Genomic DNA, 115,343 nt, shown 5'->3' with positions numbered 1-115,343 from the left:
TAAAATGTAAATCCCGAAAGTAGCGGGGAGCCTTCCCTGAAAAACAAAACCAGATAAGCCTTATGCTATGCTTAATCATTACACGCAAAACAGCATTTTTACAGCCTGCTGCCGCGAAAAGCAATGAGAAGACTCGGGACATGCTGTAAGAAAAATGAAGCCCGACCGTCAGACAAGCGGTACCTAAAAAACGAGGGCACACAACCAAAACTAATATATCTTAAAAATCTTAGAATTTTCGTCTGGTAACAGCTTCATACTGGACAGTTTTATAACAAATATCCCTGGAATGAACAGCCATGGGATGAACATTCCCTCACTATTTCAGGAATTTATTGTCTTTTTTCCTTTTCAATGTGATTCATGTCACATCATTTTCTGTGGTTATATTTTCTGATCTTGCTGATATACACTACAAAAATAATAACATATATACCTTATGATTTTTACATAAAAATTAGAATAATAGGAACACTAAATAATATAAATAATAATATTAAAAAAAATAAATTTCATAAATAAAGATAAATTTCCGACCCATTAATTTTAAGTAAAACGGGAAGTTAACCGTATACAAACATGAAAAACTTAAGGAAATACGGAAACCCTCCGTTCGATATAGCCGTTATCCACGGCGGCCCCGGAGCCCCTGGAGAAATGGCTCCTGTAGCCAGGGAACTCTCATTTGCCCATTCCGCCCATCCTGACCATTATGCTCATCCTGAAAATTCCGCTCATCCTGGCCATTACGCTTATCCTGACTATTACGCCAATTCTAACTATTACGCCTATCCTGACCGGGCTGCCGACTCTTTCGAACCCCCAATCTCCGGCCGTGGCGTCCTTGAGCCCCTTCAGACCGCGGTAACCCTTGACGGCCAGGTGCGGGAGTTGAAAGCCGTGCTGAATGAGCATGCTGCCCTTCCGGTCACATTAATCGGTTTTTCCTGGGGGGCAATGCTCAGCTATATTTTCGCAGCCAGTCACCCCGAATTCGTAAAAAAGCTCGTCCTCGTCGGAAGCGGCCCCTACGAAGAAAAATATGCTGACATTATAAGGAGAAAACGGGGAAGCCGGCTCAGCAAGGTAGAACGGACGGAAACTCATTCCCGGATACCGGAGTTAAATGACATCTCCAACGGAAACAAAAACGCATCCTTTGCAAGATTCGGGCAGTTGATGTCCCTTGCTGACTCATACGACCCCCTTCCCCATGATGACGAGGTGCTGGAGTACCAGTATGTTATCAATAAAAATGTCTGGGGAGATGCAAGCAAGTTGAGGAGCAACGGAAAACTTCTGAAACTCGGAAGGAAGATCCGCTGTCCCGTAATCGCGATCCATGGGGATTATGACCCGCATCCTTTTGAGGGAGTAAGAGATCCTCTTTCCGGAGTCTTGAAGGACTTCCAGTATGTCCTGCTGGAGAAATGCGGGCACAGGCCGTGGATTGAGAGGGAGGCAAAAGATATGTTTTACGATGTGCTCAAGGGTGAAATTTAATCAAAAATGTAGCAAAAACTTAAGAGCTTAAAACTGAAGGGCTTAATGCTTTTTTATACACCGTTGCTGCCATTTCAACCCCTGATTTTAACCCCTGGTTTGATCTTGCAAAGCAATGAATATTAATTTTATACAGAGGAGATAAATGAGAAATGGAGAAAACCCATTTTAACATATCGAACAATAAAATTTCTATTCCTGCCATTCTGTGGGGAAAGCCGGGTGCGAAACTGCTGATTGAAGTACACGGCAACCTTTCCAACAAAGAGGATACCGTGATTTCTATTCTGGCGCAAAAAGCCGTTGCAAAAGGCTATCAAGTTTTAAGTTTCGATCTACCCGGGCACGGTGAGCGTACAGGTGATAATTATGAGTGTATTCCGCAAAACTGTGTCAGTGACCTGCTTGCGGTTTACAAATATGCCAGGTCACTTGCATCGGATATTAGTTTGTTTGCGTGTAGCATGGGAGCCTATTTTAGTTTGCTTGCCTATCATGACTTTGACATTAAGCAATGCCTGTTCCTCTCCCCCGTGGTAAACATGGAACGCATCATACGAAATATGATGGAAGCTTTTCAAGTAAGCGAAGAAAGGTTGCAGGTAGAAAAGCAAATTCCATTGCCGATTGGACAGACTCTGGACTGGGACTATTACTGCTATGTGAAGAAAAATTCTGTTTGCTTTGACTGGAAAATACCAACTGCAATTTTGTATGGTTCGGGTGATGATCTGTCTGAATGGAAAGAGATTTCCGTATTTGCAGAGAGGTATCAAGCGGAAGTTAAAGTTCTTGAACACGGGGAGCATTACTTCCATACAGAAGAACAATTGCAAGTTTTTGAAGCATGGGCAGATGATAATTTGTTGTAAAGCACAGCAGATTATGAGCATAATTGTTGGTTACGTAATCTCCAATGTATGTGTAATTAAGTCGTTTTTCCCTAGCATGAAATACTACCATCAAAATTCAGCTTTTTTTTAGGGTGAAGGTAAAAAACAAGAAAACTGAAAACCCAGTTTGGAAAGATATTTCAGGAACATTTATAAATTTATATGCAGTTAATAAATTTTCAGGCCTGAAGAAGGAGATTTTCCAAGTGAGAATGAAAGTAACTGGTTTCTTTTTACTAATTTCTGTCTGCTTACTGGCCATCTCTCCCATCTGTTCCGGAAAAGAACTGATCACGGAGAAACAGGTGATCACATTCCATGATGTATTCGAGGGAGAAAACGAAAGCTGGAAAGCAAAGTACATGCTAAACGAAAGCCATGTATTCATAACAGCAAATAACAAAACTCACTATTACGGGACACACGATTATCTTCTTCTTGTAACATACAAAGGCAACCTGCCGGAGTCTTCTCTTCCGAAGCTGGTTAACATATCCTATGTTATTAACATACCTTACTATATGCCCTCAAGTGGAGGCAGGGTAACTTCAGAGGGGCAGGGGCTAGGCACTGATTTTGATAATGATGAATATGTCTTCATTAATTATTTCACCTATTATGGGGAAAGTTCGACAAAGATACAGTCCCCCGTCTCAACTAAGACAATCCTTGCTATAAAGAACGAATTTTCCAGGCTCGAACACTCCCGAAGTTACGCCGGGCGTTCCCTCAGGCATGCCGAAGGGCGTCCCCTGAGTTATAAGATCACATCAAAAATCGCATTACCCGCACTTTTTGGCTTTAAGCAGCCGGAACAGTGGCCCTTCAGGCACACAATAGACCCGGCTTTCACTCCTTCCAACACTGTTTATGTCCGCCACGAAGGCTCGGGTGGAACCGAAGCCGACAGAAATAATCCCGGCAGGGTCACGGTGGAACTGAACGGAGAGACCGAAATCCTGGAATTGAAGAGCGGTAAATGATTGTTCCGCATTCCCAAAGGCAGCAGGAAGCTTCTGTGAACTGAACAGAAATAACCGGGTATCCCCCGTCGTTCTTGTCCCGAGCGGTAGCGAGGCCAGCCCGCTTTGACAGGGAAGATTCAAAAGATGAATTAAAGGAAAAAAGACAGGTATTAACCCATTTTCATAATCAAACGACCACCAAAGAATATAATATCTTATTTTTTATTTTTTAACGGTGGCGGGACACCTGCATACGCTTAACCAGAGCAACCTTTGTCCTGGTAAACAGTAAAAACCTGAATTATTCCATATCGTTTAACCGAATTCGCCGAATTACCGAATTGTCTTGAAGTATTTGTCGATTTCTTCCCAGTCGATGATATTCCAGAAAGCGTCTATGAATTTGCCCCTTTCATTCTTGTAATCAAGATAGTAAGCATGTTCCCATACATCTACAACCAGAAGTACCGGGAAATCCGGGATCAGGTTTACATTATGCTTTTCTATCTGCATGAACCCGAGCCTTTTCGTATCACGGCAGAAAGTTAAAGCTGCCCAGCCGGAACCCTCCACACTTGCTGCAACCTGGGAGAACTCCTTTTTGAACCGTTCAAAAGTCCCGAAGTCTTCCTTGATAGCTTCAGCCAGTTCCCCGACAGGTTCCTTACTCGCCTTTTCCGCAGGCGTCAGCTCCCACCAGAAATAGCTATGAAGGACGTGCCCACCCATATTGAAAGCCAGGGCTTTTGCGGTTGCTTTATAGTCAAAATCCGTGCCATCTTTCCTTGCTTTCTCCATCATTTGCAGAATTGAATTCGTATTATTCACATAACCCTGATGGTGCTTGTCATGGTGTATCCGCAGCTGTTCTTCGGAAATATAAGGTTCCAGGTCCGCATAACCAAACTTCAAAGGCGGTAATTTATACAATTCCTTAGCCATATTCATCCTCCCCTATTCGTAATTAGCTGGTTTCACAAAATTTGTTCCGGAACGTCTACACTGTCCAGTAAAAGAAATTCCATTTACAAATCCTGCTAAGCAGCTTCCCCCTTATGCTGTATTAACAGAGAATCTATTTCTCAAACTACTCTGCTACCGTATTTTCTCAGATATGTGTTAGATTGCCAGATGGCAATTTTGGATGCAAGGGTAGTTTTGCTGGTATTTATATTAAAACGGGGAGATATATACTTATTGGAAACTCTGTGTAGAAAATGAGTGTGAGGGATTTATGGAAATATTTGTGCCGGAATTATTCTTTCGAGAAATCGTAAAGTTGTGGTGGATTTGAAATTAAAAGGATTAAAAAGTTGGAGGTGTGGAGAAATTTTATTAGAGGCTACAAGGCTAGGTAGCTTTGATAAAGAATCAGGACATCCTAAAAACCCACCATAGAGATGACTATCATTTTGAAAAATCATCAGTAAAAACAGATACAAAACAAACTTCTAAATTAATAGAAGAGTGTGTGTTTAGTCCACTTCAGGAATTCATCAATTAAAAATATGATCTGTTTAATGTAAAATAAGAAGAAAAAGGTGTCTATTTTCACCCTCTTTTTTTGATTTTTGACATTGATAAGACACTTTGAGAACCAACCAGAAAAACCTAAACCCCACCAAAAAATCGAATTCAACATTCCTTCAAATCCGAAACCGGATAAAAACCCCACATTTAATCGAATTTGATATGATAATTTTGTTGTTTGGGAATACAGTTAAGTGAGGATGGACGAATGATATTAATATTGATAACTCTATTCTTAGTTTTTGTTTATTTAGGCAACCCTGAGAATTCACCCACCAGTTTCATTAAACAAGATGTCTTCATCGCTCCATTCTTTTGAAATCTATTTCACATAAAGATTTTACACTTTTATGTATTGATTCAACCTCTTCATTTTTTATTAAATTATTATGGACCAAATAATTCAACAATCCAACTATCCCACAAGTTGGTTTCTCCATACGTTCCAAATAGGTTCTAAGAAGCAAATCTTCTGTCATACAAAGACAATCATTATCCAGAGATAGAGAAACAAAAGAGATATCTTTTTTACTTAGTTTTTTTTCTGAAAATATCTTCTTCGTAGCAAGAATAGATATTTCGCTGGACCTTAAACCCTCGATCCATCCATCTTGGAAAATCTTGAGGGTTTTTTTGGCTTGCCACCAAGGATGGCCTTCTCCATAAGTATTATTAATGAGTTCCTTTTCAAGTTCCTTTGTAATATATACGTGATTAAATGCCAGTTTTAATAAATCTTGTTTATCAATTGTGATCAGTATACCTAATATTGTGTCATCCAAAAGTACATTTTTCTTCACCACGGATGGTATATTTAACTGATCTATTTTTTCATCGGATAAACCTAAATATTCCGATACTTTGTAATTATTTATGTGGTTCAACAAATCAATTGTTTCTTTATTTAGAATCTCAGCTACTTTTGATATTGTCATACTTCCATTTTCGTAGTTCTCTATTATGCGCTGCGAAATAACAGCCTGATGTTCCATGCAAGTGATGAATTCTTCGGCTTTTACGAATCTTGTATACTCAAAATCTGGATTTAACTCTGATACTTTTATCATTTTTTCTGTTGCTTCATCTACTTTGCCTAATTTAAGTAAACAATTTCCCCAAACAAAGTATACATGTTCATTTTTTGGTTCAAGAATAGATGCTTTTTTAGCAAGTTCCAAAGCTTTTTCATACGAACCATTTCTTAAATAAATATTTGCTAAAGATAAATGCGCTGGAGTGAATGCAGGCTTACATTGAATAATATCATTTAGAATTGCAACAGCTTTTTCATCTTCATTCAATCGTATCAAAGCATCTGTATAAATTAGTTTCAATTCTAAATCATCAGGAAACTTGCTTGAAGCAGATTCTAATTCGAGCTTAGCTGACAAGGTATCATGTGCTTCTAAAAGAGAAATACATAGCAGTCTGTAAGTTTCTAAATCATTATAACCTGCATCTAAAGCTTTTCTCGAAAAATCAGCAGACATTTTGTAATCCTTTGCTGAATAATAAAGTGTGGCAAGATTATACAGATCAATACCCCTAATATCGGTTTCAACCAATTTTTCAGCATATTTTATAGCATGTTCATGCATTCCACAGTCAATGTACAAATTTATCAAACCTATTGTTGGTTCACGTGCCCCACCACTACTCTTTATTGATTCTTTAAAGTGAATAGCTGCTTGCTCGTAATCATTAATTTTATGATTCAACCTACCTTTAATGTAATTGTATTCCCAAAGATTTTGAGGGACATCACTAATTCTATTCAAAACATCAATAGCTTTTTCAAAATCCCCCCTAATTTCAGCAACTTTTGCTAAGTCTATGTGCAAATGTGGGTTTGTTGGCTTTTGCTTAATTAACTCATCGAATAATGCTTCAGCTTCATCTAGCTTGTTTGCAGCGGCATATGCACCTGCAAGATTAGCTTTCACGACAAAGAGTTCATCACCAGTAATATCATCGTTTTCAATAAGAGGTTGATAGTATTCTATTACTTTACCACAATTTTGATTTTTTGCGTAAGCTTCACCAAGCTTAATATAAACATCAGCACAATCTAATCCCGAATCTAAAGCCTTATTTAAAAAATCAATTGACATATCTATTTCGTTTTTAGCCAGATATGCACATCCTAGATTCACGTATATTTCAGAGTTTAAGTGGTAATTACCCTGTGAATCATTTAAATCTCTTGCTTTTTCCAAAACTTTTATTGCTTCTTCGATATAATCCTGATTTACATATTCTTCTGATTCATAACTGACAAAAACCTCCCCATAAGGAGAAGAAGCTTTCAAATAAAGTATGCCTAAAGCGTTATGATATGAAGAATCTTCAGGTTCGATGCCTATAGCTTCCAAACCTAATTTGATTGCATTGTCATAATCACCTTCAAAAGAATGAACATGACTCATGCAGTAAATTGGATAAGCATCATTAGGATTAAGTACAGAAGCCTCTCTTAATTTCCTAAGACCTTCTTTCGTATTCCCTCTTTCAGATTCTAGTAAACCCAAAGTACACATTGCCAAAACGTTGTTCTGGTCTAATTCAAGTGCTTTTTTTGCGTAAGTTTCAGCTCTTTCTGGGGTTTCAATTCTCAGAAGAGATGCAAGATCCGCTAACACAATAGGATTTTCGGGGTCTACAAGTTCAGCTTCAAGGATTAATTTTTTTGCTTTGCCAAAATTTCCCTTTTTATGATGGCAGACCGCCTCTCCAACAATTACCTTAACAAATAAACGATCTGATGGACTATATTCTAATTTAGATTTTGCTTTATCGTAGAATTCTAGAGCTTTTTTATATTCCTTTTTTTTAGTACAAAATTTTGCAAATTCTATTAACTCATTAATCCTGTCTTCTACAGCTTCTGTATGAACATATTGTGTTATATTTCCAACAATAACATCACTCGAATGAGCATTAACAATAACGTCCCTTCCAGCTGTAATCCCATTTCCACCTTTTATGTCTACATTTTTGTGGATATCTTCCTTGTGGACCTCTTCCCCCATGAAACACCCTTCCAAAATTATGATAAAATTAGGTTAATTCCTAATGTAGTAGCTATTTTAGCTGCAAGATTGAGAATTCCTGTATCTTCAATTTTTCTTTTAGTTTCCTCGATAACTTCAATAGCAGATTCAAATCTATCAACAATCTTAGATAACATGGGTTCTTCCCTTTTAGCCTCTTTAATCGCTGCACTTATGTCGCCTTCGATAATTTGTTTATCCTCAGTCGAAATATCTGATCTTGAAATTGCTTCCTTGAAGGCAAGTAAATCATCCCCTAGCTTTTCAAAATCTAGTGATGGTATTGTTTGACTCTGCGTAATATTTGATCCTATTGCAATCAAGCCGTCTTTATTACTAACACTAACATCTCCGCCTGCAGTTATTCCGGTACCACCATTAATATTTTTACAAGAATCATTTTCATTTACCATTGCAAACATCTTCTAAAATATAATTTGATTATATGAGTGTTAAGATGTTAGTATGTTGAAAACATAGTTCATAACTTTATCGTATGTACTAAGAAAACCTGATGATGGAAATAATCATATGGACACAAGTGTCAATAAAAAAGAAGTTCTTAATCAAAAAGTGCAACAGATACTATTGCTTTAGCTGAAACTTGAGGTCGTATAAAAAACATTATTTAATAAAAAAATATTTCAAATCTTAACTCGGGCAAATTAGGGAATAAGTATTGAATATGGACATCGTATTCCAAGCCAAGAGATATCTTACAATTATCATCCTGAATGATTATATGACCCTAAGTAGTGAAAGTGAAAAAAAGTAGGGCTATATATATTAGAGATGGCTGATTCTGGAAATTTATGATTAAGATATACTTATTCCCTAAAAATGACGGAGTTAAGGTTCAATAATACTCTACTCAAAGTGTATGACGAAAAGAAGTCATTATCCCTCACTCCAAACCTCAACCCCTTCTTCTTTTTCTTCACTCCCAAACCTCCGGTACTCCCACCACAACAACCCAACCGCCAGCCCGAACGCCATAAAATCCGAAATCGGAAACGCTGCCCAGACCCCGTTCAACCCGTAAAACTTCGGCAGCACCAGCACAAGCGGGAGCAGAAAAAGCAACTGCCTTGCCAGTGAAAGGATGAAAGCGGGCTTTGGCATCCCGAGCGCCTGGAAAACGGTGGTCCCGATGACCTGGAAGCTTATGAAGGGCAGGACCAGCACGACGATCCTCATGGCATTGGTCCCGACAGCCGCCAGTTCGGCATCAGGGCTGAAGATGGAGAGGATCTGCTCAGGGAAAAGGAAGAAAAGCAGGAAACCTGCCAGGGAAAGGAGGGTGCTCAGTTTCAGGGCGACCTTCACGGACTCGACCACCCGCGAAAACTGTTTTGCCCCGTAATTGTAGCCTATGATCGGCTGCAAGCCAAAAGATATTCCGAGCATGGGGAGGAAGATGAACATGATCAGGCGGTGGATGATCCCGAAAGCGGCGATCGAGACGTCCCCTCCGTAAGTCCCAAGGGCGTTGTTTACGAAAATCATCATGACGCTGTTGGAGGCTTCGATAATCAGGGGACTTATCCCGATGGCAAGCATTTCCCTGCTTATTCCGGGGTCGGTTTTAAGCATCCTGATTTTGAAGGGCACGGAGCCTTTGCCTGCAAGGAAATAACGCAGCAAAAAAGTCATGGACACAAACTGGGCTATCACGGTTGCAATCGCAGCTCCCTTTACTCCCATCCCGAAACCGAAAATGAAGACCGGGTCAAGGAGGATGTTCAGGCCGGCGCCGAGGAGCATTCCAAACATGGCGTAGCGGGCATTGCCCTCAGCCCTCACCAGGTCTTCGGCAGCAATTCCAAGAGTAAAAACGACCGAGCCTGCCAGGGTTATTTCAAGGTAGTCCCTGGCATAGGGCATGATCCCCTCGGTTGCCCCGAAGAGTTCCAGCAGAGGGTCAAGGAAGTACAGCCCGACTGCCGTGTAGGCAAGCCCCAGGAAAATGGCAAGGGAAAAGGCGGTCCCGAGAGTTTTTTCGGCTTTATTGAGCTCTTTTGCCCCGAGCGCCCTGGAAATTACGGACGCACCTCCTACCCCTAGCCCGATTCCGATTCCCAGAGCCAGCATCTGGATAGGAAAAGCAATCGCAAGCCCGCCGATGCCCTGGACGCTTTCTTCGCCAAGGGCCTGTCCGACGAAGACCGTGTCCACTATATTATACAGGGCGTAGACGAGCATCCCGAGGATTGAGGGAGCCGAGAGCTTGAAGAGGAGGCTGCTTATTTTTTCCGTGCCCAGGAATTTGCTTCGTTCGTGTATACTTGTAATCTCCTGTTATCAGTGCTGTTATCAGTGAATTGCGACCATTTTAAATGAAAATTTACAGGGACTCCCCTAAGCAGGAAAGTATAAAGCCATTTCGTAATTAAATAAAGATAAAAAGTGAAGGAGATGAAAGAGAGATAAATGAAAGCCATTAAAGCCCTCACCTTTGGGGAAATCCTCTTCGACATCATCAATGGCTCAGCTCACCTCGGCGGCGCTCCCTTAAATCTTGCCGCCCACCTCGCAAAACTGGGAGAAACGAGGGGAGCAAAAACGGAAGCAAAAACGGGAACAAAAACCGCCGTGATTTCAGCCGTAGGGAAAGATGAACTGGGGACCGAACTCCTGAACAAAGCGAAGCAACTCGGAATTGATACCTCATACATCTTTGTCGATGAAAGAAGGCCCACCGGAACCGTTTCTGTAGAACTGAATGACGAGGGAATTCCAAACTTCAAGATTCACGAAAACGTAGCCTGGGACGCAATCAAGCTTGACTCCGAAAAAACGGATGTCCTTGTTGCAGAAGAATGGGACGTTTTCTGCTTCGGGACCCTTGCCCAGCGCTCGGAAGTAAACATAAAAACGCTTTGGCGGCTGCTTCCGGTAATCAGGGCAAAGCACCTCTTCTATGATGTAAACCTGAGGCCCGGTTTCTACGAAAAAGAGTGGATCGAAACTTCCCTGGCATTTGCTGATATCGTGAAAATGAACTCGGAGGAAGCCACCATAATTTCCGGGCTGCTTTTTAATAAAAACCATGCCGGTAAGGAACTCTGCAGCCTGCTGGTTGAAAAATACCCCGGTATCACACTCATCTGTATAACTAAAGGAGCCGGGGGAGCAGCGGTTTTCCATAATGAAAACAATTGCGGTGACTATGAAGAAATCAAAACAACATCCATAGAAGTAGCCGACACCGTAGGAGCAGGGGATGCTTTTTCCGCAGGTTTCCTTTATGCTTACTTTTTGGGCTGCAACGTTTCGGATGCTGCTTCATTTGCCTGCGTCATCGGGACTTACGTAGCATCAAAACCCGGTTCAGTGCCCGAATATTCGAATGAAATAATCGAGAAACTGGGAGGGATCAAGCATTAAAAAGATCGAAACCCAGAGCAACCATTGATTTCTCAACCCCGACAGCAGCCCACGCTAAGCTTAGCTTTGCGGCCTTTACCAAGTTAAAAAAGAAAGAAGAAGGGGCAAAGAAAAAAATTAACTTTAGGGACCCAGGACACAATTCCATAATCCAGTGATTTTCATTATTTCTTTCACTGAATCACGACTTTCCTCAAAACTAAATGCATCAGTATGTTAACTTCATCTTTTAGTTCCACCTTGAGTTCAATTTTTTTAAATTTTCAAATAATTATCATATATAGATTAAATTTATCCGAGAGATAAATCGATACGCTCCGCTATTTTGATAAGAAATTTTTATCTTAGAATCGTTCACTATACCTTGAAAGGTGTAAATGTTCTAAATAACTCCAAAAGTGATTTGTCTGGTTTTGTTATCATTCCCGCTCTTTTCATCTTAGCGAGTTTAATCTGGTTTTCAATTCCAGTATCAGTTCTAAACTGCTTTTTGCTATCTGTTTTAAGACTTTTTGAAAAATAGCTTTCTATTGGATTGTTCGTTGCTGGAGATCCAGGAAGATAATGAAACACAGTAAGATTTAACCAATGACTATTGATCATCCACAGTCGTTTTTGGATACCTTCATCGTATGTTCTTATATTTCTCATCAAATCTTCAAAATTTGTTCTTGCCTTTTCAAGGCAATGATGTGTGAGATTTTCTTTTTTTCTTCGCCTTTCAAGTTTTAATCCATGTCTATACTTATTAAATTGCTTTTTTGCCGTTTTAATCCATTCTACGTACTGTTTTTCGTCACCGCTTAAATTAAGTTCCTCAGGTAGAAGTTTTTCCAGAAAATCGATCTCCTTTTCTCGATTATAAAATATGTTCAACATTTTATATTTCAATAATTCCTGCTCAATAGACGTTTTCCGTGGAAAATCATGAACTATAAGCTTGTTTAAGTGCATCAAACAATACTGATGTACTAACTTATCTCCAAAAACTTCCTTTAAAACTCCAGGATAAGTATTGTCAAAATCCGTAACTATGAACACAGGTTTAGAAGTATCCAGATGCTTTTTAAGGAAATTTTTGATTGTTTCTGAATTTTTATCATCAAAAAGCTCATCAGCTAATGGTCTTTGAGTTTTTGCATCAAGTAAGGTTAAACGATATTTTTGACAACGTCCTTCCTTTGGATGCTGTTCGTCATAGTGTACCATGTATACATATTCTACATTTGGAACCTTCTCTTGATCCATATTTTTGTTGAATTCTCTGAGAATAGTGCTTTTTGATCTTGGATATATGAAATCCATAATGGAAGAAATTCCTTTATGTGAGACATTATGATATCTGAGTAGTTGAAAAAAATCGTTAAATGAATCAAAAAGAACAGACTTAATCTCTTCCCAGAAACTACGATTTTCTTCAAGTGTGCAGTTACAATTTGAACACTTATATTTGCCGATTTTGACGTCTCCAAGCCCTTTTTTGGTGTATGTGTTGTAACCATTATGAACCATAGGAATGTTGCATTTAGGACATGATGGAGAAGTCTTTTTACGAAAAATTCCTTCTGCAGTATATTCATAATCGTTGTCATAATTGCCAAAAATGTCCAAAAGAGTAGGAAGCTCAGAAAAGTTATTAAGGTTAAGGTATATTGTCACCATGTTTTTGCCGTAACATCATTACATAATCAACTAATTATAAATTTTATGTAATGGTGTTACACTTACTTTTATCACTGGATTTTGGAACTGAGTCGGACCCAGCATATTCTCACGCCAGAAATCCGAACTTCGTACCTGAAATTATTTTCCCCTTTCTTCACAGTTACATCAACATCTTTTGAAATCACTTATTCTAATGGGTCTTTTTCATCATTTTACAACAGCAAAGGCCGCTCGCCTGAGGCGAGCGTGGTGAGCATGGGGTCTGAAACTCGGTGGTTGCCATGTTTCAGATTTATTTGAAAAATTTTGACCGTGATACTGTAATATAGGATCACTCAGAAATATTTACACTAAAGGTTACAATATTAGTTTTTTTTTGTTCAGGAGGGGCTAATTCATGAATGATTCAACGGAAAGCACGGGAAAAGAAGAATCAGCTGAAAGGGAAGTAAAAAAGGAAGCTGCTGAGATGGGGGAAGCAAAAGAAAGAGGGGAGAGGGAAGAGAAGAAGCTTGGGAAGAAAAAAGTGAGAGTGAAAGTCAGGGGAATAGAAGCGAAAGAGGAATTGAAGAGCCTTGAAGAGTACAGCAGCCAGTTAAAAGACCTGGACCCCGAACTGATCACCCCTGAAGACGAAACCGTCCTGAAAAGAGCTTTCAGGCGTGCAAAGGAGGAACTCGGCCCCGAAGACCTGGTCAACTGGTTCACCCGGTATTCCGAGCCCTTCTACCGCTCAGCTTCCTGGAGATTGCTCTCCCCGATGTACGAACAGGTCCTGGATATTGCCGAAGAGAAGCTCGGGCCCGAGCACCCGGTAACGGCAGCAGCCCTGAACGGCCTTGCGGGGATATACAGGTATCTGGGAAAGTATGAGGAAGCTCTTCCCCTCTACACCCGGGCTCTCACCATCCGGGAAAAGGAACCCGGGCCGGATAGCCTTGAGACCGGAAACACCCTCTGTGACCTTGCAGTCCTCTATTTTTTCATGGACAAAAAAGACAAAGCTCTCCCCCTCTATGAACGAGCCCTTGAAATCCATGAAAAAGTCTTCGAGCTCGAGCACCTCGAAAACCCCGAACACCCCGGGAACCTGGAAACTGTCAGGACCCTGAACAGGATGGCGTTTTTCTACAGGGCCACGGAAGAGCCTGAAAAAGCCGAAGAGCTTTATCGCCGGGCCCTAGATCACCTCGAAACACTCCGGAAAGCCTCCCCGGAAAACGTAAAATTCCAGGCCTACACTGCAGGCACCCTGAACAACCTGGGCGTCCTGCTCTCGGAGGAGATGGACCGGATGGACGAGGCAGAGGAAATCTACGGAAGAGCCCTTAAACTCCAGGAAATGTCCCTCAGCCCCGACCACCCCCAGGTAGCCCAGACCCTTAACAACCTGGGCCTGCTCTACTACAATACGGGCAGCCCTGAAAAAGCCCTCGCCCTCTACACCCGATCCCTGGAAATCTTCGAGAAGCTCGGAAAAACCGAGCACATGGGCTATGCCAACACCCTGAACAACCTGGCAGGCGTCTATGTCCGGAAGCGAAGGTGCAAAGAAGCCCTGGAACTCTACGAAAAGAGCCTTGCCATCCGGGAAAAGCTTCTTGGCGAAGAGCACCCCGAAGTTGCCAAGACCCTGAACAACCTTGCCGAACTCTACCGCCAGATGGGCGAACACAAAAAAGCCCTCCCCCTCTACACCCGAGCCCTCAAGATCACCGAAAAAACCCTTGGCTCCGAACACATGGACGTAGGCACAACTCTGAACAACCTCGCAGGCCTCCACGAAAGCATGGGCGAATACGAAACCGCAATCGAGATGTACGAGCGAGCGCTCGGGATCATTGAAAAGGAACTCGGGCTTGACCATCCCTATTTCAAGATCACGAGGAATAACCTGCTGGCGCTTTATGAGAAAATGGAGAGGGTCGAGCATGCGGAATGAAAGGGTTCTTGAGAAAAACTGAACCTCAAATCTTCGAGCCTTTTGAAGTTCCGAACTAAGAACGAAGCAACCGGAATAGCTGTCTTAAACCTGTTAAATATCAGCTTCGCTTAGAGAACCACACAGCAAACTTAGGGGAAATAGACTGAAATCAAGCACTGTCGAAATCAATCCAGTTCTATCGTCATTTTATCCCCGTCAATCGAATATCCGTACATATTTATTCCTTTGCCAGCGGGTCCTTTTGTCCTTGACCCGTCAAGGTTAAATTCCGAATGCCCGAGAGATGAGCACCTGAACACTTTTTTGTCATGTTCGTATGCAAGTGCCCTGCCCCTGTGTGCGCATTTGCTTGAGGCAACCACGTATTTGTCTTTTTCCGGCCTGGCAATGATTATCGAGTCTGGCAGGCTGTCATCCATTATGCTTGCCGCATTTCCCACGCTTTCCAGTTCAGGAACACGGTCTAAAGAAACCTCAATTTTATTCCCGTTTATCGAATAGGCACCTGAGCTTATTTCAGGTTCCTGGTTTACGTATTTTAAAGTAGCAGTTATCGATTGGAAAAATCCTTTGCTTTTCATATGACCACCGGATTTATAGATATATAGAATGAAGAAGCGGCAGAATCCCGAAGGATTCCATCGGTTCTTTTGACGCTGATTCTTCTTTTTTGCCTTGCTTGCTTATTCAGCGCTCAGTCTCTGCCTGGCAGCCTGCAGGGCTCCTCCGAGGGCTTTTGCAAGCTCGCAGTTTTCGGAGCACTTTGAGGGGCAGTTGCAGTACTTGGGTACATTTTCCATCATCCACTGGCTGAGGAAGCCAAAGGCTTTGAGTTCTTCTGCGCTGGCGTTCTGTACTTAGTTATTAATGTCTTCTAACTCCATAAATTATAACCAAACAGTGAAATGTTGTGTATATTTATATACTTGAGCGTCATAATTGTGTACAGGTTTCTATTTGTACAGAAAAATAACCTATCAGAACCTATCATAAATTGTTTTTGTTTTCGAGGTTGAGGAAAAAAATGGTATTTATTCGATTAATTTCATTTTTATAATAAAAATACTGTGGGCAGGTACAAAAGCAGATATCACAAGGCTACTGCAAGCAAATACGCCTGGAAAAACCTCAACTTTTTACCGTTAGCTCACTGTTAGTAAGATCATATAATGTTAGTGTCTGGTCTATATATTAGAACAATTAGCTAATAACTTAGATATTAATAACATTTTATGTTAAAAATAATATATACCTCGAGCTCCTAGTATAACTTGCGTTCTCATCTCTTTAACACCTTCTAGCAAACACCTACTCCACTAAAAACATCACAAGATAAAGAGATCAGAAAGAGAAACTCACACCCCCCGTGAGCCAAATCTCAATAACTCTTCCCAGAAAAAGGAAAATCTCTCCTTTCGGACCCCCCACATAAAAATCCGATCGGAATTTCCAGGTTTTTTCAGATGGGAACGCAAACTTTTCTTCCAAAAACGAAACAAGTCTCACTCACTCCTCATCAATAAAACACCCTCCACTTTTAATTTTTTCTTTTTTTCGTTTCAAGTTAAGGGATCTATTTGAGTAACACGATGCCGAAGATGCTGATTTTTTATTCAAGCGGAGCTGTCCTGAACCTGGTTTTCACCTGGCTTTCACCTGGCTTTCACCGAGCACAAGCTCGGGCCTTTTCCCTACCTGCTGCAAAGGCCTTCTTATGGTGGATACAGAACCGAAATTGGTGCGAAAAACAGGGTCGTACAGCCGTCGGGATAAATCTCAACTCTTTGCCGGCAGCTCACTGTTAGTAAGATCATATAATGTTAGTGTTTGGCCTAAATGTTAGAACAATTAGCTAAGAACTTAGATATGAATAACATTTTGTGTTAAAAATAATAAATACCTGGACGTCCTAGTATAACTTGCGTTCTCATCTCTTTAATATCTTCTAGCAAACACCTACTCCACTAAAAACATTACAATATAAAAAGATTAAAAAGAGAACCTCACACCCCCCCGTGAGCCAAATACCTCAATAACTCTCCCAGAAAATGGAATATCTCTCCGTTCGGACCCCCCACGAAAAACCCGATCGGAATTTCCAGGTTTTTTTAAGATGGGGACGCAAACTTTTCTTCCAAAAACGAAACGAGTCTCACTCACTCCTCATCAATAAAACACCCTCCACTTTTAATTTTTTATTTTTTTTCGGTTCAAGTTAAGGGATATATTTGAGTAAACCGGCGCCGAAGATGTTGATTTTTAATTCAAGCGAAGCTGCCGGAATAGCTGTCTTAAACCTGTTTTTCACCGAGCGCAAGCTCGGGCTTTTCCTTGTCTTAGACAAAGAAGACTTCTGATTTTTTGAATTGAAAGAATTCAGGTAGTGTAATATAATGCAAGTTCATAACATATTCACATATTGGAAATTTTAATCTAACCTGCATTTCTGGCGGTGGAAAAGATTGGCAGTTTGTCCTACACCTGTATCTGGCAAAGAAGATCGACCATTTGTTGACAGAGAAGAATTCATCGAAGCATTTGAAACTGCCTTTCAAAATATTGGCAACAAAAATTACAGCGTTCTGGTTTACTATGGGATAGGCGGAATCGGAAAGACCAGTTTGCGAAAAGAACTGCCAAAAAAGCTTGATGAACATAACGAACCAGATCAAAAAACAGGTATTATCTGGGCTACGGTTGATTTCAGTATAGAGTCCCACAGGCAAATGGATAAATTTCTTGGAATCCTGAAAAACGAATTGAATCAAAAATGTGGTGTCAAATTCCACTTATTCGATATCGCACATGCCGCCTACCGGCGAAAAGTTGATCCATATACTCCTCTTTCAAAGGATGGATACTCCGAAGACAGTATTGTAACAGATCTTCTTGATTCATTTGGCGGTTTTTTCTCAATAAATTACAGCAGCATAAAAAAGGTTGTAGAAAGAGCTCCTGACCATTTTAAGGAATGGTCATTAAAGAGAGAAAATGACATCGCTAGACTGCCAGATATGGAAGCACCGGATATTGTAAAAAAGCTTCCTGTATTTTTTGCACACGACCTGGCTGACTACCTACAAAAAACTTCAAAATCGACAGTTATCTTCATAGACAGTTATGAAGCTCTCTGGGAAAAGGAAAGAGGGCAGGGAAGTTATAATTCCCGAGATGAATGGATAAGGCAACTTATAGCAAACCTGCAAAAATTATCCCTTTGGGTAATATGCGGAAGGGAGAAACTCCGCTGGGAAGAAACCGATAAGGACTGGAATAATTATCTTGAACAATACAAACTAGAAAAACTCCCCCTGGAAGATGCCCTTGATTTTCTGAATCGCTGCGGAATTAAAGAAGAGGAGATTCAAAAGGTAATAATTGAAGGCAGCGAAGGCGTTCCTTATTACCTTGAACTTGCGGTTGACACATATACCGAAATCGCAAAGACCAGTTCTCCTAAACCTAGTGATTTTGGCACAACTCGAAGTGAAATCTTTGACAGATTTATGAAATACTTGGGTGTCCCGGAAAAAGAAACCCTGAAAGTTCTTTCAACTCCTCGGTTCTGGAATCAAGATATTTTCAAAGCATTAATCAATAATTTCAATACAGGCTATCCTCTCACAGCATTTTCGGAATTGAATAGATTCTCTTTTGTCCAGGAAACCGAAGGGAAACTCCAATTGCATCCACTCATGAGGGAGAGCCTGCAGGTTTACCAAGATCAAGATTTGAAAAAAGAAGTCCATAATTTCATGCTTGACTTTTACAGCAACAAGATAAAGGACCTCGACATAAAATCCATAAATCCAGAACACGAAACCGCCTTTACAGAAGCCTTCTACCATGCAAAAGAAACACTTGAAACTGAAGAATTATTTGAGTGGTTCATTAGATACGTGGATCCATTTGACAAAGCTGCATTCTGGCAACTTATTATTCCAATGTATGAAGAGTTACTCAAGATACTTGAAACAAAACAAGGTTCAGAAAACATTGAAGTTGCAACGACATTAAACAATCTCGCCACACTTTATCGTCACGTTGGGGAGTATAAAAAATCACTATCAATATATAAAAGAACTCTTGAAATAATCGAAAAGGTACAGGGGACACAAGACAAGTTTGTTGCAGCAACACAAAACAATCTTGCTACACTTTATTACCAGATGGGAGAATACGAAAAAGCACTACCTCTTCATAAACAAGCACTTGGAACTCTTGAAAAAGTGCTGGGATTAGAACATCCGGCTGTTGCACACACCCTAGACAATCTTGGTGTACTTTATTGTCAAACGGGAAAGTACGAAAAAGCACTACCACTTTATCAGCAGGCACTTGAAATTCAGGAAAAGGTACTTGGGCCACAACACTCTAATTTTGCAGAAACTTTAAACAATCTCGCTGCACTGTATCATCAGATAGGGGAGTACGAAAAAGCACTACCACTTTATCAGCAGGCACTCGAAATTCGTGAAAAGGTACTGGGGCAACAACACCCGTATGTTGCGACAATACTAAACAATCTAGCCGAACTCCATCGTCAGATGGGAGAGTATGAAAGAGCACTACCTCTATATAGTCGGTCACTTGAAATCAATGAAAAAGTACTGGGACCAGAACATCCAAATATTTCAATACTTTGTGATAATTTAGCACTGCTTTATATGGACAAAGGGATTTATGACCAAGCACTTTCACTGTATGAAAAATCTCTGAGCATAAGAATAGAAATTTTTGATGATAAACATCCTGATTTAGCTCGTTCATTCAATAATTTAGCAGAGTTATATGAAAGATTAGGAGAATATGAAAAGTCTATATCTCTTTTTGAAAAAGGGTTGGATATTAGTAAAAACATATTGGGTGAGGATCATATTGAAGTGGTCGTTGCTTCAAATGGCTTAGCAGGGCTTTATGCAAATCTCAAATATTATTCGGAAGCATTGTCGATCTATGAAAAGAATGCTAGGATATTAAAAAATACAGTCGGTAAAAAGAATCCACAATTTGCAATAACATTAAATGACCAAGCATTAGTTCATCAACAGATGGGAAATTGCAAGAAAGCATTTTCTTTATATAATGAAGCTCTCGAAATTCAAAAAGAAACGTTAGGATTAAACCATAAAGAAACAGCAACAACATTAAACAATCTTGCTGCACTTCATGCTAGCAGGGAAGAATACCAAGAAGCGCTCCCACTTTATAATCAGGCACTTGAAATTCGTGAGAAGGTACTGGGATTAGAACACCCTTTAGTTTCAATAACATTAAACAACCTAGCAGAACTTTATCGTCAAATGGGAAAGTACGAAAAAGCACTGCCACTTTATCATCGGGCACTTGAAATAATTGAAAAGGTACTGGGTAAAGAGCACCCAGACTTCGTGAGAACACTCAACAATCTCGCTACATTTTATCATCAGACGGGGGAATACGAAAAAGCTCTTCAACTTTACGAACAATCACTTGAGATTCGTGAAAAGATTTTGGGTCTGCAACATCCAGAAGTTGCAATATCTCTTGTCAATTTAGCAGATTTTTATGATAAAAATGGAAAGTATGATGAAGCTATTCATTCTTTCGAAAAAGCTCTTGATATTATCGAAAATACACTGGGTCCAGACCATCCTTTCTGTGGTCAAATTACATACAGGCTCATATCAATTTATGGAAAAATGTAAACATATTCTCATTGTATTCACGCCAACTTCGAAAAAGGCCGGTCAGCAAGCTGACCGGTGAGAGCCCCGGTACCCGAAAAGCAAATCGAAAACGGTTTCAAAGGGTACTGAATAAGGGAATAATCCCCCCTTTTTTAATACTTCCCCGTCATCTTCGCAATCGCCCTGTGGACCCCGTGTATGCTGAAGTCGCCTCCCAGGTACATCATGGGACAGTGCTCGGTCATGCATTCGAGGTCAAGGCTTTTGCAGGCATCAAGGGCTTTTTCGGTTTCGGTTTTCCAGTGGAACCAGATTTTTTTTACGCCTTTGCCTTTCAGGACAGGGATGAGGTCTGCAGGTTCGGTTTTTGTTATGCCGATCACGACGTGGTCGATGCCCATGGGCAGGCCTGATACGCTTATTAAAGAGCCGGGTTCAGGGGAGTCGGATAGATCCACGACGTAGACGTTTTTGCCCCGGTTTTTGAGTTCGGATATGGCCCATTTCATTGCGGGTTTTGTTTTGTCGGTGATGAATGCAAAAGTTTTGGCGTCCCAGTAGCTTTCTCGTTCTGATTTCTGTGGTTCCATCGTGAATTCCCCCTATTGATTCCTGGATAAATATTCGTCTTGTTTGTATAAAAATGATGATGTGCCGCTGAGCGATAAAAGAATGAGCTTTTGAGATATTTTTGGAAAGAGTTCGGAAAAGAGTTCCGGAAAGTGTTCTGGAACGAGTTCCGGAAAGTGTTCTGGAACGAGTTCCGGAAAAATCATTCCAGAGTATGCTGGATAACACCTTTTTTGGCAGCCTTGTAGGACTTTTCCGCAAGTTCCGTACTTCCCTTTATTTCTACAATTTCCATGTTGAAAGTGCGGGCAAAGTCCTGGACATTTTTATTGAAATCGGGGTCGTATGAAAGGCCGGTATCGAGTTTTACAACTCGTGAGTACCTCGGGTCCTTCAGGAAACTGTCGTCGAGATTCCGGGATTTCTTCCTTTCTTCTGCCATCTCTTTCCAGGCCGAAGCCCACATGGGCGTGAAGTAGAGGGCGCCAGTTCCCCGGCAGGAGTACATGGTTTCGTCGTAGGCGGCGTTTCCCCCGATGGCGGCGCTTATGCAGTCTGCCACGATTTCCCCGTTTCCGTCTTTCAGGCAGTAAACGGGACATTCAAATCCCGAAAAGTCCTCTTCCAGATTTTCAAAGGCTTCTCCGCAACTGCAGTAAAAGATGAGGATTCCGTCTGAGAACGAGGCTATCTCCCGGATCTTTCCGTAGACTTCGGACTTGAGGAGATCGAGATCGTCATGAAGCCCCAGCCTGAGCGGGTTTACGACCACCGTCACCCTGTGAGCCGCTTTGAGCTTCATCTTTTCGTGAATTATCCTGAAAAAAGGAAGCTTGATCAGGGGTTTTGCAAGCGACATGAAGCCGGAACCGGAGCCGGAACCAGAGCCTTGCCCTTTTCCCAGGAGAAAGGGGACCCTGTCCAGGGGTGCTGTTCTATACAGGCAGTTTTCGGACTTGAGTTTCCGGAGCAGCCCAAAACTATCCCTGCCTTCTACCACAATCAACTGCTCCAGTTCCCTATCACTCGAAAGGACATGGGTAAGTTCGTCCTCAAATATCCTGCAGGCGATAATACTCAGTAAGGGCATGTAAGAACCTCTTTGCGGCTGTTTTTCACTTTCTGCTTTCCGCTTTCCATTTTTAGTTTTTAGGCTATTATTTGATTTCCGCTTTCCGCTTTCAATTTTCCGGTTTTAGTTTTCCGGTTTTAGTTTTCCGGTTTTAGTTTTCCGGTTTTAGTTTTCCGGTTTTAGTTTTCCGGTTTTAGTTTTCCGGTTTTAGTTTTCCGGCTGTTTTTTGATTCCCGCTTTTTCCACCAATCTTTCCTTTTTAGTTTTTTCATTCCACCAGCAGAATCCCTACGCACACAGTTTTTTCAGGGTTGCAGAACTCAAGCTCGATACCTGCTTTTTCCATGACTTTCGGCAGGTTGATCCCCACGGCTCCCCTCCCCGGACCTGCTTGAGGTTCAGAGCTTCGGGTTTTTATGGGCTATGGGAAATGCTTATCGACTGCTGATTTTTTCAAAATGAAGTGCTAATGTTTTCGGTCTTTCTGGAACTGTTTTTGTAAATTTTGAAATTATGTGCCACAATTTATATATATTATAATATCGAACTATGGAATATATTTCATGCCAAATACAAAAATTCATACTAAGTCCGTGGCCTGCATATACCGTAGACTTCAAACATTATTGCGAAATTCGAACATTACTGTGGGGTCCAGGCATAGTAAATGAAGGTAATAAAATAACTAAAAATGAACTTTTTCCTGAAGATGGGACTGATTTTTTCCGAGTTACGGTAAAGAATTATTACCTGTTGATCTTTGTGGACTACATGGAAGTCTGTTTATGAGTGGAATAGACCGTGAAAGAGAATTATGGGATAAACTGAAGAATTCCTGGAATTCATTGCCTGAGATTATAAAATTGACTGGTTCTATTCTGGGTATAATTATTGCTTTTAATACCTTGCTTTCCCCCGCACCTATTGAAATCGATTCTTTTGATTCAAGTCCGGAACTTATTGAAGTTGGAGGAAATTCCACTTTAAGCTGGGGGGTTTCCGGGACTACGGATATAAGTATAGAGCCTGGTATTGGAATTGAAAACCCGGAGGGGACATTTGAGGTTTCTCCTACCGAAACCACCACCTATAAGCTTACAGCTTCGAATGATGACGATGAAAAAGTAGACTTTTGCACGGTTACGGTTGAAGAGGAAGCTCTGGTTATCAATTCCTTTGATGCGGAAACGGACCTTGTCGGGGAAGGAAATAGTCCCGTTTTAAAATGGGATGTCTCCGGAGCTAAGAACGTTACTATAGAACCAGATATCGGAAGCGTAGATCCCGTCGGGACAGTTTCCGTGTCCCCTGCTGAAACCACCACTTACCAGCTTAAAGCTTCGAGTGGGGACCAGGAAGAGATAGCTTCCTGTCTTATTTCAGTTGAAAATAAGTTGCCTTCCATCGATTCTTTCAATGCCGATTCGGACGTTATCGGGACAGGAAATAGTTCCAATTTAGTCTGGCAGGTTTCCAGTGCTGAAAAAGTTTTCATAGAACCCGACATCGGAACTGTAGGTTTAAATGGTAGCCAGCATGTGTTCCCCAATGAAACCACCGATTACACCCTGATAGCCACAAACGAAGCAGGAAGTGTCGAAGCTACCAAAGTCGTGTTTGTGGAAGGTTCTTCACCGTCTGGCTCAATTGTGGAAGGCTCCTCATCGTCGGGCTCAACTTCCTCTGACTCTTCATCGGATTCCACATCCTCAGGACTTTCATCCTCGGATTCCACTTCATCGGATTCCACATCTTCAGATTCCACATCTTCGGATTCCACATCTTCGGACTCTAATTCCTCGGATTCCACATCTTTAGATTCTACATCTTTAGATTCTACATCTTCGGACTCTAATTCCTCGGATTCCACTTCCTTGGATTCCTCGTCATCTAACTCAACTTCCTCTGAGTCAACTCAGTCGATCTCAATTCCAAAACAACTTTACCCTGCTGACGGAACGGTATTCAATCATTCCCCGCGACTGACAACACTTGAGTGGGAGGCTGTTCCGGATGCAGCGAGTTATGCGGTAGAGATCGATTACTACTCAAACGAAACCGGTACGTGGCTTTCGGACTTTAAAGAGCCCTGGATAGTCTCCGACATAAACGAAACTATCTACACCTTTGAATTCCCCGATGCAGAAAAGGGGCGGTGGCGCGTCTGGGCTGTTGACGCGGCGGACCAGGAAAGTGACAAAAGCGAGTGGTTGAATTTCAACTACGTTGTTTCTGCGGAAAACAGTTCAATGTCCTCTAATGATGCGTAAAAGGGTAGGTTAATGCCCCGGTTATCGAGCATTTGATGTGTATATTTCCGGACATTTGACGTATGTTATCGGGTATCTGATGTATGTTCTCAGGTATCTGACGTACGTTACAGGCTATTTAGTGTACTTGCGAGTAACTTACTTTACCATACACTAATTGATTAGTGGTAAAATCAGGAGTGACTTCCTGGCGGCTTATCAAAAACTTTGCTTTAAACCAGTAAAGCTTCAAATCAGTAAAATAAGTAACATTAACGGAGCCGGAATCAACCCGACATTAACCCGACATTAACCCGACATTAACCCGACATTAACCCGACATCGACCTGGTATTAGGCCGGAATGCTGTTTAACCATCCATTTTTCCGAACCTGATCCTGAATTCTGTTCCCCCGTTTCTCCCAATCTCGATTTCCCCTTCTATCTGGTTCACCAGGGTGTTTACAAGCTGTAAGCCGAGGGTATCCAGGTTATCGAAATCGATGTTTTCCGGAAGGCCTGAACCGTTATCCGAGATGAGAAGCGTGAACCGGGAATTTTTGCAGCTTTCGGGATTTTCTTCAAGATTTTCTGCAGGATTTTCCGTTTTGTAGAGTTTGATCCGGATTTCCCCTTTTCTTCCATCGGGAAATGCGTGTTTAAGGGAATTGGATATAATTTCGTTAATGATGATTCCCAGCGGGATTGCGGTGTCCATATACAGGTAAACACCTTCCTCTAAATCCATTTGAAGGCTGATTTCAGCGCTTTCCAGTTTATAGGAGCGGAAGAGTTCTACCGTAAGTTTCTGAATGTATGCCGTGAAATCAAAGGTTTCCACGTCTCCGGACCTGTACAGTTCCTCGTGAATCATGGACATGGAAATTATCCGGTTCTGGCTTTCGCGGAAGGCTTCGACAACTTCCCGGCTGGTGAATTTTTCGGCTTCAAGGTCCAGAAGGGAGGAGATAACCTGCAGGTTGTTTTTGATGCGGTGGTGGATTTCTTTTTTACGGGTTTCTTCGGCTCGCTTTACGGTTTCCTCTGCGAGCTTTTTATCGGTGATGTCATGAATAAACCCCTGGAATAGCCAGGTTTCTCCCTCAGAATCACGAATATTCTGGATTACTTCATGGACCCACTTCTTCATTCCGTCCCTGCGCAGGACCCTGTATTCATGCTCTATTACTTTTTTGGGGTACTCTATCAGTTCTTTCTGGTTCGCAAGGAATTGACTCCTGTCTTCAGGATCAACGAGGTCAAGACACTTGATTTTTCCGCAAAGAATTTCTTCCGGGGAGTAGCTGAGAATTTCCTTCACAGCTCCTTGCATCATCACAGGAATAAAGTTCCGGTCAAGCTGGAAACCGATCCCCTTAAAGTTTTGCATATACGTGCGGAGGCGTTCTTCACTTTTTTCCAGTTTTTCCCGGCTTTGCTTCTTTTCCGTAATGTCTTTCATCACGCCGAGAGCCCGGTATACTTTTCCTTTTTCATCTTTCAGGAATATCGAACTGTTTTCCACGTACATATAGCTGCCATTTTTTTTCCTGGCCCAGAATTCCTGGTAGAATTTCTCCCCGGTCTTCAGGGAATGTTCCAGGGCGCTCCATACTTTATCTATTTCTTCGGGATGGATAAGGTTTCTGAGGGCAGGCAGGTCGACTTTGCTTAATTCTCCGGGGGCGAAGCCGGTAATTTCCTCGATTGCTCCTGCCCATTCAATTTTATCTGTCTTCGTATCAATGTCAAAGATCAATTGCCCTGTCTGTTTGGCGACGTAGAGGAACTTTTCTTCGATTCTCTCCAGTTTTTGCCTGGAAAGTACTTTTTCCGTTATATCCTTTAATACTCCAAGCGCCCTGTAAGGGCGTCCCCCTTCGTCTTTTTGAAAAATTACATTTGTTTCCAGATTAACATAGCTCCCGTTTTTCCTGCGCAACCTGTATTCTTCATCGATTACCTCCCCTGTTTCAAGGGAAGAATCTATAATCCGACTGACCCGTTCTCTATCTTCGGGATGCAAAAGCTCTTTGAAGGCGTCCAGGTCGATTTGCTTGAATTCTTCCGCGTCGCACCCTGTAAGGTCCTTTATTGCTCCTGCCCACTCAATCTCCATTTTTTCAATATCGGCATCAAAGAACATTCTACCGGTCTTTTCAGCAAAAAACCGGTAATTTTCTTCCCTTTTCAGGCTTTGTGCAAGACTATTGTCGGAGAATGGCAGTTTTTCTCCCTCAGGAAGTTCGGGATACTGGGATTTTAAAAAGAGTTCCATTTCTACTTCATCCATACTGTCAAACTTCCTCCTGCTTCACACTTTATAAGTTTTTTATAGTTTAAATAATCTTTCGAAGTGGTTTCCGACTCAATTCCAGTTTCCTCATCAAGACCGGTTCGGATGTTCAAGAATTACTTTTTCATCCTATCCAAACCGGAAAATTGTCCCGAAACTATGTTTCTTATTAACTTTCATGGTAAAGGATTCTCAAATAAACATATAGAACCATAAATATATTATTTTAAATTTTACTACTTTCAAATTTGAGTTCCTCCCTGACCTGGGATTATCTTTATTAGATAAATTGCCTAAAAACCTCCCATCAAACCATGAAACACAAAAACAAAAGTGGAACCGAAAATCCCCCTAAATGGGATCCTCCGGCACCTGCAACTGTTTACATCAAAATCAAGGACATCCCCTACGAGACCTTCAAGACCCGGTTGAACCAGGGCCTCGTGACCACCGAACTTGACCAGATCCGCTACCGGCTGGAAAGGCGCGTTTACTGCTGCGGGACCTGTTCGAAATACGTGGACGGGTACTGTGTCGTTACAAGCAGGAGTCCGGAACCTGGCGGCATCTGCAAGGCTTTCGTGCCGAAACCGGAGTTTGTCTACACCGATGTCCGGCCAGCCTTCGGCAAGGATGGGGAAGATACGGGATTCAAATACCTCGCGGAAGGCGGCGGTCAAAGGGATACCGGGAAGGCCGGGGAGGCCGGAGCAGAGGGCTGTAAAAGTCCCGAAGCCCTGTATGAAGAGGGGGTGACACTTTACAAGCAGGGCCGGCTAAAAATGGCGCTGGGAGCGTTCGACAGGGTGCTTGCCGGAAAACCGGGGCATTTCGGGACCTTGTTTTATAAAGGGGTTGCCCTGCTGAAGCTCAAACGCTATGAAGAAGCCCTGACGACTTTCGAGACAGCCCTGAAACTCAACCCTGACCACGCCGCAACCTGGGCAAATAAGGGAGCCGTACTCGTAAAACTTGAACGTTTTCAGGCGGCACTCGAAGCGTTCGAAAAATCCCTTAACCTGAACCCGGTCCAGAAAAATGCCTGGAATGGGAAAGATGCCATGCTGGTGCAGATCCGACGCTCCAGAAAAGCCCTTGAAACATACGAACAGGCCCTGGAAGCAAATCCCGAAAGCACCACAGCCCTGTTTGAAAAGGGAAAGCTCAATTTGAAGCTCGGGGAGCAGGAAAAAGCCAGGGAAGCTTTTGAAAATGCTCTCAAAAGAACACCTGACAACGCTGAAGCCTGGTACCTGAGAGGTAAAGTCCTGTTTGAAATGGGGAGCGGGAAAGAAGCCCTTCATGCTTTTGAAAAGGCAACCCGGTTGAAACCCGGTTACGCCGCAGCCTGGTATGAGAAAGGCTGTGTTTTTCTGGACCTTGGGAATGGCCGGGGGGCGGAAAATGCGTTCAAAATCTCAGCGGATTTGTGGGAAAGCGCCAGGGAACCGGAAAAGGCGGGAAAAGCCCGCGATAAAATTCGAAAAATAAAGCAGGATAGATAAAATGTGAAGTGGGAGTTTTTCCCGGTTTCATAGGTAGGCGTTTGTCACATAACGCCTCATCATCCTGTGACTGTTGAAGTAGTAGGCTATCATGCCTATGGAATTGTTGATGAGCTTGAACCACTCGTCTTTCCTGTCGTAGTACATGGGGACGATGATGTAGTAGAGCTTGTTGTAGAGGTCGTTGATTTCACAGGCCATGCACTCTTCATCGGAGAATTCTTCATCGGGTTCCGGGCCTATGGCCCAGCCGGTTACGCCTTCGATCCAGCCTTCGATCCACCAGCCGTCAAGCACGCTGAAGTTTACGACTCCGTTGTGGGCGGCTTTCATGCCGCTGGTGCCCGAGGCTTCGTAAGGGCGCTGTGGGGTGTTCAGCCAGAGGTCGACGCCCGAGACCAATTTTGCTGCCATTTCCATGTCGTAGTTTTCCAGGAAGACAATCTTCATTTCACCTTTCAGTTCCTCGATGTACCTGAAGATTTCCCGGATCAGTCCTTTTCCGGCTTCGTCTCTGGGGTGGGCCTGGCCTGCAAAAACCAGCTGCATCCTACCCATATTGTTCACTTTCCTGAGCCGCTCAAGGTCGGAGAAAATGAGGGTCGGACGTTTGTATTCGGTCATGCGCCGGGCAAAGCCTATGGTCAGGGTCTCGTAGTCCATCCCAACGCCGGTTTCCCTGTTTACCTCATCGATCAGGGCTCTCTTGGCGCTTCTGTGTGCAGCCCAGATCTCGTCGTCCGGGATTCCCCCTACCCTGACCAGGAGTTCGGGCTCGTTTGCCCAGCCCGGGAGGTAGCGGTCGTAGAGTTCCCTGAAATAGGGGGAAGTCCAGGTGTAGGAATGGACTCCGTTTGTGATTGACTGGATCTTGTACCCGGGGAAGAGTTCCTGTGAAATAAGGCTGTGTCGTTTCGTGACGCCGTTAATGTAGTTGGAGAGGTTCAGGGCAAGGAGGCTCATGTTCAGCCTGTCCTCCCCTCCGAATTTCCTGAGGACTTCGAGGTCTTTCCTATCTGTTATCAGCTCTTCTACAAGTCCATAGTCAAACTTATCGTGTCCGGCTTCTACAGGGGTGTGGGTGGTAAAGATGCAGCTTTCCTTTACATCCGTAACTTTCAGCCCGTTTCTCTTGAGGAGTTCCAGGGCAAGAAGGCTTGAATGGCCTTCGTTCATGTGGTACTTCCGGATTTTGAAGTTGAGGGCTTCGAGCATCCTGACCCCTCCTATCCCGAGCACTATTTCCTGTTTGAGCCGGTAGCGCTGGTCGCCTCCGTAAAGGTAATCGGTTATGCCTCTATCTTCTTCGGAGTTCCCTTCAACGTTCGTGTCCAGGAAAAGGATAGGGACACAGCCGCCTGTCAGGCTTTTGCAGTTGTAGAGCCAGGCCCTGACCTTTACATCTTTTCCCCGGATGTTCACGCTTACTTCCGGGGGAAGCAGGGTCATAAAATGGGCCGGGACCCATTCCTCTTTTTGTTCGTGCTGACTGCCCGAGTCTTCAAGCACCTGTTTGAAGTAGCCTTTGTTGCAAACCAGGGTTACGGCTACAAGGGGAACTTTCAGGTCCGCGGCTGAACGGATGGTATCCCCGGCAAGGATACCCAGGCCTCCGGCATAGGTCGGAATCTCATTCGAAAGTCCGATTTCCATAGAAAAATAAGCAATATTCTGTCCCTTCAGTACTCCCTCTATGTCGTCCATACCGGACCAATCCCCCCTTTTGCATTACTTTTTTAATTCTTATTTTTACATCCTTTCCAGATGCCTTTTTCCCTTCTACACTTTTCGCTTACTGCAGGCCGGTCTATTAAATGAGATCTATCTGTTAATATATCAAATTGACCTCTTAAGATAGTTCTTTTTGGGCTTTATGAATTTGTATCCCCGTTAACAGGGTAAAAGAAGGGAAAAATGGAATGTTCTAAAAAGGAAAAGCAAAATAGAAAAAAATGTTCCCCGGAATTTAAGTATTTTGAACGGGGGTTATCTTCGGAGAAGGTGTTTTTCTTACATTTTGTTGACTGATAGTTATTTTTTCCAGATCTTTCCAGAGGCCGGCTGGCATAAAAACTTCCTTTCAAACTTGAAGTCGGTTTTTTATGAAGTTACTGATTTCACATAGAAAGGCTTATTTACTGATTGTTTTTTAATTATTGTTTAAATATATACTGTCAATATAATATACAGGTGGAAAGAAATGCCGGGAAGCATTGTATCTCTCCCCCCTGAAGATCCTGATGAAAGTGTAAACTGTCATTTAGAAAACGTAAAGTCACTAAAGGAAAAGGCAGTAAAGGATAAAGATTACACGGTAAGGCGTGAAGCGGTCCTCAAGCTTGCGGACAAATACAGGAATGACGCCGAAGTCTTCGAGATAGTCAGAGAGAGAGCGATTAAGGACAGCAACTATACGGTTAGAAAAATCTCCCTTCGGGAACTGGCAAGGCTCTGGAACGAAAAACCGGGCATTCTGGCGCTGGTCCGGGGGCGGGCTATCGAAGATGTTAACTATGAGGTCCGGAGGGCCGCTGTAAGGGAACTTGCAGCTCACTGGGGGGACATGCCGGGAACCCCTGACCTTCTCCGGGACTGGGCGGCAAACGCGGAAGACAAATTTGTCCGGAGTGCGGCCATTCAGGAGCTTTCCAGGCGCTGGGGGAGTAGCTGCTGTACCTTTGACTTTGTGAAGGAAATGGCGCTGAAGGATAAGGATTCTTTTGTCAGGACCGTCGTAGTCCAGAGCCTGGGGAAGTACTGGAAAGAAACTCCTGAGACTTTTCCACTTCTCAGGGAAAAGGCGCTTTCGGATGAACATTATTCGGTCCGGAGTGCGGCTGTCCAGGAACTTGCGGAAGGCTGGCATGATGAGGAAAATGCTCTTCGCCTTATAAGGGAGGGGGCAGTAGCAGATGAGCATTATTCGGTCAGGGGAGCTGCAATAAAAGAACTTGCAGAAGGATGGTCGGACAAACCCGAAACGCTGGAACTCCTCAGGGAAAGGTGCCTGAGTGATGAAGATAATATGGTTCGGGGAATCGCTCTCCACATGCTTGCTTCTTTATGGTCCGGGGAACCGGGAGTTTTTGACCTTATACTGGAAAAAGCCGTGAAAGACAGTCATTATTCTGTCAGGAAATGTGCTGTCGAAGAGCTTGCAAGAAACTGGCCTGAAAGGCCTGAAACCCTGAAGACGATCTGGGACAGGCTACTCAATGATAATGACAATTTTGTAAGGATCGTAGCAGTCCAGGAACTGGCAAATGGCTGGAATGAAGATCCTGAGACTCTTCCGCTGGTCAAGAAGGTAGCTCTCAGGGAAAAAGACGAGTTTGTGAGGGAGGCGGCGATAAGGGAGTTAATAGACGGCTGGCAGAGCGAGGATATAAATGAATTCTTAAAGAAGTTTAGCAGCCAGCCCGCTCGTTAAGCTCTTTTTTCTCTTTAAATTACCTATATTTTAGGGACAGTCTTGCCTTTATATATTTTTCCCTCTATTTTTATTTTCCTTGACTGGAGGCATTATCTTCTTTTTTCAGTTTTTGAGGAGCTGCATTCTGAAAATGTGGGAAAATCAAATCAAAAGCTATTTAACCTATCATGCAATCTTTCTCATTTAGAGCAAAAAATCTAAATAGGTGAAAATTCTCATATTTCCTGCTAAAACCCCGTGCAAAAGTGGAGAACAAAATGGCTAAAATGGCTTCGAATTCAAGTAAAAATGGAAATCACAAAAGGTTAAAGGCCTCCAATTATATGAATGAGCAGGCGCTTTGCAGTGCCCTGGAAATGGCAAAGGAGCTTGTTTCGGTTATAAATAAGGTGCCTGTGACTGTTTTCCTCTGGAGGGCCGAAAAATACTGGCCCGCCGAATTCGTATCAGAAAACATCAAGCAGTTCGGATACACAATCGAAGAGTTTACCTCAGGAAAACTCATGTATGGGAACATTGTGCACCCGGATGATCTGGAAAGGGTCGAAAGGGAACTTTCCAGGAGGATTGAGGAAGAATACGTGGACTTTACCCATGAATACAGGATCCTTACAAAGTCCGGGGAAGTGCGCTGGGTTGAAGAGAGAACCTTTATCGAAGCCGATGAGAACGGGGTTGTAAAGTACCTGAAAGGCATAGTCCTGGATATAACCGAACGCAAACGGAAAGAAAAACTACTTTACATCCAGCGGGACCTCGGGATAGCCCTCAGCACCTCGGAAGACCTTCATGAAACCCTGGAACTACTTCTGGATTCCTGTCTCACGATCGATGAAATCGATTCAGGCGGCATATACCTGATCGATGAAGAGACAGGCGACATGTCCCTTGAAATTTACCGCGGGTTTTCTCCAACCTTTATCGAGCATGGTTCTCACTACAGTGCCAGTTCTCCCAACGCCAAGCTTGTGATGATAGGGCAGCCCGTTTACAAACAGCATATAGACCTTCTGCTTACCTCCAGGGACGATGCACTCAGAAGGGAAAACCTGAGGGCAACGGCAATCATTCCTGTTAAGCACGGAAAAAAGGTCATCGCTGCCTTTTACCTCGCTTCCCAGCTGGAATATGAACTCTCCGACAGCGTACGCACCGTCATCGAGACAATTGCTACCCAGTTCGGAGTCTTTATCTCCCGAATAAGGCTTGAGGAAAAATTAAAAGAGTGTGTAAAAAAGCGAAACGGGGACTAAAGGGCCTTAAAGGTTCTCGAAATAAATTATTCTTTTTCATTCTGAATACTTGAATAAACCTTCGGCTCTTTTCCCGCTATTTTTTCTGTTCTTGTTCGGGTATGTAGCTTATTTGAGGTTTTTGGCTTGTACCAGCTTATCTTAGCTCAGGCGGCTTTCACCTGAAACTTGGAAGGATAAGGGTCGTACCGCTTCCGGTTATTGCTTTTGCTCCGGCACTTTCATCCAGGCTGGCCGTAACTTTCAGGGGTGCTTCTTTGCAGAAGCAGTTTTTCAGGTCAAATTTTACGATCATTTCATGACTGTCGAACACCATTACCAGGTCAGTGTACCCGTCAGTGGAAATGTCCTCGTATTCAAAAGCAAGCGGCTTAATGGATTCTTCTGTCTTTTCACAGCCCAGAGCAACCGATTCGGTCTGTATCTGCGTAACATCAAGTTCGTCTGACCCCAGGACTGCGATCTTTACATCCCCCAATTCCATCGTTTTCAGGCAGTTGACATTCCTGTCCGGATTAACCATGACCTCCACATCCAGGGCTGTTTCCTGCTCCTGGTAGTCTCCCTGATCCGGGCTTTCCGATGCTGCGCTTCCTGCAGGATATGCTGCTATCGACATCATTACAAGCACTGATATGAAAATGCGGATTTTCCGGTTTAAAGATGCCTTTTGCGCTTCGGCGTTCATCGATAATCTCCCCCTATTTCAAGACAATGATTTCGAGGTATATATATCTATAAGAAATTATAATATGCACCTTATATTTTTTAAGAGGTGTGTGAAAGCCCCAAAAAGGGATGAATAATAATGAATGTGAATTTTTTATAGGTAAAATTTATAAATTTGATTTATCTACACTATATGGGAACATTTGTGTGGGAAACATTTGTGGTCCGGAAACCTTTGCTGAAGAAATTCAGTTGAAAAGGCTTTATAGGAGAGATTTTAATGAATGGAATTAATGAATGTAATTCTTGAATTCAACTAATGAATTTATTGAAGTATACAGTTGGGGGAACAATGAAAGAAGAGCTCAAGCAGAAGATTAGCGAATACCTTGCAACTCATTTTTACCTGAACCTTGCGACCGTGAGCCCGGAAGGCAGGCCCATGGCCCACACCATGGCCTACGTATCCGAAGATACGACCGTATACCTGGCAACAAACCGAAGCACCCGGAAAGTCCGGAACATCATGCATAACCAGGCTGTGGCTTTTACCGTTGACGAAGACGATCCGGACTGGTTTGACATGCAGGCCCTTCAGGTGGAAGGCTTTGCCTATATAGTGGAAGATGAAGGGGAAATGCGGAGGATCGGGGAAATAATGGTGGGAAAGTTTCCTATCATTGCGGATATGCCCCCGAACCCTGACACGATACTCATAAAGATTGTTCCTGATATTGTCTATTACCTGGATTACAGTGTGGAATTCGGGCACAGAGAAACGGCAACTTTCTGAAAAGTGTCAGGGTAATTCGGATATCTAATTAGAAGAAGCATAAAGTTCTGATTTACAGGTATTTCTTGAGAATCAGGTATTTCTTGAGAACTAAGCCGGTTTTTTCCGGTTTTCTTTTTTGAAGAAAAATTCCTTAAAGGAAACCTGAGACCAAAAATGTAGAAAAAGGAAATGTAGAAAAAGGGAAATGCAGAAAAAATAAAAACGTATTTTATCTCTTCTACTTTCACTCCGGCGGGATCAGAACTGCATCGATTACGTGGATGACACCGTTGCTTGTTTCAATATCTGTGGTGATGATGGTCGCATCATTTACCGTAACCGTATCATCCATTACGGTTACCGTGAGGTCCTCACCCTGCAGGGTTTCAATGGACGTCATTTCAACAACGTCAGCTGCCATGAGTTCTCCATCAGCCACATGGTAGAGAAGAACATCTGTCAGGGCGTCCTTGTCATCGAGGAGTCCATCAAGCGTGCCTGGTGGAAGGGCGTCAAAAGCCTCATCTGTAGGGGCAAAGACTGTGAATGGTCCTTCTCCGCTCAGGGTTTCTTCGAGCTCAGCAGTCTGAATTGCTGTAATCAGGGTGTCAAATTGACCCGATTCCACGGCAGTTTGCACTATATTCATTCTCTCTTCTGCTTCCTGTGCTTCTTGTCCAGCCTCAATTGCTTCTTGCGTTGCTTCCTGTGCTTCCTCTATTTCTCCTTCTGCTTCCTCAGCTGTCTCCTGTGCTTCTTCTTCTGCTTCCTCAGCCGTTTCCTGTGCTTCTTCAGCTGTTTCCTGTGCTACCTCTTCCGGGGTTTCTTCCGCACAACCGGAAACGAACAGCATAGCTGCAATTAGAAGGACAGCAAAAAGTCCTATTTTCTTAATAAATCTCCCCCCTGTTTGAATTACCTAAGTACTCTTAACACATACATATGAATCAATATTCTGTATGAATCCATATACTATGTGATATACTTTTCATACACTATATATTCTATTTTTTATATAACCTTATCTGTGATTTGGCGAATTAGGGGCTTTTCAGACCTTTATTCCTGAAAATAGGTCAGAAACTCTCTTATCATTAATTTTCAGTGCTTTAAGGGACTTTATGGCATTGGGAGGTATGGTTGCAATCGAATTGGCTTTTATCCGGATTAGGATAGCTAATCCTGCTTCCCATTTTTTATTCTTCGAAGAAATGATACTATAAGAAGCCCTAAAACTAAATTTTGAAGAAAATTCCCGGATAATTTTAAAGTCAATCCCTTAAAACTCCTTAAAAGAAACGTTAAACTAAGCATTAAAATCTTTAAACATAAGTGAGCTTATGCCAAAATTTACTAAAATGCTTTAAAACGGTAAAAAAAGCTTAAAAATACTTATTTAGCCAAAAAATTACATATAATGATTTTAAATTAGTACTCCTCAAAATGCCTATTAGAAGTATTAATCATAAATACTTAATTTATGTTATATATGAATTATAAATTAACATTTAATATGATTTTTTAGTTTATAATGCACAAAAATCTAATTTTTTGCTATGTTTGAAATCCCGATTTGCCCTTATTTTACCTATTAAACGATTAATACTACATATAATTGCCATTATACCTTTATTTATGCTTATCATTGCTTAAAATGTGTTTTAAACAAATTTTTTCGGCAAATAATTTTTATTAGCCAATATTATTGGAAAATAAGAAATTCTGTGGAAAATGGTATAAGCTCAAGTCTTAAAATAAAAAAGGAAAAAATAAAAATATCAAATAAATTTACCTTTTCTTTTATTTTTCACTCCGGTGGGATCAGTACCTCATCTATTGGGTAGATAAATCCATTGCTGGTTTCAATTCTGTCCCCTATAATGTTTGCGTCACCTACCGTTATCGGGTCGCTGGTGGGATCAACTGGAAGTTCCTCGCCCTGCATGGTTTCAACGGATTCGATTTCAGTGACATCAAATTCCCCCTCAGCCACATGGTAGAGAAGAACATCTGTCAGGGCATCCTCGTCCTCAAGGAGATCATCAAGCGTGCCTGGTGGAAGGTCGTCGAAAGCATCGTCTGTCGGTGCAAAGATTGTAAACGGTCCTTCCCCACTCAGGGCCTCTTCAAGACCCGCAGTCTGAACTGCTGTGACCAGTGTGTCAAAATCATCTGATGACGCGGCAGTTTCCACGATGTTCATTTCTTCTTCATCTTCGGCCATTTCATCTTCGGCCATTTCATCTTCGGCCATTTCATCTTCGGCCATTTCATCTTCGGCCATTTCATCTTCGGTTATATTTTCTTCTCCAGCCATTCCTTCTGCGGCTTGTTCAGCCATTTCTTCTTCAACTACTGCTTCTTCCTCTTCCGGCATCTCTTCTTCCGGCATCTCTTCTTCAGCCATCTCCTCTTCTTCAGCTATCTCCTCTTCTTCGATCATCTCTTCTTCTTCGACCATCTCTTCTTCGGTGCCTTCATCTACCGGTTCTTCAACTTCTTCTTCCGGCTGCTCCTCTGCACAGCCGGAAGCGAATAGCATAGCTGCAATTAGGAGTACAGCAAAAAGTCTGATTTTCTTTATGACTCTCCCCCCTTTTTATACACAGAAATTAACTTGCACATATATATGGACTCATCTGTATGAATTCATATATTATGTGATATATTTTCACACTTAATATATTCCATTTTTTATATAATATTATCTATTTATAGAGCCTTTTTGGGCAAATTTCGGGCTTTTAGTACCTTTATTCCTGAAAATAGATCAGAAACTTGGTTTAGACCTTTTTTCCAGGATCTCAAGGAGTTCTTCGGCATTGATGAGCATAATTTCGGTTGCGGCACTTGAAAGCTCTTCGGTACACCTGGCTTTTGAAAATACCTGGCGCTCGGAAAGGTCTTTCCAGAGAGGGGGTAGCATGTCAATGGAATTCACCATGCCTGCTATCGAATCTGCTGCTGCGTACAGGATTCTGTTTATGCCCGAAGAAATAAGGCGGATAAGGCACATGGGGCATGATTCCAGGGAGGTGTAGAGCGTGTAGCCTTCAAGGGTGGTGATTTCAGGGTGCTCTTTTTCAAACTGGTTTACGACTACCATCTCCCCGTGCAGGTCACTCCTGAAGTACGGGGAATATACAAGGTTGTGCCCCAGGGCAATGACTTTTCCTTCCTCATCGACCAGAATGCTTCCTACACCGTAGTTTCCCGAGTCCACGGACTTTAAAGCCAGCACGTCCGTCAGCCAGACATAGGGGTCGTCCTGATATTCCGGCTGAAAGCCGTACTCGGCCAGCCAGCGCTTCCAGTTCATAACCTTTTCGTTTCTCGAGTCGATTTTTCCCAGCAGTTTGGACCCAAGTTCCCTGATTTCCTGAATGTCCACTTTTATTCCCCCATTTTAAAAATAAATCTTCTTTAAGCTTTTTAATGTACTTAGGGTCATTACAGTACACAAATAAAACATTTGGTACAGAATTCTAATGCTTAAATATATAAATTTGTACTGCACACCATCATTCGGTGAATATTATGGTACAGTTAACTGAAGCTATAAAAACCGCATTTTCAAAGGTAAAGATCTTTCCTGTAGCTACCGCTTCCAAAGAGGGGGTTCCAAACGTCGTACCTATAGGCTTCTGTCAGCTCGTGGATGACGAAACCATCTGGATTGCAGACAACTTCATGGTCAAGTCCCTGGCAAACCTTGAGGCAAACCCCAATGTCGCAATCTATGTCTGGGGTCCCGAGACCGGAGGCTGCTTCCAGATAAAGGGTGAAGCCGCAATAATCAACTCGGGCGATAAGTTTGAAAAGATGAGGGAGATCGTACATTCCGCAAAGCCCGGGCTTCCTGCAAAGAACCTGATCGAAGTTAAGATCACAGGCGTCTTCCAGTGCGCCCCGGGCCCTGAAGCCGGGAAGAAACTGCTCTGATCGGGTTTCCCGACAGAAATCAGCTTTCGTGGGGAGTTTGCAGCTTCCCACTGAAAAACGACCCGTAACAGCCTTAAGTGACCTTAAATAACTTTAATCAAGCAACCAGAAAATTGGGAGACGCCGGAAACAACCGGAAAACAGTCTCGAAGTTTCTGGAAATTCAGAGGTGATGTGATATGGGAGAAAATAAGGAGAAACCTCCTGTTTTTTGCGAGAATTACTGCGTAGTCTGCAGGGGGGCAAGGGCTGGCAACAGCGTATGCAAGTCAATCCAGAATCTGGAGTTGAAAATCTTCGGGAAAAATGGCTGCATCTGGGGGGCTGCAAGGACCAGGTATTATGGAGTAACCCCGGATCAGAAGATTCCTGAAAATTTCAAAAAATGAATGAAAATAGATCAGGGCAAAACAAGACAGGGAGACATAAGACAGGTTTAATCTGTCTACTTTTTATCTATCTGTAATTTAGTTAGCCAGCAGCTTTGGTTAGCCAACATTTTCAGTTAGCCAACAGCTTGTCGATTCATGGTTTAGTTAACCCGTGGTTTAATTAGCCTCAGTTTAGTTGACCCCATGGCTTAACCAGCCCATGTTTATCTGTCCGCAATTTAATATTTATAGCGTTTATTTTCCATAACCGTTTCCCGTTAATTTCTGTAGTCCCCTTTGCCTGATTTAGCAGTCGACTAATGTGAGGGTTTGAATGTGAGGGTTTGAAGTTCATAACCCTGAGTATATTAAAATGCAGATGTCCATGGAATTCAGGATATAATTCTACAAAACAGCTCCATATGAGGCTTTCTTGATGGCGGTAATGAGCATTCTATCGTGCAAAATCCTGGAGGATGAAATCCTCTGGATCCTGGAAAATGATCCTTCAATTGACGAGATAATAGTTGTTGAAAACGAAAACTCCGGGGAGATCCTGGATAAAATGGAAAAATGCGGCTGTACGCATAAGGTCTTTTCCCTGGATGAAATTTCGGAAATTTCTCAAAATGATGGAAACGAATCGGAAAATTACACTGTGCTGGTCTGCCTGCTTGAGCTGGGCCTGCACGAGTGGCCTGAAAAGTTGAAAAACAAAGTTTATGAGACCGTAGAGATGCTTGCCCCCTGTTCTTCCGGGATCCTGCTCTTCTACGGGCTTTGCGGAAACGTGCTTGGGTATGTGGAAAAGGACTTTGCTTCCCGCCTGCCGGACTGTCCTGTCAGGATCCTGAAGGATAATTCCTGTAAAGTCGTTGACGACTGTATCGGGGCTACCCTGGGAGGCTCCGAGCAGTACCTGAAAGTACTCAAAAGTGTAAGTGATGTGGGAACTTACCTTTTTACGCCCATGTTCTCCATAGCCTGGAATGAGTTTGTACATCTGGATAAGCTGCACAAAGACCCCGAAAAAGCCCTTAAGATGATGAAGAAAACCCATGAAATAACAGGGTATGGGAGGGTAGCGAAGCTCAATACAGGGCTTTCATATACCGAAAACTTTGATGACAATATCAGGGAATTTGCGGATACCTTCGGCTTTGAAGTAATGGAACTCGAAGGAAACCAGGAAATATTTGATAAATGTTACCGGGAACTTAGAACAGAAATCTGTGATTGAATTCCAGGAACGAGAACCCATTTGCGCTTATATCCCCCTGGCTAAATTTCCGGGAGCTTATGCCCGCTTTATAAATTATAAGAGGCCTTCTTGATGACGATAATGAGCATCCTGTCGTGTAAAGTTCTGGAGGATGAAATCCTCTGGATCCTGGAAAATGATCCGTCAATCGATGAGATCATAGTGGTTGAAAACGAAAACTCCGGGGGGATCCTGGATAAAATGGAAAATTGCGGGTTTCCGAATAAGGTCCTTTCCCTGGACGAGATTTCGGAGCTTTCCCATAATAATGGAAACGAATCGGAAAATTACACTTTGCTGGTCTTCCTGCTTGAGCTGGGCCTGCACTCGCGGCCTGAAAATTTGAAAAACAAGGTTTATGAGACCATAGAGACACTTGCCCCCTGTTCTTCCGGAGTCCTGCTCTTCTACGGGCTTTGCGGAAACGTGCTTGGGAATATAGAAGAAGACTTTGCTTCCCGCGTGCCTGCCTGTCCTGTCCGGATCCTCAGGGACAACACCGGCAGGGTCGTTGACGACTGCATCGGGGCTACTCTCGGGGGGACCGAGCAGTACCTTAAAGTGCTCAAAAGTGTCAGTGATGTAGGGACTTACCTTTTTACGCCCATGTTTTCCGCAGCCTGGAAGGAACTCTTTAGCATTGACAAGATGCATAAGGACCCTGAAAAAGCCCTCAATATGATGAGGATGACCCATGAGATTACAGGGTACGGGAGGGTGGCGAAACTCCATACAGGGCTTTTGTACACCGAAAATTTTGATGCAAGGATAAGGGACTTTGCGGATATCTTCAGCTTTGAAGTAGTGGAACTGGAGCTCAAAGGAAACCAGAAAATATTTGATAAATGTTACAGGGAACTCAAAGCAGAACTCTCTAATTGAATTCCGGACTTGAGCCCGGACTTGAATTTTTAAATTGAAATCCGGAATTAAAATCTGTAACCTTTTATACAAAGCTTGCCTTAAAGCCCCATACCCGATACCAGGGTGCAAAACTGAGGTCTGGAAATGCCCGTATTAAGTATCATTGCCTGTGGAATGTTTGAAGACGAACTTACGTATGTTTTGTCTCAAGACCAAGAGCTCAAGCAGCTGATCCTTGTGGATAACAGGGAATCCATGGGGCTTATCCGCAAACTTAAATCCGAAAACTGTGTCCTGAGGACAGCTCCCCTTGACAGGGTTCCGATGCTCCTGCAGTCCGGGCACGGTTCGGGTTTCGGGCTTCTTACAAAACCCCTTATGGCGCTCCCTTTTTTCCGAAAACTGCATGAAGATATGAAACTTAAGGCAGGGCAAAAGGTAACAGTGGTGGTAAACGTGCTCAAGCTTGCCCTGCATGCCGACCTGGAACTCCTTAAATCCGAGGTCTACAGGAATATCAGGGAAATGGCTGCTTTTTCGGACGGGATCCTTATCTTTTACGGTAGTTGCGGACATGCCCTGGGAAAACTGGATGAAGATTTTGCAGACCTTGGTTGTCCCCTCTACTTTATGAAGGACTGTTCCGGGGAGACTGTTGAAGACTGCATAAGTGCCGCTTTTGGAGGAAATGACGCATATGCTGAGGCAATGCTGACCTGCCGGGGAACAGGGGCTATTTACCTGACTCCTATGTGGGTCTCGAGCTGGGGTCAGATGGAAAATGAAGGCAAAAGTTCCGTTGATTTTGACAGTAAATACCTGAAAGACCCGAAATACTGCGTAGCCGGAAAAATTGATACCGGCCTTGGGTATGATCCGGATTTTCATAAAAATGTCAGGGAATTTGCCTGCAGGTTCAACATGGAAGTCAGGAAGATGAAGGGCAGTGTGGAAGTCGCTAAAAGGTCCTACGAGCATGCCCGAAAAGCCGTTATAGGGACTCCGAAATAATTGGCCTGACTGTTTAATGGGACGAAAGGAACTAATCTAAAAAAGAGTGTGACAAATGGCAGATGAAGCAAAGCCTACAAAAATTGCAGTCGTCAAATGTGGAACTACTTTCAGATGTGGAACTACTTTCAGATGTGGAACTACTTTCAGATGTGAAACTACTTTTGAATTTTGTCCCGGGGCAGGATTTTTCTCTTCGATACAGGAGTGAGCTTTCTTGATTCAGATTGCCCTTTATGGGAAAGGTGGAATTGGCAAGTCCACGATTTCCGCAAATCTTTCCGCCGCTCTTGCTGAATCCGGAAAAAGCATCCTCCAGGTCGGCTGTGACCCGAAAAGTGATTCTACCCGGCTGCTCCTTGGAGGGAGGAAGATTCCCACGGTGCTGGACTACCTCAGGAAAACGCCTCCTGACAAACAGAACCTTGAAAGTCTCCTCTTCAAAGGTTTCAAGGGAGCCGCCTGTGTGGAAACCGGGGGTCCGAAGCCCGGAGTCGGCTGTGCGGGCCGGGGAATCCTGAGCAGTTTTGAAGCGCTTGTGAGGCTCGGGATCCGGGACGTCCCCCTTGACCTTGTCCTTTACGACGTGCTCGGGGACGTTGTCTGCGGCGGTTTTGCGGTCCCCCTCCGGAGTGAATATGCAGATGCTGTTTTTCTTGTTACCTCCGGGGAATTCATGGCCATCTACGCAGCAAATAACATTCTCCGGGGCATCAAAAATTTTGAGGATTCCTCCCCCCGGGTTGCGGGAATTATCCGGAATAGCAGAGGCATTGAAGATGAGGATCGGCGGATTTCGGCTTTTTCAAAAGCCGTGGGGCTTCCGGTAGTCGCCTCGATTCCCAGAAGCGAAATATTCTCCAGGGCTGAAAAAGCTGGAAAGACACTGATCGAAACCTTCCCTGAATCCGAAAACGCTGAGATTTTCAGGGAACTTGCCAGGTATGTGGAAAAGATCGGAAAGGACAGGAGTTTGCTTTATCATGCAAGGCCTCTCGAAGATTGGGAACTTGAAGAGCTGGTGCTCGGAAGGAGTCTGGAAGATAGTGCATCAACCTTCATGCAGGGGGAGGTCGAAAAGGAGGCAGGGTGCGAAAGTGGGTTCGAGGAGGATGCAGGAAGTGAAGTTGGGACTATTAATGAGCCCGAAAAATGCTGTTCTGAGGCATGTGGGACCTGTGAGGGGGAAACCTGCGAGTGTGAAGCTGGGGATTCCAGTGGTTCCGGAAATCTCTCCTGTTCTGACTCTTCCAGGGTAAAGCCTGCTTCGGGAAATGAAGAAGCTCCTGTTCCGGGTCCTTCCGGGCCAGGGACTCCTGAGCTAAAACCCCCTCTTTACGGCTGTGCATTTGCGGGAGCGGTGACTGCCACATTCCAGGTGAACGGGGCTCTTACGGTCCTCCACGGGCCCAGGAGCTGTGCCCATATTATCTCCGATGCGCTTGCCAGTTCCTTTTTGAGGAGCGGGAGCTTCAGGAAAACCGGAGTTAAGGGTCTTGAAGGGCGGGCTCTTCCGGGGCTCCTGTCGGTGGATATGGAAGAAGAGGACATCATCTTCGGGGGGCTTGAAAAGCTTTCCTGCAGGATGGAAGAAGCTCTTGCTTCAGGCTGGAAATTACTTTTTGTTGTGAGTACCTGCCCATCAGGAATAATCGGAGATGATATCGAAAAAGCCGTTTTGAAGATGAAGCGCCTTTATCCCGGGGCCCGGATTCTTCCGATACCTGTGGATGGAAACCTTACAGGGGACTTTTCTTACGGGTTTTTTGAAGGGTGCAAGAAAGTTGCCGGGCTTATCGACCCTGCCGTAAGACCTGAAGAGGGCCTGGTTAACATTATCGGGGAGCGAAACTTCTCCCCGAGGGACGAGGAAAACTTCCGGATCATGGAAAAGCTTCTTGAAGGGCTCGGGCTCCGGGTAAACTGCCGTTTCCTGAGCAGGGCCGACCCTTCTTCTATCCGGGCTTTCAAAAAAGCCGGGCTAAATCTCCTTGCCCACAACAGCCTGGAAAACCGGCTGCTCAGGGATTACCTGTCCGAATACTTCGGGCTTGGCTTTTTTGAACATCCCTTCCCCGTGGGTTTCAGGGACAGCAGCAGGTGGGTAAAAGCCCTCTCCAAATGCCTTACTCCGGAAAAAGACCCCATGCCTTTCCTTGAAGCCCGGGAACAAATGTACAGGATCGAACTCAGTAAATACTCTCCCCATCTTGAGGGGAAAAAGGTCCTTGTCGTAAGTTACAGCCAGGATATAGGCTGGGTCCTTGATACGATCCGGGATCTTGGTATGGAGCTGGTTAAAGTCGGAATACGGGCTTCCTCTTTTGGAAAAGACAAACAGCTGGCCCTGTTTCCGGAGGACATTCCGTTTGTGGAAAACTATACGGACCGGCAGCGGGCCGAGGACATAAAAAGCCTTAAACCTGACCTTGTGCTTTCGGGTTATGCTCCCCTTATCCCGGAAGAAAATGTACACTGCGACACAATTCCCTTCTCTCCGAAAGTGGGATTTATGAGCGGGCTCGAGCTTGCGAAACGCTGGAGTACGCTGCTTCGCCTGCCTGTGGTTGAAGGCTGGAAATACGATGGAGGTGAAGAGGAATGATATTTTCCCCGGATGCTTTTACGGCTTCCATTCTGACGGTTGAAGGAATTAAGGACGCATCAGCCCTTCTGAACGGGCCTACAGGCTGTAAGATTTATCACAGTTTTCTTTCGGACAGACATTTCCCCAGGGGAGCTTCCCACGACCCCATGGCTTTCCAGGGGGAGTTTTATTTCGGGCAGCTGAGGGTACCTTCAACCTACCTGGACTGGGAAGATTATGTTGAAGGGTCCCTCGAAAAGCTTGAAAGGCTCCTTTCCACGGTCTCGGAGAAAAACAACGACCTCCTTGCGGTTATTAATTCTCCCGGGGCAAGCCTGATCGGGGACGACCTGGAAACCGCCCTGAAAAAAAGCGGGGTGAGTGAGCGCTGTTTTACTGTGGACTGTGCAGGCTTTTCCCTGCCCGCACCGGTAGGCTTTGAAAACACCGGGCTTGCTCTCCTTGAGCACCTGGAACTGAAGCCGCTTCCGAGGAATCAGAATAGGGTGAACATTATTGGGCTTTCCATCCTGCATAAACACTGGGAGGGCACGGTAGCCGAGCTTAAAAAGCTCCTGTCCCTTCTCGGGCTGGAGGTCGGAGCCGTGCTCTTTGCGGATACTTCCGTTGAAGAGCTGAAAAACTCAAGCAGTGCTGCCTGTAATATCGTGCTCTTCCCCGCTTACGGACAAAAAATTGCCGAATGGTACCGGGAACGCTTCGGGACCCCGGCGGTTCTCTCTCCTATGGGAGCTCCAATAGGGTTTGACGCTACCGAGCAGCTTCTCCAGGAGCTTGCAAAATGCCTCGGGATCGACCCCTCTCCTGCCCTTAACTTTGTCCGGGCTGCAAGGAAAAACAGTTATTCTAAACTCGCACGCTACCACTCCTTTTCCGGGCTCCCCAAGGGTACGAGCTTCTCAATAAAAGCCGAAGCCTCGTTTGCCTATCCGCTTGCCCTCTGGCTCTACTCCTACCTTGGGATGGTCCCCCTTGCGGTCAAAACCCTTCCCGGGGGCAGTCCGGGAATTGAAGCCTCTCTCCAGGCGTTTTTAAAAGAAAAAGGCTTCGAAAAGGCTTATGATAGGGAGCCTGAGTATGAAACAGCTGACATTGCCTTTGCTGACGGCTACACTCTCGGGTTTTTGAAAGGGATGGGGCGCTGTAAAGCAGGTATAGAAATATCCACGCCTTCGGAAGGGTACATCGATTTCATCCCTAAAACATATATGGGTGTCGAGGGCACTCTCTGGCTGCTCGAAGAAATTATCAACGGAATCCGTTCTTCCCTTTAAGTGGGTATTTGTATACCTCCTTAACTTCCGGGTCATTTATTTCCTGGGCCATTCAACTTCTTAACTTTTGTTATATTCATGGTCTAAAAAGCCAGACCTTTTTTGGCGAAACTTTTTTTGGATATTTTCATATTCTTTGTTTAATAATATTTAAATAGTTTTTAATATAATTATAATATCACTTTCAGGTCTTTATCCCTTCCAGCTGAAACCAGGAGATGCCCCAGAGGCTCATATCATGGATATAGGTAAAAAAGTTCTTTTTGCAGTTATTTTCATTTTTGCGCTGTTAACCTGTACGCTGGCGTTTTCTTCTCAAAGCATTTTATTATCGAGCTTTCAGGATCTTGAGAAAGAGGATACGTTGAAGAACGTGGAATGGGTGCAGAACGCCGTTGAAACCCAGTATGATTATCTTGATCATATCGCCCGGGACTGGGGCTACTGGGATGACACATATGAATTTGTCCAGACCTTAGATCCCGAATACATTGATTCGAACCTGGGTAATGAGTCAATGTTAGATCTTGAAGTAAATATCTTTCTTTTCGTTAATGCTTCCGGAGACATTGTTTATTCAAAGTATGTGAACCTGAACACCGGTGAAGCCGTGCCTCTCCCTGGCGGGGTGGAGGAAATGATAAAAGACGGTCCTTTTCTTGCGGAAAGTGAAAACGACTTCGTAAGAGGAGTTGTCCTGTTTGACGAAATGCCGGTGCTCCTTGCATCAAGGTCCATACTCCGGAGTGACCATGAAGGGCCTGTGGAGGGTACATTAATTCTCGGGAGATGTCTTGACGATGAATTCGTGGGTTCTATTGAGGATGTTACCCGGTCTTCCCTGCTCGTTTCAAGGGTGGACAGGGAAATGACCTCTGACTTTCATGCGGTTTTTCCCGAAACATCAGATAAAGTTGTGATTCTCCCTTCCGGGGAAGATACGATTTCAGCTTACTTTGTATTGGACGGGGTTGACGGAAAACCTGTTGTCATGATCCGGCAGGACCTTTCGAGGGACCTGTATGCCCACGGCCAGAAAATCCTGTATTATCTCTATTTCCTCTTGCTCGCAACGGGCATTGTCATGGGAATGGGAAGCAAGATTCTCCTGGACAGCCTCTTTATTTCCCGCCTGGGTGAAATTGATGATTTCGTTGACAGGGTGCGAAAGGAAAAAGACCTCTCAAAGAGGCTTAAAATCAAAGGGGAGGATGAACTGTACCGGCTTTCTGCGGGGATCAACGGAATGCTGGATGACATAAGTCTTGCCGGAAAGGAAATCAAGACTCGGGATACCGAAAAAAGGACAATACTCGATTCCCTAAACGAGATGCTTATTTTCCTGGATACCGACTTCAGGGTCGTATGGGCCAATAAAGCCGCTCTCCGGCATATGGGCGTGAAACTTGATGATGCTCTTGGATTTAGGCAGCAGGAAGCCACCGGGATAAGCGGAAGAGTCTTCAGGGCCCTGGAGCTTGAAGAAACCCTTTCCGGGAGGACAAAATCCGGGGAGTTTGCATCTCCTGACGGGAAGCTGTGGTTTATCCAGGCAATTCCCGTAAAAGATGAGGCTGGAAAGATCATCGGAATCCTGGAAACCTGCCTTGACATAACGGAAAGGAAAAAAGCGGAAAAATTCCTCCATGAAAAGGAACTTGCCGAAACTGCAAGCCGGACCAAAAGCGAGTTCCTCGCCAACATGAGCCATGAACTTCGGACCCCCCTTAACTCGATCATAGGGTTCTCGGACCTCCTTATCGAACAGCTTTTCGGGGAATTGAATGAAAAACAGCTTCGCTACGTCAATAACATCTCCAAAAACGGAAAGCATCTCCTTTCCCTGATCAACGACCTCCTTGATTTTTCAAAAATCGAAGCAGGGAAGATGGAACTCAATTATGAGGAGTTTTCGCTTCAGGAAACCCTGGCCGAAATTAAGTCCCTCATGTCTCCTATAGCTTCCGAGAAGGAAATAGAGATCAATATCGATGTTGACCCCAAAATCCCCGAAATCCGGGCTGACAGGAACAAGTTCATCCAGGTGATGGAAAACCTGCTCAGCAATGCCATCAAGTTCTCTCCCAGAAAAGGGACTATAGAGGTGAATGGAGCTCTGAAGGGGAATATGGTATGGATCGGGGTAAGGGACGAGGGGATTGGTATCGAAAAGGAGGGTCGTGAAAGGCTGTTTAAACCTTTCAGTCAGATCGATTCATTTGCAGCCAAAAAATACCAGGGGACCGGCCTTGGGCTTGTCCTTGTGAAGAAGATTGTGCAGCTCCACGGAGGGCACGTGTGGTTTGAAAGTGAAGCTGGAAAGGGCAGTACCTTTGGTTTTTCCATCCCCCTGAAAACCGGGAAAAAATAAAACTGAGCTGTTTTTTTGCGGGAAATCCGGGGGTGAGGTTATATTATAAGAAACCTTTGGACTGCTTAATATATAAATTATAAATGTATTATAAATCGGTTGAATAAAAAGTATAGAGCAGGCATATATATAAAAATTCTTTTATTCTGTTACAATTAGTTAATTAATTTTATATATTTTTTTCTTCAACTATAACTATAGCCAGTGTGATCCCCAATACCCCAAAAAATTCTCATTGGTGAATTCAAAACCCCCAAAGCCACTTCGAGGTGCACAGCACGGATATAAGTAAAAAAGTACTCATCATAACTCTCTTAATTTTTGCAGTTTTGACTGCCGCATTTACATTTACCCATAATATGCAGCTATCGAATTTTTTGGAGCTTGAAGCGGAGGATACACTGGAGAACGTAGAGCGGGTTCAAAACGCCGTTGCCACAAAACAGGGATATCTTGATTACAGTGTCCAGGATTGGGCTTGCTGGGACGATACCTGCCGGTTTGTAGAAGACCAGAACCAGGAATACATTGACGTGGACCTGCAAAACGAGACCCTTGCAGGAATTGATGTTAACCTCATGCTTTTTGTTAATGACTCAGGGGCCCTTGTATATGCGAAATCCATAGACATTGAAACCGAGGAAGAGGTGCCCGTACCTGCCGGACTGCTGGAATTGATTGAAGACGGCACTCTCCTTATGGAAGAAGAGGACGATGAGATAAGCGGCTTTGTTTTACTTGCCGAGGGCCCGATGTTTATTGCCTGCCACCCGATTCTCTCCACAAAGTATGAAGGGCCTGTGCGCGGCACTCTTATTTTTGGGAGGTACTTCGATAGCGGCCTTCTGGAATCTTTTAAAGAACTTACCTGTTCTTCCCTGCTCATGTACAGGGTAGACGAGGAAATGCCTCCGGACTTTCTTAATGAATATTCAAGTGTTACGGAGGTCCCCGGAAGGATCGTGGTAGAACCCCTAAACGAAGAAAGGGTCGCCGGTTATTTTGAATTGAATGATATCGCAGGTGGACCTGCCCTTATCATCAGGGCGGATTTCCCGAGGGATCTTTATTCCCACGGCAAGAAAACCCTTGATTATATGTACTTTTTCCTGCTGCTGACAGGGCTTTTGACCGGTGTCGGAGTCAAGCTTGCCCTGGACCGTCTTTTTGTTTCAAGGTTAACCGAGATTGACGATTTCGTGACAAAGGTCAGGGCTGAAAAAGACCTTTCCAAAAGGCTGGAGCTCAAAGACAATGATGAGCTGTTCAGGCTGTCCCGCGAGATTAACGGAATGCTGAACGAAATCGACCTGGCGGAACAGGAACTTCAAACCCAGGAACGGGAGAAGAAGGTTATCCTCGACTCACTCAATGAACTGGTCGTTTTTGTAGACCCTGCCCTTAATATTATCTGGGCTAATAAGGCTGCGCTTGAACACATGAAAATGGAGCTCGAAGAGGCAGTTGGGCTTTCCCAGAGAGTTGCTCCCGGAATAAGCAGCCAGGCTATCGAACACCTGCGCCTGGAAGAGACCTTTGAAAGAGGAGAGAAAAAAGCCGGGGAACTTTCTGCGGGGGACGGGATGGTATGGTCAATCCAGGCGGTTCCCGTGACCGATGATGCCGGAAAGATCATAGGCATCCTGGAGACCTGGAGAGACATTACGGAAAGCAAGAAAGCCGAGAAACTCTTTCAGGAAAAGCAAATTGCAGAGGCTGCAAACCGCACCAAGAGCGAATTCCTGGCCAACATGAGCCATGAACTGAGGACCCCTCTTAACTCGATCATAGGGTTCTCGGACCTCCTGCGTGAGAAGGTCTTCGGGGGACTGAATGAAAAGCAGTTGAAGTCCGTGGGGAACATCTCTAAGAGTGGAAAGCATCTGCTTAACCTGATCAATGATATCCTGGACCTTTCAAAGGTGGAAGCCGGAAAGATGGAGCTGAAGTACAGTGAATTCGGACTTGTCGGCAAGCTTGACAGTGTAAAGTCCCTGCTGGCCCCCCTCGCCTCCCGGAAAAACATCGAAATCAAAATCGATGTGGGTCGCGAGCTTACAAGCATCCGGGCTGACGAAGCCCGCTTTATCCAGGTCCTCTATAATCTCCTGGACAACGCCATAAAATTCTCTAACGAAAAAGGGCTAGTAAGGGTCGAGGCGAAAAAGAAAGGGGAAATGGTAGAAATCGCGGTTACGGATACCGGAATAGGCATCGAGGAAAAGGACCAGAAAAAACTCTTCAAACCTTTCAGCCAGGTCGATTCCTTTGCCTCCAAAAAGTTCCAGGGTACCGGGTTAGGCCTTTCCCTGGTCAAGCAGATTGTCCAGCTGCACGGTGGGTATGTCTGGTTCAGGAGCGAGGCAGGGGAAGGAAGCACATTTGCTTTTACATTGCCGATAAAAGGCAAAAAATGCACCGTCTCCAATGATGAAGTGCAGGAGGAAGAGGAAAAGGACTGAGCCTGTAGTTACTTTCTTCCTCCCTGCTCCAAGCTTCTCTTTTCCGGATCGAGTTTTGGGTCAGGGGGAAATAACCTTTCTGCGGCTCAAGCCCCTGGAAAGTTTTCTTTCATGAAAGGTGAACTACCCCTACCTGCCTCCTTCGGAGTCGAGGAAGGGGCTTCCTTCGAGTACTTGAATCATCCATGTATCGGCTCTAAGAACTCAATACCCATCTTCAAGCCTGTTTGTCGAAGATTATCGGCAAAGTACCGATAGCCTGTCCACAAGGCATTCTGTGAGTCGGCTAAGTCGGGGGGATTGCTCCCCCTTTCTCGCCTAAGAACTGTACGTGAGACTTTCACCTCATACAGCTCAAGTATCTTGTAACCCTTTATAGGGCAGCAGTTTTCGGTCTTGGATTAGTTGCATGGTATTGTCTGTGACAATGTGCATGTAGATAGACTAAGTTAGGTGTACTGTTATTCTTTCGATTTCTGTCTATGTGATGCAATGGTCTTTCATCTGCATTAGCATTAATGTTAATCGAAAGATTACAGATGGGACATTTGCCTTTTTGGTTTTCCCATACTTTTTTGAATTTCCCTGATAGCTTTTTTGCACCTAAATTGAATTTGCGTTTTTCAAAGTAGTCGCTATCGAGGTATGGATTTTTGTCTAACTTGACTAGAGTGTGTCTGACTATAATCTTATTTGCTAGTAATTTAAGTTGGTTTTCCGATGTTGAAAATACCCATTTTCTCGTTTCTTTGGGATGCCAGTATTTATGTGCAATCCAATTTCTTGATTTCATGGGGTGTCTTCTCTTAGTCCATCTCCAAAGCATAAGCCATATTTTGTTATCTATTGATTGAAATGTCGCTTTAGATACCACACTTTGATGGTAGTTAGACCACCCAGTTATGATTGGGTTAAGAGTGTCAATTAGAGCTTCTTGTGACCGGGTTTTATTTTTCTTGATTAAGTTACTGATTTTCTTGGTAACTTTCTCGATAGATTTCTTGGATGGTTTAATAAGAAGCTTTCCTTTGTATTTTTTGAAATTCCAACCTAAAAAGTCAAAACCAACGTCAATATGGGTTATTAATGTTTTTTCTTCCGATAGTTCCAGACCTTTATCCTTCAAGAAGTCTTTAATCAGTCCTTTAATTTCTTCCACTATTTCTTTTGTCTTTGCAGTGACAATAAAATCATCAGCGTATCTTACAAAGTTTACTTTGTATTTTGCTTGCTGATTGCTTGTTATTTTTCCACTTTTTGGATGTCGATGGTATTTATCAATCAATAGGTTTTCAATTCCATCTAAGGTCATGTTAGCCAGTATTGGTGATATAATACCGCCTTGTGGAGTTCCTGCATTTGTTGGAAATAGAGTTCGATCAAAAACAAACCCCGCTTTGAGGAATTGCTTTAGAACTGATTTGTCCATTGGGATGTTATCTAGTAACCATTGGTGACTAATGTTGTCAAAGCAACCTCTTATGTCACCTTCTAGTATCCATTGAGCGTCAAATCTCCTACTTAACCGTGAAAAAATTTGACTGCAAGCATCCTGTGTACTTCTGAATTTTCTAAATCCGAAAGAACGTTTGTCTGCTGTTGCTTCTGCAATCGGGTTTAATGCTAGTGCATAGAGTGATTGCATGGCTCTATCATACATGGAAGGGATACCTAGAGGTCTTTTCTTATTAGACCCATATTTCTCAATGTAAACTCGTTTCAGTGGTTTTGCCTTATACCTCTTATCAGTTAGACTTAGAGCGGCATTCATCTTGGATTCAGGTGTTGACCACAATTCTCCATCGACCCCTGCCGTTCTTTTACCCTTATTTTGAATAACATTCCTGACAGCTAACAGTTTAGCATAGTGGGAATGAGTTAGCAAATAGCTTAGTCTTTTAACTAAATTCCAGTTTCCTTCAATGACTGCTTTCGTAATCCTGACTTGTAGCCTATTAACGTGCGTTTCCACTTTGTTCCAGTTGATGTGATTCCATTGGAATTTCAGTTGCTGCTTGTCAGTAAGCTTCTCGCCGATTGATTTAGTCTGTACACTGTGATAGTTTTCTTCTTTGGTGTCTCTCCAAAGAAGATCTACTGCGAGTGTTTCAGCATTTTCAATCAACGTATTTGAATAACTTACTTTCATAGGTCATACCTTCATTTCTTACGTTTAGATACCATAGAGTAAGTCTGCATCCTTTCAGATTGGGGCAAATTTGGAACCCTTATACAATTCATTACGAATTGTCTTTCGCTTTTTACTCCTTTCCTCTACCCTCTATATCTTCGTCCTTCCTTACGGAATTCCTACCCCGAAGGGAACATATAGGGCTTACCAAGTTCTATAATATGAATAATTGTGAGTACCTTAGAAGCCATCTTTGAACCGAAAATCTAATGTCCATTTCCCATTATGTTACCTAAGCCATAATGGTCAGATTTTTTACCTTTTGGTTCAAGCGTATCAGTCTATTTTCGCTTGTCGGAACTTACGATTCTTATGATGGTTCACATTACGTTCTTCATAGTATTCTTATCCTAGCAGATGATCCAGATTAGACTTCCAAACTTCTCTACATTGTCCTATGAGCTTCATACCCTGACGTTACCATCTACGCATGTCATAGTAGGATTACCCCAAATGGAAGGGGTAGCGTTTCCGCAATTCATATTGTAGCTTCTTGTCGCACTAGGAAACGTTCCATGATGTTGATAGCACTGTTTTTATCCCTGTCTATAACGTTTCCACAATCACAAGACATAGTTCGCTTATATAGTGGCATATCATGCCGTTTTTTGCAAACGTAACATTCTTTTGACGTATAACTTTCATCGATTTTTATTACTTTCTTACCTACTTTTTCAGCTTTGTAGGTCAAAAATCCGATGAAGCGAGAAATGAAACCCTGATTCTGAGTAGACCTGTTAAGTCCTTTTTTCCGCTTTCCTTTCAGTTTTTTTGACTTAGCCATTTTCTTGACTTTCAGATCCCCTACTATGATGGTGTTAGTCTTCGTGTTTTTAACCATCTTTAGGGAGAGTTTGTGCTGATAATCCTTATTCTGGTTAGATCTTTTTCTCTCCATTTTTTTGACGTTGCTATTGAACCTCTGCCATCTTCTGCTATTCTTCTTGCAGTGATCTCTCCTGGATTTCAGAGTATCAATTTTTTTGTTCCAGTACTTATCAGGTCTTGCGGTTTTTGCTTCGAAAAACTTTCCGTAAGAGTTGACAGCAGTTACCATTTTCGTAACCCCTGCATCAATCGCCTGATACAGACCGTTATCATGGTACTGAACTTCCGGTTCGTAGTCATAGGTAACTGAGATAAACCAGTCTCCTCTGGCTTTATAGGGGTCACTGTTGTAGATATCTACCTGTTTGACTTTCCTTTTTTCGAACCCCCTATCAATCTCAAAAGACAGAGGAACTTCGTTGACCTTATGGGAAAAAGAAACGTTTCCGTCCCCGAACTTGAAACCACTCTGGTTGTATACTATTGTGAAAAAGTAGTTTTTCCCCTGTGTTTTGGTGGTCTTGCACCTGTATCCCCGTTTTTTCGAAGGGCAAAAAATGATTTGTAGTTAGCGTCAAGCTTTTTGAGAACTCCCTGCAACACTTTGGAATAGACCATTTTGTACTGAGGAAACTTTTCTTTTATCTTGGGTAGCTTGTTTTGTTGTTCCACATACCTGACACGCCTGTTCTCGTTTTTCCACGCTTCCTGTCTTTCGGTCAGAGCAAAATTATAGGTCAACCTACAGAGGTTAGATGTGGTCCAGAGAACATCGACTTGTTCTTCTGTAGGATGAATTTTGATCTTTTCAGTTAGTTGCATGGGACATTTAGAATATGTCAGTTTGCATATATATACGAGTCTTTGAACAATTTGTAAAAAGTTATTTTATTGTAGTTCCGGGAAGTGGACGGCTTTCATCCCCCACCTGTCGGCCTACGGCCTCCGAGGAAGGAGCCTTCCCGCCTGCAAAGTTAAACCATGAGTTTTTCGGTTTCCGTTTCGGAATAGAGCTGCAGGCGTTCTGCTCCCAAATCGTCCTTCTGCAGGTCAAGCAGTTCTTGCAGGGAAAACACTTCACAGGGTTTTTTACCTTTCCTGTGCTTTTTCAGCTGGTCGTAATCAAAGCAAAGGTCATCGTAGCTTGCTACGTACCTGAACCACTCCGCCGGAACAGGGAGAGCTGAAAAAAGGGGTATTGCAGTTTCGAAATAACTCTTGCACTCCTTTTTCTTCGATAGCTGACACCAGCTGTCTATTATAAAAGTTACTCCTTCTCCCTCAACTTTGAAAACAACAGGATATATCTTGCAAAGGATAGCCTTAAATTCCCGGCATTCGCACTCGTCGGTTTCTCTGTTCAAAAAAGGGCACAATTTTCCTAATTTTAATACATCAATCCGGGTCCCATCGTCCATTTCCAGGATATCCAGGTATCGGGTTTTGAATTCGTAGACGCTTATGCCCAGCTTTGAGGCCATATACTCTTTTTCCCCGGGCAGCAGGGTTCCGATCTTATTATGTTCACATGCCCCCCCGCATTCCCTGCAAATATTGAAGGTTTTTTCAGTACTTCCACTAAATATATTGTGGAAGTTTTCAAACATGTGAATGGGTATTTTTTTAAAGATCAACCTTGAACCTCTGCCAAAGATAAATAGCATTCTTTATATATTTCTCTCATTTATTTTTTTTACTTATATTTTTGTCAAAATTATATATACGTCTATGCCTTCCACTCGCTTTCTGGGCAAGTTTTAAAATAAATGATAAAGTCGGGTCCAAAAAAAGGTCCAAATAGTTAGATAGAGAGAATAGTTAGATAATGAAAATAGTCAGAATAATGAAGAGGCAGTATCTGAGGAAAAGTTAGAAGTTTATAAAAATTATTTCTATATGTGTCCGTAAATTTTCTTCTGAGCCGCATAACTTTTTAGCAATTAAACTTGATTGGAAGAAGGGATGGATGAAACATGAAAGCTTTTACATTACTCTGGGTAACGGTTGGCGTGGCGTTCCTGCTCCTGGGTTCAGGCTGCACTGAAGTCGAGGACGTACAGGCTGCCTCAGGTTCGGTTGATGCGGGAGATTCAAAAGAGTCCAATGCCCTGATTTATACGGGGGCTGGCGAACTGGAAGCAGTGGTCTTCGATGAAATGAATGAAACGCATACCCCCGGAGTGGCCGTGGCTGTTGTCAGCGGTGATAAAATCGTTTTTGCCAGGGGTTTCGGGGTCTCAAACATCGAGACCGGGACCCCGGTTACCCCGGATACCCTCTTTCGCATAGGCTCGACAACCAAGATGTATACTGCAGCAACCCTTGCCATGCTTGCCGAGGACGGGAAACTTGACCTCAACGAACCGATCGGCAGCTATGTAGATGGGCTCAGCCCCGGGCTCTCACAGCTGACGACGCACCAGTTGCTGACCCATACGGCAGGCCTGCGGGACGAAGCAAGCTCTTACGGCAGGCATGACGAGGCCGCACTTTCCGAAGAAGTAAGAGCCTTTGACGATTCCCTATTCTTTACCGGACCGGGCGAGGTCTTCTCCTATTCCAATCCGGGGTATGCCCTTGCCGGGCTTGTGGCAGAAGAAACAGGGGATAAGTCGTACGCCGACCAGGTAAAAGAATCCCTCTTCCTGCCCCTTGGCATGAACCGCACAACTTTTCGCCCGACCGAGGCAATGACCTTTCCCCTGGCCCAGGGACACTACCTCCTACCGGACGGAAGCCCTGCCGTGATAAGGCCGTATACGGACAACGCCGGAAACTGGCCTGCAGGTTTCATGTTCTCGAACGTAAACGAGCTCTCTCGTTTTGCAATAGCTTTCATGAACGAGGGCAGGCTTGAAGGAAAAGAGGTCCTTTCCCCTTCAGCCATAAGCAAACTCTCCACTCCTTACAGCCCTGTCATAAGCAGCTATAATAACGGAAGTTACGGCTACGGCCTCTTTATCCACAACTCCCGCGGCGTGCAGATAGTTGAGCACCCGGGAGGCATGGAAGGTTTTACATGCCAGTTCCTTATGGTCCCAGAGCACCGCTTTGCAGTGATCATCCTGAGCAATACCTACGGCACAAAGTTTCCGAAAAGCACTGAAAAAGCAATGGAACTCTTCCTGCCCCTTGAAGCAGAAATGGAAGAAGATTCGGAGGCAAACGTTTCGCTTCCCGTAACCGGTGATGGGATGATTGATGAATCCATTACCGATGAAGGAATGAGTGGGGAGGAGATGATTGGAAAGGCCATAGATGAGGAAGTCATGACTGAGGAGGAGATGACCGCTTATGCGGGTCACTATTACAATTCTCCCGAGCTCTACCTGGATCTTGTCAAAAAAGATGATACACTGTTCCTGAAAATTGGGGAACTTGAGGCCCCGGTTAAGAAAATCGGGGAAAGCCGCTTTCTGGCAACTAATCCCTTCCTGGGCCAGCCGCTGGAATTCATACTGGTCCCGGGGGAGGACGGGAAACCCGAATACCTGCACATGTCCCACCGCGCCCTGAAAAAAATCTAAGAACCCGGAGGCAGGAAAGTAAAGGGCAGGTAACAGACAGGTAACAGACAGGTAACAGACAGGTAACAGACAGGTAACAGACAGGTAACAGACAGGTAACAGACAGGTAACAGACAGGTAACAGACAGGTAACAGACAGGTAACAGACAGGTAACAGACAGGTAACAGACAGGTAACAGACAGGTAACAGACAGGTAACGGACAGGTTTTTGTTTTCCTTCCTTCTTTTCTTTGTTTTTGGTTGCTCTGCCTTATTCAGTTGATGTTTATGGCTAAAAAATAATGGCTGGTTCTGAATTTGTGATTGTTATCGGTGCAACCGTATTAGATATCTCATGATGTTATTGTCACCGGGCGCCAGAGGCGGCCGGCTTTTCCAAAATAAAAGTGAGAAAAAGGAAGAAAAACAAGAAAACAAAATGTGAAATCAGTTAAAAAAAGTAATGGTTTTAACAAAAATAGAAACCTGTACAATCTGTATATATTTTTTCAATCTCTCTTTTTTCTTTTTAGTGAGGGCCGCCAGGCAAGCTGGCGGAGGCGCCCTTTGGCATCTAATTGAAAAACTGTTCTCCGGTTCAGGTGGAATACAGCTGGAGATTACTGAATCGGTACTCCCGGAACCTCCAGCATTCTCGAACTTCCTTTATTGGGTTTCAACGCATTCGGGAATTCTGGATTCCCCGGGTCTGTGTATTTCCCTGATAACTCTCAGGGAACTTTTGCCATGAAATAGGGGCGTCTCCGCTCTGGGTTCCCAGGTCAACGAAGTACTCGTTGTTGTAATAATACCAGACTTCCACAACCGGGTAAGAACTATTGCGGTACTCCTCATAATCTATTTCCGATACATCCGAGAGCACCTCGGAACTTTCTTCATCATAGTAAGGTCCACCAGTTGCGTCCAGGGGGAACCAGGCTCCGTCCTCGTAGACCTCAACCCAGGCGTGGCCGCCTGAAGTTTCTCCAAAATTGACTTCTCCTATGGTTACTCTCACGCTGCTCTCGTCATATTCCCCTGATGCGATCAGGAGAGAAGCGAGGGCATGTGCCTGTTCCTCGCAATCGCTCACAGGTTCGCTGGTGACAGGGTTTTCGGCATAATCCGGAGTTTCCTCCAGGAACTCAGCCGGGGTCAGCCATTTTTCTTCCGTGCCGTGCAGGGCTTCATCGGACACCCAGATCCAAGAAAGGGCTGCTTCGTAGATTTCGTATTTGTCGTCAAGGCCATTTTCTTCAAGATAGTTCTTCACCGCATCCGCATCAGGGGTAACATAGGCCTGGTAGTAAGCTCCGTCTTCCTGCTGGAAGTTCTGATTTCGGTCCAGGTCCTGATTTTGGTTCTGGTTTTGGTTTTCCAGGAAACGGTTCAGTTCTTCCCGGTCAAGCATTTCCCTATTTTTCAGGCTTTCTCTCTCGAAGAAGGGGTGCTGTTGATTATTCTGTCCATTGTTGGAGGCAGGACGGATGTTTCCTGGGATGTTTCCATTCCAGGCGGGGGAGGGGGACGTGAACCCTGCCGGAGATCTACGGTCCTGCATGATTCCGGTGCCGGTTTCGCTTCCGGTTCCAATAAAGAATATCCAGTTACTGTGCTGAGTTGCCGCGTTCCGGGCTTCGGTGCAGAGCCTTCCGTAGATTGTCTCATACCCGGTTTCCGGGTCATTTCCTGAATTTCCTGTTCCCGGGATTTCGCCTGCACAGGCAAAAACTGTCAATATCGCAAGCACCAGCAAGGTAGTCCGGAGAACAATAAAGATTCTTTTCATGCCGATTCCTACCTCCTTTTTTGTCATTTTTTACTTTCCTGGTTATTCGTGCCTATCCGAAATATTTTCGTAATACCTGTATTCGGTCTCCAACAGTTTTTTTAATCGATACTGTCTTCTAACAAAGCTAAAGACTCCAGCAATGCTTTCAGGTCCTCAACTATCGGAAATGCCATGTCTGATAACCCGAAGGTCCCGTTGTCTTCAACCACAAGCCCGCAGTCAATCAGTTTTTTTACATTAATCCGGACCGATAATGGAATTTCGTTAAGTATGTGCCCGATTTCTTCAATGCTTCTGTTTTCTCCATCCAGGGTCAGAAGTATATTTCTCCTTTTTTCGGAGTAAATCGCCATATCTGAAAGTGAAAGATTCATCCATCTTCCTCCCCATATTTTCAGTTAAAAAGAAAAACTAAGAAAGGGCTGTAGACCCTTTCTTTTCCAATTCTTCCATTTCCAATTCTTCCATTTCCGATTATTCGTACCTCAGGGCGTCCACGGGTTTCAGTTTCGAAGCCCTGTAAGCAGGGAATGCTCCCGAAACTATTCCGATGAAGATAGCGATGGAAAGCCCGAAAAGCATCAGGTCAGGGGAAAGTGAAATTCCGGTATCGCCTCCTGTTCTCATTATGCTCACGCCCAGGTAGGGGAAAAGGGCTGAGACACAAGCTCCAAGCATGACTCCAAAAACCCCTCCTACGAATCCGACCATCGCAGAGTTAACGACAAAGATCAACAGGATGTCCCGGTTTTTGGCTCCTATGGCTTTCATTGTGCCGATTTCCTTTGTCTTTTCCAGGACCGAGGTAAACATCGTGTTTGCAATCCCGACGGCTCCTACAAGCAGGGATACGGCTGCAATTGCTCCCAGGAAGAGGGTCATGGAACTGGTCATTTCGGTTACGGATTCGGCCATGGACAGCGAGGACGATACGCTAAAGTCCCTGTCTTTTTCCTGGTGGATCTGGCGGGAGATCATTAGCCTCTCTTCGATTTCCTCAATTGTGGGTTCCACGAGGTCTTCATCTTCTACCTTGACCACTATGGAATCGAATACATCTTCTTCCGCATCTTCAATCAGGTCGACTGCCGAATCAATCGGCATGTAGATTTTCCTGTCGTCCCCGCCGCCTTCTTCTTCCAGGATCCCGACAACTCGCACGGACTTGCCGTTGACCGCCACCACCTGGTTGACTCCGATTTCCTGGTCAAAAATTTCCGTGGCAATACTGCTTCCTATGACTGCTACGTTATTATCGGCGGGTTCAAGCAGCCTTCCTGACTCTACTTCCAGGGTGTTCATGTACTGCCAGACCTGGGGATCTACTCCAGTGATGGAAAGGGTCGCTGTTTCTCCGGCGTAGTCCACTTCTTCACTCCCTGAAATCCGGGTGTCAACGTACAGCACGCCGTCTATTCCCTGCAGCGCGTCGACGTCGTCGTCGGTCAGTTCGGAGTCTGTGGATGAGGAATCACCACCTCCTCCACCCCCGGGTCCGGGCATCCGGGACTGGGCACCTGAGTATCCGGGTGTTATGGTGATGCTCGTAAGGTCCATATCGGCAAGCCTGCTCTGGACCTGGGCCTCCATGGAATCACCGAGGGAGATAATCCCAACTACGGCCCCTACCCCTATGACGATCCCGATGATGGTCAGCCAGCTCCGCAATTTGCTGTGCAGGAGCATGTTAAGGGCCATTTTAACGTAGGTTGCGTTTCTCATTGCGCATCCCTCCGGTTTTTACTGGCTTTCATGGTTACGTTCAATTTTCCGTTTCATTTTCCGTTTCATGGTTACGTTCAATTTTCCGTTTCATTTTTCCGTTTCATTTTTCCGTAACATAGTTCACCTGTTCAGGATACCGAAACTGTATTTTCCTTTCCCGGCTTCCTTTTCTTCGGAGCCTTTCTTACCCTGCTTCTGCCTGCGGTAGAGGAAGACTCCCGCACCTGCAACTACAATTACCAGGGCATAGTAAACGTATGAGCTGGTCCCGCTGCTTGTTTGTGCTCCGGGCCTGCCCGTGCTTCCATCAACTCCGGTAGGGGCTGTCATCTCGACCTGGACATCTTTCAGGACTGTGATCCTTTCACCTTTTGAATCCGTGTATTCAATCTGGACTTCCAGGGATGGGCTGCTGCCGGAACCTGCTGCTCTTGCTGTCCCGCCCTCAGTGGCATCTTCGGATCCCTCATCTGATTCCTGTGTGCTCATGACATCGAAAGACGCGATGGTGTAGTCTCCTTTCTCAAGGTTTCCCACAATGGTCGAGGAACTGCCACTTGTCCTGAAGTTTTCCTGCTCAGGAATCGATACTTTCACGGAATATGCCTGGTTGTTTCCCACATTCGCAACGGAAAGGGAAATCTCTCCTTCATCACTTTCCGAAAAGGAAACGTCAAAATCGGTTTCTCCGCCTACAAAAAGCCCGGCTGTGGTCTCGATGGTGTTGATGTTGGAGTCGTAGTCTTCAAAGGTCAGGTTTACGTTGAGGGTGTAGAGTCCGGGGTCTGCGTTTACGTCTGCCATGACTGTATAGGCAACAGTTACGGATTCATCGGCTTCGAGATACTTGATGTACTTGGTATTGTCCGAGTAGACGGGGAGGATTACGCCTTCGGGGTCTTCCCAGGAAATGACCATGTTTTTCAGGGGGGAGTTTCCGGTATTGGTGACAATGAACTCAAGGGGTTCTTCGGTAGCCAGGTCGATGTTTGCCTTGTTGATGGTCACTATCTGGGCGTATTCTTTGCCTCTGACTTCAAGGAGGATGGTTTGTGTGGTGGTGACGGTTTTTTCATCACTCGTGGCAGTGGTAGTGACATCAAGCTCGTAAGTGCCTTCGGAAGCGTCGGCGTCGGTCATGAGCTTGAACTTCAGGACAGCTGCATCGGCGTCATCCTGCCGCGCATCCAGGTAGGCGATTTCTTTTTCAAGCGCTTCTCCGGAAATCGCGGTGAAGGGATATTCAGGCTCGACTTCGACAACTATGTCCGTCAGGTCATCGTAGCCGTCGTTTTGCACGCTGAAGGTAAGTTCCAAAGGTTCTCCCGGGCGGGCAGCTTCAGGGTTCTGTTTTGTCAGGTCGATCTGGACTGAAGCCGAATCTATCAATCCGGTGGAAGCCAGGGCTGTGCCGGCATTCAGGGGTAAGATTGCCGAAAGCACCAGCAAAATCATCAGTAAAGAGAGCTTTTTCATGAGTTTTTCTCCATCGCAAATTGTGTATACTTTCAAAATTTTTCACGTTTTTTATTACAACTTACAATAATTCCCTTCAACTTCTTCGATTTTTTCAATTTCGCCGTCTTTGATGTGTACAACCCTTGTCGCATACTGGACTGGGGTCATGTCATGGGTTACAATGATGATCGTCTTGCCTTCTTTCCGGCGAAGTTCATCTAAAAATTCAAGGATATAGTCTCCTGTCTTGCTGTCCAGGTTTCCGGTTGGCTCGTCTGCCAGGAGCACCGGCGGGTTTACGGCAAGGGAGCGGGCTATTGCCACCCTCTGCCGCTGTCCCCCCGAAAGTTGGGAAGGCAGGTTGTGATGCTTGTCCGAAAGCCCGACTACATCGAGCAGGTACTCAGCCCTTTCCCGCGCCTTTCCAGGGTTTTCTTCCTGGAACTCAAGGGGAAGGGTCACGTTTTCCAGGGTATTCAGGGTGGGGATCAGGTTGAAGCTCTGGAAAATGAAACCGATCATCTGCCCCCTGATCTGGGCAAGTTCCGATTCTTCCATTTCCGAGATGTCCCGGGAGTTCAGCAAAACGGTGCCCCTGGAAGGGACATCCAGGCAACCAAGCAGGTTCATAAGTGTACTTTTCCCGCTCCCGCTGGGCCCGAGCACAACCACGAATTCCCCTTCGTAGATCTCCAGATCGATCCCCTTCAGGGCTGCAAATTCCACTTCGCCCATCTGGTAGATTTTCCAGACATCAGTCAGTTTGATAAGGGGAGCTTTTCCATCCTGGGAAGGTTTGACTGAGTCTGAGTTTTTAATACGCTCCCCGTGCGGTTTCGGGTCAGGTTCATTTTTCGAACCGTTTCCCGGATCATCGCCTGGACTATTATCCGGCCCTTCGAAGTTATTGTCCGGATCTGCATCTCCTCTCAGGGAATCCAGGGCTTTTCTGGGATCCAGTGTTGTTTTCAATGTGTCTGCAATTTCCATGAGCATAATATAAACCTCAAAACGTTGCGCACCTGCTCTCGTAATGGAAGTTCTTCGTGAGTCGATGAATTGATTGATTGATTGATTGATTGATTGAGTAATTGATGAATTGTAAATTGGAGAGGCACCTGCGAGGTGGAAGGTGCCTCATTCTGGCTTTCAGGTGTTTCGTTTATGCTAGGGGTTTGTTCTTTTCTATGGCTGCCTCCTCGTTCCCTCCTGCCGTCATTTTGTGGAGATAGCCTTGGAGAAGCATGGTTTCTTTTTCTGCTTCCCTACGAGGATGAGCCACCTGCCGAGGTAGTAGGTGACTCCCCTGATGGAGTGTTTGGGTGGAGTTTCTTGCTGACTGCGCAGGAGGGATACTTCGAGGCAGTCAACCCCTCATTGGTATTTAATAATAAAAGCATACTTAGCGGAAAAGAGGAATTTTGAGGATTATATTTAGCAATGAAGGTTTTTTTGGAGATTTTTAGACTATTTAATCTTTAATCTGGCTTAAAAATAAAATTAAGGCTATGGTAAAGTTTAATAGTCCGAATATGGCGCATCTACTCATATCCGGGAACGGCTGGTTAGATAGGACTCAGAGCAAGGTACCGTTTTTCCTGCACCTTTTAAGGTACCGGCACACTCACCGGTCAGCTTGCTGACCGGCTTTTCCAAAAATTAATTAAAAAGATAGAGAAATAAGTAAAAAGAGCAACAGCAGTTATTTTTTGTTTGTCAACTGCCTGGTCGCATTTGCAGTTTTTCTATTCTAAATTAAAGGCACTCACATCTTCTATTCTGCATTAGTAGAAATCCACAATCAATTCAAGTTATCAGTAAATATAAAATTAGACGTGAAGTAAGGAATTAGAGATGAAGTAAGGAATTAGAGATGAAGTAAGGAATTAGAGATGAAGTCGGCAATTACAATTTAAGTCAGAATATTGACGTGAAGTGAGTTGAATAAAAGTAAAAGCCAGTAATGGCAATTTATTTTGAAAACACCTTTTTCCAGATAAATCGGAAAGGCCGCCCGCCTTGCGGGCGGTGAGGGCCCTTGTTGTCGATAAGAAAAAAGAAAAATCCCGGAACTGGAATCATCATTAAATCCTGTCACAAAACCCCAGGGCCATTTTAAGTAATATTACAGGATTTCTACCGACCCATTTTTAAGCATTTTTTCAGTACTTTTTTCATCGCTTTTCACGAATTTTTGCAAGAGTCATGTTTCTTCCGGTGTTCCAGAGGATTGAGATGACACAGGGCCACATGATCCCGTTTCCGAAAGCAAGGGAGAGGGCTGCTGTGTATATGAGGATGAGGTTGCCAGGGACCATGAGAAGGTCTTCAGTCCCAGGAATTCAAATTTAAATAAAGTTTGGAGGGAAACCTGCAAAATAGAGCCCTTAACGTTTCCCGTCTTTAATTATAACCACGTTCCCTCTCCCTCTTTTAAATTTCTCTACCAGCCCTCTCCTTTCAAGGTCGGTAAGCATGAGGCTGACCTTTCCTTCCGAATACTTCAGCCTGCTGCGAAGCTCTTTCTGGGTGATCCTGCCTCCCTGGACCCGGATTATGTCCATAATATCCTGAAGGTCGGCCGGGAGGGGTAGGGGTTTTTTCGGGGTAGAGGTATCTTCTTTTTCTTCGGATTTTTCGGCAGGTTCTTCACCGGGCTCTTCAGCCGATCCTTCAGTGTTTTCATGAATTTCGGATTCAGGTTCTGTTATTGGTTTTACTGCCGGTTCTGCCGCTGTTTTTTCATCCGGCTTTGGCGCCTTCTCTGCTGCTGCCTTTGTTTCCAGCTTTGCCGTCTGCCCTACCGCTGGTTCAGGCGCCGGGGATGTTACTGAAACTCTTGAATGGATCTGCCTTTCCCCTGCTTTTTCTTCTGCCGCCGGCTTTTTCTCTCCGCTTTTTTGCTTCAGGGAGAACTGGTATCCTCCTACAAGCAGAAGAATGAGCATGAAGGCTGCAAACAGGTGAGTTGTATTCAGAGATGAAGAAGCCGAAGCTGAACTTTCGCGGGCTGAAATTCCGTCTTCTTCTGTGTCCACTTCCGATTCCGATTCGGAATTCGCTTCTGATTCAGAAGCTGAATCCGGTTCTGCAGTCTCGAGACCTGATGATTGGCTTTCGGTTTCGGTTACCGGGATTTCGGACAATTCGCCTGTGCCGGATGATTGGCTGTCCATAAGTTCTTCGGAATAGACGGGGAGGAGAAGGAGGTCGAGGACGTAGTTTCCTTCGCTTTCAACTGTTATGGGTTCTTCTGCTGAGTAGCTGAGGGTGCCGTTCTGGTAATAGCCGGCTTTGATAGTGTAAGCTCCGGGAGCCAGTTCGAAGGAATAGACGCCGTATTTTGCCACCATGGACTGGGAAGGTATGGAGTTCACCTCGACCACGGCGTTGTCCAGGGGTTCGAAGGTGTCCCAGCCGTAAACTACCCCGTGGATTGTGGCGGGGCTGTCTGCTGCTGTAGCAGGGGCTGCGAACATGAGTGCGGCGGCAATGCAGATGATGTAAAACCTCAAATTCATGGTAATCAGGAAACTCGGAATTCTGGTCTGGATTATAGCTTATCCTTATCCTTTTAACCTTTTTTGCTCTGCTGGCTTTTTCTGGCTTTTTGCTGGCTGTTCACCGGGAGGTATAACCTTGGTCGATTCGGTGCATTCCGGTCCTTCCGTCCCTCAGCCCGGTGGGAGTCATTCTATCGGGTCCCGGTTTGGAATTCATGATATTCATCTCAGCCGGGGAGTTTGCCCATATTTTTTCTTCTTCCTTCATCCCACCGGCATCTTCAATGGTATAGGTGCCGTTACCGAAGAATGTTGCCTGTCCTTTTCCTTCGCTTGCAGTAAGGGATATGTTTTCGGCGTTGAGCAAAACCGCTTTTCGGGAACCCGGAATTTCAATGTCTGCCGACTGTATATAGTAGAGGAACACGGTATGGTGGTCTTCTGTCTGCTCTTCGAATCTGTAAGCCCCTTTAATGTAGACCGCAGAGTCGGGGGATAGCTCCAGTACAGCCAGTACTCCGTTTTCAAGGTGCATATTGAGGGTGAAACTGCCCGAAAGGACTGCCTTTCCGCTCCCTTCGGCACTGAGCCTGTCTATTTCGTTGATTCTTGCGCTTCCCGGCATCAGGTGCTGAAATTCTTCAAATATTTTTTTCAGCACGAGGTTTGCCTGCATCATGCTTTCCTGAGAGCGGACCAGATGTTCCCTCTGGGTCACATAGTCGTTTTCTTCTCCGGCAGCCGAATCGGCAAGTTCCCTGTACTGTTTAGCCTCTTCGATCAGGCGGGTGTATTCCTCAAAGAGCTCCTGAAGCCTGCCGATGTCCTGTCCGTCTGCCTGGAAGTACTTAATCCCTAACTCAATCCGCATGGCAATGTCTTCCGCTTTATCGATATTGCTGTCGAGAAGGGCTGTTGCATCCCTCAGGGAACTGGGAGATCCCTGCAAAGGATTTTCATGATTCACATTCCCTGAAGGCGGCCTTTCCGTATATGAAGAATCATAGGGATACTGGTATCCTCCCGGAATTTCAGGACCTTCCTGGTTCAGGAGTCCCGCATACGGGAAAAAGATGCTCCTGTACAGGTTTGCGGGAGCTTTATAGATTAAGGGCTGCGCTTCCGCATCCATGCAGCCGCTTGTAACAATCATTCCCGCCAGGATAAGAAGCAGGAGTAAGTATTTGAATTTCATGCGGGTTCACGTCCTCCGGGAAGAAAATTAAACAGCTTGAGATATATTTTTTATTAGTGTTCTTATATTTTAATATTTGCCCTGATTTCAGGATATCAGGATATTTTTAGAAAGCGTTCTTCGCGGCAATGTTGTGCGAGAGATGAAAAAAGGCTCAGGCCCATTCTCCTGGGATTTTTGCGCCTTCAAAACTTTCCTGGCGGAGTTGCCTGAAAACTGTGAAGATGAAAGAAACATCCGGGTTCTTTTTCCCCGGAAGGAGGATGATTACTTTTTCCACGGCTTCGTAGACCTTTATTTCTCTCCCCTTCCGGCTCCACTTTACCTGCCTGACCCTGATAAGCCCGACTTCGAGAAGAGAGTCAAGGTTGTACTTCAGGGTATTCAGGCGCACGTCAAGTTCCTCTGCAATATCACCTGCCGACATGTACCTTTTCTCCAGCAGTTTCAGAACCCTGGTCGAGGTTTCGTTCGAAAGGATCCTGGCAATTTTCCTGGAATCTTCGGAAAGTGGCAGGATTAATAGTTTTTCTTCCGGCAGTTTATCCCCCATCAGTTTATCTCCCATCAGTTCCTTCTTCAGGTCATAAAGCATTTTCTGTGTCTCCGTCTAATGTTTCCAATATTTCTAATGTTTCTGATTCTGTTAAAAAAGCTCTTCCCGAGGGGGGATATGCCTTTCAGGGACACCCGGCAGCGTTTGTTTTGCAGGTCGATGTTGTGATGTGTTTCATTCGTACAGCGGGGATTGCGCAGTACTTTTTTTATACTCAATTGTTCCGGATGGGAGGGTGCTGTTCGGGTGTCCCTGATGACAGGTGCAGTATTCGGGTTTAAACATAAAAGCATACTTACTTTTTTAGTTCAATTTAAGCGTTATATTTCATATTAAAACTTTATAGCAGAATATTTTAGAAATTAATGCTTTATAATCCTTAAATTTTGTATTTTGGGGAATTATATCCCTTAGAATTTTTTTGTAACTTATTATCTGGCATATTTGTATTCCGGGTTCAAATTTTGTGAGTATCCGGGTCTCTATTTTGCATGGGAACTATTTTATGACCTCTGCCTGAAATTTTATTTCTCATAAGAAAAAATATCTTCTATCATGCAGTCAAAAAAGCGGGCAAGACCGAAAGCCAGTTCCAGACTTGGATCATATTTTCCTCTTTCGATGGCATTGATGGTCTGTCTGGTGACACCTACTTTTTTAGCTAATTCTTCCTGGGTAATATCTTTTTTAGCACGCCAGACTTTGATATTATTTTTCATAACCATTCCTCTTTTACATATTTCTTCTGTACAACCAAAAGATTCCCGCATAAGAGATTCCTGTAATAGCAAAAAGTGCTCCTACTACCGGCTGTGCTGGCAATTGAATGTCCAAAATTCCAAGAGTCGCATACAGAAATCCCTGGACTATAAATATTATCTGGAAGGTTTTGAAACTGGCTTTTTCTGCAATTCGATAATCTCTTTCGTCTTCCTTTACTTCTCCACTTATTCTGATTTTGTATTTCCACAGTGCTATTAAAATAAGTGCAACGCCAGCAACTATTAATCCCCCCGTGGCACCATGTATGCTTGAAACCCAGATGGGTTCATAGACCCATATATAAATCCCAATTGTAACCAAAAAGATTCCAATTGTAAACGAAGCAATTTCTTGAGCTTTCATATTTATCACTATGTCAAATATGTATTACATATTGTATATAAAACTATTCATTTAGACGGGATGAATTTACATTCATTTGTACAACTGAAAGATTCCCGCATAAGAGATTCCTGTGATAGCAAAAAGTGCTCCTACTACCGGCTGTGCTGGCAATTTTCTCGTGAACTCCCTGTTTTAGGTTTTTTCGATAAAAGTAGAAGGGTGTTTACTGTTTCTTTGAAAGCTGAGTTAAAGAGTTTTGGAGTATTTTGGAATAGGCTCAATTATTATGAAAAAAGTAAATGTTGAGTTTATACGCAAAATAACTCAAAAATTGAGGTAGCCGAATAGATACTACTTATTAGTAAAAATACAATAATTGATAAAATATATTTTCGAGGATTTTTCCATAGCTCTTGCTTAGTCTGCCAATAAAGAATTGGTTTCTTTTTCTCTAAAATATAAGCACCAATTACTTCTATAACACTAAGCACTAAGGCAATTGGAATAGTTATCCATGGATTTTTCCCGATTATAAATATAGAAAAAACACAAATCAATCCATTTATAAATAAGAAATATTCCATAAGAAATATACAGTACATCTTCCACAAGCTCACATTTGATTCAGGGAACATTTGAGCTTGCCTTCGTACATATAAATCAGAAGACATCATAGTTAGTACTGGAGTATTGGTAGCTCCTATTGTCCATATAAGGCTCCAAATAATCACATTATCTCCTTTCATAAAAGATAAGAGACAGATCATTACTATTAACATAACGGAGTTTACAATATAGATTTTTTCATAGGCAATCACCTTCAAAAAGTAATTACCTGCAAAATGAAATTTTGCCAGTCCTCTTTTCCCTATATGTGTTATAGCTATCGATATGCTGTCCTGTAGTAAAATTTCAATAAAACAAATTATAATCCCACTTGCTAATATCAATAATTGAAATACTTCTGAAGAAATAAGATTAAATGCAAGAAAAATCATGATAAAATTAGTTGCAATTATAATCCAGTTAATTTTTTTATGGTTGTTTACTGTAAGCAACACCCATATATTAATTAGAATTGACCACGTCGCTACCAATATAATTATTGTGATGCTATAAATCGGTCTACTACTACAAATTAATGCTCCTATGATAAGAAAAGACCCTCTCTCTAAAAAGGATATTCCTATCATTCCAATTGTAAAAGCTAATAGAAATCGATTTTTTTTGATTGGTAACATTATATATGTCTTTACCTTTTCAAACAGTGAATACGTATAAATTGTATAAGCAGTAGATGTAAATATTGTAATAAACGTTATCCAGGGAAGAAATGCTTCTTGAAAAATAGGCTTAATAAAATCCGCTAAAAAAAGCTTAACAAATACTGTAAATAAAACCATTCCCAACAAATATTTAAAAACCTTTTTTTTCGTTACAAGATCTTTAAAAAAGATTTTACTGAGCATTTACAACCATCCTTCCACGGCTGCACGAATATCTTGTATTTCTGATAAATTCTCTGTCCTTATTTTTCCCTCTTTTAATACAAGAACTTCGTCACAAGTTTTTTCTATACTTTCTGCAATATGTGAACTCATCAGTACTGTTCCATATTTCTTATATCCAACTATTTCCTTATAGAGAAATTCTGATGCTAAGTAATCTAATCCATCCAGTGGTTCATCTAAAATAAGTAGTGGCAACTCCAAAGCAAATCCCGTAATCAAAAATATCTTTTTACGATTTCCTGTTGACAAATCTTTAATAGGATAGTCCTTATATTTATCAAAGCCAAATCCTTTAATTAATTTTTCTACACGTAAATAGTCAATTTGCTTTTTATACACCTTCGCAACAAAAGGCAAGTACTCCCTGAACGACCAATAAGTAAAAGCCTGTTCTTCCGTAAAAACCGTATAGCGCTGTTCCTTCCACTCTATACCATCAAATTTAATTTCATTACCATAATATTTTAAATCATTTACACTGTAACTTTTGTGTACACCTGATATCGTATTAATCAAAGTTGTTTTCCCTGCTCCATTTAATCCCAATAATCCAACTACAGTATTATTTTTCAAATGAAATGTAATCTCTTTTAATATAATATTATCTTCTTTGTACCATGCAGATAATTTATTAACTTTTAGCATTTTACTACTTCCTTTAACTGTAACCACTCAGATTTAAGAAATATAGATATATTTACTTCTTTTATAGCCGGTCATTTCAAATTTCTCTTCCAAGATTTTCATAAATCTTTGCTTTCTTCTTTTGGTGAAGGTGGATTTATCTCCGAGAACTCAACTGCTCTTTTCAGAATTGATCGGATACCATCAACGAATTCTATGAACTTTTTAGGTGGTCTTCCCGGTTTTGTCTTTTTTGCAGGCTTGGATATTAAAAGACTTCGAGGTTCCATCTTGCGTTTAATTTCAGCTCTTTCCAACCACCCATTCACATGAAGAAAATCAAGATGGTGCCCCGCATATTTTACTACATCAATTGGAAATATTCAAAAACCTGAGTGGTTACCTTTCACTTTTTAAACCTTTTACTAAGAACACTATACCTATTAATGCAAATAATCCTGAAAATAAATAATCCCCTTTCATCCCATACATAGCTGCACCAATTACCCAAATAACAGCAACAATAATTCTAATTATTTTCCTAACATTGTAGCTCATGTCCATATTTATCACCATGTATAACATACATTACATATTGTATATAAAAATATTCTTTTAGACAAGATATGTTTACATTCTTTTGTACCACTGAAAGATTCCCGCATAAGAGATTCCTGTAATAGCAAAAAGTGCTCCTACTACCGGCTGTGCTGGCAATTGAATGCCCAAAATGGCAAGAGTCGCATACAGAAATCCCTGGACTATAAATATTATCTGGAAGGTTCTAAGACTGGCTTTTTCTGAAATTCGATAATCTCTTTCGTCTTCTTTTACTTCTCCACTTAATCTCATATTCATCGTCATGTCAAACATACCATACATATTGTATATAAAACTATCCTTTTAGACAGGATGAATTTACATTAGGTGGTTTTAAAAATATCGCAATTCAGAGTAAACGGTTTATCTGACCTGGCGTTCTGCTTCAGATAATGCAAAGTCCCTTCAAAAGCCCATTTTTTCCAATCAGCATAAAAAACACTCCGGATTTTTTGCCTGATTCCTTAAAGTCAACCCTCAAAATCCCAAATAAAGGAAAAAGAGTTCAATTATAAAAGAAAAAGCTACAGTCTACGAATGCCCTTTTTCACATCTCTTTTTTATTTCTTTTTAGGAGGCGCCGCCAGGCAAGCTGGCGGAGGCTATTATAAAGATTGGGTAAAAAAGCGTTTTTCGGGGTCAACGAAAATATTCTCGGACCAGGGGGTATTTCTGACCGCTCATCCTTTGCTGGGAAATTAAGGTTTTTTAGGGGTTAAAATATAATTATAAGTATTAATTAAGCTTAATTAAGTAACATATCATTTATTAAAGCTTATTTTGTAAATTTAACCCCTTTTTTAGCATTATCTCTGAAAGTAAACTTATATTTAAGCCTGACAATGTGAGGATTGTCAACTGGCAAGAAATCGTCAACTGGCGAGAAGTCAGTGAGCCCCGATCCAACGAGTATGACATAACAGGATAATTGACGGAGATATATCATGAAAACAAATTCAGTAAAATCAATCGCCCGCTTTGCGGTGGTGTTGATGGTCTTAAGTATTATTCCATCAGGCGCCTTTGCCGCAGAAGATGAAATTTCGGCAGATGAAATGACCCGGGCAGGTCCCGGAAACATGATGAAAGAAAGAATGGGCCAGATGGGACCCGGAATGGGACCTGCCGGGATGTCCGGAATGGGAATGGTACCCCTGGACTATGCAGATGAAGACTATTTCTCTGAAATTCAGACGGCAATGCTCGAACGCCTTGACCGGCAGATCGAGAGAATGAGCAACATGTCGGATATACCGGAGCTGGAAGATCTCCCCGAAGGTGTGGATGAAGAGAAAGCCGCAGCAAAGGCTGAAGAAAGAGCTGAAGCCAATGCCGGGAAACTCGCCGAACTTGAAGCCCTTTACTCCGAAATCGAAGACGCAACGAGCCTCGATGATCTCAAAGCAATAGCTCTCTCCCATGCAAAAGATGGGGTGAGCGACTCCATCGCAAGGGATATCGAAAAATTCACAAAAATGCAGGAAAACCTCGGGGAAATCGAAAACGAAGATGTTACCGATGAATTGCTGACATCAACCATTGCCGACCTCACTACCCTTCAGGAGCAGGTAGACAGTGCTGAAGACCGTGAAGCTCTCCAGGAAATAGGAGGGTCTGTACGGGAAATCATGGAGTCTTTCCGGGAAGAAGCCGGAATCAAGCAGAGGGGAGGCCCCATGGGACGTGAAGGTCCCGGTACTTCCATGAAGATGCAGGTCAGGATGCCCCGGGCTGAAGCGGAAGCCTGATCCTTGAAATCTTATCGTTGAAATAATCAGCAAGTCCAGGGTTGTGTGCCCCGGATAAAATCCGTAAGCTGGTATCCAGATAGTAGGCTGATATCCGGATAAACTGTTTACCACCTCTGAAAAATCTCTAAAAAAATGCCTAAAATAAGCCACCTTAACTTCCCTCGATGAAACCCCTATGGAAAAAACCCAACCCAAAAAATCCCCCTGAGATTAGAAGAGGGAACCCTTCAACAAAACCCATAAGAGAAAAACCCAAAAGAGAAAAAACCCATTTGAAAAACCTGTACAAAAACCACATTAGAAACACCTCTTTAAAAAAACCTGTACAAAAACCACATCAGAAACAGACCTACAAGACCAAAAAATCCTGGCAGAAATGCCTGGCAAAAGCGCTTGCAAGGGGTGTCTGGAACCGGGGTGGAATTATGACCTCAAAATGTTTTAATTCCATCTCTTCCGGCATTTGCGCCCGGTCCGGTACGGCGAGACCCGGAAGGGCGCAGAGTGCTCAGGCTTAAAGGTGATGATACAAGCCCAAAGGTGATTTAATGAAGATATCCGGTATGAAAATAGTTTCCCTGTTTACAACTTTATTAATATTGTTCTGTTTAGTTCCCAATAGTGCATTTGCTGAGGAAGATAGAGCAGAACCTCCTTTTGCTTCGGATGAAGAAGCCTTTGATTTGATGAAGAACCGAATGATAGAGTCAATCTCCAGCATGATAGAAAACCTCGAGGACTCAGAAGAGGACTTTGATGAAGATCTGCTCGAGGAGGCCGAAGAACTCATAACGGAACTTGAACTGGTAAAGGTAGAGCTTGAAGACGTCGAAACAGATTCCGAAATGCTTGAGATAAGAACCGAGCTTTATTCTTTAATTGAGGAAGCCTCTGACGAGTTGAAAGACGTGCTCGGACCTGTCGGACAGGGGATGGACTCGGGGCCAGATGGGGATGGAGCTCCTGAGCAGGGCTTTGAAGCCGGATCTGGGCAGGACCCTGCGATGATGCAAAACAGGAGCCAGGTGAAAGATGGGAATGCGACAGGAGAAGATGGAGTACCTGAAGAAAGGAAAATGCGCGAACAAAGCTCTGACGAGATGGAAGAAAACGCTGAAGAAGGAAATGCTGACGTAAGAACTGTTGAAAGAGGAAATACCGAAGAAACGGGATCCGAAAATGCAGGTTTCTTTGGACAGCTCCTCAACAGCATAAAGTCTCTTTTCAGCTAAGCCTTCAAATTACACACGGCCAGCAAAAACCAATGTGAAAAGAGGATGGTTTACCCATCTTTTTGGGTGGGCAAGTTTTTCCTGAATTGGAAGATTTATCCGGGATGGAAGGTTTGAACCTTCCGGTATCCCTGAATTTTGATGTGAAATAATAAAGGGTTTCTGAAGATTATTTAATTTTATTGAAGAGCCTTTAATTTACTTTTTTAATCTCACGCCGCAGAATGGACAGAAGTTGGGTTCAAAGGGAAGTTCAAGTGTTGCTGAGCAGGCCGGACAGGACGGGATATCTTTTTCCTCTTCTTCGAAACCTCTTTTGTGTGGCATTCCGAAAGCTTCGGATTTTACGGTTTCTCCGGTTATTGAAGCTACTTCGGCTTCTACTGAAGAGTCGGAATAGTCCATTGCTTCCGGATAATCAAGCTCCCCTCCGATTTCTATCCAATCTTCCGGGTTATCGGAATCGGGGTTTATGGAGCTCACAGGTCCGATTGATTCGGTGCAGGGTTTGCATTCCGGATATCCGCCTATCGTTTCTACCCCTGCTCCTTCTTCCACTCTTTTTTCCTCTTCTTCTTCTTCTTCTTTTACCCCTACTCCTTCTTCTGCTCTTATTCCCGCTTCTACTTTGGCTTCTTCTGCCAGTATTCCTGCTTTTACTCCGGCTTCTTCTGCCAGTATTCCTGCTTTTACTCCGGCTTCGTCACCTGCTCCTCCTTCTTCAAGTTCCATTACAAATTCGAATTCTTCCAGAGAACTCGTATTATTTATATTCCCAAGAGCCCTTGCAGCCTCAATCCGGATGTTGGAATCATCGTCCCGCAGGCAGTTTCTCAAAACAGGGACCACGTCAGCGGTTCCGATCTTTTCGAGGGCTTTTACTGCGGTGCTTCCCACATACCAGTCAGGGTCATCGAGGGCTTTGATGAGCCCGGGTAAGGTGTCGGCTGTGCCTACTCTTTCGAGCCCTTCTACCGAAGCGCTGCGCACATCCTTATCCGGGGCGTCGAGCCCCATGATGAGGATGGGCACCGAATTGGACGTTCCCATAGTTTCCAGAAGAGCGGCTCTGGCGGCGTCCCGCATGGAACTGTCGGAGTCCTCAAGGGCCTGGATCAGGGCTGAAACGGCGGAAGGTGTCCTGATTTTCCCGAGACTTTCTGCGGCAGCTTCCCTTTCGGAACTCCCGGTGTCTTCAAGGATTTTTCCCAGTTCTTCTACGGTGTTTGATTTGTCAATCTTTTCAAGAGTTTTTGCTGCGGCCTTTCGCACCGACCCATCAGGATTGTCGAGGGCGTCATGAAGACCTGAAATGGCATCAGGTGTTCCGATTTTTTCAAGAGCACCTACTGCAGTTTTTCTTACTGAAGGCTCAGGGTCTTCAAGGGCGGCTATCAGGTCCGGAACAGCTTCGTTTGTGCCCAGGGTCCCAAGAGCATATATCGAGGCTTCCCGCACTGAACTCTTGGAGTCCTTCAGGGCTTTCAGAAGTCCTGAAACAGCTTCCTGCGTACCTATTCTTCCCAGGCCGACTACTGCTACTTCCCTGACCGAACTGTCAGAATCTTCGAGGCATTTGATAAGGCCTGAAACAGATGCCGGGGTCCCGATCCTTCCGAGTACGCCTGCTATTGCCTTCCGGACGGCGTTTTCATGGAGGTCCAGGGCTTTAACAAGGCCCAGAACTGCCTCGGGTGAAGCGATATCTCCCAGGTGTTCAACAGCCCTGTTGCGCAGGTACCAGTCGGGATCATCGAGTGCCCTTACAAGGCCCGAAACCGCTTCAGTGGTCTCTATGGACCGGAGGGCTTCTATTGAGGCCTTTCTCACGTCCCTGTTGGGGGCTTCGAAGACCTTGATAAGTAAGGGCACCGGCATATCAGGCCCTATTATCATGCAAAGGGCTTTTGCCGCTGCCTCCTGCACGGAAAGCTTGGAGTCCTTGAGGGTTTCCATGAGTTTCGGAACAGCTTCGTAGGAACCGATTTTCCCCAGGGCTTCTACTGATTTCTGCCTTACCTGGTCATCGGAATCCTCGAGGGCTTTTATCAGCCCCCGGACAGCATCTTCTGTGCCTATTTTTCCAAGAGCGATTACCGAAGCTCTCCTTACAAAATTTTCCGGGTTATCAAGGGCTTTCGTAAGCCCTGAAACCGCCTCTGAAGAGCCGATTTTTATTAAAGCTTTTACGGCTTCTTTTTGTGTGAACTTATCAGGATAATTGAGTGCATTAACAAGTCCCGAAACTGCTTCAGGTGTCCCAATTTTTCCAAGAGTGCTCAATACAGCTTTTTTCACAGACTTTTCGGGATCGTTAAGCAGTTTGATCATCCACGGCACTGCTCCGGGACTACCGATTTTTCCCAGAGCCTCTACCGCAGCTTCCCTTACCTTAGGGTTGCTGTGCCCGAGGGCATTAATCAGGGCAGGGACCGCACCCGGATCTCCTATTTTCCCTAACTCCTCTGCCGCAGCAGCCCTGTTTCCTGCAAAAACCGAGCGTTCCAACTTCTTTACCAGATTTTTGGTTCTAGCTTCCATTTTCCTTCCACCCCCATGTGACGAAAATTCACCGGATTAATTTTTCTCATTCTAAATTGTTCTTAAAATTTATAAACTTACACCAATAAATTCAAATATTTTTATTAAATGTGGGGTTTTGCTTCCGGGCTGTACATGCAGCACTTGCAATGAAATAATTTTCATAGTCCTGTGTTTATGTTTCAAATCTGAAAAGTTATTACCTATCTGAAAAACTGTACAACCCTGACCAATTGAATGATAATATATTTCTATTGTATTGTATTTAGCAGCATAAAAACTTTTATATTCATATGTTCCTGACCGGATTTATAGTCAAGGATCCAAATTCCCCCCAATCTCAAGTGAAAGTTTAACACAGAAAGCCCGGAAAATACGGAATAAAGGAAATAGGGGCACAATCCTTCCGTGCTTTCCGTGTCTTCCGTGGTTATAATGTAAGTGTAAATATTTGCGTTCGGGACTATAATTAAAGTGGGCTCTAAAATAAGTCTCAACGATAAAGTCTCAAAGGGCTCGGAAAAGCTGCCAGGAAATTAGGGCAACAAGAAAATAGCCCTCGTCATTACCCGTGGGTCAGATGAATTTCAATTTGGCGGGGGCATTCCTGTAAAACCTTGAATGAAGAATGATTTCCAAGGCCATGGGAAGTATTTCTTTTTTCAGGTCTGAGTACATTGCTGTTTTTCTCGGTTGTAGAGTCTGAACATAATTATACTAAATCTGAAATAAATAGGGGAATCTCATCATCACCAACGGTGAAACCACAATTCTTATAAAAATTAACCTGGCTTGAATATGAAATTACAACCTGTGTTCGGCATCCGGAATATTTATCAGTCATCATTCTTACGAGGGTTGCACCTATTCTTTGCTTGTGATACTCTGGCCTGACTAAAAGATAGTGATAATAAACTGTCATAACTCCATCAGACAAAGCGTTCATAAGCCCAACTAATTTGTCTCCATCCCATGCTGTATAAACGGAGTGCGAGTTTGCAATTGCTAACTGCAGTTCCTGCGGATACTTTGCCGATTCCCATTCAACAGACGTAAAAAGGGAAACAAGCTGTTCTCTTTCGAGATTTTTGTTATCGGAATACCTCATGCCCATGTACTAGCAATTTAAATTTATTATGATATTTAAATTCCCCGAAGTGAAAGACAAAAATGGAGAAATAAGGGTTAAACTGTGATCTTTCAACCTGCTTGAAGCCTGTAAACGCGGCGTCAATTTCGTGATTTTTCCTGGCTCCCTGCTGAATTCCATTGATTGGCAACAATATGGAGTGAAGAGCCTGGGTCAAAGTGACTGAACAAATTATATAATCGGTTTATATATGCCCTTCTTTTTTGATATATTTTATAAGTACGCACGTAATTAATTTTATCCATGGTCGTAATGAGATTCCAGAGAAACACAATCTTAGCTCTACATTACATGGGGTTTTTAATCGTAAACTATATCGTTACTAAATACCCCCACGAGACATGGATCTTTATTGTTTTAGCAGCATTATGGACATTTTTCTTTGAATGGGGACTTAATTATCTTAATAAGAGCTGTAATTTTAGAATTGAAATTCAGAGGAACACAATCGTATCTCTACATTATATGGCACTTTTAATCATATACTATCTCAAATATCATCATGGCACATGGATATACCTTTTCTCAATACCATTATTGACACTTTTCTTTGCATGGGGACTTGATTATTTAAGGAAGAGAAATAATTCGAGAAAATCGTATTATTTCTATCTGGCAGTCGCTCTTTTGACAGGTGGGCTCGTTGCTTACATCGTGGCCCGGATAATGGATACTGTCGCCGCCAGAAAGGAAAGAAAGGAAATCGAAAGAAAATTTCAAGAGAATTTAGATATAATATGAATCCGCCTCACTTCATCATCCAGGGCCTTTTATGTCCTTTTGATTTCCCATTTTTTTGTTATTTTTCTCAAAATTAATTCACCTCACATTTATTATTTTCTCTTTTTTCAAATATAAATAGTAAACTCTATATATTTTACTTTCTTGACAAAGTGAATGGAGGTTTCTGATGAACTTTAACAAAAAGGTCTTTACATTTTTGATTCTGACTCTTGTTCTGGCCCTTGCCGGGAGCGGCTGCGTTTCCCAGGGAGAAGGGGCAGAAGAAGGAGAGCATGCAGGGGCTGCGGTTGAGGCGGCTACTTCGAACATCTGGGCAAATCCTGTAACCCCCTGGAACCCCGAGCCTACCGAGCCAACGATTGACCCGACTGCCTACATCCACCCCCAGGCATCAGTGATCGGGGATGCGACTATCGGAGCTCGTGTGATGGTCTCCCCGTTCGCTTCGGTCCGGAGTGACGAGGGGATTCCCATTTTTGTCGGAAACGAAAGCAACATTCAGGACGGAGTTATACTCCATGCCCTTGAAACCATTGACGAGGAAGGCGAACACGTGGAAAGCCACATTATTGAGGTAGACGGGGAAGAATACGCGGTCTATGTTGGAGAAAGGGTCTCCCTTGCCCACCAGGCTCAGGTCCACGGCCCGGCTTACGTCGGGGATGACACCTTCATAGGAATGCAGGCAATGGTCTTCAATGCAAAAGTCGGAAGCAACTGCGTGCTTGAGCCGACTTCCGGCGCAATCGGTGTAACCATTCCGGACGGCAGGTACATCTCTGCAGGCACCGTGGTCACTTCCCAGGCCGAGGCTGACGCCCTGCCCGAGATCACCGACGACTACGCTTACAGGCACACCAATGAAGCTGTAGTGTACGTAAACGTCAACCTTGCCGACGGCTACAACGCACAGTAAAGCAACGCACTGCAAAGTAATGCACTGCAAAGTAATGCACTGCAAAGTAATGCACTGCAAAGTAATGCACTGCAAAGTAATGCACTGCAAAGTAATGCACTGCAAAGTAATGCAAAGAAAATAAACGCAATGTAAAAAACAAAAAGTTAAACTCCCCGGGCATCCCCCTCCTGCAATTCGATCAAAAAATCAGGATGTCCGAAGAAAAACGGCTTTTTCTTTTTTCACAGCCCTGGATGGGGCTTTGGCCTTTCCCTTCCTAAGGTTTTTAGTCGTCCAGCCCTTTTCTTCCACAAATATAGTTTGCTACTCTCAGGGCGTCTCGTTCTCCAGTTTCTTTTTCCGGGGAGTCGCTGAGTTTCACTACCGGGATACCGTTGATTCCGTTCAGCTTGATGACCATGTTCAGGGGGGGGCTTTTCCGGAAGAAATCGGAGTTGTTGGTAAGGTTGGTCCCTATCCCGAAACTGCAATTGATTTTGCCTTCACAGTATTTCCTGATATTGATTGCGGTTTCGGCGTTGAGGGCGTCGCTGAAAACCACCACTTTTTTCATGGGGCCGATGCCCAGTTTTTTGTAGTGGGCAATAACCCTGTCCACGAAGGTTATGGGGTCTCCGCTGTCGTGCCGAACTCCGTCGTAGAGTTTTGAGAGTTTCAGGTCAAAGTCCTTGAAAAAGGCATCCGAGCCAAAGGTGTCGGTAAGCGCTATCCCGAGGTCGCCTTTGAAGACTTCCTCCCAGTTTTCAAGGGAAAAACGGTTGGCATAACGAAGCCCCACAAGGGCCGAGGTTCCCATGATCCATTCATGCCCTACGGTTCCGATGGCTTTCATGCCGTATTTTTTCGCGAAATAGACGTTGCTTGTGCCTGTAAGGGTTTTTATCCCGGCCAGGCTCTCCATGGCCTGGTCATGGATTTCGAAACTCCGCCTACGGCGGGTCCCGAATTCTGCAAAGAGGCAGTTGTTTTCTTCCAGGGCTTTTCCGATTTTAAGGACCTTGTCCCCGTAGGCTGCAAGGACGGATTCGGATATTTCCGATTCCCCGTTCCCGTTCCAGCTTGTTTCTATCGTGCTGAAGTACAGTTCGGAAACTGCAGCCATGAGTACGATTTCCCAGAGGATGGTACTGTGCCAGGGCCCTTTGATCCGCATGTCAAGGTTCCTGTCTTCCGTAAGACAGATTGTAACCTCTTCCGGCTTGAAGCGGAAGTTCTTGAGGTATTCGAGGTACATGGGCTTCAGGTAAGGGCAATGTTTCCCGAGCCAGTGGTATTCTTCCTCCGTAAGCGTGAGTTCGGAGATATCTTCGTCTACGGTTCTCCTGAGTTCTTCGACAAAGCCTTCGGTAAAACGCTGCGTTCCCCGGTTGATAAAGCGATACTCGGCCTCCGCCCCGGGGAAGAGTTCCAGTACTGCCATCTGCATTGTAAACTTGTAAAGGTCATTATCAAGTATTGATCTGATCACTTAGGGTCATCCCTTAACGTTTTATTGTGACTCTGAGCCGCCACTTTTTGTGCTTTCTGTATGTTTCCGCTGTGTTATCATTGTTTACCGCAGGTCACACCGGGATCATATTCAGGTTGTACTCAGGCTATATAGTGTATTATATTTTTTAAGATTTCTGACGGAACCCGCTGAAAACAACCTATCTTTACTAAATTAGTTTTATGGTTCTCCTATTTCCCGGCTATGCCTTCCAAACAAATAATTAGTGGGAGCACAGATAATTTCCCGTACATATTTTTTACAGGGGGTTTTTGGGAAAATGGAAAGAGAAATGAAGTTCGGGACCAGATGCGTGCATTCGGGAGAAAAGCCGGACCCGGTTTACGGGGCGCACACGACTCCGATATTCCAGACGTCAACTTTCGTTTTTGAGAACACCGAACAGGGGGCAGCAAGGTTTGCAGGGGAAGAAGCAGGATATGTGTATACCCGGATTCCCCCCAACACGCCTACCCATGCCGCACTTGCCGAAAAGGTTGCGGACCTTGAGGGCGGGGAAGCCGGGCAGACCTTTGCCTCAGGCATGGCTGCAATTACGGCGCTTGTCCTCGGCCACCTGAAACAGGGGGACCACCTGATCTCAACTGACGTGGTGTACGGCTGCACCTACAGCCTCTTTCTGACGGTCCTTCCGCGGCTGGGCATAAAAGTGAGCTTCATTGATACCTCTGACCTGGACAAAGTAAGAGCAGCTTTCAAAGAAAACACGAAAATGGTCTTTCTGGAAACGCCGGCAAACCCCACCATGACCGTCTGCGACATAGGGGAAATCGCCTGCATGGCCAGGGAACACGGAGCCCTTTGCGTTGTTGACAATACGTTTTCAACACCTTATTTCCAGAAGCCTCTGGAGCTTGGGGCGGACGTCTCCCTGAGCAGCTGCACCAAGTACATAGGAGGACATGCCGACCTGCTGGGAGGGGTCGTTGTCGGGAGCAAGGATTTCATGAGCTGCCTTGCTCCTGTTGTCGGGTACACCGGGGGGATCATGGGTCCCCATGAGGCATGGCTCTGCATCCGGGGCCTGAAGACCCTGCACCTCAGGATGGAAAAGCACGCTGAAAATGCCCTGGAAGTTGCCGAATTCCTTGAGTCCCACCCCGGGGTCGAGTGGGTAAGGTATCCCGGGCTTCCCAGCCACCCGCAGCACCTGATCGCAAAAAAGCAGATGAGCGGGTACAGCGGCATGATCTCCTTTGGGGTACGGGGCGGGCTTGAAGCCGGGCGCAGGTTAATGGACAGCGTCAGGCTCTGTTCCCTTGCCGTGAGCCTGGGGGCTACCGATACCCTGATCCAGCACCCGGCTTCGATGACTCATGCCTGTGTTCCCTGTGAAATAAGGAAAAGTGTGTGTATCACGGATGAACTGGTCCGGATCTCGGTCGGGATTGAGGAGCCGGAAGATATAATTGCGGACCTTGAGCAGGCGCTGGAGAAGATCTGAGCCGGTCTTTTACCTCCGCCGTTTTCCGGATAAGATAGGTATATCTTACGGGAAACCTATCTTTTATCGGGAAATTCCTGTTCAGGAGACATTCCTGTACAGGGGGAAAATCTTGAAGTGAGGAAGTTCCTGCACGCAGGGAAGATTCTTAAACAGGGGGGATTTTTATTGAAAGCGCTTATATTCGGAGCTGACGGGTTTGAAGACCTGGAACTTTTCTATCCTTATAGCCGTCTGAAAGAAGAAGGAATCATTGTTCATGTGGTGTCGATGGAAAGGGGAACAATCCGGGGCAAGCACGGCTATGAAATCGATGCGGACCTTGCCTTTAAGGAAGTTATTCCCTCAGGGTACGATATCCTTGTGCTGTCCGGAGGCAAAGGTCCGGAAAAAATCCGGCTTGATAAAGCCGCCCTTGAGATCACGAGATCCTTTTTCAGGGAAAACAAGCCTGTAGCCGCAATCTGCCACGGCCCCCAGGTGCTGATTTCAGCGGGGGTAATAAAAGGACGCAGGGCAACCTGCTGGATCGGGATAAGGGATGACCTGATAGCCTCCGGAGCCCTTTATGAGGACAGTGAGGTGGTCGTTGACGGAAACCTCGTGACTTCAAGACACCCGTTCGATCTTCATGCTTTCGGGCGGGAAATGCTCAAACTGCTCGGATGAGGGGATCATGGGTGGCAATATTTTTTGGCTAACGGCTTTTCTGGATAAAGGATTTTCCGGTTAACGGCTTTTCAGGCTAACAGTATTTTCCGGATTCCGGGTGAGCCGTTGCCCTATTATTTAAATACCGAGGGTTATATTTACTAGAGAATGATCAACGAAGTACTAAGGGTTTTCAGGGAGCTTGATAAAAAGGATTTCAGGGTCCTGACGGGTGTCGAAATGGGTATGAAGCATTTCGAGTGGGTGCCCGCGGAAGACCTGAACAAATATACCAAGTTGCCCTCTGAAAAACTGGACTACAGGCTGAAGAAGCTTGTCAGGAATAATCTGGTTGTCAGGACTTTCCAGCCTTATGAGGGCTACCAGATCTATTTCGAGGGTTACGATGCCCTGGCTCTCAACACTTTCGTTAAGAGGAAAAGCATCAGTGCCATCGGAGATGAGGTTGGGGTAGGGAAAGAGTCCGTGATCTTCGAGGCGATAAAGGAGCCTGAACTGGCAATAGGGGAGCCTATTCCGGTCATCATCAAGTTCCACCGGGAAGGGAGGACCAGTTTCAAGCAGGTCAGAAGGGTCCGCGATCACCTGGGAGAAAGGGAACACTTTTCCTGGATTTATGCCGCCCGCCTGGCAGCCCAGCGGGAATACGGGATCATGACCACCCTTTATCCGAAGGTTTCCATCCCAAAACCAATTGACCAGAACCGGCACGCTATTGTAATGGAACTGGCAAAGGGGAGCATCCTCTCAAAGACGAAGGTCCTGGATCCGGAATGGTACCTGGACGAAATCCTCCGCCAGGTAAAGCTAACCTACTCCCTCGGAATAATCCACGCTGACCTAAGTGAGTATAATATCTTCGTTGCCGAAGACTGTGTCCAGCTAATCGACTGGCCCCAGTATGTCACCCCTGACCATCCTCACGCAGATGAACTGCTGGAAAGGGATGTTTCCAATGTCCTGAACCACTTTTACAAAAAATACGGGACAAAAAGGGACCTTGAGGAGGTTCTCAGGGAAATTAAGAGTGAATGGGAATCCAAGGCTGGAGATGAAGCAGGAAAAGAGATTTCAGGTGAGGCTGGAGAAGAGATCGGAACTGAAACTGAAGCTGACCTTGAAGAAGATTTCGGGGATGACTTTGAAGAAGAAGATTTCGAAGAAGATTTCAAAGAAGATATGCGGGGATGACCTTCGAATAGTAAATTACTGAAAGCGGAAAGACTCCTTATCTCCTTGCCCTTCGTTTTTTCAGGTTAATGGGCCCAATTGATACTTATAGACAAATGAAATAGCCGTATTTCACAGTTAAATATATATTCTCTGAAAAATAATATATAGGTGTCCATGCAAAACAGGATTATCTATGGAATTGACATTGCCAGGGGCTCACCGCGAGCGAAAGAGCTCCCCAGGTATGCCCTGGCAGTCCTCAGAGATGGGGAAATTACCCATCATACCATGCTCCGCCGCCAGAAGGTCCTGAATATGGTTCTTAAGGACCGGCCGGAGATAATTGCCGTGGACAATATCTTTGAGCTGGCTGCGGACCGAAAAGAGCTTATTTCCATTATGAACCGCCTTCCTGACGGCGTAAAGCTCGTCCAGGTTACGGGCGGGCTGCACCCCGAACCCCTTGTCCGGCTTGGGAAAAAGCACGGAATTTCCTTTGACCCGACAAACCCGAACGAGGAAGCCGAAACCTGTGCTCGCCTGGCTGAGCTGGGAGTCGGGCATGTGGTCTCCCTTTTTGAAGACATGACAAAGATCAAGGTCAGCAGGGCACGTTCCCTTGGCCGGGGGGGCTGGAGCCAGAACCGCTACCGAAGAAAGGTCCATGGGTTTGTTCAGCAGCGGAGCCGGGAAATCGAGGACATCCTGAAGAGACTTTCCCGGGAAAAGGGAATCAGGTTTGAAGTCGTGAACGTAAAGGGATTCGGAGGCTATGTAAGGTCCGAGTTCACCGTATATGCAAAACGCGGAGAGATTCCAATACACCCGATGGTCAGCAGCGATGCACAGGTAAGCGTAAAGAATGTGGAACGGGACAGGATCCGCTACATCCCCCTCAAGCAAAAACAGTCCAGACGGCATTTCACGATCGTGGGGATTGACCCCGGGACCACCGTAGGCATAGCTATCCTCTCCCTGGACGGGGACCTCCTCTTTTTGAAAAGTTTCCGGGGAATAGCCCCCGACGAGGTCGTCAAGCTGATTGCCGAATACGGGAAACCCGCCGTTATTGCCAGTGACGTGGCCCCAATGCCGGGTTCGGTCGAAAAGATCAGGAGAAGCTTTAACGCTGCGCCTGCAAGCCCGGGGACTGAAGTCTCTGCCGAGGAGAAAATTGCCCTTGGAAAGCCTTTTGGCTACTCCAACGACCATGAGAGGGACGCGCTAACCGCAGCCCTCCTCACCTATAAAAGCTACAGGAACGTCTTTTCCCGGATTGAAAAGAAAGCCCCTGGGGGGGCCGACCTCGAAATGATCAAGCTCTGGGTAATCCGGGGAGATTCGATTGAAGCTGCCGTTGAAAAGGTGCAAGTCCAGGCCCAGGCCAGGAAAAAGCCCAAAAAGGCCCCAGAGCTTCCCGGAAAGCCCGAGGATATGGCTCTTGAAGAATCGCTCCGGAAAATGAGGGAAACAGTCCAGCAGCAGGGCGAACAGATCCGGAACCTCCAGGAATACGTGAGAGAGTTAAAGCGGGAGGCTGCTGCCAAGGACAGGAAGATCTCAAAGCTTGAGTCAAGGCTGAGAGATTTCAAAAAAGAAGCCTACATGGAAGTCCGGAAGGAAAAAGAGCTCAGGATCAGGGAAAGCACCATCGAGAACCTCAAAAGGGAATTGGTCAGGAAAAACAGGACCCTGAAAGACCTGCGCCGGAGGAGCAAGAAGCTCCGGAAAATCCAGAAAATGGAAGTCCGGGGGGAAGGCACCCCCGTCAAGGTCATCTCTGCCTTTACAAAAGAATCCATTGCCGAAACAAAGGAACACTACGGCCTGAAAGAAGGAGATGTCGTCTTCCTGGAAAACCCCAGCGGAGGCGGGACAGCCACTGCCCAGATCCTGGTGGAAGCCGGGGTAAGAGCAGTCCTTATCCCTGAAGACATCTCCCACGCAGCCGAGGGCACTTTCTTCAAAGGGGGTGTCCCTGTCCTGAAAAACGTGCCCCTTGAAAGGGCTGACGACTTTGCCATGGTCGAGCCTGAAGTCCTGAAAACGGCTATTGCCGAATGGGAAACAGAAGCCGAAACAAAGCGGCAGAAAGCCAAAGAAGACGAACTGCAGAGCATCTTCGATGAGTACAGGAGTGAACGGAGGAGAGGGTTGATTTAAAAGCTCTCTCCAACTTTTCCAAAGTTGATGGAAGCAAAGACCCATCAGTTTTTGGCGAAGACCGGCCGCTGGTGCGCCCGTGGGCTGCTCCCGGGGCCTGGAAATGGGGTGAGCCGCGGGTTTTTGAATATTTATGGCAAAAGGGAACCGGTTTTTAATGGATATTATCAAAACCAGTGCAGCCTGAATGCCTTATCAAACCGCTTTTGCCCCCCGCACGAAGTGCGGCTATTTCAGGAAATTGGCGCAAAGAAAGCTGATTCTAAAACCCAAAAAAGGGAAATAAGCAGTTCTGGCATTATACGACATTCTTAGTTCTCCCGTTGCTCTCAATAGTCATTCGGCTATCTTTTTTGGTAATTCAAATGCCTATTAAAGTTATTTAGATACCCATCAAAGTTATTCAAATACCTCTTAAAGTTACTCAAATATATTTTACAGTCATTCAAATACCTATTACAGTTATCCAAATACCTCTTACAGTTATTCAAATATACTTTTTATCCATCAGGATACTCTTTTCCAGATTCATCTTTAAATTCAAAATGCTTCTGTGCTTGAACTAAATTATCAAATATCATTTTTAGAAAAGGCCGGTCAGCAAGCTGACCGGTGAGAGCGCCGGTACCCAAAAAAAGATCAAAATGGCACGGATTTCGGAATCAATATACTGCTATTCCGCAGGAAACCCGACAGGCTGAAACAAAGACAGATCCGAAAAAAAAGTAAAAATTGATAAAAAAAGTAAAAATTGATAAAAAAAGTAAAAATTGATAAAAAAAGTAAAAATTGATAAAAAAAGTAAAAATTGATAAAAAAAGTAAAAATTGATAAAAAAAGTAAAAATTGATAAAAAAAGTAAAAATTGATAAAAAAAGTAAAAATTGATAAAAAAAGTAAAAATTGATAAAAAAAGTAAAAATTGATAAAAAAAGTAAAAGGAACTAAAAAACGCTTACTTTCTATCAAAGAAAACGTTCTTCCCCGTCACGCTCAGGGGAATTCCTAAAGCCACGTCGGCGTCCAGAAGCCCCGAAACCCTGGCGGCTGCTCCGACGGTGTACATTACCCGGTTGTCAATGCAAAGGTCTTTTGCCCTGGCAACGGCTGATCCCACCGCGATTCCGAGGTCGGCGTACTTGAACATGCAGTTGGGACCTTTGAATTCTTCTTCTACTTTTTGCTGTGCAAGCATCTCTTTGCAGGTCGAAAAACCGCAGGCTCCGCAATTTAAGCCTGCAGCCCCGCTGGCTTTGACCCCTATCAGGACCGCAGCTCCGGCATTCCTGAGGTTGCCTGCGTCCCTTTTCAGGAAGGCGAAGCCTTCGCCTTTCTCGTCGGCGAGTTTTTCCATTGTAGAGGCAAGAACTTCGATATCTTCGGCTTCCACCAGGGCTGTTACTATATCGTCAACTCCTTTGGCTTTCGGGGCGGTCCTGGCAGCCAGGAGGATGCTTTTTGCGAGCGTTTCGAGCACTTCGGATTCAGGATTCAGGATCATGCACGGATTATTGGGGTTTTTCAGGCTTAAGGGTTTCGTGGGTCTTGGAAAGCCCCGGGTCCGGAGTTCTTCTTTTTGTTCTGGTAAATAGGATAGCAGCAGGGATCTATTGGCTTCTAAGAAACGGGGCTCTCACCGGTCAGCTTGCTGACCGGCTTTTCCATGACTGAAATGAAAAAGAAGAAGCAATTTGTAAGACATAACAGCCCTGATCTGAAAAATTATTGGAATTGTTGGTTTAAGTTTGCTTCGGCGAAGTGCACGCAGCTGCCCCTGACTAGCAAAAAATAAAAAATAAGTGTTGAAAATGGCGGTTAATTCTTTTTTTGTTCACTCTTCTCACTCATGGCAGTTTTAGCGGGCAGGCCTCGCTGACGCTCGGAGAAATAACCACGGGAGACGGTAATAACGCTGCTCTGGCCTTACTTAAGCTTGGAAATATGTGTCCCCGGTTGTTTAACAGATTTCAGAAATAGCTCGGGACTATAGACGAAAAATCGGCTTCCGGGATGCTTTTCAACCGAGCAAAAATTTCAAAGCTAACTAAATATTTACCGCCATTAAAAATCATGACGTGGTTAAAAAATACAATGTATATAAAACATTTTAATTATATTAAATAATTAAGATCGGTTGTGATATATACTCGCATGGCATAAGAACAGATGTGAAGATTGAGAGTTTAAGGGTTTCCTCTCAATTTCATGGGGTTGGATCATCGATAGGGAGCCGCGAAAAGGGAACAAGGCCCCTATCATATACTTATTCATCACATAACTTGTCCAATACTTTCGGAGCAAGTATCTGTTTTTTCCAAGTGTTTTGATCCTTATTAAAGCTTATGATTGATTTTACGTTGCATATTTATTATACTAACTTTGCATCGTTATTCAGACCAAACTATTCTTCAATGATTCAATGCCTATATGTTTTTTTAAAAACTAAAGGATTCTCCGTTTGCAGGGGCATAGGCTTCCACACCGGTTTCCTCTGAGATTTCCTCTGATATCCACCGGGCAAAGGCTTCGGTTTTGTCCCCGTGCATTACAAAGACCCTTTCCGTGCCCTTTTTGCAGAACTTCGTTACAACCTGTTTCAGTTCGGAGTCTCCGCTGTGGGCTGAAAAGTCGTACTGTTCAAGTTTCGGTTTCAGGGACAGGACAGTTCCGTTGTTTTCGATGATCCCGTTTTCCACGGCCATCCTTCCGTTTGTGCCTTCTACCTGGTAGCCGGTAAGCAGGATTTTTGAGTTCGGGTCTTTATGGAGCTTGCTCAGGTAGTAGAGCACGGGCCCCCCGTTCAGCATACCGGCGGTGGTGACGATTACTGAGGGTTCTTTAAGGATCTCCGCCCTTTTACTCGGCTTTACGGGCGTGGCATTATCGAAGGCCTGGTCAAGGAGTCTGGGGTTTTTCAGGTATTCGGGATATTTTTTGAGGATTTTGTATACATCCTTTCCCATCCCGTCCACATAAGCGTGGATCCCGTGGGCGTCCAGAAGCATAAGGATTTCCTGGGTCCTGCCGATGGCAAAGGCCGGGATAATAGCTGTTCCCCCCATGTCCAGGGTTTCCCAGACGGATTCGATGAAACGTTCCTCGGTTTCTTTGCGAGGGGTATGTTCTTCCCCGAAATAGGTACTTTCGAGTATGAGGGTGTCGGCTTTCGGGAACTTTTCAGCTCCCGGAACCAGCCTTGTGGCCTGAAGACTGAAATCACCCGTATAAAAAAGACTTTCTCCTGCTTCGGATTCCAGGTAAATGCCCGAAGCCCCGGGGATGTGCCCTGCCCCATAGAAACGGGCTTTGTAACCATGGGTCATGAATTCCGTCCCCGTGTCGGTCTTCTGGATGGAGCGGGAGAGCTTTTGCAGGTCGTCAGGGTCAAAGGGGGCCACGCCCGAGAGGGTCCTTTCCGCAAGTTTTAGGGTATCTCTCCCCAGAAGCCCGGTAAACTCCGCAGTCGGCGGGGTCATGAAGACTTCCGGGTTCATGTACATGAGGTTCGGGACTGCCCCGCAGTGGTCCAGGTGCCCGTGGGAAATAAGCACGCTTTTGGGTTCCATACCGTTCTGGGGGTATTCGGGGATATCCCCTGCCTTAATTCCGTAATCGAGCAGGACCTCCTCATTGACGAGTAAACCTGAACGTCCGACTTCCCTGCATCCGCCTTTAAAACTAAACTCCAATATTCCAACTCCTTGAAAACTTATTAAAAACTTATTAAAAAAAATATTGAAATTTGGTAATAAGCCCTGTGAAATAAAGAAGCTTTCCTTTCTGTTTCGGGCTTTTCTACCAGTTGAAAAAAGACTGAATTTTATAAATAAGTATCTGACAGAAGAAGGTTTTACCGGGATTTTGGAAGCTTCCGGCAATTTTGTACCGGGCACTCTGCTTTATAAAAATTCAGAAGTTTCTGCCAGCCCAAAATTTATTTTCAATAAGCCAGCAGCTTTCTACAGTTTTACGATTTCTACAGGTTGGGCGGGTTCAGCAGCTTTCAATAGCTGCCCCGCAGGTTACCTGCCAGTTTTTGATCTTCTTTATGCTGATATTGGTAACTTTCGCAAGTTCGAAAGGATTGGCTTTGATCAGGTCTTCGACGGTTGAGATCCCCGCTTCCCCGAGTTTTTCTGCCGTAACCTTCCCGACCCCGTTGATTTCCTTGATGGATTTCGGGCGTTCTTGATCGGGGATTTTGTCCTGTTCTTCCTGTTTTGCCTTCTGCCATTCAATGAAATTGCACTGGGGACAGCCAAGGTCCCAGGGGCGTTTTCCATAATTGACTATGCGGAGGTGGTGTATTCCGTGCTCCTTGCAAATCTTATCCGTAACCACAATCTGCCCGCTCCTGGGCAGGGGCAGGGAAAAAGTGCAGTCCGGGTAGTTACTGCAGCCTATGAAACGGCCTCCCCGCTTAGAACGGCGGACCATTATCTCGTTTCCGCAGTCAGGACAGTTACCGATGATCTTGTCTTCCCGGAGCCCTGCCTGCAGGGATTCCACAACTTTGTCCCGGTTCTTTTCCAGTTCCGAAAAGACCTCTTTTAACATCTCTCTCGATTCCTCAAGGACTTCGGCTTCCGAGATCTTACCTTCGGCGATCCTGTCCATGTTTTCCTCAAGGATCTGGGTCATGTCGGGTTTGGTGATCGTCGGGGAATATTTCTCAAGGGTATCCATGACGGCAAAAGAGGTCTTCGTGGGCTGGACCTGGGTCCCGTGGATATAAGCCCTGGAATAGAGCTTGCTGATGATCTCGTGCCTGGTGGCTTTCGTCCCGAGCCCGAGCTCTTCCATCATGTTGATCAGGCGCCCCTGCCCGTAGCGACCGGGAGGCTGGGTCTCCTTGTCGAGCATCTCCTTCTTTGCCACTTTCAGGGTTTCCCCTTCCGAAAGTTCAGGGAGCAGCCTGTCTTCGGGCTTGTTGTAGTCGTAGTACCATCTCCAGCCAGGGACAACAAGCCTTGCCCCGCTTGCCTTGAACTCTTCTTCGTTTATGTCAAGCTTTATGCGCAGGGTCTCCCATTCGCTGGGCTCGGCAAAGGTTGCAAAAAAGCGCCTGACCACCAGTCCGTAGACCTTCCATTCGTCCTCTTTCAGCTCCGATTCCTTTGCAAGGGAAGCCGGGTAAATCGGGGGGTGGTCGGTAGTTTCCTTTTTCCCACGGGTGGGCTTGAGCTCCTTTTTCGCCAGCAAGGCGTTTGCGTACTCCTGGAAGGGCCCTTCCGTGAAAATTTCGATCTGGGCCCTGAGGTCCAGGGTTTCGGGATAGACTGTGTTGTCGGTCCTGGGATATGAGATGTACCCGTTTGTATAGAGGGATTCGGCTATGCGCATAGCGTTTGAGGGAGTAAGCCCTATTGCGTTTGCAGCGCTGATGAAGCCCGTGGTATTAAATGGAGTAGGGGGCTGGTCGAGCCGGTTTCCCCTTTCTATTTCCTGCACGGTTGCCTTTTTTCCAAGTTTTGCAAAGACCCTGTCAGCTTCCTCTTTCTCCAGGAAGCGCCGGGTCGCGTGCTGGGCGGGAAAAGTTTCTTTTTTGCCGTTTTCGAGTTCGGCATGGATTTCCCAGTAAGGGGTGGAGACAAAGGCTTCCCTCTCTTTTTCCCTGTCCACGATCAGGGAGAGGGTTGGGGACTGGACCCTGCCTACGGACAGGAACATCCTCCCGAGCCTGCCTGCGGCAAGGGATATGTAGCGGGTCAGGGCTGCACCCCAGACCAGGTCGATGACCTGCCTGGAATGCCCGGCATCTGCTAGGTTGAAGTCCACAGGAGTAGGGTTTGAAAATGCATCTTCAATGGCTTTCGGGGTAATGGCGCTGTAGCGGACCCTGTCAAAACCGATGTCAGGGCTCACCTTTTTTATGATATTGAGAGCTTCGACTCCGATCAGTTCCCCTTCCCGGTCATAGTCAGTGGCAATTGTAACCTTTCCGGCTTCTTTCCCGAGCTTCCTCAGGGCGGCCACGATCTTCCTGTTAATGGGAGTCGTTATGATGTCGGCACCTATCAGGTCTTTTGCATCGACCTTCTGCCAGTTGTTGTATTCCTTTGGAAAATCAATCCCGACTATGTGCCCGGAAAGCCCGATGACAATAGTTTCCTGCTTATTCTTGCCGGTAACTATTTCGTACTGGTAGGTATCCACTCCGCTGACCCTTTCTTTTTTAGGGCTTTTCGGTGCCAGGATTGCGGCTATCCTCCTCGCCGCGATATTCTTTTCCGTTACGATAAGATGCATTTGAAACTCCAGTATAATTTTTTATATATTTTTTTGCTGAAATGTCAGCGTACCCCGAAATTAATCTCCGTTTGACTGTAGAATGGTTCTTTATTTCTTGAGTTTCCTTCTTGAATATAAATTTTTGGATTGGATTTTATAATAAACTGTTGAACTTTTCCGAGAAAAATCGGGCTCAATAGCCTTCATACATCCAAAATTTATGTGCTGTGATTCCCTGTGCGCTCTTTCCCTCCATCTCCTCTCCTTCAGCCATAGTCCCTTATCCTTGATTATTCACCCGGTTCTTTCCTCTATCAGCCTGAAAGCGGTTTCAACGGCTTCTTTCGGGTTTTTCGCCCGCTGCGTCCCTTCGATTTTCCACTTTGATTCAAGTACGACCACCGGCTTTCCCATCTTCAGGCCGAGCGCAATTTCCGAGAGAGTCCCGTACTCCCCGCCCACGGCTATCAGGGCGTCCGAAGACTGGGCTATCAGCGCGTTCCTGGCGTGTCCCATCCCGCTCAGGATAGCAACGTCGATCCAGGGATTTGCATCTTCTCTCCGGATTCCTGGAAGGACCCCGAGGGTCGTCCCTCCTTCCTTTTTTGCCCCGCGAGACGCAGCTTCCATAACTCCCCCGAGTCCCCCGCAGAGGAGCAAAGCTCCCTTCCTGGCAATTTCCCTGCCCACAGCTTCCGCATTGGATTCCACTTCCTCACTGCAGGCGCCTGCCCCGATGACTCCGATCTGTTTTTGGATCCCGGTGACCATAAATAATAACGCTCCTTTACCTGAGTTTGAGAAATTGTTTTTGAGAAATTGTTTTTGAGAAATTGTTTTTGAGAAATTGTTTTTGAGAAATTGTTTTTGAGAAATGGTTATATGTAATAGCTCTGGATTCTCACTATTTCACTGCTGTTTTTTGCTTTCGAATAATCCTCTAGAGGTTCATGGTTCAATTCCAGGAAACTGTGTCCCCAGTTAAATTTAGAAAGGACTTTTTCAGCCTGCTCCTTATGCCCCAGAATATAGAGGGCTGCTGCAAAAGCCTCGGCTGAGTTGAGCTTGAAAGGTCTTCCGAAGTTTACCGGGTTTCCCGCAAGCAGGTAGGGAAGGGCCCGGTGCTGGAGGTTCAGCTTTTCAAGTTCGGGAAAAACCCTCTCGACTTCTTCCCAGGAGCAGTCAAGCACGATTATTCCCTTTTCCGTGCTGTCAGCCGGAGATATGGCTTTTTCGGCAAATGGGTCAAGGAGAATTGCCGAGCGAGGTAGTTTTGATATTTTCTCAAAAAGGCGGGCAAGCTCAAAGCGGGCCATTTTTTTGCCTGTGCATTTTTTAGGGTTGCACTGTCCTGCGTGGTAGATGTAAAGGGGAATGTCCCGGGGCTTTATTGAATTCATCGGTTATCCTCTGGAATGTGGAAGTTATAGGTTTTATTCATTTCCTGTTTCTATTCATTTCCTGTTTCTATTCATTTCCTGTTTCTATTCATTTCCTGTTTCTATTCATTTCCTGTTTCTATTCATTTCTTTGTTTAGCTGTTTTCTGGTTTATCCATTTTTGCATTAGCAAAACGACTTCGAATCAACGACATTGAACTGAATCGGTCATTTGTTTTAAAAGGCTTGTTGCAAAAGAGCTGTTATGGAAGTCAAAATTACGGGGATCTGTCAGGCAGTGGATACGTTCCGGAATAGACTGCCCGTTGAAGTGAAATTCAGAATCAATGTTATGTTATTAGGGTTGTGAGGATGTGAAAAAATTAGAATATTTGAGCAGGTTAGGCGAAATTATTTCAGGATAAAACAGAAGGGGTTTTCTACATTTGAAAGTAAACTGGTCTATGAACAGAGATTTTTTTTTTGATATTTAAAAATGAACGAGTTTATATATTATAATTTATATATATTTAATAATATCACTACACCGAGTCCGACCGGATGTGGAAATGTTTAATCGAAACAGGTGTTTAAGTAAAAACCGGTCTCCATATCGATTTAGTGATATGACTGAAGAATTTCATTGAAGAATTTCATTGAAGAATTTCATTGAAGAATTTCATTGCCGCCTGCGTCATGCCAGGTGTCTTTAAAGGTGGAATTGCTATCTTTCGCAAACCGTCACCTTTCTCAAAGGGTTTGTCCCAAAAACGGAGGATTCTCGGGGACGAGCTGTGAGGTGGAGACAAGTTGTGATTACATTAGTGTTTTTTTCACCAATGCATTGCCCGGCAGAAGAACGTGTCCGTCTTTGGAAGTGGGGAAAGACGATGTATTCTCTTTGACTCCGGCCTGGCCTGTATGTGCTTTACCCTGGGGTGGGGAATTTACTGTTTAAGACAAAATGGTGTTTCTTATAGCCACCTCCGTATTTGCGCCGGGCAGAGGACAGTATTGACGTTGAGGCACTGAATAGAATTTTGGAGGTGGAATATATGGAACAATCAACTGCTGCTGACTATGGTACAGGGTATGAAGCCCTGGAGGCACCGTGGTGGTTAGTTATCCTGGAAGGAATTGTTGCCATTATTATCGGCATATTCCTCCTGTACAGTCCGGGGATTACCACCATCGTACTCCTGAGGATCCTGGCCATCTTCTGGCTTTTGGGCGGAATTATTTCGATTATAGGGGTGTTGTTTAACAGGGATGATTGGTTCTGGAAGCTGCTTTCGGGTGTCCTGAGCATCATTGCCGGAGCCCTTGTCCTGATGTACCCTATCCTCAGCCCCTTTGTAGTTCTAGCATTATTCGTTATAATTCTTGGAGTATGGGCTGTCATAAGCGGAGCTATCAAAATCGCCTGGGGCCTTAAAGGAGGGGGTTGGGGGGTGGGAATCCTAGGAGTCCTGACCCTGATCATCGGGATACTCCTGCTAAGCGACCCGCTGGCCGGAACCCTGGCTCTGCCGTGGTTATACGGGCTCTTCCTTGTTGCCGGGGGAATCGGGGCACTTATCATAGGATTCAAAATGCGTTCCTGAAAAAGGGTCACGAACCGTGTGCATCCTGTGAGATGAAAGGGAATTTTTTCCCTTTCAACAATCATTAGGAGGTATCAGGAGCTCTGGCATAAGACGGATTTGCCATTTAAAACGTTGTTTACACTCTGTTAGAAGGCTTCGGTATCTTACCTAGGACCCGGAGAATTAATTAGATCAGAATAAAGAGAGATGATCTGGAGAATAAAAGAGATACTAATAGGGGGATTTGAACATGGAAAGACCTATAGGTGTAACTATTCTGGCCATTGGGGCTGCCCTTCTGGCAGTGATCAATGGTATCATAATGATTCGGTTCCTGGGATTTTTACCCTTCCTGGGACCGCTTGATGTCCGCGTTTTCAACCTTTGGTATGCGTTTCTGTACGGCCTGCTGGCTTACGTATGGGCGTGGCTTACCGGGATGCTCTGGAATGTGGACCCGCAGGCCTGGCTATTCCTGGCTGTTATCGTTGTCTTCAACCTCTGTATAGACTTTGTGGTGCTAATCACCGGAGGTACATGGTATGATATCAACGTTTCAGTCATCCTGAACGGTCTCCTTCTTGTATACATCATGCTGCCCGGGGTAAGGAGTGCATTCGGAACGGATTGAAGTGGAACGGATTGAAAAGGAAAAAACCGAAACTGGTGAAAAAGTCTCCCGATAGCCTGCTCTGGCTTCAATTATCGGGGGGTTTCCGGGCAGTCAGTCTTCAGTCAAAGGTTAGTCAGCAGAATTGTTGGGAGTGGGTCCTTTGCTTCAGGGCCGGTGAGATCGAACCTTATTTCCCTTTAGCAGAGGCTGTAACATGGAGAGAAAGATCGTACTTGTCGCACTCACGCTTGCAATGTTCGTGCTCGTTATTGACACGACAATCATGAACGTCTCGATTTCGGCACTTATCAGTGACTTCAATACGGACGTGACCACTGTCCAGGGTGCCATTACCCTGTATGCACTTGTTATGGCATCCCTGATGATCACAGGGGGAAAGATAGGGGATATCATCGGGAGAAAACGGGCATTCAGGCTCGGACTGGTGATATATGGGGTGGGGTCGTTTCTGACGGCAATCAGCCCGACAATAGCTGTACTGTTCGTGGGCTGGTCGATCCTTGAAGGGCTTGGGGCAACCCTTGTCATGCCTGCTATCCAGACCCTCGTGACCTCAAACTACAAAGGTGAGGACCGTGCCATAGCTTATGGAATACTTGGGGGAGTCGTTGCAAGCGGAATTGCCCTCGGGCCCATTATAGGAGGCTGGCTGACAACTGTATACACCTGGCGGCTTGCCTTTGCCGGAGAAGTGGTGGTGGTAATCATTGTCCTGGCATTAAGCCGGGCTATCCTGGACGCACCTCTCGAGGCCGGAGAAGAACCGAAGCTGGATGTAATCGGGTCTATACTCTCCGCGCTGGGGATGGGGCTTATCGTTTTTGGCATATTGCTGGCAGGGACTTACGGCTGGTGGGAAGCACGTCAGACTTTCTCCATAGCAGGGATTGAAATTTCCCCGTTCGGCCTTTCCCCAACCCCCGTATTCATTGTAGCAGGAGTCGTTATCCTGCTGGGCTTTGCCGCCTGGGAACGCCATGTCATTAGCAGTGGGGGAATGCCTCTCGTAAGGCTCGACGTGCTCAGGGACCGCAGGGTCACATCGGGAATCTTCATCCAGCTGGTCCAGACCCTCCTTTTCGGAGGTTTCCTGTTCAGCATAGCCCTCTTCCTTCAGATCGTCCTGGGCTTGAACGCGATGCAGACAGGCTTTGTCTACCTGCCTCTTTCCATACCGCTTTTAATCGCCTCGCTAACGGCATCCCGGCTCTCTATCTTCATTGCCCCGAAACGCATTATCCAGGTGGGACTGGTCATACTTCTCGCAGGGCTTTTCCTGGCTATCGCAACCATTGACGTGGAGGTCAGAGGGCTTGGTCTTATGACCGGGTTTGCCCTGGTAGGTATAGGCGGGGGGCTCATAGCGTCCCAGGTAATGAACCTCGTGCTTTCTCAGGTAGTTCCCGAAAGGACCAGCGAGACGGCTGCCCTGATGGGCACTTCCCAGAACCTGGGCATGGCCATCGGGACTGCGCTGATGGGCTCTCTCCTGGTTGCAGGCCTGGCAGTAGGAGCCATTACCTTAATCGATGACAGTACTGCCATTCCGGAGGACCTCAAGCCCGACCTGGTATCTGCGGTAGAAGAGAATGTGCAATTTTTGAGCGACGAAGAACTGCAGGCCGCCCTGGAAGGTGTCCCCCCTGACCTTGGCGAAGAAATCCTGAGGATAAACGAAATAGCCCGTATTAAGGGGATAAGAACTACCTTATTGGGGCTGGTGATCGTCACAATATTCGGCATAATCGTCTCGATCTTCCTGCCGCCTGAAATCCTTGTGCCTAAAGAAGAATAAAAATTGGTTTGAGCTCAGGCTTTGAGCTCAACTTTTTAATTCGGTTTTTTCATTCCTGAAAGGATTTTTTCAGTTTTTATTTCTGCAATCACTTTTTAGTTTTTAATTCCAAGAACACTTTTTCAGTTTTCCATCTCTGCAAGCACTTTTTCAGCCTTTTCCCTTACTTCCGTAAATATGTCCCTGCCTTTAGAATCAATCCCCACGATAAGAGGGCCGAACTCCTCGACTTTCAGGACCCAGACAGCTTCGGGCATCCCCAGGTCAAGCCAGTGGACGGTTTTTACTTCCTTTATCAGTTCGGCGGCAAGGGCTGCACAACCTCCGGTGTAGGCAAGATAGACACATTTGTCTTTCATGGCTTCGGATACATTTTTCATCCCGCCTTTCCCGATGACTGCCCGCACGTTGTGGGTTTCCAGGAGCGGAGGGGTCATCTTTGACATCCTGCCGCTGGTGGTGGGGCCGGCTGAGACCACTTTCCATCCCCGCTTCCCTTCCTCCCCTTCTTCTCTTTCTTTTTCCTCTTCGTCTTTTCCTTCCCCTATTTGCTGTATGAGGGGGCCGCAGTGGTAGATTACCGCTCCTTCCAGGGAGAAAGGAAGCTCTTCTCCTTTTTCCGCAAATTCCAGGATGCGGGCATGGGCTTCGTCCCGGGCTGTCAGGATCTCTCCGGAGATATAGACTATGTCCCCGGTTTCGAGCTTTTTGACGTCCTCCGGGCTCAGCGGGGTCTTCAGGTGCCACTCCATTATTCATCCCCCCTGAATACGATTGAAGCGTGCCGGTTTGCCCAGCACTGGATGTTCAGCGCAACAGGAAGGGAAGCCGTGTGGCAGTGGGCGGTTCTTACGTGGACTGCAAGGGCGGTTGTGCTTCCCCCTAGCCCCATGCACCCGATTCCAAGGGTGTTTACGGCTTCCAGGATTTCCTCTTCAAACTCGTTCATGGGAATGTCAAGGGGTTCCAGAAGAGCTTCTTTTGCAAGCCTGGCAGATTTGTCAAAAGAGCCTCCGATCCCTATCCCGAGAGTAAGGGGAGGGCAGGGCATCCCGCCAGCGCTTGTTACTGTTTCGAGCACGAATTTCTTGATACTTCCCACTTCAGTGGGGTTCAGCATCCGAAGAGCGCTCATATTTTCCGAACCCGCACCTTTGGGGGCAACCGTGATTTTCAGCTGCTTTCCCGGCACAAGTTTCCAGTTGATGTCCGGGATCCCGTTTCCAGTATTGTCCCCGCTATTTTTCCGGGTCAGGGGGTCCACGGCGTTGGGGCGGAGCGGGATTTCCTTTGTTGCAAGGGCGGATGCTTCCCGGATTGCAGCTTCAAGATCAAACCCTGCATGGAACTCGCTTCCAAGCTCCACAAAAAAGATCAGGATGCCTGTGTCCTGGCAGATGGGAACTCCGTGGGTTTCGGCAATTTCGATGTTTTTCAAGATTGCCTGGAGCTGGGACTTTGCAACAGGGTTTTCCTCACTGGCCTCGGCTTTTTTGATAGCATTTACAACATCATCGGAAAGTCCGGTTTCCGCTTTTCTGAGAAGGTCCACAAGAGACCTGATAAAAGTTTCACGGCTAGGTTTTGAAGACAAAAAGACCACCATTGTATAGAAGAAAGGAATTTTTTACAGTTTTTTCTGTGTCATGAATTTTAGGATTTATGTGAGGGTTAAAAATTTGACCGTATTTGTTAGCCTTAAGTCTTTCCTGCTTTAAAAAAGAGTGCTCTGTTTTGAAAAAAAGTGCTTGGGGATCTAAAGTGGCATATTTCTTACGAGACATGGAGTTAGGGAGTTATGTTTTCATGAAGATTATCAGGTAGAGTAAAAGGAACAGGTTTTTCCCAGATTATCAATATGTATTGATTCCGATATATAATATCAATCAAGTATAAATTGACCACCTTAATTCCTCCGTTTGAGTTTATTGTAATATTTCCTTCATGGATTCCGGAATCCAGCTTATCCACTTGAACCTCAACTGTTACTGTGCCTGAATTTGTTCCACTTTCCGGGCTCAGGTTTATCCATGGTTTATCGGCACTCGCTTCCCACTCGAGGGTTTCCTCTCCGACATTTGATATCTCTAATTCCTTTTTTGATTCCCTCTTTATCAAACTGAAGTTAAAATATAGTGGGTCCGGATCAACGGCCAAAATAGGATCCCGACTTTCAGTTAAAGGTTCCACCGACAGGTAGACCGGGCACTGTTCCGTTCCTGCAGGCGATTCTATGGTAATGGTTCCTTCGTACGTCCCTTCTTCCATATCCTCCGCATCAACCTGAACAATAACGTTGCACGTATTTGCTCCTCTTTTCGGGCTCAGGTTTATCCATGGCTGGTCCGAGCTTGTCGTCCATAACAGAACTCCGGCTCCGGGATTTGATATTTGGAATTGATCCGAATCGGATTCCCCTTCTGCAAGGTTAAAGCTCATGTCACCTTCGGATACCGATAGTGAGGGCATAATACAAAGGGCCGTGGCGACTATAAAGGGAATCAGTATGTAAATTGCTATTTTTACAGTCAGAGGTATGTTTTTAAAAGAAAGTGCTGCTCTGCCCGGAAGTGATATTTTTATTTTTAAAGGTTTTTCAAGTACTCCACTTATTTGCTCGATTGCTTTTTCACCCGTTATGTTGCCGTCAAGGATACCTTTTACGATTTCATCGGAGGCTTCTTTGAACCTGGAGAGTTTCTCCTCGTTAGTCAGGTCTTTAAGCTGGTTTTCTAACTTTTTTGTTTCTTTCTCACTCAAATTCCTGGTTTTGTTTTTTAAGGCTTTTTTAAGTGCCTCTGAATTGAGCTCCCGGACATACTTTTGCGTTATTTCTTTTGCAAGGTCTTCAACTTGTTCTTTGATTTCTTCATTGTCCTGATTGCCCCCCATAATCTCCCCTCACCAGCTCAAATGGACCTCCCGTTTAAACGGACCTGCTATGCCTGGCAGCCTCCTGGATTTTTTCGCTGCAGCTTTCAACGTCTTCAACCATACATTCGGCTATTGTTTCCAGCATCCCGTCGAATAGAGCAAGCGCTACGAAATTTTGTGGCAATTTTGCCTCAATCTCCTGCTTGATTTCGTTTGCTTTGTCCTTACAAACTTCCTCAATATTCAGGGCTCGTATTATGTCCAGTTCCGCCTCGGGAACTCCTTCACTTTCTTCTTCTATTTCATTCAATATCCTCTCACAGAACCTGTCCCCCCGGCGTTCCAGAATGGGGCAGGTTTTACTTTTTATGCGGTCCTTCACCTTATTTTTGGCAGTTTCCGAAGCCACTTCTTCCAGGATATCTCTTGCATTTTTTATTCCGATGCCTCCGATGTTCGGGAGTCCGGTATCAAAACATTCATCCAGCCCGCTTATAATTCCGTTTTTAACCCCTTCTTTCACTCCTTCTTCGACCCCGTTTATTATGGCAGAGACGATTTCACTTTTTATTAACTCATAATTATTTTCACACAGTCCTTCGATGTTCTCCCGTACCCTGGTTTCTGCGTTTGAATTTTCTTTCTCCCCCATAGCCCTTACCTCTATCAAAATATGGGACTCTTATTCCTTGAATTTCAAAAAAGGATTAAAAATCCTTTAATTCTTCGAATAAACGTGATTTATTTTTATATTATTTAATATAATAATATCCATTTTTGAGGGTAGCAGAAAAATAGGTCAGGAAAAAAGTAGCTGATCAGCAAAAGGGATATGAAGAAAATATCAATATGTTCCGTTATTGTCTTTTATAGCCTCATAGTGAAGCCAGATATAATTCCAAATATTCAAAATAAGATTCCGGTTTCTTTTCCCAAATTACCCGAAGCAGGCGGATACGCTTGCTTGTCAGGATTTTTGCGATATCTTCGGGAGTTCAGGCGATTATTTTTGGTTTCTGTTCCCCGACTTTTCCTGCTTCAGTCTCGCTTTCACCTGGGTAAATAACCACGGGTCACGGTAAAAACTGCTGCTATGGCTTTAAGTCCGCTTGAACGCAGCGAAACGGACCTCGTACTGTTTCGCTTTCATTGCGACTAAAAGAAAAATCATAGATCTTTCTGATTCCAGGCAGCAACTTGACTTTCGAAGTTCTACAAAAACCGACCCTCATATTCCTTCAATTCAATCGATTTTCCACTTTTGGTCCCTTCCAAAATCGCGGTCTGGGCGTAAAAATGGAATAATGAAAAAAAAGCGGTGGGTTTACATAAATTTAAGGAAAGAACGGCATATGCGAGAATGAGAGGTGATGATCTGACTATATACCGCTCTTCATATTACTGATTGAATGTAACTATTTTAATTTTTGCTTAACAGCGTTATTAAAAAACGGTTAAATTCCATGAATTGATAAAAGCAAAAAAGTAGTCTGGGTGGATGAATTTGTATTTCATCCACCTGTCTTAAATTTGAAATAAACTATTTTTCCTCAAGCGTTTTCCTTTGCCCACTTTGCCCCGGCTTCCAGGACCTGCTGGTTGAAAGCAATGACTTTGGGCTTTCCCGGGAAGTTTTCGGCAATGGCTTCCTTGAAGGCTTCATCTTCGAGGCCGGTTACGCCGAGGCCCAGGAGGACTCCGAGCATGAAGGAGTTGGCTGCCCTTTCGTCCCCGGCTTCTTTGGCTTTTTCGGTTGAAGGGACTGCGACGGCTTTGACACCTGCGGGGGTTTCGACCTCCCCGATGGTGGCGTCGTAGAGGATGGTCCCGCCTTCTCTTACGGCCCCTTCGAACTTTTCAAGGGAGGGGCGGTTCATGGCGATCAGGATGTCCGGGGTGTAGACTGTTGGAGAGCCGATGGGCTGACCGGAAATCACAACCGAGCAGTTTGAAGTCCCTCCGCGCTGTTCCGGACCGTAGGAGGGGAACCAGGAGGCGTTGAGGTCTGCCTTTACTCCTGCCTGGGCAAGGATCAGGCCCATGCTCAGGACGCCCTGACCTCCGAAACCTGCAATCTTGGTCTGGACAGGGGTAAAATCTGTCCTGGGGGGGATTTCCTCGGCTTCGGCTTCAATGCCGTAGAGCTTGTCCAGAGTTTCCTTTGTGAAGTCGCTGGTCCCGCGGTCGAGGGGTTTTGCTTCTTCGGAGTTGTCCCTGAAGTTCTTGAGCGGGAATTCCTTTTCCATCTCCTCATTGATGAACTCGATAGCCTGTTCGGCGTCCATCTTCAGGTTAGTCGGGCAGGCGGCAAGCACTTCCACAAAGGCGTAACCTTTGCCGTCGCGCTGGATCTCCATGGCTTTCCGGATGGCCTTGCGGGCTTTCCTGATGTGGGAAATGTCTGAAACCGACACCCTCTCGATAAAGACCGGGGCTTTCAGGTTGTCAAGGAGCTCGCACATGTGGAGCGGATAGCCTGCAAAGCGGGGGTCCCGGCCTTCGGGGCAGGTGGTGGTTTTTTCACCGATCAGGGTCGTGGGAGCCATCTGTCCGCCGGTCATGCCGTAGACGGTGTTGTTCACGAAAAAAACAGCAAGTTTTTCGCCCCGGTTTGCCGCCTGGAGGGTCTCGTTCAGGCCGATTGAGGCAAGGTCGCCGTCACCCTGGTAGGAAATGACCACAGCGTTATCCTCAGCCCTGGAAACCCCGGTCCCGACCGCAGGAGCGCGGCCATGGGCGACCTGGATGTTGCCTGCATCAAAATAATAGTAAGCAAAGACTGCACAGCCCACAGGACTGATCATGACGGTCCTGTCCTGGACCCCGAGGTCGTCAATGGCCTCGGCAATGAGCTTATGCAAGACCCCGTGCCCGCAGCCGGGGCAGTAGTGGGTGGCTGTGGGAGCGGCTCCACCCTTCCGGGTGAATTCCGCATACAGGGCGTCAGGCCTTTTGATTACCTTTTCATCGCCTATGATTTTTGCTGCCATTTTCATGCCTCTCCTGCAAGTTTTCTGATTTTGTCCATTACCTGGTCAAGGGTGATCAGGTTTCCTCCCATGCGGTTTACAAGTTCCACGGGCTGTGAGCAGCCGATGGCAAGCCTGATGTCGTCTACCATCTGTCCATTGCTCATCTCCACTGAGATGAAAGAGCAACCTTTTTCAGCCAGGACTTTTAACTGCGCCCCGGGGAAGGGGAAGAGAGTCTTTGGCCTGAAGAGCCCTACCTTGAGGCCTTCCTTTCTGGCAAGGTCCACGGCAGACCTGCAGATCCTGCTGCTGATCCCGTATGAGACCAGGACGACTCTGGCATCGTCTGTCAGGTATTCCTCGTAGTCAACCTCGTTTTGCTTGATCAGTTCGTATTTTGCCTGCAGCTTTTCGTTAAACTGCCCAAGCTCGTTGAAGTCCAGGAAAATCGAAGTGACCAGGTTCGGCCTTGTTTCGGCTGTGCCGTTGACTGCCCAGGAAGTATCTATTTCGGGAACAATAGCTTCTGTCGGGAATTCCAGGGACTCGATCATCTGCCCGAGCACCCCGTCGGCCAGGACCACTGCCGGGTTCCGGTATTTGAAGGCAAGCTCGAAAGCTTTCATGGTCATGTCGCACATTTCCTGCACGGAGTTCGGGGCAAGCACGATATTCTGGTAGTTTCCGTGTCCTCCTCCTTTTACGACCTGGTTGTAGTCCCCCTGTTCGGGACCGATGTTCCCGAGCCCCGGGCCTGCCCTCATGATGTCCACCACCACACAGGGAAGTTCCGCGCCTGCCAGGTAGGACATCCCTTCCTGCATCAGGCTGATCCCGGGTCCGGAGGAAGAGGTCATAACCCTGTGACCGGCTGATGCTCCACCGAAGACCATGTTGATTGCGGCTTCTTCGGACTCGGCCTGGACGAATTTCCTGCCTATTTTCGGGAAATATTTGGACGCATCGTGCAGGATTTCACTTGCCGGCGTGATGGGGTATCCGAAGAAACAGTCGCATCCGGCGTAAAGTGCCCCGACGATTACAGCGGAGTTGCCTTTTATGAGTTGTGTTGCCATCTTTTATACCTCCTCCTGCCTTATTCGGCCTTTTCCTCCTTTAGAGGGATGTGAATTTCGATTGCCAGGGGTTCAGGGCAGGTGTAGAAACAGTTCGCACATCCGGAGCAGCCCTCGCCCTTGTATACCACATAGTGGTACCCGCGTTCGTTCAGCTCCTCACTCATGGAAAGCACGCCCTTCGGGCATGCCAGGAGGCAGCGGCCGCAGGCTTTGCATTCAAGGATGTTGATAACAGGGTACGGTTCTTTTTTATCACTTTTTGACATAGCGGACCTCATATTGTTTTAATTCTGGATACTGACAGGGCTCCTCGATGTTTCTCTGTCCATTTTCTGCTCTCAGGTCCATTTTTCCGTTTTCTTCTATGGACTTTCAGTCCCGGATTGGACTCAGTTGCCAATACAGGACTTTTAGTCCCTTTTTTGAGATCATCAATTTTCGTGAAAGAATGGAGAGCCTGCCATTTATCGGGATTAAATAAATGGAAAAACTTGATTATAATCAGGGAACGCAGCCCCGAAAAAATCCGAGGCCATAACATTTCAGAGGAAGATATCAGGGTACTTATGCCTTTTCCTTCGAGAAAGTTTCCTTTTGAATATCCGGCAAACCTGACCGGTCCTCTTAAGCGGGCTGTGTTCCTGACTGTGTTCCTGACTGTGTTCCTGACTGTATTCCTGACTGCATTATAACCGTTGTTATTTTTATTGATTCTGATCCTTATCACGGATTTCTACCCTGCGGATTTTTCCGCTGATGGTCTTCGGGAGTTCCTCCACGAATTCCACGATCCTCGGGTACTTGTAGGGGGCAGTGACTTTCTTTACGTGTTCCTGCAGCTCTTTCTTGAGCTCTTCCCCGGCCGTGTGACCTTTCGTTAGCACGATGGTTGCCTTGATGACCTGTCCCCGCACAGGGTCAGGAGCCCCGGTGATAGCACATTCGAGCACTGCGGGGTGCTGGATAAGGGCACTTTCTACTTCAAAGGGCCCGACCTTGTACCCGGATGTCTTTATAATGTCGTCGCCCCTGCCGACAAACCAGAGGTACCCGTCCTCATCCATCCAGGCCATGTCTCCGGTGTGGTAGTAGCCGTCGTGCCAGGTCTCCTGAGTTCTTTTTTGGTCTTTTCCGTAGTGGACAAAGAGCCCTACGGGTTTTCCTTCTTTCGTATTGATGACGATTTCGCCTTCTTCTCCCACATCACAGAGGTTTCCTTCCCTGTCCATCAGTTCGATCTTGAAGCCGGGAGTGGGTTTTCCGATTGATCCGGGTTTCGGTTCCATCCAGGGGAAGGTTGCGATAGTAACTACTGTTTCGGTCTGCCCGAAACCTTCCATGAGCTTGATCCCTGTGAATTCCAGGAAGCGGTTGAAAACTTCGGGGTTCAGGGGCTCTCCTGCGACCACGGCATAGGTAAGGGTGCCAAAGTCATACTGGCTCAGGTCTTCTTTAATCAGGAAACGGTAGATTGTGGGAGGGGCGCAGAAAGTGGTGACCCCGTATTTTGAGGCTTTTTCCAGCATGTGCTTTGCATCGAAACGGTCGTAGTCATAGACAAAAACAGCGCACCCTGCAATCCACTGGCCGTAGAGTTTTCCCCAGACGCATTTTCCCCAGCCGCTGTCTGCAACCGTGTAGTGCAGTCCGTCATCTTCCACATTTTGCCAGTAGCGGGCGGTAAGGATGTGCCCCAGGGAGTAGGTATGGTCGTGTTCTACCATTTTCGGGAAGCCAGCAGTCCCCGAGGAGAAGTAGACAAGGCAGATGTCTTCTTTTGTTGCGGCTTCGCCGGTGGGGCGCTCGAAGTCGGGGGAAGTTACCTCCAGTTCTTTCCTGAAATCAATCCACCCTTCCCGGCTTTTCCCGCCGACCACGGCTTTCCCGAGGGGGACATTCCCACATTCTGCATGGGCTTCGTCAACCTGTTCCGGGACTCCGTCCTCGGAGATGCAGACGATCATCTTGAGCCCGGCTTTTTCGATCCTGTAGACAATGTCCTGGGTTTTGAGCATGTGGGTTGCAGGCACGGCTATGGCTCCGAGCTTGTGCAGCCCAAGGATGCAGAACCAGAACTCATAGCGGCTTTTCAGGGTAAGCATCACGTAGTCGCCTTTCCCGACTCCGTGCTTCGCAAAGAAATTTGCAGCTTTGTCGCTGTAATACTTGAGGTCTTTGAAGGTGAAGATTTTTTCTTCCCCTTCGTCGTTACACCAGATCATGGCGCGTTTTTCAGGGAAGTCTTTTGCGTATTCATCCACGACATCGTAGGCAAAGTTGAAGTTTTCAGGAACGATGATCCTGAAGTTTTCGTGGAAATCCTCGTAGGATTCAAAATCGGTTTTTGGAACAAATCGGCTGAGTAAGGAAGTCATTTCGGACACCTGTCTAATTGCTTTCTGTTATTGCTTTCCGTGCTATGCTGTGGTTTTCAGGGTCGCGGTTCGGAATCAATTTTGATTCTTGAATCAATTTTGTTTATTGGTGTATCGGATTATCATCCTTTATTGATCAATTTTGATTCTCGGACGTTTTTATATGATCACGGCAAGGAACTTTGCAGGCTTTCCTTCCAGGGCTTCCATGGCGTGTTCGTAGTTGGAGTCAAAGTAGATTGAGTCTCCTTCTTTCAGGACGATTTCGTTGTTGTGGATATATACTTTCAGGCTTCCTTCCAGCAGGTAGTTGAACTCCTGCCCTGGGTGGGAGTTAGTCCCGGGCTTTGTCCCCTCGGGTTTGGGTTCGACAGTGACGATGAAAAACTCTGCCTTTTTGTGGATGAACTTCTCGGCGAGGTTCTGGTACTTATACTGCTTCCTCCTCTCCACACTGACCCCTTTTCCCTCTCGGGTAACGGTAAAGATGTTCATCCGCGGCTCTTCCCCGGTCAGGAGAGTAGCCATGTCCACCTGCATCTTGTGTGCAATCTCAAAAAGGACACTTGCCGGGATATCCTCTTCTCCGCTTTCGTAGTTTTTGTAGGTTTCTTCCGGGATCTGCAGATACTCTACCATTTTTTCTATTGAGATCTCGGACAATTCCCGCATTTCATGGACGCGGGCTGCGATTTCCTTGATTTTTTCCTGCATGCTAGTATCTTCTCCAGCTTGGATTTATAGGAGTTTTAATTAAAGGATTGTTGAAAAACCTTTGCCCCCTTCCGGGGTACCTGTACGCCATTGATATGGGATGTACACTTTACGGCAGGACCAGTATAAATGTGACAATAATAAATTCTTATTAATTTGATTATGATTCATTCCCCCTTTTCCCTCTCCATAAAAAGTTAATTTTACATTCCTATCAGGATTGCACCTCTATGCGGGGTTGCGCCTATACAGGATTGCACTTCTATGCAGGATTATGTCTCTATGCGAATTTTTCTGCGAAATCCACTTGCCCGGTAAATGGACAATACTGAAGATTTTATGACTAAAGAGTTTATGACTATGTACTGAAATTTTGAAGCTCTGAGGCTTATTTCAGAGTCCGCAGTCAAAAAGCTTTATACATCTCATGAGTTCAAATTAATTGGAAGTTTTATCTCAAAATTTTATATTTCTTTAATAATTCTATGATTTTCACTTCCTGATAAAAACGGAAGTGTAAATAAAAGTATCCAATTAATTCAGGCTGAAGATTCTCAATTTTGTTTTAATGCTGCTTCTGAAAAATACTCTTAATTTTTGTTGAAAAACCCAAAAATCCAGAGCATCTGGTTGATTCAAATCTGTTTCACTTATGGGTTAAGCAAATATTATACTATAACTCTTTAATTTTTTAATTTTGAATATTCATTCTTTTATGTTTTTTCATTTATTCCATCCCGATGCCGTTTTTAATATCTATTATATTATATTTATTCAAATCCACATGTTTATATCTAACGAAATTTAATACCTTTAATATTAGTCTATATCAAAATCTAATGGGGGTTATGTAGTGGTAACTAAAGCTAAAATAATTGCCTGTCTATCATTGTTTTTTTTAATTTTTGCGATAGCTCCAGGCTCAGGCTCAGCTATGGAAACTGTTGTGCATCCCGGGCAATCGATTCAGCGTGCTTTGAACGATGCGTCTGAAGGCGATATAATAACGGTTAAACCCGGGATCTACTATCGATACGTTGAGATCAACAAAGACAATTTGACATTGAGGTCTGAGGCCGGTCCGGATGAAACTTTCATCGTCGGGACTACCTACTGTGCTGATGTAATCCAGGTAATCGCCAATAACGCAACAATAGACGGATTTTCCGTTTCTGTGAACGCGACGACAAAGGATTACTTCAATAATAACAATAGTGATGTACACGGGATCTGTCTTAATTCCAATATCAACAACTGCGTCATTGAAAACAACAATGTAACAAACACCGATATTGGAATTAATCTTAACACTGTCAAAGACTTCACTGTAAAAAACAATGAGGTCTCAAACAATGGCGTTGGAATCAACCTGTTTAAATCGGATAATAACCTGCTGACTTACAATCTGGTACGTTCCAATGACTGTGGTATAAAGATGCAGATTTCGACTGATAACCTGATTTATAACAACTCCTTCAACAATACGATAAACGCCGAAGACAACAGGAAGAATAGTAATAAGTTCAATATCACCACCTTTGGTAACTACTGGAGTGACTATAAAGGGGAAGATGTAAATCCTGAGGACGGCATCGGAGACACACCTTACGCAATTGACAACAAGAATCGCGACTACAGGCCGTTGATGAACTCTGGTTTTGAATCGGATGAACCGCCAGTTACTCCAGAAACGCCTGCTCCATATCAACCTGTTGCAGCTTTTACAGTTGATCATGATTTAGGTCCTGCTCCTCTGACGGTTACTTTCACGGACAATTCGGAAAATGCAACAAGCATTGAATGGGATCTTGATGGAGACGGTATATTTGAAACTTTTAATGATCCCTCTCCAACATATGAATACACTGAAGCAGAGACGTACACGGTAACGTTAAAAGCGATCAACGGAACCCTTAATGACATCGCAACTCAGGAGATAACAGTTGATACTGCAGAATCTCCAATCAATCCTGTATTTCCGATCAAACCTGTCGCAGCATTCGAGGTTGAAATGGACTGGCTGATGGTTAATTTCACCGACTGTTCTGAAAATGCAACGACCTGGCTCTGGGACTTTGGAGATAGCAGTCAGTCAAATGTGCAAAACCCAACACATACATACACGGATCCAGGGAACTATAACGTCAACCTGACTGTGAGCAACGAAAACGGCACGGATTGGGAACTTGCTACAATAGAGGTTCTGGCACCTTCCGAACCATCTGATCCCGTCTTCCCTATTGCGAACTTCAGTTCCAACGTCACTTCCGGAGAAGCTCCCTTTACGGTGCAGTTCATTGACCTCTCCGAGAACGCCGACTCCTGGGCCTGGGACTTTGACGGGGACGGGGATGTCGATGATGCCTCGGAAAATCCCGTATACACTTACGAAAGTGCAGGTAACTACACAGTTAACCTGACGGTAAGTAACGGAAACGGCAGCAACTCAACGGAAAAAATCGATTTCATCACAGTGGAAGTTGCCGATGTTTCAGGTGATACAGGGGACTCCGGTGATGCTGGAGATTCCGGGGAAACCGGGGATTCTGAAAGCTCGGTTTCAAGCTCTCACCGTGGAGGTAGTGGGGTAGGAAGTGCAAAGATTATCCGCAAGGAAAAACTGGAACCTGTCGGGGAATCTGATCTTGCTTCCGGTTCGAATTCTCCGGGAGAAAACTCCGAGAAGTCCGACGAGTATAAAGCCCTGAAAGTACAGAGTGACATGGCAAATAATGTGGAGGCTTCAGGCTCCGAGGAAGAAGATGGAGGACAAATTCCCGGTTTTGTACTGCCTTTTGCAGCGATCGGGTTGGTTTCCGCGGTCTACGTGGTGAATAGAGGCAAAAAGAACAAATAAAGTAAAAAAGGCTTAAACTTTCTTAGTAGCAGCCGACTATAAGTGCCACAAGGTTATTCCGGTGATTTTCAAGTGCTTCCTTTGTGGCACCTTTCAACCATTTTTCTCCTCCGTGGACGGCGTGGTCTCCACAGATGAAGAAAATTGTGCCTTTTTCGGAAGCTGAAAAAATTTCTCCTAAATTTTTGTCAACAGCCTTTGCCGCTTTTTTCATTTCTGCCCAGCTTTCGGCCCTGTGGGAAAAGCGGTCAAGAGCCCGCAGGTGTACGGCCAGGATATCGGGTTTTTCCTGAAGGGACTGCACTGCATATCCCGTTATTTTTCGGTCATAGTCCAGGATGTCTTCGGAATTGGGTACCCCGTAATAATCTTTTATCCTTCCCCTGAAACTCTCGGCTCCTTCTGATTCGATCACGGCTGAAGCTTTTTTCCCTGCCTGGTACGCCCACTCCATGATGCTTTTCAGTTTGGGATTTTCAGGGTCTTTTGTTCTTTCAACGTAGATGTCTCCGGTTGAATAGATCCCGTGCTCTTCCGGAAAGTATCCTGTGAAAATGGATGCAATCGCCGGGGATGTATGGGTTGCCGGGGACTTGCATTTGAATAGGAGCCCTTTTTCGGCAAGCTCCCCTGTATTTTTCATTATCGAAGAGAAGTGCCTGTACAGGGAGTAGCCCAGGCTGTCAACGATGATTATAACCGCTCTTTTGCAGCTTTTTCCTTTTACAAAACCCATTACCTCGGGAATCGGCCTGCCAGTAGGCGGGACCATGGGTATTTCCAGTAGCTTTGAAAGCGTGGGGGCTATGTCAATGGTCCTGCACTCAAAAGATTTCATATATTCTCGAATGCATATTTGATCCTACTGTTTAAATGTGTTTCCTGAACCTGATAAAAACACGTTCCGGCTTTAAGTGTATATGAATTAATTTACAGTGAATAAAAAACCGAGGGAGGAAAGAGTGGGGACTGAAAGTGACAAAAGTTCCGGGGGGAGAGAAGCAACCTTTAAGAAAGGAGAAAAATCCCCGGAGATAGAAAACGAGGAAGCTCTTGAAGAAGAAGCCCTTGATGAAAAAGCCTCTGAGAGAGATGAACTTGATGAAGAAGCCTCTGAGGGAGATGAACTTGATGAAAAAGCTCTTGAAGGGGAGGAATTCTCCGAACTGATCAAATACACTCTCCCCGGCTACATTATCGGGCTTCTGGCGGGGGTTTTCCTGGACTGGCAGGGGTATCAAAGAAGCCCGGTTGGGCAGTGGCTGGTCCGGACGCTGGCAGGAGAAGGGGAAAGCATTTTTGAAGGCATTTATTCCGTGAAACAGCGCTTCCGGAAGGCCGAAGGGACAATGGCGGAAGCCTACGGCTGGGGAAAACTGTTCGGGCTTGCAATCCCCTGGTTCATAGACTTGGGAAGCCGGCTGGCAGGAGTGGACGTGTACGGAGTCCAGGGTTTTTATATCCCCTATTTCTATGCCCTGAGCGACCAGATCGGGGCTAACATTTCAGGGATGCTTTTCCTGAAAAAGAGGGAAGGTTCCTGGAATGCCGCTTTTGGGAAGTACTTTCGCCATCCTGTGATGCTGGCAAGCCTTGCGGTTATCACGCTTGTCCCCCTCGGGCTGCTGGGGGCCAGGTTCCTGGGTTTCAGCCCGACCACGCAGACCTACACAGCCCTTGAAACCATTGCTGCCAACCTTTGCTGGGTCCCGCCTGTGGTAGGCTGGTATGTGGAAAAATACCGCTAAAGGAATAATTTCAAAAGCTGCTTTCCCTTAACGCCGGTTCCAGGGCTCACGAAGGGTCGCTGGGCAGTTGTCCCGAAGTTCACACTCCCCGCAGTTCCTGGGGTGGGTCGGGCAGCCCGTATCCAGGGCGTAGGCAGCGGTGAGCCCTGCTTCTTGGTTTCCTGAATAGCGTTTCTCCAGTATCTCTGCCTTTCTTTCAATCCCCTCGGGATAAGCTTCAGGGTAATACCCGCTCCAGGCTACGTCTTTAAGCCCGGCATCCCTGCACTTTTCCGCGAGCCTTTCCATCATCTCTTTTTCCGGCCCGGGATGGTAGTACAGCACGAAATTCGGCCTGAACCCTATTAGTCGGTAGGGAATTTCGGGGTCAAGGGCTGCAATGTATTCCGCAATCTTTACGACCTGCTTATCGGTCATGCCGGGGATAGCTACTGTCCTGAAGACGCGGATCTTTTCCCTGGCATTTTCTGCAAGGTAGGAGGCGTTCCTGAGCACGGGCTCTACGGGTGCCCCGGTAAGTGCGCGGTGCACCTCGTCATCAAAAGCCTTTATCTCAAGCGTGATGCTGCTGCAAATCCCTGCAATCCTTTCCATTGATTCGGAAGTGCAAAAACCGCCGGTAGCAAGCCCTACCCCGAGTTTCGAACCCCTTTTCCGGAGGACTCCGGCTACTTCTTCTATGTAGGGGAGGTGTATGATCGGGTCGCCTCCCGTGAAGCTTATCTTGTCGATTTCTAACTTTTCTTTGAACTCTTTTCCTGAATCGCTGCAAGCAGACCTGCTGTATACAGACTCTCCGTATGCCCTGATCCTGGTTTCAGCATCAGAAACCAGTTCTTCGGGGCTGATATGCCTGCCGTACCACCAGAGAGGGTCCGGGTACTGGGAGATGCGGTAAGCGTTGCAGTGCAGGCAGCGGTAACAGCAGCCGAGCAGGGTTACGGAATAGCTTTTCAGGGTTCCGGAAAGGCTTGTTGCAGCGACTTCAGGGCTGCCTACCCGGCAGACTCCCCGCTCTCCTGCAAGGCGGTTTACACCGCAGCGCCATTCGCAGAGTTCACAGTTTTCAAGTTCTGACATTTCAATACGTCCAAACTACTGAAGAAGGGAAACAACATTAATTTTTTTCTCTATTAATGTGAATATTCCTGCCTATTAAACTGCATGCTTTTTGTAAGCAAGCTTTTTGTAAGCACTTTTTGTAAGCAAGCTTTTTGTAAGCACTTTTTGTAGGCAAACTTTTTCATGAACCTGGAAGCTGCACATTAACCTTTTTTTATATTTTATTTAAGAAATTTTCAACAGCATTATATTACAGAGCACCCAAATACTAATGGGGATTGGAATGGCTATTGCAGGTATTGAGGGTCTGGAGCTTTCTCCAGAATATATTATTGAAGAAATTCTCGGTTTGCACCGGGATATCAGGAATTTGTCCGATGAAGAAATCCTGTACGGGCCTTCGGAGCGAAACGGGGAACTGTTTGGGAAACTGGACTCCCTGATCACATTGGAGATGGACGATAAAACCGCCCTGGAGATTTTGCAAAAGGAAGAACTCGAACCGATTTTTACCGACATCATCAGGTTCAGGAACCTTTACACCGTAAAACTCGAAACCGAACATGCTAATGAAGTCCTTGCAGACGAATCACCCTGGGACGTCCTTGAGCAGTTTCCTTTTTACGGGAATTACCTCAAGCTTGTCCGCACGGAATACGAAGGGCTCGGGCTAAAAGCCGGGGACAGGGTTGCCTTCCTCGGGAGCGGGCCGCTTCCCCTTACCCTGATTGTTTTTTTCAGGCAGTACGGGGTAAAGAGCATCGGGATAGAGCAGAATTCCACACGGGCCTATATGTCAAAAAGAGTCCTGGAAAAGCTCGGGCTTTCGGAAGATATAAACATACTCAACGGAAACCATTTCTCCCTGGATGGTAAGGATTTCGTGCCAGGGCCCGATTCCGGGGTCAAAGCCCTGATGGTGGCTGCCCAGGCAGAACCCAAAAAGGAAATTTTCGGGCACCTTCTGGAGGTCATGCCTGTCGGGAGCAGGATTTCGTGCAGGATTTACGAAAAAGGGCTCAGGAAACTGCTGAACGGGAGCTGCCTCTTTGACCTGCCTGAGGGTTTCGAGGAACAGGAAAGGGTACATCCCGAGCCTCCGGTCTATAACACCGTTGTGTTTCTGGAGAAAAAAAGGTAAAAATGTGCCGGCACAGTTTAATCTATTGAATTTTTTCCCCGACAGAGCCCACCTAACTGGCAGAGTTCACTTAATCGGCAGAGTTCACTTAACCTGCAGAGCTCATTTAACCGGGAGCTGAACCTCTGTCATCAGTTCTTCTTCCGGGACTTCGGCAGGGTCGTTAAAGTACAGTTCCCTGCTCGGGCCGAAATGTCCCAGGGGTTCCAGGTCTTTTTCGGCGGCGTAGGCAAAAATCCGGGAATATCCGGCTTCGACACCCTGGTATGGTCCCCTGTAGACCACGGAAATCGCCCGGATGCCGGGGAGGGTCCTGACTTCCATTTTCGGGTCTTCCACCGAGATCCTGCCCGAGACCGGGAGGGCGACTTCGATATCGGCATCCTCTTCTTTGTATTCTTCGTCAT

90 protein-coding genes and 1 pseudogene (1 of these 91 running past the window's edge) are annotated in these 115,343 nt (G+C 45.2%); 37 read left to right on the top strand and 54 right to left on the bottom strand.

All coding sequences use genetic code 11. The features are described from left to right. The first annotated feature begins 579 nt into the window (after positions 1-579). From MSMTP_RS10055 to MSMTP_RS10045, 3 genes are all read left to right on the top strand, one after another. Entirely contained in the window at positions 580-1,503 is a 924-nt protein-coding gene (locus MSMTP_RS10055) for an alpha/beta fold hydrolase (RefSeq protein WP_082090578.1), read from the top strand. A gap of 152 nt (positions 1,504-1,655) precedes the next feature. Next, positions 1,656-2,375 carry a carboxylesterase gene (locus tag MSMTP_RS10050; protein WP_048178932.1) on the top strand — a complete coding sequence of 240 codons (720 nt, stop codon included), beginning with the start codon at positions 1,656-1,658 and terminating at the stop codon, positions 2,373-2,375. Positions 2,376-2,602: 227 nt separating this feature from the next. Beyond that, on the top strand, positions 2,603-3,379 hold the full coding sequence (locus MSMTP_RS10045) for a hypothetical protein (protein WP_156153785.1): 777 nt from the start codon (positions 2,603-2,605) through the stop codon (positions 3,377-3,379). A gap of 315 nt (positions 3,380-3,694) precedes the next feature. Here MSMTP_RS10045 and MSMTP_RS10040 read toward each other — a convergent pair whose 3' ends face one another. From MSMTP_RS10040 to MSMTP_RS10020, 4 genes are all read right to left on the bottom strand, one after another. Then, positions 3,695-4,303 (bottom strand): superoxide dismutase, encoded by a 609-nt coding sequence (locus MSMTP_RS10040; protein WP_048178929.1) that lies wholly within the window; start codon positions 4,301-4,303, stop codon positions 3,695-3,697. 887 nt (positions 4,304-5,190) lie between these two features. Continuing rightward, the gene (locus MSMTP_RS10030) at positions 5,191-7,920 is read right to left on the bottom strand and encodes a tetratricopeptide repeat protein (protein ID WP_048178925.1); all 2,730 of its coding nucleotides are present in this window, start codon (positions 7,918-7,920) and stop codon (positions 5,191-5,193) included. A gap of 17 nt (positions 7,921-7,937) precedes the next feature. Beyond that, positions 7,938-8,354, bottom strand: a complete 417-nt coding sequence (locus tag MSMTP_RS10025; RefSeq protein WP_048178924.1) for a hypothetical protein — start codon at positions 8,352-8,354, stop codon at positions 7,938-7,940. 484 nt (positions 8,355-8,838) lie between these two features. Further along, a complete protein-coding gene (locus MSMTP_RS10020; protein WP_369799635.1) occupies positions 8,839-10,224 on the bottom strand; it encodes an MATE family efflux transporter in 1,386 nt (461 codons plus the stop codon). A 147-nt stretch (positions 10,225-10,371) separates the two neighbouring features. On the opposite strand from MSMTP_RS10020, the gene MSMTP_RS10015 reads away from it, so the two are divergent. Further along, positions 10,372-11,328, top strand: coding sequence for a carbohydrate kinase (locus tag MSMTP_RS10015; protein ID WP_048178920.1), 957 nt, complete (start codon positions 10,372-10,374; stop codon positions 11,326-11,328). A 357-nt stretch (positions 11,329-11,685) separates the two neighbouring features. Here the strand turns inward: MSMTP_RS10015 and MSMTP_RS10010 are convergent, their stop codons facing one another. Next, positions 11,686-12,990, bottom strand: a complete 1,305-nt coding sequence (locus MSMTP_RS10010) for an ISNCY family transposase (protein WP_048177293.1) — start codon at positions 12,988-12,990, stop codon at positions 11,686-11,688. Positions 12,991-13,390: 400 nt separating this feature from the next. Between MSMTP_RS10010 and MSMTP_RS10005 the strand changes: the two genes are divergently transcribed. Continuing rightward, entirely contained in the window at positions 13,391-14,935 is a 1,545-nt protein-coding gene (locus tag MSMTP_RS10005) for a tetratricopeptide repeat protein (RefSeq protein ID WP_082090577.1), read from the top strand. A 167-nt stretch (positions 14,936-15,102) separates the two neighbouring features. Here the strand turns inward: MSMTP_RS10005 and MSMTP_RS10000 are convergent, their stop codons facing one another. After that, a complete protein-coding gene (locus tag MSMTP_RS10000; protein ID WP_048178918.1) occupies positions 15,103-15,519 on the bottom strand; it encodes a ubiquinol-cytochrome c reductase iron-sulfur subunit in 417 nt (138 codons plus the stop codon). Positions 15,520-17,166: 1,647 nt separating this feature from the next. Here MSMTP_RS10000 and MSMTP_RS20200 point away from each other — a divergent pair. Then, a complete protein-coding gene (locus tag MSMTP_RS20200; RefSeq protein ID WP_255350968.1) occupies positions 17,167-17,295 on the top strand; it encodes a hypothetical protein in 129 nt (42 codons plus the stop codon). 105 nt (positions 17,296-17,400) lie between these two features. After that, positions 17,401-20,625 carry a tetratricopeptide repeat protein gene (locus tag MSMTP_RS18010; protein WP_052718366.1) on the top strand — a complete coding sequence of 1,075 codons (3,225 nt, stop codon included), beginning with the start codon at positions 17,401-17,403 and terminating at the stop codon, positions 20,623-20,625. 134 nt (positions 20,626-20,759) lie between these two features. Here MSMTP_RS18010 and MSMTP_RS09985 read toward each other — a convergent pair whose 3' ends face one another. Continuing rightward, the gene (locus tag MSMTP_RS09985) at positions 20,760-21,197 is read right to left on the bottom strand and encodes a CoA-binding protein (protein ID WP_048178917.1); all 438 of its coding nucleotides are present in this window, start codon (positions 21,195-21,197) and stop codon (positions 20,760-20,762) included. A gap of 182 nt (positions 21,198-21,379) precedes the next feature. Next, entirely contained in the window at positions 21,380-22,267 is an 888-nt protein-coding gene (locus tag MSMTP_RS09980) for a DUF1638 domain-containing protein (protein ID WP_048178915.1), read from the bottom strand. A gap of 767 nt (positions 22,268-23,034) precedes the next feature. Between MSMTP_RS09980 and MSMTP_RS19260 the strand changes: the two genes are divergently transcribed. Then, positions 23,035-24,519 carry a hypothetical protein gene (locus MSMTP_RS19260; RefSeq protein ID WP_052718365.1) on the top strand — a complete coding sequence of 495 codons (1,485 nt, stop codon included), beginning with the start codon at positions 23,035-23,037 and terminating at the stop codon, positions 24,517-24,519. 349 nt (positions 24,520-24,868) lie between these two features. Here the strand turns inward: MSMTP_RS19260 and MSMTP_RS09965 are convergent, their stop codons facing one another. After that, positions 24,869-26,791, bottom strand: a complete 1,923-nt coding sequence (locus MSMTP_RS09965; protein WP_082090576.1) for a PAS domain-containing protein — start codon at positions 26,789-26,791, stop codon at positions 24,869-24,871. Positions 26,792-27,108: 317 nt separating this feature from the next. Here MSMTP_RS09965 and MSMTP_RS09960 point away from each other — a divergent pair, with 317 nt between their 5' ends. Further along, positions 27,109-28,299: a tetratricopeptide repeat protein gene (locus tag MSMTP_RS09960; protein WP_048178913.1), complete on the top strand. Its 1,191-nt coding sequence runs from the start codon at positions 27,109-27,111 to the stop codon at positions 28,297-28,299. Positions 28,300-28,326: 27 nt separating this feature from the next. On the opposite strand, the gene glgP is transcribed toward MSMTP_RS09960, so the two are convergent. Further along, positions 28,327-30,003 carry an alpha-glucan family phosphorylase gene (gene glgP, locus MSMTP_RS09955; protein ID WP_048178911.1) on the bottom strand — a complete coding sequence of 559 codons (1,677 nt, stop codon included), beginning with the start codon at positions 30,001-30,003 and terminating at the stop codon, positions 28,327-28,329. Between the two features lie 496 nt (positions 30,004-30,499). Between glgP and MSMTP_RS09950 the strand changes: the two genes are divergently transcribed. Next, positions 30,500-31,729, top strand: coding sequence for a HEAT repeat domain-containing protein (locus MSMTP_RS09950; protein WP_048178909.1), 1,230 nt, complete (start codon positions 30,500-30,502; stop codon positions 31,727-31,729). A 260-nt stretch (positions 31,730-31,989) separates the two neighbouring features. Then, positions 31,990-32,985: a GAF domain-containing protein gene (locus tag MSMTP_RS09945; protein WP_048178907.1), complete on the top strand. Its 996-nt coding sequence runs from the start codon at positions 31,990-31,992 to the stop codon at positions 32,983-32,985. 157 nt (positions 32,986-33,142) lie between these two features. Here MSMTP_RS09945 and MSMTP_RS09940 read toward each other — a convergent pair whose 3' ends face one another. Further along, a complete protein-coding gene (locus tag MSMTP_RS09940; protein ID WP_048178905.1) occupies positions 33,143-33,673 on the bottom strand; it encodes a hypothetical protein in 531 nt (176 codons plus the stop codon). A gap of 333 nt (positions 33,674-34,006) precedes the next feature. Here MSMTP_RS09940 and MSMTP_RS09935 point away from each other — a divergent pair, with 333 nt between their 5' ends. Further along, positions 34,007-34,447: a pyridoxamine 5'-phosphate oxidase family protein gene (locus tag MSMTP_RS09935; protein ID WP_048178903.1), complete on the top strand. Its 441-nt coding sequence runs from the start codon at positions 34,007-34,009 to the stop codon at positions 34,445-34,447. Positions 34,448-34,673: 226 nt separating this feature from the next. On the opposite strand, the gene MSMTP_RS09930 is transcribed toward MSMTP_RS09935, so the two are convergent. The 3 genes from MSMTP_RS09930 to MSMTP_RS09920 all read right to left on the bottom strand — a co-directional run bounded on the left by MSMTP_RS09930 (position 34,674) and on the right by MSMTP_RS09920 (position 37,820). Beyond that, complete coding sequence (locus tag MSMTP_RS09930; protein WP_197076063.1) at positions 34,674-35,282, bottom strand: fasciclin domain-containing protein; 609 nt, start codon at positions 35,280-35,282, stop codon at positions 34,674-34,676. 954 nt (positions 35,283-36,236) lie between these two features. Beyond that, positions 36,237-36,971, bottom strand: a complete 735-nt coding sequence (locus MSMTP_RS19975; RefSeq protein ID WP_052718364.1) for a fasciclin domain-containing protein — start codon at positions 36,969-36,971, stop codon at positions 36,237-36,239. Positions 36,972-37,199: 228 nt separating this feature from the next. After that, a complete protein-coding gene (locus tag MSMTP_RS09920) occupies positions 37,200-37,820 on the bottom strand; it encodes a nucleoside deaminase (RefSeq protein ID WP_231582745.1) in 621 nt (206 codons plus the stop codon). 146 nt (positions 37,821-37,966) lie between these two features. On the opposite strand from MSMTP_RS09920, the gene MSMTP_RS09915 reads away from it, so the two are divergent. The 10 genes from MSMTP_RS09915 (at position 37,967) to MSMTP_RS09875 (ending at position 50,593) form a co-directional block, all read left to right on the top strand. Next, the gene (locus MSMTP_RS09915) at positions 37,967-38,371 is read left to right on the top strand and encodes a pyridoxamine 5'-phosphate oxidase family protein (RefSeq protein WP_048178901.1); all 405 of its coding nucleotides are present in this window, start codon (positions 37,967-37,969) and stop codon (positions 38,369-38,371) included. Between the two features lie 179 nt (positions 38,372-38,550). After that, the gene (locus tag MSMTP_RS09910) at positions 38,551-38,760 is read left to right on the top strand and encodes a hypothetical protein (RefSeq protein WP_048178900.1); all 210 of its coding nucleotides are present in this window, start codon (positions 38,551-38,553) and stop codon (positions 38,758-38,760) included. A gap of 418 nt (positions 38,761-39,178) precedes the next feature. Next, a complete protein-coding gene (locus tag MSMTP_RS09905; RefSeq protein ID WP_048178897.1) occupies positions 39,179-39,982 on the top strand; it encodes a DUF1638 domain-containing protein in 804 nt (267 codons plus the stop codon). A 93-nt stretch (positions 39,983-40,075) separates the two neighbouring features. Continuing rightward, on the top strand, positions 40,076-40,885 hold the full coding sequence (locus MSMTP_RS09900; RefSeq protein WP_048178895.1) for a DUF1638 domain-containing protein: 810 nt from the start codon (positions 40,076-40,078) through the stop codon (positions 40,883-40,885). Between the two features lie 126 nt (positions 40,886-41,011). Continuing rightward, on the top strand, positions 41,012-41,878 hold the full coding sequence (locus MSMTP_RS09895) for a DUF1638 domain-containing protein (protein ID WP_048178893.1): 867 nt from the start codon (positions 41,012-41,014) through the stop codon (positions 41,876-41,878). Positions 41,879-41,933: 55 nt separating this feature from the next. Continuing rightward, positions 41,934-42,089, top strand: a complete 156-nt coding sequence (locus MSMTP_RS19255) for a hypothetical protein (RefSeq protein ID WP_156153782.1) — start codon at positions 41,934-41,936, stop codon at positions 42,087-42,089. 6 nt (positions 42,090-42,095) lie between these two features. Continuing rightward, positions 42,096-44,483 (top strand): nitrogenase component 1, encoded by a 2,388-nt coding sequence (locus MSMTP_RS09890; protein ID WP_048178892.1) that lies wholly within the window; start codon positions 42,096-42,098, stop codon positions 44,481-44,483. Then, the gene (locus MSMTP_RS09885) at positions 44,480-45,760 is read left to right on the top strand and encodes a nitrogenase component 1 (RefSeq protein ID WP_048178890.1); all 1,281 of its coding nucleotides are present in this window, start codon (positions 44,480-44,482) and stop codon (positions 45,758-45,760) included. The genes MSMTP_RS09890 and MSMTP_RS09885 overlap by 4 nt, the downstream gene beginning before the upstream one ends. 238 nt (positions 45,761-45,998) lie before the next feature. Further along, positions 45,999-48,131, top strand: a complete 2,133-nt coding sequence (locus MSMTP_RS09880) for a CHASE4 domain-containing protein (protein ID WP_048178888.1) — start codon at positions 45,999-46,001, stop codon at positions 48,129-48,131. A 377-nt stretch (positions 48,132-48,508) separates the two neighbouring features. Then, positions 48,509-50,593 carry a CHASE4 domain-containing protein gene (locus MSMTP_RS09875; protein ID WP_369799587.1) on the top strand — a complete coding sequence of 695 codons (2,085 nt, stop codon included), beginning with the start codon at positions 48,509-48,511 and terminating at the stop codon, positions 50,591-50,593. A 373-nt stretch (positions 50,594-50,966) separates the two neighbouring features. On the opposite strand, the gene ltrA is transcribed toward MSMTP_RS09875, so the two are convergent. The 4 genes from ltrA to MSMTP_RS09860 form a co-directional block, all read right to left on the bottom strand. Beyond that, a complete protein-coding gene (gene ltrA, locus MSMTP_RS09870; RefSeq protein WP_082090573.1) occupies positions 50,967-52,742 on the bottom strand; it encodes a group II intron reverse transcriptase/maturase in 1,776 nt (591 codons plus the stop codon). A 520-nt stretch (positions 52,743-53,262) separates the two neighbouring features. Beyond that, complete coding sequence (locus MSMTP_RS18540) at positions 53,263-54,096, bottom strand: RNA-guided endonuclease TnpB family protein (protein WP_231582997.1); 834 nt, start codon at positions 54,094-54,096, stop codon at positions 53,263-53,265. Continuing rightward, positions 54,093-54,434, bottom strand: coding sequence for a helix-turn-helix domain-containing protein (locus MSMTP_RS17995; protein WP_052718362.1), 342 nt, complete (start codon positions 54,432-54,434; stop codon positions 54,093-54,095). The genes MSMTP_RS18540 and MSMTP_RS17995 overlap by 4 nt, the downstream gene beginning before the upstream one ends. A 152-nt stretch (positions 54,435-54,586) precedes the next feature. Next, on the bottom strand, positions 54,587-55,246 hold the full coding sequence (locus MSMTP_RS09860) for a YkgJ family cysteine cluster protein (protein ID WP_048178885.1): 660 nt from the start codon (positions 55,244-55,246) through the stop codon (positions 54,587-54,589). Between the two features lie 339 nt (positions 55,247-55,585). Between MSMTP_RS09860 and MSMTP_RS09855 the strand changes: the two genes are divergently transcribed. Then, on the top strand, positions 55,586-57,139 hold the full coding sequence (locus MSMTP_RS09855; protein ID WP_048178883.1) for a serine hydrolase: 1,554 nt from the start codon (positions 55,586-55,588) through the stop codon (positions 57,137-57,139). 656 nt (positions 57,140-57,795) lie between these two features. Here the strand turns inward: MSMTP_RS09855 and MSMTP_RS09850 are convergent. From MSMTP_RS09850 to MSMTP_RS09780, 16 genes and pseudogenes are all read right to left on the bottom strand, one after another. Next, complete coding sequence (locus MSMTP_RS09850) at positions 57,796-58,935, bottom strand: transglutaminase-like domain-containing protein (RefSeq protein WP_052718360.1); 1,140 nt, start codon at positions 58,933-58,935, stop codon at positions 57,796-57,798. A gap of 74 nt (positions 58,936-59,009) precedes the next feature. Continuing rightward, complete coding sequence (locus MSMTP_RS09845; protein ID WP_048178881.1) at positions 59,010-59,285, bottom strand: hypothetical protein; 276 nt, start codon at positions 59,283-59,285, stop codon at positions 59,010-59,012. Positions 59,286-59,385: 100 nt separating this feature from the next. Continuing rightward, positions 59,386-60,633: an ABC transporter permease gene (locus tag MSMTP_RS09840; protein WP_048178879.1), complete on the bottom strand. Its 1,248-nt coding sequence runs from the start codon at positions 60,631-60,633 to the stop codon at positions 59,386-59,388. Positions 60,634-60,756: 123 nt separating this feature from the next. After that, positions 60,757-62,112, bottom strand: coding sequence for a COG1361 S-layer family protein (locus tag MSMTP_RS09835; protein ID WP_048178878.1), 1,356 nt, complete (start codon positions 62,110-62,112; stop codon positions 60,757-60,759). Between the two features lie 54 nt (positions 62,113-62,166). Then, entirely contained in the window at positions 62,167-63,093 is a 927-nt protein-coding gene (locus MSMTP_RS09830; RefSeq protein ID WP_048178876.1) for an ABC transporter ATP-binding protein, read from the bottom strand. 1,175 nt (positions 63,094-64,268) lie between these two features. Beyond that, positions 64,269-64,412: a hypothetical protein gene (locus tag MSMTP_RS19250; RefSeq protein ID WP_156153781.1), complete on the bottom strand. Its 144-nt coding sequence runs from the start codon at positions 64,410-64,412 to the stop codon at positions 64,269-64,271. A gap of 69 nt (positions 64,413-64,481) precedes the next feature. After that, entirely contained in the window at positions 64,482-65,615 is a 1,134-nt protein-coding gene (locus tag MSMTP_RS09820; RefSeq protein WP_048178873.1) for a hypothetical protein, read from the bottom strand. 100 nt (positions 65,616-65,715) lie between these two features. Beyond that, positions 65,716-66,792 carry a hypothetical protein gene (locus MSMTP_RS09815; protein ID WP_048178871.1) on the bottom strand — a complete coding sequence of 359 codons (1,077 nt, stop codon included), beginning with the start codon at positions 66,790-66,792 and terminating at the stop codon, positions 65,716-65,718. A gap of 154 nt (positions 66,793-66,946) precedes the next feature. Beyond that, on the bottom strand, positions 66,947-67,387 hold the full coding sequence (locus MSMTP_RS09810) for a transcriptional regulator (RefSeq protein ID WP_231582744.1): 441 nt from the start codon (positions 67,385-67,387) through the stop codon (positions 66,947-66,949). Between the two features lie 485 nt (positions 67,388-67,872). After that, the gene (locus MSMTP_RS09805) at positions 67,873-68,067 is read right to left on the bottom strand and encodes a helix-turn-helix transcriptional regulator (RefSeq protein ID WP_048178870.1); all 195 of its coding nucleotides are present in this window, start codon (positions 68,065-68,067) and stop codon (positions 67,873-67,875) included. Positions 68,068-68,080: 13 nt separating this feature from the next. Further along, the gene (locus tag MSMTP_RS09800; RefSeq protein WP_048178868.1) at positions 68,081-68,473 is read right to left on the bottom strand and encodes a DUF2178 domain-containing protein; all 393 of its coding nucleotides are present in this window, start codon (positions 68,471-68,473) and stop codon (positions 68,081-68,083) included. Positions 68,474-68,763: 290 nt separating this feature from the next. After that, positions 68,764-69,924, bottom strand: a complete 1,161-nt coding sequence (locus MSMTP_RS09795; RefSeq protein WP_048178866.1) for a hypothetical protein — start codon at positions 69,922-69,924, stop codon at positions 68,764-68,766. Further along, positions 69,925-70,611, bottom strand: a complete 687-nt coding sequence (locus MSMTP_RS09790) for an ABC transporter ATP-binding protein (RefSeq protein WP_048178864.1) — start codon at positions 70,609-70,611, stop codon at positions 69,925-69,927. Positions 70,612-70,715: 104 nt separating this feature from the next. Next, a pseudogene (locus MSMTP_RS09785) lies at positions 70,716-70,967 on the bottom strand (IS66 family transposase); the annotation flags it as partial. A gap of 22 nt (positions 70,968-70,989) precedes the next feature. Beyond that, positions 70,990-71,154 (bottom strand): hypothetical protein, encoded by a 165-nt coding sequence (locus MSMTP_RS19245; RefSeq protein WP_197076062.1) that lies wholly within the window; start codon positions 71,152-71,154, stop codon positions 70,990-70,992. 66 nt (positions 71,155-71,220) lie between these two features. Then, a complete protein-coding gene (locus MSMTP_RS09780; RefSeq protein WP_197076060.1) occupies positions 71,221-71,454 on the bottom strand; it encodes a DUF2178 domain-containing protein in 234 nt (77 codons plus the stop codon). Positions 71,455-72,134: 680 nt separating this feature from the next. Here MSMTP_RS09780 and MSMTP_RS09775 point away from each other — a divergent pair. Continuing rightward, on the top strand, positions 72,135-72,938 hold the full coding sequence (locus tag MSMTP_RS09775) for a hypothetical protein (RefSeq protein WP_048178860.1): 804 nt from the start codon (positions 72,135-72,137) through the stop codon (positions 72,936-72,938). Positions 72,939-73,639: 701 nt separating this feature from the next. Beyond that, positions 73,640-74,173: a hypothetical protein gene (locus MSMTP_RS09765; protein ID WP_156153779.1), complete on the top strand. Its 534-nt coding sequence runs from the start codon at positions 73,640-73,642 to the stop codon at positions 74,171-74,173. Between the two features lie 198 nt (positions 74,174-74,371). Here the strand turns inward: MSMTP_RS09765 and MSMTP_RS19720 are convergent, their stop codons facing one another. Further along, a complete protein-coding gene (locus MSMTP_RS19720; RefSeq protein WP_197076058.1) occupies positions 74,372-76,714 on the bottom strand; it encodes a HEAT repeat domain-containing protein in 2,343 nt (780 codons plus the stop codon). Between the two features lie 712 nt (positions 76,715-77,426). Further along, entirely contained in the window at positions 77,427-77,828 is a 402-nt protein-coding gene (locus MSMTP_RS09755; protein WP_048178855.1) for a GNAT family N-acetyltransferase, read from the bottom strand. Positions 77,829-78,116: 288 nt separating this feature from the next. Here MSMTP_RS09755 and MSMTP_RS09750 point away from each other — a divergent pair, with 288 nt between their 5' ends. Further along, positions 78,117-78,605 (top strand): hypothetical protein, encoded by a 489-nt coding sequence (locus MSMTP_RS09750; protein ID WP_197076056.1) that lies wholly within the window; start codon positions 78,117-78,119, stop codon positions 78,603-78,605. A 169-nt stretch (positions 78,606-78,774) separates the two neighbouring features. Further along, a complete protein-coding gene (locus tag MSMTP_RS09745) occupies positions 78,775-79,524 on the top strand; it encodes a carbonic anhydrase (RefSeq protein ID WP_048178851.1) in 750 nt (249 codons plus the stop codon). A gap of 268 nt (positions 79,525-79,792) precedes the next feature. Here MSMTP_RS09745 and pncB read toward each other — a convergent pair whose 3' ends face one another. Continuing rightward, positions 79,793-80,995, bottom strand: a complete 1,203-nt coding sequence (gene pncB / locus MSMTP_RS09740; RefSeq protein WP_048178850.1) for a nicotinate phosphoribosyltransferase — start codon at positions 80,993-80,995, stop codon at positions 79,793-79,795. Positions 80,996-81,296: 301 nt separating this feature from the next. Between pncB and MSMTP_RS09735 the strand changes: the two genes are divergently transcribed. The 4 genes from MSMTP_RS09735 to MSMTP_RS09720 all read left to right on the top strand — a co-directional run bounded on the left by MSMTP_RS09735 (position 81,297) and on the right by MSMTP_RS09720 (position 86,489). Beyond that, entirely contained in the window at positions 81,297-82,481 is a 1,185-nt protein-coding gene (locus MSMTP_RS09735; protein ID WP_048178847.1) for a PLP-dependent aspartate aminotransferase family protein, read from the top strand. Positions 82,482-82,649: 168 nt separating this feature from the next. Next, positions 82,650-83,150, top strand: coding sequence for a type 1 glutamine amidotransferase domain-containing protein (locus tag MSMTP_RS09730; protein ID WP_048183281.1), 501 nt, complete (start codon positions 82,650-82,652; stop codon positions 83,148-83,150). A gap of 150 nt (positions 83,151-83,300) precedes the next feature. Then, positions 83,301-84,344, top strand: coding sequence for a serine/threonine-protein kinase RIO2 (locus tag MSMTP_RS09725; protein WP_048178845.1), 1,044 nt, complete (start codon positions 83,301-83,303; stop codon positions 84,342-84,344). Between the two features lie 156 nt (positions 84,345-84,500). Beyond that, entirely contained in the window at positions 84,501-86,489 is a 1,989-nt protein-coding gene (locus MSMTP_RS09720) for a DUF460 domain-containing protein (protein WP_231582743.1), read from the top strand. Between the two features lie 955 nt (positions 86,490-87,444). Here MSMTP_RS09720 and MSMTP_RS09715 read toward each other — a convergent pair. The 5 genes from MSMTP_RS09715 to MSMTP_RS09695 all read right to left on the bottom strand — a co-directional run bounded on the left by MSMTP_RS09715 (position 87,445) and on the right by MSMTP_RS09695 (position 94,120). Next, positions 87,445-87,990 (bottom strand): ferredoxin domain-containing protein, encoded by a 546-nt coding sequence (locus MSMTP_RS09715; protein WP_048178841.1) that lies wholly within the window; start codon positions 87,988-87,990, stop codon positions 87,445-87,447. Between the two features lie 934 nt (positions 87,991-88,924). After that, positions 88,925-90,178 (bottom strand): MBL fold metallo-hydrolase, encoded by a 1,254-nt coding sequence (locus tag MSMTP_RS09710; protein ID WP_048178839.1) that lies wholly within the window; start codon positions 90,176-90,178, stop codon positions 88,925-88,927. Between the two features lie 304 nt (positions 90,179-90,482). After that, a complete protein-coding gene (locus MSMTP_RS09705) occupies positions 90,483-92,738 on the bottom strand; it encodes a DNA topoisomerase I (RefSeq protein WP_048178837.1) in 2,256 nt (751 codons plus the stop codon). 276 nt (positions 92,739-93,014) lie between these two features. After that, entirely contained in the window at positions 93,015-93,491 is a 477-nt protein-coding gene (locus MSMTP_RS09700) for a TIGR00725 family protein (RefSeq protein WP_048178835.1), read from the bottom strand. Positions 93,492-93,598: 107 nt separating this feature from the next. Next, the gene (locus MSMTP_RS09695; RefSeq protein WP_048178833.1) at positions 93,599-94,120 is read right to left on the bottom strand and encodes a DUF367 family protein; all 522 of its coding nucleotides are present in this window, start codon (positions 94,118-94,120) and stop codon (positions 93,599-93,601) included. Between the two features lie 1,034 nt (positions 94,121-95,154). On the opposite strand from MSMTP_RS09695, the gene MSMTP_RS09690 reads away from it, so the two are divergent. From MSMTP_RS09690 to MSMTP_RS09680, 3 genes are all read left to right on the top strand, one after another. Beyond that, entirely contained in the window at positions 95,155-95,703 is a 549-nt protein-coding gene (locus tag MSMTP_RS09690) for an HdeD family acid-resistance protein (protein ID WP_048183278.1), read from the top strand. Positions 95,704-95,935: 232 nt separating this feature from the next. Then, the gene (locus tag MSMTP_RS09685; protein ID WP_048178831.1) at positions 95,936-96,316 is read left to right on the top strand and encodes a hypothetical protein; all 381 of its coding nucleotides are present in this window, start codon (positions 95,936-95,938) and stop codon (positions 96,314-96,316) included. A 196-nt stretch (positions 96,317-96,512) separates the two neighbouring features. Further along, positions 96,513-98,114 carry an MFS transporter gene (locus MSMTP_RS09680; protein WP_048178829.1) on the top strand — a complete coding sequence of 534 codons (1,602 nt, stop codon included), beginning with the start codon at positions 96,513-96,515 and terminating at the stop codon, positions 98,112-98,114. Between the two features lie 122 nt (positions 98,115-98,236). Here MSMTP_RS09680 and MSMTP_RS09675 read toward each other — a convergent pair whose 3' ends face one another. The 9 genes from MSMTP_RS09675 to MSMTP_RS09630 all read right to left on the bottom strand — a co-directional run bounded on the left by MSMTP_RS09675 (position 98,237) and on the right by MSMTP_RS09630 (position 108,128). Continuing rightward, positions 98,237-98,866, bottom strand: a complete 630-nt coding sequence (locus MSMTP_RS09675) for a FumA C-terminus/TtdB family hydratase beta subunit (protein ID WP_048178827.1) — start codon at positions 98,864-98,866, stop codon at positions 98,237-98,239. Further along, positions 98,866-99,708 carry a fumarate hydratase gene (locus MSMTP_RS09670; RefSeq protein WP_369799586.1) on the bottom strand — a complete coding sequence of 281 codons (843 nt, stop codon included), beginning with the start codon at positions 99,706-99,708 and terminating at the stop codon, positions 98,866-98,868. Before MSMTP_RS09670 ends, MSMTP_RS09675 begins: the two co-directional genes overlap by 1 nt. Positions 99,709-99,902: 194 nt before the next feature. After that, positions 99,903-101,006 carry a BACON domain-containing protein gene (locus MSMTP_RS09665; protein WP_048178821.1) on the bottom strand — a complete coding sequence of 368 codons (1,104 nt, stop codon included), beginning with the start codon at positions 101,004-101,006 and terminating at the stop codon, positions 99,903-99,905. 34 nt (positions 101,007-101,040) lie between these two features. Next, complete coding sequence (locus tag MSMTP_RS09660) at positions 101,041-101,640, bottom strand: hypothetical protein (RefSeq protein ID WP_048178819.1); 600 nt, start codon at positions 101,638-101,640, stop codon at positions 101,041-101,043. 898 nt (positions 101,641-102,538) lie between these two features. Continuing rightward, a complete protein-coding gene (locus tag MSMTP_RS09655) occupies positions 102,539-103,978 on the bottom strand; it encodes a 2-oxoacid:acceptor oxidoreductase family protein (protein ID WP_048183277.1) in 1,440 nt (479 codons plus the stop codon). Between the two features lie 2 nt (positions 103,979-103,980). Further along, positions 103,981-105,036, bottom strand: coding sequence for a 3-methyl-2-oxobutanoate dehydrogenase subunit VorB (locus MSMTP_RS09650; protein WP_048178817.1), 1,056 nt, complete (start codon positions 105,034-105,036; stop codon positions 103,981-103,983). A 20-nt stretch (positions 105,037-105,056) separates the two neighbouring features. Then, on the bottom strand, positions 105,057-105,305 hold the full coding sequence (locus tag MSMTP_RS09645; protein ID WP_048183275.1) for a ferredoxin family protein: 249 nt from the start codon (positions 105,303-105,305) through the stop codon (positions 105,057-105,059). A gap of 438 nt (positions 105,306-105,743) precedes the next feature. Continuing rightward, positions 105,744-107,414, bottom strand: coding sequence for an AMP-binding protein (locus MSMTP_RS09635; protein ID WP_048178813.1), 1,671 nt, complete (start codon positions 107,412-107,414; stop codon positions 105,744-105,746). A 159-nt stretch (positions 107,415-107,573) separates the two neighbouring features. After that, entirely contained in the window at positions 107,574-108,128 is a 555-nt protein-coding gene (locus MSMTP_RS09630) for a cupin domain-containing protein (protein ID WP_048178810.1), read from the bottom strand. A 934-nt stretch (positions 108,129-109,062) separates the two neighbouring features. On the opposite strand from MSMTP_RS09630, the gene MSMTP_RS17990 reads away from it, so the two are divergent. Continuing rightward, entirely contained in the window at positions 109,063-110,985 is a 1,923-nt protein-coding gene (locus MSMTP_RS17990) for a PKD domain-containing protein (protein WP_082090571.1), read from the top strand. Positions 110,986-111,007: 22 nt separating this feature from the next. Here the strand turns inward: MSMTP_RS17990 and MSMTP_RS09620 are convergent, their stop codons facing one another. Beyond that, entirely contained in the window at positions 111,008-111,823 is an 816-nt protein-coding gene (locus MSMTP_RS09620) for an alkaline phosphatase family protein (RefSeq protein ID WP_048178808.1), read from the bottom strand. Positions 111,824-111,947: 124 nt separating this feature from the next. On the opposite strand from MSMTP_RS09620, the gene MSMTP_RS09615 reads away from it, so the two are divergent. After that, positions 111,948-112,733: a hypothetical protein gene (locus MSMTP_RS09615; protein WP_231582742.1), complete on the top strand. Its 786-nt coding sequence runs from the start codon at positions 111,948-111,950 to the stop codon at positions 112,731-112,733. Positions 112,734-112,760: 27 nt separating this feature from the next. On the opposite strand, the gene MSMTP_RS09610 is transcribed toward MSMTP_RS09615, so the two are convergent. Next, the gene (locus MSMTP_RS09610) at positions 112,761-113,813 is read right to left on the bottom strand and encodes a radical SAM protein (protein WP_048178806.1); all 1,053 of its coding nucleotides are present in this window, start codon (positions 113,811-113,813) and stop codon (positions 112,761-112,763) included. 265 nt (positions 113,814-114,078) lie between these two features. On the opposite strand from MSMTP_RS09610, the gene MSMTP_RS09605 reads away from it, so the two are divergent. Next, on the top strand, positions 114,079-114,936 hold the full coding sequence (locus tag MSMTP_RS09605) for a nicotianamine synthase family protein (protein ID WP_048178804.1): 858 nt from the start codon (positions 114,079-114,081) through the stop codon (positions 114,934-114,936). A gap of 102 nt (positions 114,937-115,038) precedes the next feature. On the opposite strand, the gene MSMTP_RS09600 is transcribed toward MSMTP_RS09605, so the two are convergent. Next, positions 115,039-115,343, bottom strand: partial view of a MerR family transcriptional regulator gene (locus MSMTP_RS09600; RefSeq protein ID WP_048178802.1) — the 3' portion only. Its footprint extends 553 nt past the window's final position; 305 of the gene's 858 nt are visible here — the last part of the coding sequence; its start codon lies off the right edge, out of view; its stop codon occupies positions 115,039-115,041.

The organism is Methanosarcina sp. MTP4, from assembly GCF_000970045.1.
In the GTDB taxonomy this organism is placed as follows: domain Archaea; phylum Halobacteriota; class Methanosarcinia; order Methanosarcinales; family Methanosarcinaceae; genus MTP4.
This window is presented reverse-complemented; position numbering and strand designations above follow the sequence as displayed.

Bases quoted from the DNA above. Each gene is read 5' to 3' on its own strand.
- MSMTP_RS09665 (WP_048178821.1), bottom strand. From the start codon at position 101,006: ATGGGGGGCAATCAGGACAATGAAGAAATCAAAGAACAAGTTGAAGAC.
- MSMTP_RS09630 (WP_048178810.1), bottom strand. From the start codon at position 108,128: ATGCAGGAAAAAATCAAGGAAATCGCAGCCCGCGTCCATGAAATGCGG.
- MSMTP_RS19720 (WP_197076058.1), bottom strand. From the start codon at position 76,714: ATGGAAGCTAGAACCAAAAATCTGGTAAAGAAGTTGGAACGCTCGGTT.
- MSMTP_RS09855 (WP_048178883.1), top strand. From the start codon at position 55,586: ATGAAAGCTTTTACATTACTCTGGGTAACGGTTGGCGTGGCGTTCCTG.
- MSMTP_RS09810 (WP_231582744.1), bottom strand. From the start codon at position 67,387: ATGCTTTATGACCTGAAGAAGGAACTGATGGGAGATAAACTGATGGGG.
- MSMTP_RS09695 (WP_048178833.1), bottom strand. From the start codon at position 94,120: ATGAATTCAATAAAGCCCCGGGACATTCCCCTTTACATCTACCACGCA.
- MSMTP_RS10050 (WP_048178932.1), top strand. From the start codon at position 1,656: ATGGAGAAAACCCATTTTAACATATCGAACAATAAAATTTCTATTCCT.
- MSMTP_RS09895 (WP_048178893.1), top strand. From the start codon at position 41,012: ATGCCCGTATTAAGTATCATTGCCTGTGGAATGTTTGAAGACGAACTT.
- MSMTP_RS19260 (WP_052718365.1), top strand. From the start codon at position 23,035: ATGAGTGGAATAGACCGTGAAAGAGAATTATGGGATAAACTGAAGAAT.
- MSMTP_RS09715 (WP_048178841.1), bottom strand. From the start codon at position 87,990: ATGATCCTGAATCCTGAATCCGAAGTGCTCGAAACGCTCGCAAAAAGC.
- MSMTP_RS09610 (WP_048178806.1), bottom strand. From the start codon at position 113,813: ATGTCAGAACTTGAAAACTGTGAACTCTGCGAATGGCGCTGCGGTGTA.
- MSMTP_RS09900 (WP_048178895.1), top strand. From the start codon at position 40,076: ATGACGATAATGAGCATCCTGTCGTGTAAAGTTCTGGAGGATGAAATC.
- MSMTP_RS09700 (WP_048178835.1), bottom strand. From the start codon at position 93,491: ATGGTCACCGGGATCCAAAAACAGATCGGAGTCATCGGGGCAGGCGCC.
- MSMTP_RS09845 (WP_048178881.1), bottom strand. From the start codon at position 59,285: ATGAATCTTTCACTTTCAGATATGGCGATTTACTCCGAAAAAAGGAGA.
- MSMTP_RS09780 (WP_197076060.1), bottom strand. From the start codon at position 71,454: ATGACGATGAATATGAGATTAAGTGGAGAAGTAAAAGAAGACGAAAGA.
- MSMTP_RS19255 (WP_156153782.1), top strand. From the start codon at position 41,934: ATGGCAGATGAAGCAAAGCCTACAAAAATTGCAGTCGTCAAATGTGGA.
- MSMTP_RS09775 (WP_048178860.1), top strand. From the start codon at position 72,135: ATGAAAACAAATTCAGTAAAATCAATCGCCCGCTTTGCGGTGGTGTTG.
- ltrA (WP_082090573.1), bottom strand. From the start codon at position 52,742: ATGAAAGTAAGTTATTCAAATACGTTGATTGAAAATGCTGAAACACTC.
- MSMTP_RS09655 (WP_048183277.1), bottom strand. From the start codon at position 103,978: ATGGCAGCAAAAATCATAGGCGATGAAAAGGTAATCAAAAGGCCTGAC.
- MSMTP_RS09965 (WP_082090576.1), bottom strand. From the start codon at position 26,791: ATGGATGAAGTAGAAATGGAACTCTTTTTAAAATCCCAGTATCCCGAA.
- MSMTP_RS09765 (WP_156153779.1), top strand. From the start codon at position 73,640: ATGATAGAGTCAATCTCCAGCATGATAGAAAACCTCGAGGACTCAGAA.
- MSMTP_RS10005 (WP_082090577.1), top strand. From the start codon at position 13,391: ATGAATGATTCAACGGAAAGCACGGGAAAAGAAGAATCAGCTGAAAGG.
- MSMTP_RS09835 (WP_048178878.1), bottom strand. From the start codon at position 62,112: ATGAAAAAGCTCTCTTTACTGATGATTTTGCTGGTGCTTTCGGCAATC.
- MSMTP_RS10010 (WP_048177293.1), bottom strand. From the start codon at position 12,990: ATGGTGACAATATACCTTAACCTTAATAACTTTTCTGAGCTTCCTACT.
- MSMTP_RS09820 (WP_048178873.1), bottom strand. From the start codon at position 65,615: ATGAATTTGAGGTTTTACATCATCTGCATTGCCGCCGCACTCATGTTC.
- MSMTP_RS09935 (WP_048178903.1), top strand. From the start codon at position 34,007: ATGAAAGAAGAGCTCAAGCAGAAGATTAGCGAATACCTTGCAACTCAT.
- MSMTP_RS10025 (WP_048178924.1), bottom strand. From the start codon at position 8,354: ATGGTAAATGAAAATGATTCTTGTAAAAATATTAATGGTGGTACCGGA.
- MSMTP_RS09635 (WP_048178813.1), bottom strand. From the start codon at position 107,414: ATGACTTCCTTACTCAGCCGATTTGTTCCAAAAACCGATTTTGAATCC.
- MSMTP_RS09930 (WP_197076063.1), bottom strand. From the start codon at position 35,282: ATGCTGTTCGTTTCCGGTTGTGCGGAAGAAACCCCGGAAGAGGTAGCA.
- MSMTP_RS10030 (WP_048178925.1), bottom strand. From the start codon at position 7,920: ATGGGGGAAGAGGTCCACAAGGAAGATATCCACAAAAATGTAGACATA.
- MSMTP_RS10055 (WP_082090578.1), top strand. From the start codon at position 580: ATGAAAAACTTAAGGAAATACGGAAACCCTCCGTTCGATATAGCCGTT.
- MSMTP_RS09675 (WP_048178827.1), bottom strand. From the start codon at position 98,866: ATGGAGTGGCACCTGAAGACCCCGCTGAGCCCGGAGGACGTCAAAAAG.
- MSMTP_RS10000 (WP_048178918.1), bottom strand. From the start codon at position 15,519: ATGAAAAGCAAAGGATTTTTCCAATCGATAACTGCTACTTTAAAATAC.
- MSMTP_RS09850 (WP_052718360.1), bottom strand. From the start codon at position 58,935: ATGACAAAAAAGGAGGTAGGAATCGGCATGAAAAGAATCTTTATTGTT.
- MSMTP_RS09800 (WP_048178868.1), bottom strand. From the start codon at position 68,473: ATGAAAGCTCAAGAAATTGCTTCGTTTACAATTGGAATCTTTTTGGTT.
- MSMTP_RS09680 (WP_048178829.1), top strand. From the start codon at position 96,513: ATGGAGAGAAAGATCGTACTTGTCGCACTCACGCTTGCAATGTTCGTG.
- MSMTP_RS10015 (WP_048178920.1), top strand. From the start codon at position 10,372: ATGAAAGCCATTAAAGCCCTCACCTTTGGGGAAATCCTCTTCGACATC.
- MSMTP_RS09915 (WP_048178901.1), top strand. From the start codon at position 37,967: ATGGTACAGTTAACTGAAGCTATAAAAACCGCATTTTCAAAGGTAAAG.
- MSMTP_RS09960 (WP_048178913.1), top strand. From the start codon at position 27,109: ATGAAACACAAAAACAAAAGTGGAACCGAAAATCCCCCTAAATGGGAT.
- MSMTP_RS19245 (WP_197076062.1), bottom strand. From the start codon at position 71,154: ATGGACATGAGCTACAATGTTAGGAAAATAATTAGAATTATTGTTGCT.
- MSMTP_RS09720 (WP_231582743.1), top strand. From the start codon at position 84,501: ATGCAAAACAGGATTATCTATGGAATTGACATTGCCAGGGGCTCACCG.
- MSMTP_RS09905 (WP_048178897.1), top strand. From the start codon at position 39,179: ATGGCGGTAATGAGCATTCTATCGTGCAAAATCCTGGAGGATGAAATC.
- MSMTP_RS17990 (WP_082090571.1), top strand. From the start codon at position 109,063: ATGGAAACTGTTGTGCATCCCGGGCAATCGATTCAGCGTGCTTTGAAC.
- MSMTP_RS09645 (WP_048183275.1), bottom strand. From the start codon at position 105,305: ATGTCAAAAAGTGATAAAAAAGAACCGTACCCTGTTATCAACATCCTT.
- MSMTP_RS09885 (WP_048178890.1), top strand. From the start codon at position 44,480: ATGATATTTTCCCCGGATGCTTTTACGGCTTCCATTCTGACGGTTGAA.
- MSMTP_RS19975 (WP_052718364.1), bottom strand. From the start codon at position 36,971: ATGCTATTCGCTTCCGGCTGTGCAGAGGAGCAGCCGGAAGAAGAAGTT.
- MSMTP_RS09945 (WP_048178907.1), top strand. From the start codon at position 31,990: ATGGCTAAAATGGCTTCGAATTCAAGTAAAAATGGAAATCACAAAAGG.
- MSMTP_RS09725 (WP_048178845.1), top strand. From the start codon at position 83,301: ATGATCAACGAAGTACTAAGGGTTTTCAGGGAGCTTGATAAAAAGGAT.
- MSMTP_RS09790 (WP_048178864.1), bottom strand. From the start codon at position 70,611: ATGCTAAAAGTTAATAAATTATCTGCATGGTACAAAGAAGATAATATT.
- MSMTP_RS09750 (WP_197076056.1), top strand. From the start codon at position 78,117: ATGAGATTCCAGAGAAACACAATCTTAGCTCTACATTACATGGGGTTT.
- glgP (WP_048178911.1), bottom strand. From the start codon at position 30,003: ATGGACGACATAGAGGGAGTACTGAAGGGACAGAATATTGCTTATTTT.
- MSMTP_RS09985 (WP_048178917.1), bottom strand. From the start codon at position 21,197: ATGGAACCACAGAAATCAGAACGAGAAAGCTACTGGGACGCCAAAACT.
- MSMTP_RS09605 (WP_048178804.1), top strand. From the start codon at position 114,079: ATGGCTATTGCAGGTATTGAGGGTCTGGAGCTTTCTCCAGAATATATT.
- MSMTP_RS09815 (WP_048178871.1), bottom strand. From the start codon at position 66,792: ATGAAATTCAAATACTTACTCCTGCTTCTTATCCTGGCGGGAATGATT.
- MSMTP_RS09910 (WP_048178900.1), top strand. From the start codon at position 38,551: ATGGGAGAAAATAAGGAGAAACCTCCTGTTTTTTGCGAGAATTACTGC.
- MSMTP_RS09650 (WP_048178817.1), bottom strand. From the start codon at position 105,036: ATGGCAACACAACTCATAAAAGGCAACTCCGCTGTAATCGTCGGGGCA.
- MSMTP_RS09880 (WP_048178888.1), top strand. From the start codon at position 45,999: ATGGATATAGGTAAAAAAGTTCTTTTTGCAGTTATTTTCATTTTTGCG.
- MSMTP_RS09950 (WP_048178909.1), top strand. From the start codon at position 30,500: ATGCCGGGAAGCATTGTATCTCTCCCCCCTGAAGATCCTGATGAAAGT.
- MSMTP_RS09795 (WP_048178866.1), bottom strand. From the start codon at position 69,924: ATGCTCAGTAAAATCTTTTTTAAAGATCTTGTAACGAAAAAAAAGGTT.
- MSMTP_RS09840 (WP_048178879.1), bottom strand. From the start codon at position 60,633: ATGAGAAACGCAACCTACGTTAAAATGGCCCTTAACATGCTCCTGCAC.
- MSMTP_RS09685 (WP_048178831.1), top strand. From the start codon at position 95,936: ATGGAAAGACCTATAGGTGTAACTATTCTGGCCATTGGGGCTGCCCTT.
- MSMTP_RS09690 (WP_048183278.1), top strand. From the start codon at position 95,155: ATGGAACAATCAACTGCTGCTGACTATGGTACAGGGTATGAAGCCCTG.
- MSMTP_RS09735 (WP_048178847.1), top strand. From the start codon at position 81,297: ATGGAAAGAGAAATGAAGTTCGGGACCAGATGCGTGCATTCGGGAGAA.
- MSMTP_RS09755 (WP_048178855.1), bottom strand. From the start codon at position 77,828: ATGGGCATGAGGTATTCCGATAACAAAAATCTCGAAAGAGAACAGCTT.
- MSMTP_RS09980 (WP_048178915.1), bottom strand. From the start codon at position 22,267: ATGCCCTTACTGAGTATTATCGCCTGCAGGATATTTGAGGACGAACTT.
- MSMTP_RS09940 (WP_048178905.1), bottom strand. From the start codon at position 33,673: ATGAACGCCGAAGCGCAAAAGGCATCTTTAAACCGGAAAATCCGCATT.
- MSMTP_RS09805 (WP_048178870.1), bottom strand. From the start codon at position 68,067: ATGAAAAATAATATCAAAGTCTGGCGTGCTAAAAAAGATATTACCCAG.
- MSMTP_RS09620 (WP_048178808.1), bottom strand. From the start codon at position 111,823: ATGAAATCTTTTGAGTGCAGGACCATTGACATAGCCCCCACGCTTTCA.
- MSMTP_RS10040 (WP_048178929.1), bottom strand. From the start codon at position 4,303: ATGGCTAAGGAATTGTATAAATTACCGCCTTTGAAGTTTGGTTATGCG.
- MSMTP_RS09705 (WP_048178837.1), bottom strand. From the start codon at position 92,738: ATGCATCTTATCGTAACGGAAAAGAATATCGCGGCGAGGAGGATAGCC.
- MSMTP_RS19250 (WP_156153781.1), bottom strand. From the start codon at position 64,412: ATGGTCCCTGGCAACCTCATCCTCATATACACAGCAGCCCTCTCCCTT.
- MSMTP_RS09745 (WP_048178851.1), top strand. From the start codon at position 78,775: ATGAACTTTAACAAAAAGGTCTTTACATTTTTGATTCTGACTCTTGTT.
- MSMTP_RS17995 (WP_052718362.1), bottom strand. From the start codon at position 54,434: ATGCAACTAACTGAAAAGATCAAAATTCATCCTACAGAAGAACAAGTC.
- MSMTP_RS09660 (WP_048178819.1), bottom strand. From the start codon at position 101,640: ATGGGGGAGAAAGAAAATTCAAACGCAGAAACCAGGGTACGGGAGAAC.